At 66.3% G+C, this 113928-nt stretch carries 96 protein-coding genes and 2 pseudogenes (2 of these 98 only partly in view); 26 read left to right on the forward strand and 72 right to left on the reverse strand.

The features are described 5' to 3' along the window. The 3 genes from AC1Q7Q_RS13690 to AC1Q7Q_RS13700 form a co-directional block, all read left to right on the forward strand. On the forward strand, positions 1–733 hold the 3' portion of the coding sequence (locus AC1Q7Q_RS13690) for a MetQ/NlpA family ABC transporter substrate-binding protein (protein WP_492375115.1). The gene continues 80 nt to the left of window position 1, outside the view; the window shows 733 of its 813 coding nt (coding positions 81–813); its start codon lies beyond the left edge, outside the window; its stop codon occupies positions 731–733. Positions 734–943: 210 nt separating this feature from the next. Next, positions 944–1927 carry an aliphatic sulfonate ABC transporter substrate-binding protein gene (locus AC1Q7Q_RS13695; protein WP_492375114.1) on the forward strand — a complete coding sequence of 328 codons (984 nt, stop codon included), beginning with the start codon at positions 944–946 and terminating at the stop codon, positions 1925–1927. Between the two features lie 397 nt (positions 1928–2324). Then, positions 2325–4133, forward strand: coding sequence for a methyl-accepting chemotaxis protein (locus AC1Q7Q_RS13700; protein WP_492387172.1), 1809 nt, complete (start codon positions 2325–2327; stop codon positions 4131–4133). A 64-nt stretch (positions 4134–4197) separates the two neighbouring features. On the opposite strand, the gene AC1Q7Q_RS13705 is transcribed toward AC1Q7Q_RS13700, so the two are convergent. The 7 genes from AC1Q7Q_RS13705 to AC1Q7Q_RS13735 all read right to left on the reverse strand — a co-directional run bounded on the left by AC1Q7Q_RS13705 (position 4198) and on the right by AC1Q7Q_RS13735 (position 14361). Then, positions 4198–5967, reverse strand: coding sequence for a putative bifunctional diguanylate cyclase/phosphodiesterase (locus AC1Q7Q_RS13705; RefSeq protein WP_492376812.1), 1770 nt, complete (start codon positions 5965–5967; stop codon positions 4198–4200). A gap of 97 nt (positions 5968–6064) precedes the next feature. After that, the gene (locus AC1Q7Q_RS13710) at positions 6065–7414 is read right to left on the reverse strand and encodes an MFS transporter (protein ID WP_492376813.1); all 1350 of its coding nucleotides are present in this window, start codon (positions 7412–7414) and stop codon (positions 6065–6067) included. Between the two features lie 90 nt (positions 7415–7504). Continuing rightward, the gene (locus tag AC1Q7Q_RS13715) at positions 7505–8320 is read right to left on the reverse strand and encodes an enoyl-CoA hydratase/isomerase family protein (RefSeq protein ID WP_492376814.1); all 816 of its coding nucleotides are present in this window, start codon (positions 8318–8320) and stop codon (positions 7505–7507) included. A gap of 3 nt (positions 8321–8323) precedes the next feature. Further along, positions 8324–9934 (reverse strand): AMP-binding protein, encoded by a 1611-nt coding sequence (locus tag AC1Q7Q_RS13720; RefSeq protein WP_492387173.1) that lies wholly within the window; start codon positions 9932–9934, stop codon positions 8324–8326. Beyond that, positions 9927–10505, reverse strand: a complete 579-nt coding sequence (locus AC1Q7Q_RS13725; RefSeq protein WP_492375362.1) for a (2Fe-2S)-binding protein — start codon at positions 10503–10505, stop codon at positions 9927–9929. Before AC1Q7Q_RS13725 ends, AC1Q7Q_RS13720 begins: the two co-directional genes overlap by 8 nt. Continuing rightward, the gene (locus AC1Q7Q_RS13730; protein ID WP_492375363.1) at positions 10502–11317 is read right to left on the reverse strand and encodes an FAD binding domain-containing protein; all 816 of its coding nucleotides are present in this window, start codon (positions 11315–11317) and stop codon (positions 10502–10504) included. Before AC1Q7Q_RS13730 ends, AC1Q7Q_RS13725 begins: the two co-directional genes overlap by 4 nt. Next, positions 11314–14361: a xanthine dehydrogenase family protein molybdopterin-binding subunit gene (locus AC1Q7Q_RS13735; RefSeq protein WP_492375364.1), complete on the reverse strand. Its 3048-nt coding sequence runs from the start codon at positions 14359–14361 to the stop codon at positions 11314–11316. Before AC1Q7Q_RS13735 ends, AC1Q7Q_RS13730 begins: the two co-directional genes overlap by 4 nt. A gap of 460 nt (positions 14362–14821) precedes the next feature. On the opposite strand from AC1Q7Q_RS13735, the gene AC1Q7Q_RS13740 reads away from it, so the two are divergent. Then, positions 14822–15727 (forward strand): LysR family transcriptional regulator, encoded by a 906-nt coding sequence (locus AC1Q7Q_RS13740; RefSeq protein ID WP_492375365.1) that lies wholly within the window; start codon positions 14822–14824, stop codon positions 15725–15727. Between the two features lie 122 nt (positions 15728–15849). Here AC1Q7Q_RS13740 and AC1Q7Q_RS13745 read toward each other — a convergent pair whose 3' ends face one another. The 8 genes from AC1Q7Q_RS13745 to AC1Q7Q_RS13780 all read right to left on the reverse strand — a co-directional run bounded on the left by AC1Q7Q_RS13745 (position 15850) and on the right by AC1Q7Q_RS13780 (position 22916). Further along, positions 15850–16827, reverse strand: a complete 978-nt coding sequence (locus AC1Q7Q_RS13745) for a Bug family tripartite tricarboxylate transporter substrate binding protein (protein ID WP_492375366.1) — start codon at positions 16825–16827, stop codon at positions 15850–15852. A 40-nt stretch (positions 16828–16867) separates the two neighbouring features. Continuing rightward, positions 16868–17707, reverse strand: a complete 840-nt coding sequence (locus AC1Q7Q_RS13750) for an amidohydrolase family protein (RefSeq protein WP_492375367.1) — start codon at positions 17705–17707, stop codon at positions 16868–16870. Positions 17708–17796: 89 nt separating this feature from the next. Next, a complete protein-coding gene (locus AC1Q7Q_RS13755; protein WP_492375368.1) occupies positions 17797–18741 on the reverse strand; it encodes an SMP-30/gluconolactonase/LRE family protein in 945 nt (314 codons plus the stop codon). A gap of 80 nt (positions 18742–18821) precedes the next feature. After that, positions 18822–19070 carry a hypothetical protein gene (locus AC1Q7Q_RS13760; protein ID WP_492375369.1) on the reverse strand — a complete coding sequence of 83 codons (249 nt, stop codon included), beginning with the start codon at positions 19068–19070 and terminating at the stop codon, positions 18822–18824. After that, a complete protein-coding gene (locus AC1Q7Q_RS13765) occupies positions 19067–19981 on the reverse strand; it encodes a Bug family tripartite tricarboxylate transporter substrate binding protein (protein WP_253931491.1) in 915 nt (304 codons plus the stop codon). The genes AC1Q7Q_RS13760 and AC1Q7Q_RS13765 overlap by 4 nt, the downstream gene beginning before the upstream one ends. A 256-nt stretch (positions 19982–20237) precedes the next feature. Continuing rightward, positions 20238–21188, reverse strand: coding sequence for an NAD(P)-dependent oxidoreductase (locus tag AC1Q7Q_RS13770; protein WP_492375370.1), 951 nt, complete (start codon positions 21186–21188; stop codon positions 20238–20240). Continuing rightward, positions 21185–21868 carry an RraA family protein gene (locus tag AC1Q7Q_RS13775; protein WP_416053202.1) on the reverse strand — a complete coding sequence of 228 codons (684 nt, stop codon included), beginning with the start codon at positions 21866–21868 and terminating at the stop codon, positions 21185–21187. The genes AC1Q7Q_RS13770 and AC1Q7Q_RS13775 overlap by 4 nt, the downstream gene beginning before the upstream one ends. 79 nt (positions 21869–21947) lie before the next feature. Next, a complete protein-coding gene (locus AC1Q7Q_RS13780; protein ID WP_492375371.1) occupies positions 21948–22916 on the reverse strand; it encodes a Bug family tripartite tricarboxylate transporter substrate binding protein in 969 nt (322 codons plus the stop codon). A gap of 100 nt (positions 22917–23016) precedes the next feature. Here AC1Q7Q_RS13780 and AC1Q7Q_RS13785 point away from each other — a divergent pair, with 100 nt between their 5' ends. Next, positions 23017–23790, forward strand: a complete 774-nt coding sequence (locus AC1Q7Q_RS13785) for an IclR family transcriptional regulator (protein WP_492375372.1) — start codon at positions 23017–23019, stop codon at positions 23788–23790. A gap of 58 nt (positions 23791–23848) precedes the next feature. Here the strand turns inward: AC1Q7Q_RS13785 and AC1Q7Q_RS13790 are convergent, their stop codons facing one another. From AC1Q7Q_RS13790 to AC1Q7Q_RS13810, 5 genes and pseudogenes are all read right to left on the reverse strand, one after another. Then, a complete protein-coding gene (locus tag AC1Q7Q_RS13790) occupies positions 23849–26551 on the reverse strand; it encodes an excinuclease ABC subunit UvrA (protein ID WP_492375373.1) in 2703 nt (900 codons plus the stop codon). A 244-nt stretch (positions 26552–26795) separates the two neighbouring features. Beyond that, complete coding sequence (locus AC1Q7Q_RS13795; protein WP_492375374.1) at positions 26796–28652, reverse strand: diguanylate cyclase domain-containing protein; 1857 nt, start codon at positions 28650–28652, stop codon at positions 26796–26798. Between the two features lie 138 nt (positions 28653–28790). After that, a complete protein-coding gene (locus tag AC1Q7Q_RS13800; RefSeq protein ID WP_492375375.1) occupies positions 28791–30839 on the reverse strand; it encodes an ATP-binding protein in 2049 nt (682 codons plus the stop codon). Between the two features lie 98 nt (positions 30840–30937). Further along, positions 30938–31180 (reverse strand): annotated as a pseudogene (locus tag AC1Q7Q_RS13805) (hypothetical protein); the annotation flags it as partial. 1184 nt (positions 31181–32364) lie between these two features. Further along, positions 32365–33216: an SDR family NAD(P)-dependent oxidoreductase gene (locus tag AC1Q7Q_RS13810; RefSeq protein ID WP_492375376.1), complete on the reverse strand. Its 852-nt coding sequence runs from the start codon at positions 33214–33216 to the stop codon at positions 32365–32367. A gap of 124 nt (positions 33217–33340) precedes the next feature. Here AC1Q7Q_RS13810 and AC1Q7Q_RS13815 point away from each other — a divergent pair, with 124 nt between their 5' ends. Continuing rightward, a complete protein-coding gene (locus tag AC1Q7Q_RS13815) occupies positions 33341–34294 on the forward strand; it encodes a GlxA family transcriptional regulator (RefSeq protein WP_492375377.1) in 954 nt (317 codons plus the stop codon). Positions 34295–34339: 45 nt separating this feature from the next. Here AC1Q7Q_RS13815 and dmpG read toward each other — a convergent pair whose 3' ends face one another. From dmpG to poxR, 15 genes and pseudogenes are all read right to left on the reverse strand, one after another. After that, a complete protein-coding gene (gene dmpG, locus AC1Q7Q_RS13820) occupies positions 34340–35392 on the reverse strand; it encodes a 4-hydroxy-2-oxovalerate aldolase (RefSeq protein WP_492375378.1) in 1053 nt (350 codons plus the stop codon). Positions 35393–35416: 24 nt separating this feature from the next. Next, positions 35417–36382 (reverse strand): acetaldehyde dehydrogenase (acetylating), encoded by a 966-nt coding sequence (locus AC1Q7Q_RS13825; protein WP_492375379.1) that lies wholly within the window; start codon positions 36380–36382, stop codon positions 35417–35419. 61 nt (positions 36383–36443) lie between these two features. Further along, positions 36444–36638 (reverse strand): annotated as a pseudogene (thmT, locus tag AC1Q7Q_RS13830) (2-hydroxymuconate tautomerase); the annotation flags it as partial. Between the two features lie 81 nt (positions 36639–36719). Continuing rightward, on the reverse strand, positions 36720–37508 hold the full coding sequence (gene dmpH, locus AC1Q7Q_RS13835; protein ID WP_492375380.1) for a 2-oxo-3-hexenedioate decarboxylase: 789 nt from the start codon (positions 37506–37508) through the stop codon (positions 36720–36722). A gap of 32 nt (positions 37509–37540) precedes the next feature. Then, entirely contained in the window at positions 37541–38323 is a 783-nt protein-coding gene (dmpE, locus tag AC1Q7Q_RS13840; protein WP_492375381.1) for a 2-oxopent-4-enoate hydratase, read from the reverse strand. Positions 38324–38331: 8 nt separating this feature from the next. Next, complete coding sequence (locus tag AC1Q7Q_RS13845; RefSeq protein WP_492375382.1) at positions 38332–39786, reverse strand: 2-hydroxymuconic semialdehyde dehydrogenase; 1455 nt, start codon at positions 39784–39786, stop codon at positions 38332–38334. 308 nt (positions 39787–40094) lie between these two features. Next, positions 40095–41027 carry a catechol 2,3-dioxygenase gene (locus AC1Q7Q_RS13850; protein WP_174423991.1) on the reverse strand — a complete coding sequence of 311 codons (933 nt, stop codon included), beginning with the start codon at positions 41025–41027 and terminating at the stop codon, positions 40095–40097. 61 nt (positions 41028–41088) lie between these two features. After that, complete coding sequence (locus AC1Q7Q_RS13855) at positions 41089–41436, reverse strand: 2Fe-2S iron-sulfur cluster binding domain-containing protein (RefSeq protein WP_492375383.1); 348 nt, start codon at positions 41434–41436, stop codon at positions 41089–41091. Between the two features lie 13 nt (positions 41437–41449). Then, entirely contained in the window at positions 41450–42517 is a 1068-nt protein-coding gene (locus AC1Q7Q_RS13860) for an NADH:ubiquinone reductase (Na(+)-transporting) subunit F (protein WP_492375384.1), read from the reverse strand. A 28-nt stretch (positions 42518–42545) separates the two neighbouring features. After that, a complete protein-coding gene (locus tag AC1Q7Q_RS13865) occupies positions 42546–42905 on the reverse strand; it encodes a phenol hydroxylase subunit P4 (RefSeq protein ID WP_416053218.1) in 360 nt (119 codons plus the stop codon). Between the two features lie 32 nt (positions 42906–42937). After that, positions 42938–44452, reverse strand: a complete 1515-nt coding sequence (locus AC1Q7Q_RS13870) for an aromatic/alkene/methane monooxygenase hydroxylase/oxygenase subunit alpha (protein WP_150987097.1) — start codon at positions 44450–44452, stop codon at positions 42938–42940. Between the two features lie 39 nt (positions 44453–44491). Further along, positions 44492–44764 (reverse strand): MmoB/DmpM family protein, encoded by a 273-nt coding sequence (locus AC1Q7Q_RS13875; protein WP_492375385.1) that lies wholly within the window; start codon positions 44762–44764, stop codon positions 44492–44494. Between the two features lie 10 nt (positions 44765–44774). Next, positions 44775–45770 carry an aromatic/alkene monooxygenase hydroxylase subunit beta gene (locus AC1Q7Q_RS13880; RefSeq protein ID WP_492375386.1) on the reverse strand — a complete coding sequence of 332 codons (996 nt, stop codon included), beginning with the start codon at positions 45768–45770 and terminating at the stop codon, positions 44775–44777. An 88-nt stretch (positions 45771–45858) separates the two neighbouring features. Then, positions 45859–46077 carry a phenol hydroxylase subunit gene (locus AC1Q7Q_RS13885; RefSeq protein WP_150987093.1) on the reverse strand — a complete coding sequence of 73 codons (219 nt, stop codon included), beginning with the start codon at positions 46075–46077 and terminating at the stop codon, positions 45859–45861. A 1296-nt stretch (positions 46078–47373) separates the two neighbouring features. Then, positions 47374–49077: a phenol degradation transcriptional regulator PoxR gene (gene poxR / locus AC1Q7Q_RS13890; RefSeq protein ID WP_492376361.1), complete on the reverse strand. Its 1704-nt coding sequence runs from the start codon at positions 49075–49077 to the stop codon at positions 47374–47376. 175 nt (positions 49078–49252) lie between these two features. Between poxR and AC1Q7Q_RS13895 the strand changes: the two genes are divergently transcribed. The 3 genes from AC1Q7Q_RS13895 to AC1Q7Q_RS13905 all read left to right on the forward strand — a co-directional run bounded on the left by AC1Q7Q_RS13895 (position 49253) and on the right by AC1Q7Q_RS13905 (position 51941). Then, complete coding sequence (locus AC1Q7Q_RS13895; RefSeq protein ID WP_492376362.1) at positions 49253–50224, forward strand: patatin-like phospholipase family protein; 972 nt, start codon at positions 49253–49255, stop codon at positions 50222–50224. Positions 50225–50305: 81 nt separating this feature from the next. Beyond that, positions 50306–51523, forward strand: coding sequence for a CaiB/BaiF CoA transferase family protein (locus AC1Q7Q_RS13900; RefSeq protein WP_492376363.1), 1218 nt, complete (start codon positions 50306–50308; stop codon positions 51521–51523). Between the two features lie 133 nt (positions 51524–51656). Then, positions 51657–51941 (forward strand): hypothetical protein, encoded by a 285-nt coding sequence (locus AC1Q7Q_RS13905; protein ID WP_492376364.1) that lies wholly within the window; start codon positions 51657–51659, stop codon positions 51939–51941. Between the two features lie 162 nt (positions 51942–52103). On the opposite strand, the gene AC1Q7Q_RS13910 is transcribed toward AC1Q7Q_RS13905, so the two are convergent. Both AC1Q7Q_RS13910 and AC1Q7Q_RS13915 read right to left on the reverse strand, forming a co-directional pair. After that, on the reverse strand, positions 52104–52757 hold the full coding sequence (locus AC1Q7Q_RS13910; protein ID WP_006158821.1) for a peroxiredoxin: 654 nt from the start codon (positions 52755–52757) through the stop codon (positions 52104–52106). A gap of 243 nt (positions 52758–53000) precedes the next feature. Beyond that, positions 53001–54392 (reverse strand): aminotransferase-like domain-containing protein, encoded by a 1392-nt coding sequence (locus tag AC1Q7Q_RS13915; RefSeq protein WP_492376365.1) that lies wholly within the window; start codon positions 54390–54392, stop codon positions 53001–53003. A 111-nt stretch (positions 54393–54503) separates the two neighbouring features. On the opposite strand from AC1Q7Q_RS13915, the gene AC1Q7Q_RS13920 reads away from it, so the two are divergent. The 3 genes from AC1Q7Q_RS13920 (at position 54504) to AC1Q7Q_RS13930 (ending at position 57886) form a co-directional block, all read left to right on the forward strand. Next, on the forward strand, positions 54504–55790 hold the full coding sequence (locus AC1Q7Q_RS13920) for a hydroxymethylglutaryl-CoA reductase, degradative (RefSeq protein WP_492376366.1): 1287 nt from the start codon (positions 54504–54506) through the stop codon (positions 55788–55790). Positions 55791–55948: 158 nt separating this feature from the next. Beyond that, on the forward strand, positions 55949–56458 hold the full coding sequence (locus AC1Q7Q_RS13925; RefSeq protein ID WP_492376367.1) for a hypothetical protein: 510 nt from the start codon (positions 55949–55951) through the stop codon (positions 56456–56458). A gap of 39 nt (positions 56459–56497) precedes the next feature. Further along, positions 56498–57886 (forward strand): tripartite tricarboxylate transporter permease, encoded by a 1389-nt coding sequence (locus AC1Q7Q_RS13930; protein ID WP_492376368.1) that lies wholly within the window; start codon positions 56498–56500, stop codon positions 57884–57886. Positions 57887–57961: 75 nt separating this feature from the next. Here AC1Q7Q_RS13930 and AC1Q7Q_RS13935 read toward each other — a convergent pair whose 3' ends face one another. The 6 genes from AC1Q7Q_RS13935 to AC1Q7Q_RS13960 form a co-directional block, all read right to left on the reverse strand. After that, a complete protein-coding gene (locus AC1Q7Q_RS13935; protein ID WP_492376374.1) occupies positions 57962–58924 on the reverse strand; it encodes a tripartite tricarboxylate transporter substrate binding protein in 963 nt (320 codons plus the stop codon). A gap of 184 nt (positions 58925–59108) precedes the next feature. Next, a complete protein-coding gene (locus tag AC1Q7Q_RS13940) occupies positions 59109–60911 on the reverse strand; it encodes an acyclic terpene utilization AtuA family protein (protein WP_492376369.1) in 1803 nt (600 codons plus the stop codon). Next, positions 60908–62926 carry an acetyl/propionyl/methylcrotonyl-CoA carboxylase subunit alpha gene (locus AC1Q7Q_RS13945; RefSeq protein ID WP_492376370.1) on the reverse strand — a complete coding sequence of 673 codons (2019 nt, stop codon included), beginning with the start codon at positions 62924–62926 and terminating at the stop codon, positions 60908–60910. The genes AC1Q7Q_RS13940 and AC1Q7Q_RS13945 overlap by 4 nt, the downstream gene beginning before the upstream one ends. A gap of 44 nt (positions 62927–62970) precedes the next feature. Further along, positions 62971–63846 carry an enoyl-CoA hydratase/isomerase family protein gene (locus tag AC1Q7Q_RS13950; RefSeq protein WP_492376371.1) on the reverse strand — a complete coding sequence of 292 codons (876 nt, stop codon included), beginning with the start codon at positions 63844–63846 and terminating at the stop codon, positions 62971–62973. A gap of 46 nt (positions 63847–63892) precedes the next feature. Continuing rightward, positions 63893–65053: an acyl-CoA dehydrogenase family protein gene (locus AC1Q7Q_RS13955; RefSeq protein WP_492376372.1), complete on the reverse strand. Its 1161-nt coding sequence runs from the start codon at positions 65051–65053 to the stop codon at positions 63893–63895. A gap of 46 nt (positions 65054–65099) precedes the next feature. Then, on the reverse strand, positions 65100–66719 hold the full coding sequence (locus AC1Q7Q_RS13960) for an acyl-CoA carboxylase subunit beta (RefSeq protein WP_492376373.1): 1620 nt from the start codon (positions 66717–66719) through the stop codon (positions 65100–65102). Between the two features lie 125 nt (positions 66720–66844). Here AC1Q7Q_RS13960 and AC1Q7Q_RS13965 point away from each other — a divergent pair, with 125 nt between their 5' ends. From AC1Q7Q_RS13965 to AC1Q7Q_RS13980, 4 genes are all read left to right on the forward strand, one after another. Then, positions 66845–67621: an IclR family transcriptional regulator gene (locus AC1Q7Q_RS13965; protein WP_492387174.1), complete on the forward strand. Its 777-nt coding sequence runs from the start codon at positions 66845–66847 to the stop codon at positions 67619–67621. A gap of 1255 nt (positions 67622–68876) precedes the next feature. After that, the gene (locus AC1Q7Q_RS13970; protein WP_492372918.1) at positions 68877–69791 is read left to right on the forward strand and encodes a DUF2167 domain-containing protein; all 915 of its coding nucleotides are present in this window, start codon (positions 68877–68879) and stop codon (positions 69789–69791) included. 37 nt (positions 69792–69828) lie between these two features. Further along, on the forward strand, positions 69829–70563 hold the full coding sequence (locus tag AC1Q7Q_RS13975; RefSeq protein WP_492372845.1) for a site-2 protease family protein: 735 nt from the start codon (positions 69829–69831) through the stop codon (positions 70561–70563). A 49-nt stretch (positions 70564–70612) separates the two neighbouring features. Further along, positions 70613–71755 (forward strand): tetratricopeptide repeat protein, encoded by a 1143-nt coding sequence (locus AC1Q7Q_RS13980; protein WP_492372846.1) that lies wholly within the window; start codon positions 70613–70615, stop codon positions 71753–71755. A 69-nt stretch (positions 71756–71824) separates the two neighbouring features. Here AC1Q7Q_RS13980 and AC1Q7Q_RS13985 read toward each other — a convergent pair whose 3' ends face one another. The 3 genes from AC1Q7Q_RS13985 to AC1Q7Q_RS13995 all read right to left on the reverse strand — a co-directional run bounded on the left by AC1Q7Q_RS13985 (position 71825) and on the right by AC1Q7Q_RS13995 (position 72911). Further along, positions 71825–72319 (reverse strand): hypothetical protein, encoded by a 495-nt coding sequence (locus AC1Q7Q_RS13985; RefSeq protein ID WP_174423971.1) that lies wholly within the window; start codon positions 72317–72319, stop codon positions 71825–71827. 100 nt (positions 72320–72419) lie between these two features. After that, entirely contained in the window at positions 72420–72668 is a 249-nt protein-coding gene (locus AC1Q7Q_RS13990; protein WP_017230370.1) for a GlsB/YeaQ/YmgE family stress response membrane protein, read from the reverse strand. A 60-nt stretch (positions 72669–72728) separates the two neighbouring features. Beyond that, positions 72729–72911, reverse strand: a complete 183-nt coding sequence (locus AC1Q7Q_RS13995) for a hypothetical protein (protein ID WP_150993302.1) — start codon at positions 72909–72911, stop codon at positions 72729–72731. Positions 72912–73178: 267 nt separating this feature from the next. Here AC1Q7Q_RS13995 and AC1Q7Q_RS14000 point away from each other — a divergent pair, with 267 nt between their 5' ends. Then, entirely contained in the window at positions 73179–74087 is a 909-nt protein-coding gene (locus AC1Q7Q_RS14000) for a DMT family transporter (RefSeq protein ID WP_492372847.1), read from the forward strand. Between the two features lie 16 nt (positions 74088–74103). Here AC1Q7Q_RS14000 and AC1Q7Q_RS14005 read toward each other — a convergent pair whose 3' ends face one another. After that, the gene (locus AC1Q7Q_RS14005; protein ID WP_492372848.1) at positions 74104–76059 is read right to left on the reverse strand and encodes a methyl-accepting chemotaxis protein; all 1956 of its coding nucleotides are present in this window, start codon (positions 76057–76059) and stop codon (positions 74104–74106) included. 356 nt (positions 76060–76415) lie between these two features. Between AC1Q7Q_RS14005 and AC1Q7Q_RS14010 the strand changes: the two genes are divergently transcribed. Beyond that, complete coding sequence (locus AC1Q7Q_RS14010; protein ID WP_492372849.1) at positions 76416–76667, forward strand: hypothetical protein; 252 nt, start codon at positions 76416–76418, stop codon at positions 76665–76667. A 58-nt stretch (positions 76668–76725) separates the two neighbouring features. Here the strand turns inward: AC1Q7Q_RS14010 and AC1Q7Q_RS14015 are convergent, their stop codons facing one another. From AC1Q7Q_RS14015 to imuA, 3 genes are read right to left on the reverse strand one after another with little or no spacing between them, the layout of a single operon-like run. Continuing rightward, a complete protein-coding gene (locus tag AC1Q7Q_RS14015) occupies positions 76726–80208 on the reverse strand; it encodes an error-prone DNA polymerase (RefSeq protein ID WP_492372850.1) in 3483 nt (1160 codons plus the stop codon). Between the two features lie 45 nt (positions 80209–80253). After that, positions 80254–81819 carry a Y-family DNA polymerase gene (locus AC1Q7Q_RS14020; RefSeq protein WP_492372851.1) on the reverse strand — a complete coding sequence of 522 codons (1566 nt, stop codon included), beginning with the start codon at positions 81817–81819 and terminating at the stop codon, positions 80254–80256. Beyond that, entirely contained in the window at positions 81752–82630 is an 879-nt protein-coding gene (imuA, locus tag AC1Q7Q_RS14025) for a translesion DNA synthesis-associated protein ImuA (RefSeq protein ID WP_492372852.1), read from the reverse strand. The genes AC1Q7Q_RS14020 and imuA overlap by 68 nt, the downstream gene beginning before the upstream one ends. A gap of 188 nt (positions 82631–82818) precedes the next feature. On the opposite strand from imuA, the gene AC1Q7Q_RS14030 reads away from it, so the two are divergent. Then, positions 82819–84069, forward strand: coding sequence for a serine hydrolase domain-containing protein (locus tag AC1Q7Q_RS14030; RefSeq protein ID WP_492372853.1), 1251 nt, complete (start codon positions 82819–82821; stop codon positions 84067–84069). A 54-nt stretch (positions 84070–84123) separates the two neighbouring features. Here AC1Q7Q_RS14030 and AC1Q7Q_RS14035 read toward each other — a convergent pair whose 3' ends face one another. After that, complete coding sequence (locus AC1Q7Q_RS14035; protein WP_492372854.1) at positions 84124–85011, reverse strand: isocitrate lyase/PEP mutase family protein; 888 nt, start codon at positions 85009–85011, stop codon at positions 84124–84126. Positions 85012–85053: 42 nt separating this feature from the next. Then, on the reverse strand, positions 85054–86052 hold the full coding sequence (locus AC1Q7Q_RS14040) for a tripartite tricarboxylate transporter substrate binding protein (protein WP_492372855.1): 999 nt from the start codon (positions 86050–86052) through the stop codon (positions 85054–85056). 155 nt (positions 86053–86207) lie between these two features. Between AC1Q7Q_RS14040 and AC1Q7Q_RS14045 the strand changes: the two genes are divergently transcribed. Then, the gene (locus AC1Q7Q_RS14045; protein ID WP_492372856.1) at positions 86208–87155 is read left to right on the forward strand and encodes a LysR family transcriptional regulator; all 948 of its coding nucleotides are present in this window, start codon (positions 86208–86210) and stop codon (positions 87153–87155) included. 55 nt (positions 87156–87210) lie between these two features. Here AC1Q7Q_RS14045 and AC1Q7Q_RS14050 read toward each other — a convergent pair whose 3' ends face one another. Both AC1Q7Q_RS14050 and AC1Q7Q_RS14055 read right to left on the reverse strand, forming a co-directional pair. Next, positions 87211–88773, reverse strand: a complete 1563-nt coding sequence (locus AC1Q7Q_RS14050) for a class I adenylate-forming enzyme family protein (RefSeq protein ID WP_492372857.1) — start codon at positions 88771–88773, stop codon at positions 87211–87213. Positions 88774–89049: 276 nt separating this feature from the next. Further along, the gene (locus tag AC1Q7Q_RS14055; protein WP_416050540.1) at positions 89050–89493 is read right to left on the reverse strand and encodes a PRC-barrel domain-containing protein; all 444 of its coding nucleotides are present in this window, start codon (positions 89491–89493) and stop codon (positions 89050–89052) included. Positions 89494–89740: 247 nt separating this feature from the next. Between AC1Q7Q_RS14055 and AC1Q7Q_RS14060 the strand changes: the two genes are divergently transcribed. Then, entirely contained in the window at positions 89741–90166 is a 426-nt protein-coding gene (locus tag AC1Q7Q_RS14060; protein WP_492372858.1) for an ElaB/YgaM/YqjD family protein, read from the forward strand. Between the two features lie 241 nt (positions 90167–90407). Further along, a complete protein-coding gene (locus AC1Q7Q_RS14065) occupies positions 90408–90632 on the forward strand; it encodes a hypothetical protein (protein WP_492372859.1) in 225 nt (74 codons plus the stop codon). Positions 90633–90696: 64 nt separating this feature from the next. Here the strand turns inward: AC1Q7Q_RS14065 and AC1Q7Q_RS14070 are convergent, their stop codons facing one another. From AC1Q7Q_RS14070 to AC1Q7Q_RS14105, 8 genes are all read right to left on the reverse strand, one after another. Further along, on the reverse strand, positions 90697–91008 hold the full coding sequence (locus AC1Q7Q_RS14070) for a Dabb family protein (protein WP_144410011.1): 312 nt from the start codon (positions 91006–91008) through the stop codon (positions 90697–90699). Between the two features lie 82 nt (positions 91009–91090). Then, positions 91091–91393 carry a YciI family protein gene (locus AC1Q7Q_RS14075; RefSeq protein ID WP_492372860.1) on the reverse strand — a complete coding sequence of 101 codons (303 nt, stop codon included), beginning with the start codon at positions 91391–91393 and terminating at the stop codon, positions 91091–91093. Positions 91394–91398: 5 nt separating this feature from the next. Next, positions 91399–92286 (reverse strand): intradiol ring-cleavage dioxygenase, encoded by an 888-nt coding sequence (locus AC1Q7Q_RS14080; protein ID WP_492372861.1) that lies wholly within the window; start codon positions 92284–92286, stop codon positions 91399–91401. 62 nt (positions 92287–92348) lie between these two features. Next, positions 92349–93314 carry a sugar ABC transporter substrate-binding protein gene (locus tag AC1Q7Q_RS14085; RefSeq protein ID WP_492372862.1) on the reverse strand — a complete coding sequence of 322 codons (966 nt, stop codon included), beginning with the start codon at positions 93312–93314 and terminating at the stop codon, positions 92349–92351. A gap of 105 nt (positions 93315–93419) precedes the next feature. Further along, positions 93420–94388 (reverse strand): ABC transporter permease, encoded by a 969-nt coding sequence (locus AC1Q7Q_RS14090; protein WP_492372863.1) that lies wholly within the window; start codon positions 94386–94388, stop codon positions 93420–93422. Next, the gene (locus AC1Q7Q_RS14095) at positions 94385–95341 is read right to left on the reverse strand and encodes an ABC transporter permease (RefSeq protein WP_492372864.1); all 957 of its coding nucleotides are present in this window, start codon (positions 95339–95341) and stop codon (positions 94385–94387) included. The genes AC1Q7Q_RS14090 and AC1Q7Q_RS14095 overlap by 4 nt, the downstream gene beginning before the upstream one ends. Further along, positions 95334–96842, reverse strand: a complete 1509-nt coding sequence (locus AC1Q7Q_RS14100; protein WP_492372865.1) for a sugar ABC transporter ATP-binding protein — start codon at positions 96840–96842, stop codon at positions 95334–95336. Before AC1Q7Q_RS14100 ends, AC1Q7Q_RS14095 begins: the two co-directional genes overlap by 8 nt. A 430-nt stretch (positions 96843–97272) precedes the next feature. Then, positions 97273–98598, reverse strand: a complete 1326-nt coding sequence (locus tag AC1Q7Q_RS14105; RefSeq protein WP_492372866.1) for an amidohydrolase family protein — start codon at positions 98596–98598, stop codon at positions 97273–97275. A 211-nt stretch (positions 98599–98809) separates the two neighbouring features. On the opposite strand from AC1Q7Q_RS14105, the gene AC1Q7Q_RS14110 reads away from it, so the two are divergent. Continuing rightward, positions 98810–99724 (forward strand): LysR family transcriptional regulator, encoded by a 915-nt coding sequence (locus AC1Q7Q_RS14110; RefSeq protein WP_492372867.1) that lies wholly within the window; start codon positions 98810–98812, stop codon positions 99722–99724. Between the two features lie 21 nt (positions 99725–99745). Here AC1Q7Q_RS14110 and AC1Q7Q_RS14115 read toward each other — a convergent pair whose 3' ends face one another. Next, positions 99746–100624 carry an NAD(P)-dependent oxidoreductase gene (locus tag AC1Q7Q_RS14115; protein ID WP_416050550.1) on the reverse strand — a complete coding sequence of 293 codons (879 nt, stop codon included), beginning with the start codon at positions 100622–100624 and terminating at the stop codon, positions 99746–99748. A gap of 51 nt (positions 100625–100675) precedes the next feature. Further along, on the reverse strand, positions 100676–101743 hold the full coding sequence (locus tag AC1Q7Q_RS14120; protein WP_492372868.1) for a maleylacetate reductase: 1068 nt from the start codon (positions 101741–101743) through the stop codon (positions 100676–100678). A 323-nt stretch (positions 101744–102066) separates the two neighbouring features. Between AC1Q7Q_RS14120 and AC1Q7Q_RS14125 the strand changes: the two genes are divergently transcribed. Continuing rightward, positions 102067–103059, forward strand: coding sequence for an alpha/beta hydrolase (locus AC1Q7Q_RS14125; RefSeq protein ID WP_492372869.1), 993 nt, complete (start codon positions 102067–102069; stop codon positions 103057–103059). Positions 103060–103137: 78 nt separating this feature from the next. Here AC1Q7Q_RS14125 and AC1Q7Q_RS14130 read toward each other — a convergent pair whose 3' ends face one another. Both AC1Q7Q_RS14130 and AC1Q7Q_RS14135 read right to left on the reverse strand, forming a co-directional pair. Beyond that, positions 103138–103506 (reverse strand): type II toxin-antitoxin system VapC family toxin, encoded by a 369-nt coding sequence (locus AC1Q7Q_RS14130; protein ID WP_492372870.1) that lies wholly within the window; start codon positions 103504–103506, stop codon positions 103138–103140. Beyond that, positions 103500–103718 (reverse strand): ribbon-helix-helix protein, CopG family, encoded by a 219-nt coding sequence (locus tag AC1Q7Q_RS14135; RefSeq protein ID WP_492372871.1) that lies wholly within the window; start codon positions 103716–103718, stop codon positions 103500–103502. The genes AC1Q7Q_RS14130 and AC1Q7Q_RS14135 overlap by 7 nt, the downstream gene beginning before the upstream one ends. A 276-nt stretch (positions 103719–103994) precedes the next feature. Between AC1Q7Q_RS14135 and AC1Q7Q_RS14140 the strand changes: the two genes are divergently transcribed. Together AC1Q7Q_RS14140 and AC1Q7Q_RS14145 are read left to right on the forward strand one after the other, a co-directional pair. Further along, positions 103995–105734 (forward strand): nitrite/sulfite reductase, encoded by a 1740-nt coding sequence (locus AC1Q7Q_RS14140; protein WP_492372919.1) that lies wholly within the window; start codon positions 103995–103997, stop codon positions 105732–105734. Continuing rightward, positions 105727–106311 carry a DUF934 domain-containing protein gene (locus AC1Q7Q_RS14145; protein WP_492372872.1) on the forward strand — a complete coding sequence of 195 codons (585 nt, stop codon included), beginning with the start codon at positions 105727–105729 and terminating at the stop codon, positions 106309–106311. Before AC1Q7Q_RS14140 ends, AC1Q7Q_RS14145 begins: the two co-directional genes overlap by 8 nt. Here the strand turns inward: AC1Q7Q_RS14145 and AC1Q7Q_RS14150 are convergent. The 6 genes from AC1Q7Q_RS14150 to mdlC form a co-directional block, all read right to left on the reverse strand. Continuing rightward, complete coding sequence (locus AC1Q7Q_RS14150) at positions 106277–107131, reverse strand: alpha/beta fold hydrolase (protein ID WP_492372873.1); 855 nt, start codon at positions 107129–107131, stop codon at positions 106277–106279. The two genes, AC1Q7Q_RS14145 and AC1Q7Q_RS14150, sit on opposite strands and share 35 nt — an antisense overlap. Positions 107132–107226: 95 nt before the next feature. Continuing rightward, a complete protein-coding gene (locus AC1Q7Q_RS14155; protein WP_492372874.1) occupies positions 107227–108354 on the reverse strand; it encodes an alpha-hydroxy-acid oxidizing protein in 1128 nt (375 codons plus the stop codon). A gap of 42 nt (positions 108355–108396) precedes the next feature. Beyond that, positions 108397–109779 carry an MFS transporter gene (locus AC1Q7Q_RS14160; protein ID WP_492372875.1) on the reverse strand — a complete coding sequence of 461 codons (1383 nt, stop codon included), beginning with the start codon at positions 109777–109779 and terminating at the stop codon, positions 108397–108399. A 225-nt stretch (positions 109780–110004) separates the two neighbouring features. Next, the gene (locus AC1Q7Q_RS14165; RefSeq protein ID WP_492372920.1) at positions 110005–110961 is read right to left on the reverse strand and encodes a ketopantoate reductase family protein; all 957 of its coding nucleotides are present in this window, start codon (positions 110959–110961) and stop codon (positions 110005–110007) included. Positions 110962–111035: 74 nt separating this feature from the next. Next, positions 111036–112487, reverse strand: coding sequence for an aldehyde dehydrogenase (locus tag AC1Q7Q_RS14170; RefSeq protein ID WP_492372876.1), 1452 nt, complete (start codon positions 112485–112487; stop codon positions 111036–111038). Between the two features lie 219 nt (positions 112488–112706). Continuing rightward, positions 112707–113928, reverse strand: partial view of a benzoylformate decarboxylase gene (gene mdlC / locus AC1Q7Q_RS14175; RefSeq protein WP_492372877.1) — the 3' portion only. The gene runs 401 nt beyond the window's last position; 1222 of the gene's 1623 nt are visible here — the last part of the coding sequence; its start codon lies off the right edge, out of view — the gene reads right to left on this strand; the stop codon is at positions 112707–112709.

Below are 113928 nucleotides of genomic sequence, written 5' to 3' on the forward strand. Positions count from 1 at the left end.
GGACAAAAAGGAAATCCGCTTCGGCGCCACCGCTGGTCCCTACTCCGACCAGATCCGCTACGGCATCAAGCCCCTGCTGGAAAAAAAAGGCTACAAGGTCACTATCGTTGAGTTCAGCGACTACGTGCAGCCCAACCTGGCGCTGGCCGATGGCGCCATCGACGCCAATGCCTTCCAGCACGTGGCCTACCTGAAGAAGTTCTCCGGCGACCGCAAGCTGCAATTGTCGGAAGTCATCCAGGTCCCCACCGCCCCGATCGGCATCTACAGCCGCAAGCACAAGTCGCTGACGGAAGTGAAGCCGGGCGCGTCGGTGTCGCTGCCTAACGATCCGTCCAACCTGGCACGCGCCATCGCCATGCTCCAGCAGATCGGCTGGATCACGCTCAAGGCCGGCACCGACCCGATCCGCGCCAGCGAGCGCGACATCGAAGGCAACCCGAACAAGCTCAAGCTGATCCAGCTCGAAGCCGCGCAGCTGCCGCGCTCGCTCGACGACGTGGACTTCGCCTTCGTCAACGGCAACTTCGCGCTGTCCTCCGGCCTCAAGCTAACCGAAGCGCTCAGCCTGGAAAAGATTCCCGACTACTACATGAACCTGGTTGCCGTGCGCACCGCCGACACCGGCAAGCCGTTCGTCAAGGACATCCGCGAGGCTTACCAGTCGCCGGAATTCAAGGCGACCACGCAGCAACGCTTTGCCGGCTTCCTGCCGCCGGCCTACCAGCGCTAAGCCAGGCCGCGCACCGATGGCGCGGCGCTGTCAGGGAGCCCCCATGCGGGGCTCTTTTTCTTTGACGCGCCATCATGCACATCGGCACGCACCCGCGCCGGCTTCTTCACACCTCCCCGCATAAGCAACTGCGGCATTCTTCGTTCCTTGCGGCATGGCTTTCGCCTACCCTCTTCCCCTTACAACTTGAAAGACACGCGGGGAGCGGCAATGACAAACGAACTCAACCAGCGGCGGCGGAGAATCGTTGTCAGCGGCATGCTGGCCGCCGGCACGGCCGGCGCGCTTGGCACGGCCTTGCCAGCACGCGCGCAGGCGCCAAAGCACACACTGCGCATCGGCTTCCAGAAATCGTCCACGCTGATGATCCTGCTGAAATCACGCGAGACGCTGGAGAAGGCGCTCGCGCCGCTGGGCGCATCGGTGCAATGGTATGAATTCACCTCGGGCCTGCCGCTGCTGGAATCCCTCAATATCGGCAACCTCGACCTGAGCGCGGACGTGGCCGACGCGGTGCCGCCCTTCGCGCTCGCGGCCGGCGCCAACCTGACCTACTATGCCATCGAGACGCCCTCGCCCGAAGCGCAGGCCATTGTGGTGCGGCAGGATTCGCCGATCAAGGAAATCGCCCACCTCAAAGGCCAGCGCATTGCCTTTGCCAAGGGCGCGGGCGCGCACTACCTGCTGCTCGAAGCGCTGGCCAGCGCCGGGCTGTCGATCCGCGATATCGAGCCCGCCTACCTGAGCCCGGCCGACGCGCGCGCCGCCTTCGAGCGCGGCAGCGTGGCCGCCTGGGTGATCTGGGACCCGTTCCTGGCGGCAGTGCAACGCCAGGCCAACGCGCGCATCCTGCGCGATGGCAAGGGGCTTTCGAGCTACCGGCGCTTCTACCTCGCCGCCACGCCGTACGCGCGAAAGCATGCGGACGTGCTGGCCGTGGTCTATGAAGAACTGCGCCGCGCCGGCGAATGGATCAAGCAAAACCCCGCGGCCGCCGCGCAGTGGCATGCGCCGCTGATCGGCCTGGACGCGCCCACGGTGGAAGCCGCCAACCGCCGCCGGACGTACCAGGTGCAGACGGTAGATGCGGCCTCGCTCGATGAGCAGCAGCGCATCGCCGATGCGTTCACCAGCCAGAAGATCCTGCCGCGCAAGGTCGTGGTGGCGGAGTCGCCGGTATGGCGGCGCGCTTGACCCTCGGGACCCTTCGCTTGCCGCCACGTTAGCAGTTGAAGGTCCGTGCGCACTGGCAGCGGAAAAGACACAGCGCTCTCACGCGCAGAACACGACCTCACAAAGACGAGAGGCCTCCACTTCGGAGGCCATTTTTTTTGCGCGAGGCAGGCTCCGTCCATGCCGACAGACGCACCACTTCGGTGCCAAACACCCGAAAAAACCGAGCATCCGGATATCCGAACAGCCAGATCGCGCTTCATCCGGATATCCGAATGGCGCTCTTCGCACTTTAAAAATAGGCTGCCCGATGGTCCTAAATTCGCCGGCAACAATGCCGTAAGAGCGAGCCAGGACCCTTCGCCCCCACCGCTCCAAAGGCTATCCGCCAGATGAGCCAAACATAAAAGATCCAACTATGCTGTCCTCCCTCCGCGCGCGCATCGTGGCCCTATCCGTGGCCATCGTCGTGGTGGCGCTCATCGCCAATGCCGTTATCAATCACGTGGTGGCCAGTTCGTACAACGACGACGCCATCGACAGCAACCTGGCCGCCGCGCAGAACGGCCACGTCGACGCCATCGCCGACTGGGTGGCGAGCCACACGCAGATGATCGACTCGCTGCAGGACGCGGCAACGCAGCCCGACACCAACGCCGCCATCGCCGCGCTCAAGCAGGTAGGCAGCGCCGGCGGCTTCGTCATGACCTACATCGGTTTTCCCGACAAGTCCCACCGGTTTTCTGATACCGAAGGCCTGCGGCCCAATTACGATCCCACGTCCCGCCCCTGGTACAAGCAGGCCGTGGCCGCGGGCAAGCCGGTGGTCACGCCGCCCTACGTGGCCGCCAGCAGCGGCAAGCTGGTCGTGACCTTCGCCGTGCCCATCCTGCGCGACGGCGCGCTCAAGGGCGTGGTGGCCGGCGACGTGTCCATGGACAGCGTCATCGCCACCATCAAGGCCATCCACCCCACGCCTGCCAGCTTCGGCGTGCTGGTAACAAAGGACGGCAAGATCGTGGCCCACCAGGACGATAAGCTCACGCTCAAGCCCCTGACGGATCTGATGCCCGCGCTTGCCATCGACAAGCTCGCAGCGCTCGAAGGCGCCAAGGCCCCGTTGCAGGTCGATGTGGACAATGCGCCCAAGCTGCTGCGGGCGCGCGGCGTGCCCGGCACGGACTGGATTGCCGTGATCGCGCTGGACCAGGGCGAGGCGACCGCAGGCATGCGCTCCATGCTGATGGCATCGGTGTTCGTGCTGATCGTGATCGCTTGCGTGGCGGCCGCCATCGTCGCCGGGGTGACAGCGGTTTCATTCCGAAGGCTGTCGGTGATTCGCGACGCCATGCGGGATATCGGTAGCGGGGATGGCGACCTGACGCGCCGCCTGCCAGCCAATGGCTCCGATGAGGTGGCGCAGATTGCGCAGGCGTTCAACGCCTTCGCCGAGAAGCTGGTCAGCGTGATGCGCCAGATTCGGGATGCCAGTGCATCTGTACATGCGGCCGCTGACGAGATCGCGGCCGGAAACATCGACCTTTCGCGGCGAACTGAATCGGCTGCGGCGAGCCTGGAAGAGACGGCGGCGTCGATGGAACAGATCACCGCGACCGTGAGCCAGTCCGCCATGTCGGCCAAGCAGGCCGATGCGTCTGCGATCGCAGCCTCCCAGGTCGCTGGCAATGGTGGCGCCGCCATTGGCGAGGCCATTCAGACCATGAGCGAGATCGAGCGGGCTTCGGTCAAGGTGTCCGACATCATCGGCGTGATCGAAGGCATTGCATTCCAGACCAACATCCTTGCGCTGAATGCTGCGGTGGAAGCGGCGCGCGCCGGCGAGCAGGGCCGTGGATTTGCCGTGGTTGCCGGTGAGGTGCGCGGGCTGGCGCAGCGCAGTTCGCAGGCTGCGAAGGAGATCAAGACGCTGATCGAGACCACCGTCGACAGCGTGGTGTCCGGCTCCGGGCAGGTACGCCGCGCCGGAGACACGATGAATGCGATCGTCGGGAACGTGGACAAGGTGACCAGCATCATTTCCGAGATCACCAATGCGGCGCAGGAGCAGACCCGGGGCATCCAGGAGGTGAACCGGGCGGTCAGCCAGCTGGATCAGATGGTGCAGCAGAACGCGGCTCTGGTGGAGGAATCCACCGCGGCGGCCGAGGCGTTGCAGGGGCAGGCGGGCGCGTTGGCGGGGGTCGTGGGGCAGTTCAGGCTGGGGTGAGGTACTGGGAGCCCATGGCGGGCTCCCGCATCCCGGTGTTCTCCCCTCTGCCTGAATGGAGCTATCACACGCGCAGCATGAATTCCGCAAAGGCATCCGAGCCAAGCGGGCGGCTGACTAGATAACCCTGAATGGCATCGCATCCGGCATCCTTCAGCTCCGCCGCCTGGCGTTGGCACTCGACGCCTTCCGCGATTGTTTTCATTCCCAGCGAACGAGCGAGAGAGACAATGCTGCGGATGATCGCAGACGCCTTCTCCGAATCGGCCAGCGCCCGAACGAACGACTTGTCGATCTTCAGGGTGTCGATAGGCAGTCGGACCAGATAGCCGAGACTGGAGTATCCAGAGCCGAAGTCGTCCAGCGATGTGGATATGCCGGCTAGCTTCAGCGCCGCGAGCACGGACGTTGCCTTCTCGATATCGCTCACCAGACTGTCCTCCGTGACTTCAATGTCGAGCATTGCGGGGGAGACGTCGTGTGCCCTCGCGATACGGAGAATCATATCGGTAAGTTCCACACAGAGAAGTTGCCGAGCCGACAGATTGAGGCTGATCCGCGGTATGGATACACCCAGCCGTCGCCAGGCACCGATATGGCGGCAAACTGCATTGAGCAGCCATTCGACGAGGGCTGCTTCATATGGGGACTCAAGTAACACATCCAGGAATGCGTGCGGCATCAGCAATCCTCGTTCAGGATGACGCCAGCGAAGCAGCGCCTCAGCACCGATTGGTAAAGCATCCGCGAGTGCTATCTGAGGCTGGAAATGAAGCTCGAACTGGTTCGCGGCAAACGCCTCACGAAGATCCATGCGCAAGGCAAGGCGGTCACGCATGCCCCGATCGAGTGCGCCATCGTACGCGCGCACCTGAAATCGGCCAGATGACTTCGCTGCGTACATGGCCGTGTCGGCACGACTCAGCAATGCCTCGGCCGATTCCGGTGCTTCTCTCAGTAGCGCGATGCCAATGCTAGCCGACAGGCAGACGGATCTTCCGCATGCCCCGAATGGCATCGCGAGCTCACGGAGCACCGCATGCGCGAACGCTTCTGCCGCGTTCTCGGTCGTATTGCGTAACAGCAGGACAAACTCGTCGCCCCCTACGCGCGCGGCGAAACATTCAGGTTCGAGAATTGCGACTAGCCTTTTCGCAAAGCCGCGCAGCAGATCATCGCCGACAGCATGACCGAACGCATCGTTGACTTCCTTGAATTGGTCCAGGTCAATAAACAGCACAGCCAGGGAAGCACCCTGCGTAAAGCCTGGTGAAGCGGCCTCGGCGACCGCGCCTGATAGCGTTTCCATGCACTTGCGCCGGTTGGGCAAACCAGTCAGATAGTCGTGACTAGCTTCAAACTCCAACAGCGCCGCGTGCTCGTATTCGCGCGTGACGTCGCGGAAGAGTACCGTAATGCCATCGTCGTGGGCAAATGAGCGAGCCTCAAACCAGGTGTCGAGCGGTGCGTAATAGTCAGTATGCCGACCGGGGAGTCCAGTTGCCGCCGTCTGCTGATAGACGCGGTAGTAGCCGGAGTCCACCAAGTCCGGGTAACACTGCCAGATGTCGCGCCCCAGCAGGTTTTGCCGCTCCTGCTGCAAGTATCGTTCGGCTGTATGGTTGAGATAGGTGAAGCGCCACGATCTGTCTATCGACATGAATCCGTCGCTCAGGCTATCAAGCAGGTCACCAAGGTGAGGCGGTGCGGGCTGTCGGGCGCCGGCATCTTTCGGGCGGGGAGGACAAAAGTCAGGCTGTCGTTCCATTTTGTTTGGGGCCATCTGTTCGCGTCGGACCCAAAGGCATCGCACGTGCGCAAACCGCGGGGTCATTGCATTCTAGCCGCGTTTGCCACCGCTACGAACATCGGGATGCGCTCGCGCCCCCCAGCCTTTCATGGGGAAGATGCAGCCCCTGCATGCTGGATCTCTACGCTCCATTGTCGCCAAGGCGCCCTGCCGTCTCCGGAACGATGAACGCACCCACCAGGTAGATGATGGTGACAACCGCCAGGAAGATGCCCAGCACCATGGGCAGTTCGGCAGGGGTGCTGGCGCACAGCGAAGCAAACGTCGGCATCATGCCACCGACGGCAAATCCGATATTCCATGACAGGCCGGTCCCCGTGGCACGGATGCTGGTGGGGAACCGTTCGTTCAGGAAAATGAGGATCGGGGCGAAGCCGCTGCAGCCCAGCATGGACAGCACCACGGCATACAGGCCGAGCGTGGTGGTGTCCGGCGCCGCCGGCATCCACTGGTAGAGCAACGGCAGCACCACCACGTTCAGCGCGCCGATCAACAGGAAGGCTCGCTTGCGGCCGATCATCGTACTGAGGTGGCCGGCAAGAATCGATGCCACGATCACACCCAAACTGCTGGCCATCAGGATGGCGGCAGACTCGCCAGCCGATGCCTTCACCACCACCTTGAGGAAGGTCGGCAGATAGCCGGAGGTCAGGTAGTAGGCACTGCCACCGCCCACGGTGAGCAGGATGTTGACGAAGAGGACGCCACGGTACTGGCGGGAGAAGATCACGCGCAGCGGGTTCTCAACCGGCGCGGCATGCCCCTTGGCCGCCTGCAACTGCTTCCACAGCGGAGACTCCTCCAGCGAGTTGAAGATGAACAGGCCGAGCACCGAGCTGATGATGCCGGAGAAGAACATGCAGCGCCAACCCCAGGCATCGAACGCTTCCCCCGGAAACAGCGCGGTCATCGCCATGTAAGTAATGGAAGCCAGCAGCGCCCCGATACCCGCGCCACCGCCACCGACCAGCCCGGAAACGGCGCCGCGCCAGGACGGGGGCACCGATTCGGTACCGATGGTGTGGGTGGATGCCACCACGCCACCAACGAAGATACCCTGCACCAGCCGGAGCAGGATAAACAAGGCTGGCGCAAGCAGCCCCACCTGACCCACCGTAGGCAGCAGGCCGAACGCCGCCGTGGACAAGCCAACGCCAGTGACGGCAACGACCATCGCCCCCTTGCGGCCGTGGCGGTCGGCATAAGAGCCGAAGATCGCCGAGCCGAGTGGCCGCATCAGCAGCGTCACGGCAAACGACGCATACACCGCCGCCAGCGACAGCATCGCGTGCTCCGACGGGAAAAACAGCCTGCCGATCACGGGCGCCACGAACAGCAGGATGAACAGGTCGAACAGGTCCAGCGCCCATCCCATGCACGACGCCGCCACGGCACCAAACACCTGGCGATTGCTCGCCGCTGGCAGCGCCTCGCTGATCGTCGCTGCACTCTTCTTTGCTACGGCTTCCATTGTTGTCTCCTTTGATTTGGATCTCTGCTTGGATCATTACGGCAGCTATGACGCGCGGGCGGTGCCTTGCCAGCGCGCCCGCGATTGCCATCAGCTGCCGCGGAACGCCGGCTTGCGCTTGCCGTGGAAGGCTTCCACGCCTTCGCGGAAATCTTCCGAGCTGCGCAGGCGGCTATAGCAATGCCCTTCCAGCTCGATGGCGATCGACAGCGGCGCGTCCTCGGTGTCGTTGAGCAGCTTCTTGGCGGTGCGCTGCGCCAGCGGCGAGAAGCCGCGCAGCTCGTCGACCAGCGCATCGGTGGCGGCTTCCAGCTCGGCGTCTGCCACGCATTCCACGGCGATGCCCCACTCATAAGCCTGCTTGCCCGAGATGCGGCGCGAGCGCATCACGATGTCCTTGGTGCGGCCGATGCCCACCATCTTCTGCAGGCGCGCCGAGCCGCCCGAGCCGGGGATCTGGCCGAGCTTCTGTTCCGGCAGCGCGTACTGCGTGGTCTCGGTGGCGATGCGGAAGTCGCACGCCAGCGACAGCTCGAAGCCCACGCCAAAGCAGTAGCCGCGGTTGGCGGCAATCACCGGCTTGCTGCAGCGCGCCGGTGCCGCCACGTTCCAGGCCAGTTGCGAGACATGCTCGGGCGATGCCTCCAGGAATCCCTTGATATCGCCGCCGCTGGAAAAATGCTCGCCTTGCGAACGCAGCACGATCACGCGCACGCGATCGTCGGCATCCAGCGCTTCAATGACGGCACGCAACTGGTCGCGCGCTGCCATGGCGATCACGTTGTAGGGTGGACGGTGCAGGATGATGTCCGCACGCTCGCGCCCGGCATCGATCTCCACGGAGAAGCCGTCGAGTTGCTGGAGCCGCTGTTGGTCGGGATGGATCATCTCGATTGCCTGGGTCATGTCTTACTCCTTGATGGTATCGACAGGCGCGGCGTCCGCAGCCTGGTTGGGGTTGGGGTTGGGGTTGGTATTAGGGTCGGGGCTCATGGAATGCGGGGCCAGCGCGTATTCGCCGGCGGACAACTTGCGCCGCAGGATCTTGCCAACCGGCGACTTGGGAATCTCCTCCACGAAGACGTAGTCGCGCGGGCGCTTGAAATTGACCAGGTCAGAGCCGCGGCAGTAGGTATCCAGGGCTTGCGCGTCGATGTGGCCGCGCGGCTTGACGAAAGCCACCACCTTCTGGCCCCAGCGCGGATCCGGCACGCCGGCCACCGCCACCTCATCGACCGCCGGATGCAGCGACAGCACCGATTCGATATCGACCGGGGAGATGTTCTCGCCGCCGCTGATGATCATGTCGTCCACCCGGCCGCTGACGAAGAGATCGCCCTCGGCATCGAAGTAGCCGGTGTCGCCGGTGAAGTACCAGCCATCGCGCAGCGATTTGGCGTTGGCGTCGTCGCGGTTCCAGTAGCCCTCGAAGGCCTCGTCGCCGCGCAGGTCGGCGATGATCTGGCCTTCCTCGCCGGTAGCCGCCAGATCGTCGGGTGAGCGGGCATCCAGGCGCACCACGCGCAGGCGCGTATTGATGCCGGCGCGCCCGGCGCTGCCGGGCTTGCGGGTGGCACGCTGGTCCACGCTGAAGGTGTACACCTCCGACGAGCCGTAGTGGTTCACGAACAGCTCCGGCTCGAAGGCCTGCGCGAGGCGGCGCAGCAGGCCGTCGCTCATTGAGGCACCGGCAAAGCCGAGCTTGGTCACGGTGCGGATCGCCGGGGGATCGAATCCCGGATCGGCCAGCAGGTCGTGGTACAGCGTCGGCACCAGGTACAGGCAGCTGATTCGGTGAGTGGCGATCTCCTTGAGCGCCTGCCCGGCGTTCCAGCGCCGCACGCAGACGAACAGGCCGTCCACCAGCGCCATTGCCAGCAGCGAGCGCACGCCCATGGTGTGGTAGAGCGGCATCACGCCAAGGGTGCGCTCACCATGGCGATACAGGTTCTGCGCCACGTGCGCCAGCGCCGCGGCGCGCTCCTGCTGGTGGCGGCGCGGCACGCCCTTGGGCTTGCCGGTGGTGCCCGAGGTGTAGAGCATCAGCGAGACATCACCCGCTTCGGCCACCGGGCCGCCATGCAGCGCAACGCTGTCCAGCAGCGAAGCGAAGGACATCGAGCCGCCAGCCGCGCAGTCCAGCGCAATGCAGGGCACGGCCTGGGCCGCGAGGCTGCCCAGCACCGCATCGGCGCTGACCGGCTCGAACACCAGCGCCCTGACGCCGGCATCCTGCACGCAGTAATCGAGCTCCTCCGGCTTGGCGCGCCAGTTCAGCGGCACCATCACGATGCCGGCGAACTGGCAGGCCCAGTGCAGCGTGGCCATTTCCCAGCGGTTTTGCAGCACGGCCAGCAGGCGATCGCCCGGCGCCAGGCCGATCTCGCGCAGGCCACACGCCACGCACCGGATGCGCTCGTACCATTGCGCATAGGTAAGCATCAGGTCGCCGTCGACAATGGCGGGCGCGTGCGGGCTGCGCTCCACGCTTTGCAAGAAGGTGCGGCCAAGATCAAGCATCGCAGGCCTCCTGGGTATCTACGCCGGCAGCAGCATGACGAGCCCGTGCACGGATCGCGGCTACGTCGAGCACGGCGGCCACGATGGGGGTGTAGCCCGTACAGCGGCACAGGTGGCCTGACAGCATGTCGCGCACCTGCGCTTCGCTGGGTTCCGGCACGCGCTCCAGGTAGTCCGCGCACGACATCAGAATGCCGGCCGTGCAGAATCCGCACTGCAGCGCGTGGTGGCGGCGGAAGGCTTCTTGCAGGTCGCCCAGTCCCTCGGCCGGCGCCAGCCCTTCGACGGTATCGATGGCGCGGTCCTCGGCCTGCACGGCCAGCATCAGGCACGAGCGCGCGGCAACGCCGTCGACGCGTACCGTGCATGCGCCGCAGACGCCATGCTCGCAACCCACATGGGTGCCAGTGGCGCCGAGCTCGTGGCGCAGGAAGTCCGACAGCAGCTCGCGCGGCTCGCAGTAGCCGCTGCGTTCGCGGCTGTTCAGGGTCAGGGTGATGCGGCGTTGCTCCAGGCGCTGCATCACCTGGGCGGGCTTGCCGGATTCGGCGCCCTTGGTGGTCTTGCTCATTTTGCCTCCTCGATCACACGCATGCCCAGTTGCCGCACCAGGTGCCGGCGGTACTGCGCGCTGATATGGGCGTCGTCCTGCGCGCCCAGTTTCCAACTGAAATCGTTGATGGCCTGCTCCAGGTCCTTGCCCTGCAGGCGCGGCCAGGTTTCCAGCACCGGCCGGTCCGCCACGCCGCCAACCGCCAGCGCGATGGCGTCATCGGTCACGGTGGCCGCGCAGGCCACCAGCGCAAAATCGCCATGGCGTGCGGAGAACTCGGCAAAGCCGTAGCGCGCGCCGGGGCGCCGCAGCGGAAAGCGCACCGCCTCCACCAGCTCGTCGGGCTCGCGCGCCGTCATCAACATGCCCTGGAAGAAGCTGGCCGCCGGCAGCACGCGGCGGCGGCGGGCTGAACGCAGCATCACCTCGCCGCCCAGCGCGGTCAGCACCAGGGGCAATTCCGCGCTCGGGTCGGCATGGGCGACCGAGCCGCACACGGTGCCGCGATTGCGGATCTGGAAATGCGAGATATGCGGAAAGGCCATGGCCAGCAGCGGCACCTCGTCGGCCAGCGAGCGGCGCCATTCGACGCTGCCCTGCGTGGCCGCGGCACCCACCACCAGGTGAGCGTCTTCCACCCGCACCGTGTTCAGCTCGGCGGTGCGCGAGATATCGATCAGCAATTGCGGCTGCGCCAGGCGCATATTGAGCACCGCCATCAGCGACTGGCCACCGGCCAGCACGCGCGCGCCCTCGCCGCCACGAGCCAGCGCATCGAGCACGTGCTGCGTGGTTTCGGCGCGCAGGTAATCGAAAGCGGATGGTTTCATCGGCGTACTCCCAAGCGGGCCAGCAGGCGGGCAAGCCAGCCTTGCGGCCGTACCGGCTTGCCGGCGGCCTGGCGGCCGAGCGATTCAAACAACTGGCGCAGCACCACCTTGGCGGCGCCCTCCAGCATGCGGCCGCCCACGGCAGCGACCTTGCCGGATACCTCGGCCTCGTAGTCGTAACTCAGGCGCGTGCCGCTGCCATGCGGGACCAACTCCACCAGGCCGGCGCCGCGCGCACTGCCCAGCGAGGACATGCCTGCGCCTGCCAGCCGCAGCCGGCGCGGGGGATCGAGGTCCGACAGTGCGATCTCCGCCTCGAAGCGGGCCTTGATCATGCCAACCCCCACCGTCACGTCGGCGCGGTAGTGGTTCTCGGCGGTGCGCTCCAGCGCGTGGCAGCCGGGCACCACCTTGGCCAGCGCCTGCGGGTCCACCAGCACGGCGAAGATGGCTTCGGGCGTGGCATCCAGATCCACCGAGCCGCGCGCGGTGAGCGCCTTGCCGCTGCCCTTGCGGGCCGCTGGCGCGGCGGCCTCGCGCATCGCTTCGAGCAGCTCGGGGCGCGACGGTGGCGGATCGTCGAAGCCCACCATGGCCATCACCTTGGCCGGGGTCAGCGGCAGGCGGATGTCCTGCTCGCCTAGCGCGTCGGCCACCGCGTTGGCGATGCAGGGCGGCGTGCTCATGTTGTTGCCCTCGCCCAGGCCCTTGGCGCCGAGCGGCGTGAAGGGGCTGGGCGTCTCCAGGTGCACGATCACCGGGTCCGGCACCTCGCAGGTGGTCGGCATCAGGTAGTCGGCCAGCGTGCCGGACTGGAAGCTGCCGTCGGCGCCATAGCGGAACTCTTCCATCAGCGCCGCGCCCAGCCCTTGGGCGAAGGCACCACGGATCTGGCCATCGGCCAGCGCCGGGTTGAGCAGCGTGCCGGCGTCGTGCGCGGTCACGTAGCGGTCGATGCGCACGCGCCCCGTGGCGCGGTCGATCTCTACGCCGCACATATCGAAGGCGAAGCCGTAGGCGGCCGAGGTGTTGATGCGGTCGTTCTCATTCGGCGCTTCCAGGTTGGGCGGCGACCAGAACACCGTCTCGCGCAGGCCCGGCTCTTCTCCCGCCGGCAGCTGCTGCGGTGACCAGTGCGGCGCATTGCTGGCCACGCGCGTGAAGGGCAGGCCGGATTCGGGCGCGCCTTTACGGGCAATGCGGCCGTCGTCGAACACCACCTCGGCGGGCGTGCAGCCGAACTGCGGCGCCACGATGCGCGCCAACTTGTCGCGCACCCGCTCGGCGGCCAGGTGCACGGTGCCGGCCACGGCGCCGGCGAAACGGCTGGAGTAGTTGCCGGCGGCGACCGACCATGCATCCTTGTGCGTATCGAACTCGACGTTCACGACCACGTCGGCCGGATTCACGCCGAGCACATCGGCCACCACCTGCGCGCACACTGTCATATGGCCCTGCCCGGCCGGCGTCGAGGCAATGGTGACCACCACGCCGCCGAGCAGGTCGACGCTGACCGTGGCGCTGGCGATGGCGCCGTTCTTCGGCCCCGCTTTCTTGCGCGCCTCGGCGGGCATGGCGGTGGTGATATAGCCCATGTTCGACACCGACGGCTCGACGATGGCGGCAAAGCCGATGCCATAGAGCCGGCCCTCGGCGCGTGCGGCATCGCGGCGGCACTTCAGCTCGTAGTAGCCGCCCTCTTCCAGCGCGCGCGCCAGCGCCAGCTGGTAGTTGCCGGAGTCCAGCAACGCGCCCGCCGCGGCGCGATAGGGAAAGGCATCGGCGGCGACAAAGTTGCGCCGATACACTTCGAGTGGATCGAGCCCGAGTTGTGTCGCGATGCGATGCACCAGCCGCTCCAGCGCAAAATACACCTGCGGGCCGCCAAAGCCCCGCACCAGGCCGGTGGGCGTCTTGTTGGTCATCACCACGCGGTTGCGCACCAGCAGGTTGGGGATGTCGTAGGCGCCAGTCAGGCAGCCGTGCATGCGGTAGAAGGTAGCGGGCTCCGGCGCGCGCAGATAGCCGCCGCAGTCTTCGATCTGGTCATAGGCCAGCGCTTTGATGCGGCCGTCTGACTCCACCGCGGCTTCCAGCGTGGACAGCCGCGCGGTGGCGGAGGTGGCCGCGCTGAGATGTTCGAGGCGGTCCTCCACCCACTTCACCGGCGCGCCGGCCTTGCGGGACGCCAGGCACATCAGCACCGCGTAAGGAAACACCGCCTGCTTCACGCCAAAGCTGCCGCCGGAATCGCGCGGGGCCTTGTGGCGCAGCCGGTTGGCCGGCACCTTGAGCGCCATCGCCATCACCGCATGCAGCGAGAACGGCCCCATGAAATTGGAGGTGACGTCGTAGCCTTCGTCACCGGGCAGGAACTCGGCAATCACCACGCCGCATTCAATCGGCGTGCAGGTGTTGCGCGGATAGTGCGCGGTCAGCGTGACCCGGTGCGGCGCAGCGGCAAAGGCGGCTTCAGGCTCGCCGTAGCGGAAGTGGCGGTCGCTCACCACATTGGCGCCTACGCCGGGATGCAGGATGGGCGCATCGTCGGCCAGCGCGGCCTCGATCGATACCACCGGCGGCAACACGCGGTAATTCACCCGCACCAGGTCGAGCGCGTCTTCGGCCAGGGCACGGCTCTCGGCCATTACCACGGCCACCGGCTCGCCCACATAGCGCACGCGGTCCATGGCCAGCGCCCATTGCTCCATTGGCGACTTCACGGCGACCACGAAGGGACGCGACCAGGCCACCAGGTCGGCGCCGGTGAGCACGGCATGCACGCCCGGCGCGGCAAGCGCCGCGCTGGCATCGATGGTGCCGAGTTCGGCATGCGCATGCGGGGACCGCACGATCGCGGCGTGCAGGGTGCCCGGCTTCACGCCCAGGTCGTCGCCATAGCGGCCACGGCCGGTGAGGATCGCGGCGTCCTCGAGCCGCTCCATCGAGCGGCCGACGTGACGCTGGCGCGCGGCTGCGCCGGCCGCTGCGGATTCAAGGTGGATGGCCGCCGCTGCGGCGGGCAGACTGCGCTTGTCGCTCATGACCGGCCCTCCCGCGAGGCGGGACTGGCACGGTCCATCTGGTTAGCGGGGATTGCGGGGATTGCGGGCCGGCACAGGGAGATGCAACGCGACACGGGGCGAACGCCCGCTACCGCTGTCTCCAGTGTCGTGCCGGTCATGCCGCCAGCATCGTTCTGTCTCATTCCTGACTCCGTTCTGCGCGTCGGCCCCGACAGGCGAATCCGCCGGGGACATGCAACGTTGAACAGGAGCTTAGTGAGATTATGGTATTAGTTCTAATATTGTTTTTTGATTATGCTTATCAGTTCAAATGATGCCACTCCAGGTGGACTTTAGCGGGCACATCTGGGCTGCTGACGCGCCGCTGATAAGGGTTTTCCCCCGATAGTGGCCAGTCGTTCCGGCAACGTGACAACATAAAATCTGATACGATCACTTCAAGCTAACAGATTATTTGATACCTAATCGATCACTTGGCATGGACATCAAACAGATCCAGTACTTCATTGCGCTGTTCGAAGATGGCTCCGTCACGCGCGCGGCCAAGCGGCTGAATATCGTGCAACCGGCGCTCAGCATGCAGATCGCCAAGCTGGAAGAGGAGTTCGGACAGAAGCTGTTCGATCGCATCCCGCACGGGATGGTGCCGACGGCGGCCGGCCGCATGATGTACCGGCTGTGCCTGCCGATCACGCGGGACCTCGCCAACGCCCGGCAGCAACTGATGCAACGCGAGGAGCAGGTGGCCGGCAACATCTCCATCGGCATGGTGGCGTCGGAAACGGAAAGCGTGCTGGTGGGGTCGCTGGTGCGCTTCAACGCGCGCTACCCGAATGTGGAGGTATCGGTGGCGGACGGATTCAGCGCCACGCTGATCGACCTGGTCTCCGCCGGCCAGCTCGACGCGGCCGTGGTGCATAAGCCCCGTGGCAAGCTCTCGCTCCATGTGCAATCCCTGCACGACGAGGAAATGGTGCTGGTCACCAGCGCCGAGCATGGCCCGGAACTGCCGGCGGCGGTGGAACTCACCAAGCTGCCCGGGCTGGAACTGGTGCTGCCCACCAAGCGCCACGGCTTGCGCGGCGTGCTGGACGCGGCCACGCAACTGGAAGACGTGACCCTGCAGCCGAAGTTCGAGATCGACATCCTCGGCACCATCGTGCAGTTCGTCGAGGCCACCCGCTTTGGCACGGTGCTGCCGCGCATCGTGGTGCAACGCGCGGTGGACGAGGGCCGGCTGCGCGTGTACCCCATCCTGGCGCCGCGCATCGTGCGCCACCTGGTGTGCGTGAGCCATCCGCAGCGCCCGCTCAGCACGGCAGCCGATGCGCTGATCGCGATCGTGGCCGAGGAGATCCGCAGGGTGTCAGGCACCGCCGGCTGATCCGGGTGCCCGGCATCAGGAAGGGCACGATACGGTAGGCTACTCTCCGGATCGTGCCGGCTTCGAGCTAATGCGCCGGGAAGGCGTCAACAGCAACACGCAAAACAAGTCGGGCACCCTGCCTACTCCAGCGTCACACCCGCGGCCTTGCCCACGCGCGCCCACTTGGCGATGTCGGCCTTCTGGAAGGCCGACAACTGCTGCGGGGTGCCACCGACCACCTTGACGCCCAGCTTGTCCAGGTGTGCCACCAATTCCGGATCCTTCAGGATACGGTTGATCTCGGTGTTCAGGCGTTGCACGATGGTCGCCGGCGTGCCGGCCGGAGCAAACACAGCCTGCCACTGCTCGGCCTCGAAATCGGGCACGCCCGCCTCGGCCATGGTCGGCACCGCCGGCAAGCTGGCCACGCGCGCCTTGGTAGCCACGCCGAGCGCGCGCAGCTTGCCACCCTGCACATGCGGCAAGATGGGCGCGGTGGGCGCAAACATAAAGTCCACGTGGCCGGCCATCACATCCTGGATGGCGGGGACGTCTCCCTTGTAGGGCACGTGGGTCATGTCAACCTTGCACTCCTCTTTGAGCAGTTCGCCGGACATCTGCAGGATGGTGCCGCTGCCGCCCGAGGCAAAGGTGACGGCGCCGGGCTTTGCTTTGGCGGCAGCCAGCAGCGCCTGCACGTTGCGGTACGGGCTGTTGGGGCCGACGATCAGCACGCTGGGGATAGTGCCGATCATCACCACGGGCTCGAAGGACTTGATGGCGTCATAGGGCAACTTCGGATTGAGCGCCGGGTTGATCGCGTGCGACGCGGTGGACGCGCCCAGCAACGTGTAACCGTCGGCCGGCGCGCGTGCCACGAAGGCTGAGCCGATGGCGCCAGTGGCGCCGGGTCGGTTCTCCACCACCACGGTGGTGTGCAGCGCCTGGCCAAGCTTCTGCGCGATCAGGCGCGCCAGGATGTCGGTGGTGCCACCGGCCGGATAAGGCACGACATAAGTGATCACCCGACTGGGCCAGTCAGACTGCGCCGAGACACTCGCCGTGACGCACGCCAGCAGGGGAATGCAGAGCGTGATAAACAATTGCCTGATTTTCATTGGAACGGTCTCCTTGGATTGCTGTTATCTGACATCGGCATCAGGGGCCAAAGCCGTAGAGTCTTCGGGGGTTATCGGCAAGAACTTGCTTGGCCAGTGCATCGTCGCCACACCATTGCCGGAAGAGCGACATCAGCTCGCCGTCATCTGCTGGCGAGCGGCCCTTGGCAATGATTGTTGGGTGTGGCCAGTCCGATCCCCAGACCATCTGGCCGGGTGCGCATTCGAGATAGCGACGCGCAAGCGAAGCGACGTCGCCGTATAGTGGTGGTCCTTCCCTGGACTCAATGTAAGGACCAGACAGCTTCACCCAAGCCCTGCCCTCACCCAACAGGCTTGCAATGACCTCGAACGCAGGTTCGAACTCGGCCCCGCCGAATGGCAAGTGCCCGTAGTGGTCAAATACGATGCGAGCGGGCAAGGTCTTCAACAGTGGTTGCATGTGCGGCAACCACGCGGCAGGCGCATTGAGTTGAATGTGCCAGCCCAGAGGCGCGACACGCGCAGCAAGCGGTGCAAGCATCTCCATGTCTACTGGACCGGGCATCGTGAGGTTGAACCTGATGCCTCGAATGCCGGATGCATGCAGGCTTTCGAGCTCCCTCTCGGTAATGGAGGTGTCCACCACCGCGACGCCACGGGCCTCCACGCCCAACTCTCGCAGGGCAGCCAATGTGGGCCTGTTGTCCGTGCCATAGGTGGACGGCGTGACCACTACGGCTCGGGTGGTTCCCATCGCCCCCTGCACCGCCCGGTAGTCCGGGACGAGCGCATCTGGTGGTCGCAGCGTTGCAGTCCCTGCAGCCGGATAGCGGCTATCGTAGACGTGCATATGGCAATCGCAAGCGTTCGCAATGAAGGGATGGCCAAGGGCTCTCATCTAATGTTCTCCGAACCAAGCTCGCGTGAAACACCGCGGTGCCTGGACGATTTTTCCGATCGCGATGCCCAGCATCTTGCCAGCACGGCTCATCCAGCGTTGTGTCGCGTCGGCTCTCCGTCCCGCCGCCACAGCGGCATGCCCGCCACATCCATCTCTATGCGCAGGATGTCTCCCGCCGTGGAGTCTGTCGCAAATAACGTCTTGCCGGCGGGGCCGCCAAAGGCGAGATTGGTCAGCGAATGCCCGGCGGGGCCGCGCAGCACCTGCACCGGCTCAGCGCGATGGCTGAGCACCCACACGTAGGCCAGTCCGGGGTTCGCCACCAGCAGCCGGCCCGATACATCCATGGCCAACCCGTCAGGGCCACTCGGTCCATAGGAGGTGAAGAACTGCCCGGTCTTGGACACGCCGCCATCGGCGAGGATGGGCATGCGCCAGACGCAATTTCCCCGCGTCACCGCGACGAACAGGAATTTCTCATCGGGTGACAGCACGATACCGTTCGGGCTGGGCACATTGGAGAGCAGCAGTTCCAGCCGCCCGTCCACGCTCAGCCGGTAGACGCGTCCGGTCGGGTCGTGCAGTCCGGTCTGCCCCTGGTCGGTGAAATAGATGTTGCCCTGCGAATCCAGCGTAAGGTCGTTGACTCCCTTGAAGCTCTCCGTGTTGCGGCGGTCCAGGTACGGCTTTGCACTGCCGACGCGTACATCGACAAGCATCAGGCCACGGCGGTAGTCCGTTACCAGCAGTTCGTTCGCGTTGAGGAACTTCATGCCGTTGGGCTCGCCGTCCCACTGCGCCACCACGTTCCACTCGCCTGCCGGGTCGATGCGCAAGACGCGCCCATTGGGTATATCGCCGACATAGAGGTTGCCCTCCCGGTCGAATACAGGCCCCTCCAGAAAGCAGTCGATTTCGCGTCCGCCCTGGTTGGCATCCGCCCAGGCCGTTCGCCTGCGTTGGCGATAACGCGCCGGCATGCTGGTAAACACGTCGAACTCTCGGACTTCCGGGGTATTCAGCAGGAACATGGCAATTTGGCTGTGCGCAGTGAATGGATAAGGATTGTCAGTATTTGCCGCTGGCTAGCGGTGCAGCCGCCCGCACTGCGTCAATCAGCCGTGAAACCCAACGCCTGGGCGATCTGGCTATATCCTGCCACCTCGCGGTCGATCCGCGCGGCAAACCCCTCGCCACACAGAGCCGCGGGCTCTAGCCCCAGCGAGCGCAGCCGTTGCGTCGTGCCTGACGCAGCCAGGTAGGCCTGCACCTCGCGCTGGACCAGGCGCACATACGCTGGCACGACTTGCATGTCGGACTTGTGTTGCCGGTACTTGCCGGTGCTCATTGCGGTGCTCATTGCTTTTCAAACGCCGTGTTGGCAGCGATCTTGCCCCAGAACGCCGTGCGTTCTGAAAGCTGCCGGGCGAACGCTGCGGCATCCCAATAGCCCGGGTCCGCGCCAATGCCTTCGGCAAAGGTCTTCATGTCCTGCGACGCCATGGCAGTGGCCACTTCCTTTTGCAGGCGATCCGTCACCGCCGCCGGCGTGCCGCGGGGCGCCCAGAGGCCGGTGAAGTTGACCACGCCATAGCCCTTGACGCCCGCCTCGGCAAATGTAGGCACGTTGGGCAAGGCGGGCAGACGCTTGTCGCCGCTGACTGCCAGCAGCCGCAGGCTGCCGCCCTTGACCTGCCCGATGACCCCGGGCGTAGAAGCGATCTGGTAGTCAATGGTGCCGCCAAGCAGCGCCAGCGTGGCCTCGCCCGCACCCTTGAATGGAACGTGCATGAAGTGAGCGCCCGTCGCCATGCCCAGTGCCTCGCTGGCGAAGTGCGGCGTGGTGCCAGCGCCGCCGGAACCATAGCTAACCTTGCCGTCGCCCGCGCGAGCGGCCGCCACCAGATCGCCCATGGTCTTGAACTTGCTGTCCGCTTTGACCGCAACAGCCATTGGAGCAAACACGAAGGCCGCCACCGGTTGCAGGTCCGTCGCATAGTCGAACGGCAGCTTCTTGAAGATATGCGGCAGCAGCGAGAACGTGGTGTCGTTGGCAAGCAGCGTATAACCATCGGCCGGGGCGTGCACCACTTGCGAGATACCGATGGTACCGGTGGCGCCCGCCTTGTTCTCGACGAAGAAACTCCGGCCTGTCTGCTCCGTAAGCCGCTGCGCCATCTTGCGGGTGACAGCATCCACGGCGCCGCCCGGGGGATAGGGCACGATGATCCTCACTGGCTTGGCGGGCCATGTCTGTGCGTGCACGGACATGGCGATCCACGCAAGCGCGCCCAGTGCGCCGCGGCAAAGGGCCAAGACTAAGGGTGATCTGGTTGTCATTGTTTGTCTCCAACTATTTTCTTGGGGTAATCGCGCGTTCGTGTGCGTGTGCACGCCACGCGTCGCCCTACGATGGCTAGCACCCCTCTCCCCGGTGGGGAGAGGGGGCGAAAGACCTCAGGCACTTCAAACGATTTGGGCGCATCCGGTCAGCTTCGGGCTGCGCTGCAGGCAGTTTCGTTGCGCCTTAGCCGGCTTTGGCCAGCACCGGGGCCTCAGCACGCGCCAGCACACCCAGCGTGTTCCGCGCCGCCGCCACGCCCATGTTCACGTACGCGGTGCTGGTCACGCCGCCAATGTGCGGACTGAGAAGAAAGCCAGGCTGGCCGTGAAAGATATGCGGCACCGTCATCGGTTCGACCGCGAAGCTGTCCAGCCCCGCCATGGCAACCTGGCCCGAGCGCACGGCTGCCAGCAATGCTGGTTCATCGACCAAGCCGCCCCGCGCCGTATTGACCAGGATTACGCCCTTCCTGCAGCGCGCCAGCGTTTGCGCGTTGATCAGTTGCCGGTTCTCGGCGGTCAGCGGGCAGTGCAGTGAAATCACGTCCGACGCTTTCCAGATCGTTTCCAGGTTCACGGGCTCGATATAGTCCGGCAGTTCCTTGGCAAACGGATCGAAGCCGATCACGCGCATGCCCATGGCATCGCACATCCTGGCAAAGCGCTGGCCGATGGCGCCCAGGCCAATCAGGCCGATAGTGGCACCTGCCAGCTCAACGCTCTTGTGCGTGGCCTTGTCCCAGTGCCCGGCATGCATACGCGCATTGAGCAGCACCACAGATTTGGCGCAGCCCAGCAGCAGTGCCAGGGCCTGCTCGGCCACCGCGGCGGCATTCGCACCGACGGCGGATGTCACCTCGATGCCGCGTTGTGCCGCGGCGGCCTTGTCGATGGTGTCGGTGCCGCTCCCGTGCTTGGAGATGACCTTCAGCGCAGGCGCCGCGTCCATGATTTCCGGCGTCACCGCGCCGTAGCGCACGATGATGCCGACCGGGTTGTGGCGCTGAGCCAACGCCACAAGGTCGGCGGCCTGGGGCGTCTTGCCGGCGTAGACGATCTCAAAATCGCCGAGCAATGCCTCGGCTTGTGGCGCGAGGTCGGCTGCGGTGACGAGGATGGCTGGCTTGTTGCTCACAGCGTCTCCCCTTCTTTCAACACGCCTGCGGTGATGAGCGAGGCAACCAGCCACGGCGCGTTGGTCTTGCCTTCCTTGATCTGCGCGATGCGCCGGGCTTCCGCGGCTTCCTTGTGCTCGGCGAGCGGCAGCAGCGACGCGATCTTTTCACGCTCGACCACCACCAGGCCGTCGGCGTCGCCGCAGATGAAGTCGCCAGGGTTGACCGTGACGCCACCGACCGAGACCGGGTGGCCGATGCGCCCGCCCACTTCCTTGGTCGGGCCGTTGGGGTTGGTGCCCACCGAGAACACCGGGTAATCCATCTCGTCGATTTCCAGGCTGTCGCGCACCGCGCCGTCGATCACCACGCCGGCGATGCCGCGCTGGCGGCATGCATTCATCATGATGGTGCCCATCAGCGCGCTGCTCTGGTCACCCTTGCCGTCGATCACCAGCACGTCGCCGGGCTGGGCCAGCGCCATCGCGGCGTGGATCATCAGGTTGTCGCCGGGGCGTACTTCCACAGTAAAAGCGGTGCCCGCCAGCTTCATGTGCGGCCGCAGGGCGCGGATGCGGCCATGCAGCGCGCCACGGCGGCCTGCCACGTCGGCCAGGATGGCCGGTTGGAATTTAGCGGCCTGGGCGACGATGTCGGCGGGCACGCGGTCGAAGGATTTGATAATGTTGGGCAAGCTCATGGCATGACTCCTGGGACGTTGGGGACGAGAGATTCGTTGAGGCGGCGAGCGATGGCGGCGATGCGTGGGACAGCGAGGATCAATCCACCTGCGCGCCAGATGCCTTGACGGCGGTCGACCAGCGGATCGTGTCTTTCTTCATCAGCGCGCCGAACTGCTCGGGCGTACCGCCCAATACATCGGCCCCCTGATCGCTCAGCTTCTTCTTCAGGTCAGGCACCTGCAATGCCTTGTTGAACTCGGTATTCAGGCGCACCACGATGTCCTTGGGCGTAGCGGCGGGCGCCACAAATCCAAACCAGGTCACGGCCTCGAAGCCGCTGTAGCCGGATTCGGCAATGGTGGGCACATTGGGCAAGTCGGGCATGCGCTTGGCCGACGTCACGGCCAGGGGGCGCATCTTGCCGTTGCGGATGTGGCCGATCAGCGTCGGCACCGACGACAGGTAGAGCTGAACCTGGCCGCCGATCAGGTCGTTGACGGCCTGGGCCGCACCCTTGTATGGCACGTGGGTGAGCTTGATCCCCGCCGTTTTCTGGAACAACTCGCTGGTCAGGTGCGCCACCGTGCCGTTGCCGGGGGAAGCCACATTGATGCTGCCGGGCTTGGCCTTGCTGGCCGCCACCACATCCGCCAGCGTCTTGTAAGGCGACTCCATCGTGGTCACCAGCACCAGCGGTGCGCTGGCCACCAGGCTCACGGGAGTCAGGTCCTTCGCCACGTCGTAGGGCAGCTTGCGGTAGAGCGTGGGGTTGATCGCCAAGTTGCTGGTCTGGCCCAACACGATGGTGTAGCCATCGCCGCTGGCCTTGGCAGCGGCGTCCACGCCGAGGTTACCGCCCGAGCCCGGCTTGTTGTCCACCACGAAGCGCCAGCCCATGGCCATCGCCACCTTGTTGGTCACCTCGCGGGCAATGATGTCCGTGCCGCCACCGGCCGGGAACGGCACGATCACGCGAATGGGCTTGGTGGGATAGGTATCGGCCAGGGCCGGGAAAGCGAGGGCGCAAAGGATGGCGGTCATCAGACCGCGGTACGGCAGTTTCATTGCATGTCTCCGAAGAATCTCGTTATTTGTTGGAACGGATTCTGGTCGCTTGTTGCGACAGGTACAATATCGTTTCGTCTAATGCAACCCATTCCATACCATGGACTCATCGACTCCCCTGGCCGCCGGCGACGTGGCTGAAGATGCTGGCGGCGGCGTGATCGCGGTACGCCGGGCGCTGCGCGTCCTGGAAGCCTTTGGCGTAAGTGACGCACAACTCACCCTGGCCGAACTCAGCCGCCGCACGGGTTTCCACAAGACGACGGTCCTGCGCCTAGCGCGTACGCTGGCGACAGACAACTACCTTGTGCAAAAGGAAGATGGCAGTTGGCGCCTGGGACGCGCCGCCGGCTGGCTGGGCGCGTGCTACCAGGCCACTTTCAACGTGTATGAGGTGGTGGAGCCGGTGCTGCGGGAGCTGACGATCAGGACGGGCGAAAGCGCCTCTTTCTATGTGCGCGAAGGCGAACAGCGCACGTGCCTGGTGCGCGTGGAAGGCCCGCAAGCCATCCGGCACCACGTGCGCATCGGAGCCGCGCTACCGCTGGACAGTGGCGCACCGGGGCGGGTCATCCTGGCGTTCTCCGGGGAGCCCGGGGAGCCTTACGAATCGATCCGGCGGCGCGGCTACCACCTCTCCATGGGCGAGCGCGAACCGGAAGTCTCCAGCGTGGCGGCCCCGGTATTCGGCTTACATTGGAAGTTGCTCGGGTCTGCCTGCATCTCCGGCCCTACCTCGCGCCTGACCGAGGAAAAACTACTCGCGCTGGCACAGACCGTCATGGACGCGGCCAACCAGCTTTCCTACGAGATGGCGGGGAGCCGCCGACCTGCGGCTGCTTTGCCGGTCAGTCCTTCGACCTGGCATCCTTGACAGGCGCGCCATCGAGCAAGCGCAAAGCGTTCTCGGCGTGCCCCGCCGACCCGCCAGATCAACGAAATATCACGGCCTGCAGATAGCTCGCGGTACGACTGTCCACGGCGAGCGCCACCGTCTGCGGAACGCCACTCACAACGATCCTTCCGCCGCCTTCCCCCGCACCCGGGCCGATGTCGAGGATCCAGTCGCTTTGCGCCGCGACACGCATGTCGTGCTCGACCAGCACCACGGTATTGCCGGCATCGACGAGCCCATGCAGATGCACCATCAGGCGATCGGTGTCGGCTGGATGCAGACCGGTCGTCGGCTCGTCGAGGATGTAGAGCGTATCGCCGCGTTGCGCACGCTGTAGCTCGGTCGCAAGTTTGATGCGTTGCGCTTCGCCTCCAGAGAGCTCGGTGGCCGGCTGACCAAGCCGTAGATAGCCGAGGCCGATATTACGGAGCACAGTCAGTGAGCGCATCACCTGCGCCTCGTCGACGAAGAAGTCGCATGCGGTGTCCACGGTCATCGCCAGCACCTCGGCAATATTGCGCTCGCGCCAGCGAATCTCGAGCGTCTGCGGGTTGTAGCGGCTGCCCTGACAGGTCGAGCAGGGCGCGTAGACGCTGGGCAAAAACAGCAGCTCGACCATCACGAAGCCTTCGCCCTCGCACGTCGGACATCGCCCCTGCGCGACGTTGAACGAGAACCGGCCGGCGCTGTAGCGATGCTTGCGTGCAGCGGGAGTCGCCGCGAACAGCTTGCGCACAGCGTCGAACAAACCGCAATAGGTCGCAAGATTCGAGCGCGGCGTACGGCCAATCGGCTTCTGGTCGACGCGCACGAGACGTTTGATCTTGTCCATGCCGGCTGTGATCCGCCCGTCGGTCGTGACGGGCGGGGCGGCAAAGAGCGGGTCGACTTCGTCGTCTTCGGCAAGATCGGCTGCGCGCCCGAGATGTTCCGCCACAAGCTCCGTCAGCGCCTGGCTCACGAGGCTGGACTTGCCCGATCCCGAGATGCCCGTTACCGTGGTCAGGCAACCCAGTGGAAAATCCGCAGCAAGATTATGCAGATTGTTGCGCGTCACGTCTTCGAGCCGCAGCCAGCCGCGGGGCTCGCGGCGCGCACGAGTCGCAGCCTCGCTCGCCTGCGTCTCTAGCTCGCCCTGCGCAAACAGGTAGCGGCGTGTGCGCGAGCTTTCGACATCTGCAAGGCCAGCGGGCGGTCCGCTGTAGATCACACGTCCGCCCGCCTCGCCGGCATCCGGGCCCACGTCGACGAGCCAGTCGGCGCGCCGCATCACGCCAATGTCGTGCTCGACCACGAACAGCGAATTGCCCGCAGCCTTCAGGCGCTGTAAAGCTTCGAGCAACGCATCGCCGTCCGCGGGATGCAGTCCGGCAGACGGCTCGTCGAGCACGTAAATAACGCCGAATAGCTGTGACGACAACTGCGTCGCGAGCCGCAGCCGTTGCAGTTCTCCGGAGGACAGCGTTGGTGTCGCACGGTCCAGCGCAAGATAGCCAAGACCGAGGTCGATCAAGGTGTTCAGACGTTCGAGCAGCTCGATAGCGAGCCGCTGCGCTGCCACACGTTTCTCGTCGGACAGGTTAGGCGTACGGCGCACGTCAGGCGCCCCCTGGTGAGCCTGTCCGCCGGCCGCGACACGTCCGGCGGTCGCCTTGCGCCGACTGTTCCTGTCGAGAATCGCGCCGTCGGGAGATGTGCTGGAAGACGGCCACTGGCCGCGCGAGACGGGTTCGAGCAACGCGGCGAGCCGAGCGATGGGGAGTTGTGACAGCTCGCCGATATCCATACCGGCGAATGTCACCGAGAGAGCTTCCGCCTTCAGACGCTTACCATGACACGACGGACATTCGCCGCCGATCATGAACTGCGACACGCGTTTCTTCATCAACGCGCTCTGCGTATTTGCGAAGGTGTGCAACACGTACCGGCGCGCGCCGGTGAACGTGCCCTGGTAGCTGGGCTCTGCCTTGCGCCTGAGGGCGGCGCGCGTCTCCTTCGGCGTCAAGCCGGCATAGACCGGCACCGTTGGCTGTTCGTCGGTAAACAGAATCCAGTCGCGGTCTTTCTTAGGCAGATCGCGCCACGGCGTGTCGACGTCGTAACCGAGCGTGACGAGTATGTCGCGCAGATTCTGGCCGTGCCAAGCGGGCGGCCATGCCGCGATCGCGCGCTGGCGAATCGTGAGCGAGTCGTCGGGCACCAGCGAGCGTTCGGTCACGCTATATACGCGGCCGAGCCCGTGGCAGGTCGGGCAGGCGCCCTGTACCGTATTCGGCGAGAAGTCCTCCGCATACAGCATTGGCTGCTTCGGCGGGTAGCTGCCGGTTCGCGAGTACATCATCCGCACGAGGCTCGACAGCGTCGTCACGCTGCCCACTGACGAACGCGCGCTCGGCGTGCCGCGCTGCTGCTGCAAGGCGACCGCCGGCGGCAGGCCTTCGATCGCATCGACGTCGGGCGCGCCGACCTGCTCGATCAGCCGCCGCGCGTAGGGCGCGACCGACTCGAAATAACGCCGCTGCGCTTCCGCGTAAAGCGTGCCGAACGCGAGCGACGACTTGCCGGAACCGGACACGCCGGTAAACACCACCAACGCATCGCGGGGAATGTCGACGTCGACATTCTTCAGGTTGTGCTCCCGTGCGCCGCGAACCTGGACGAAGCCGCGTGGCGCGAGCGTGGGCGACTCAGGGTGATCAACAGGATGCTTGACAGTCGAGGACCGTGGGGGCTTGGTCATGGCAGCAGGGATAGGTGCGGGGGTGACGGTCTTGAACGTGGTCGCAAGCCGCGCGCCGCCGGATCCCACCGTACGGGGGCGAGCTAGCGATCCGACTCCTTACTCTACTGGATTTTCAGGCGCAAGCGCTTGGGTCAGCGAAATGGCTCTCTGGTGATTTCGACCGCGCTACCGTGAAGCTACTTACTCGTGCATTGCCTACGCAACGAGCATCATGTTCCGGAATCCGCGACGTTCTTCGTTCTCAACCGTGCATCCCGGCCGGTGAATCGTTAAGCTCGTGCACGACAATACGCGCCTTGCCTGCGACTTTCGCACGATACATTGCGGCGTCCGCGGCGCGTAACAGGGCTTCGCCGCTCAATGACGCTGCCTGGTTGTGCGGTAGCACGCCGATACTCGCCGATAACTGGACGACGTTTGCCCCGAACCTGATGGGCTGGCTCAGTGTCCGCAGGATTGCGCTTGCAATTTTCTCCAGTGCAACACGATCGATCGCAGGGCCGGTCAGCAGCAACGTGAACTCATCCCCTGCATGCCGCGCAACCAGGTCCCCGCCACGTACGCAGCGGCTGATCCGGCGCGCGGCTTCAACAAGGACTTCGTCGCCGCACTGATGCCCGTATGTATCGTTGACAGCCTTGAAGCCATCCAGGTCGATAAACATGATGGCAGCCACACCGTCGCCGCTTGCTGCGCATGCCTCATCCAGCCTCTCGAGGAACGAGCGTCTGTTAGGCAGGCCGGTCAGCGCGTCGTGGAACGCCTGGTGCCGCAGGCGATCGAGCAATGCCGTTCGCTCAGTCACATCCTGCACCAGCAGGTAGTATCCATCAGCCGCCTGATCGTGGACCCGACGCGGCACCAGCACACCACGCAGGACACGTCGACTCCCGTTAAGCGTCGCTCCAACCTCGTACTCGACCCTTTCGCCGCTGAGCACGCGTTGGACGTACGGCTCGATGGCAGCAGCATAGTCAGCGTCGAGAACCTCATGGGTGAGCCGCCCCACGATCTCCTCCGGGTCCAACCCCAGCCACTCGCGATAGGTTGAGTTGGCGAACCGAAAACGTCGCTCACTGTCGACGTAAGCGACCAGCACCGGCAGATTGTCAGCAATGGCGCGCAAATCTACCCGCGTGTCTCCCAATTGCCGCTCGGCGGTCGTCAGTTGCTCGCGCGCCCTGCGCAGAACCTCCGAGGCCTCATGCGCTCCCCGATGCAACGCAGCCTCCCGCGCATCGCGCACGGCTTTTTCCCGTTGCTCCGCCTGGGTATCGTGAATGACAAACAGCCAGCCTCCGTCGTGGGTTGACGTCGTCTGCTTCAGTGCCACCTGCACTCGCGCTGGCTTACTTTGCTTGTTGCGCAACCGGAACGTTACGTCGAGCGTCCGGACTTCGACCCCGCGGCCACGATTGAGTGCCTGCACGGCCTGTTCAAGGTTGGTCCGGTCGCTCGCATCCAGCAGATCGAGGATGTTCGTTTTCGTCAGCGGAGCGCGCGAGTGCGCGAAGAATTTCACGCAGGCATCATTCATGTGCCGCCACTCCCAGTCCCTTCCGATATGCGCGATAGCGACCGGCGTTCGATGGAACGTCTCGACGTAAAGCGCATGCTGGGCTTGAAGTCGGTCGATCGCGTGAAGCACCTCCAAACGATCAGAGCTGTCCAGCTTGCGCAGGCCAACTTCGTGCTCGATCATTTGCCCCAAGTCTACTAGCATCTGACGTTGCTGGCGCCTGAAGCGCCGCGGCAACGCGTGCATCACACATAGCATACCGATGGGTCTGCCGCACGGCAGACGCAGCGCAATGCCTGCGAAAAAGCGGAACCGCAATTCGCTGGTTGCCAGTGGTCCTTGCGCAAGCTCCGCATCGGACAGCGCATCCCTGACGACGAACGGTTCCTCGCATTGGAGCGTCCGGCTATAGTACGTCTGCACATGGAATACGACGTCCCGTTCGCACCCGCTTGCGCCTATGACTTCTGGCTGGCCCAGTCTGTCGAGACATACGACGGATATTGGTAGATTCAGCGCGCGCGCGGCGACCCGGGTCACGCGCTCATAGTACCGATCATAATTGCTTTCTGGTGGCATGGTGGCGCTGGCTGGTTATCGTTGTTGTTGCTGCTGCTGCGCATCCATGATGCTTTCGTCATTCACGCTCCATGCTCCGTTCCGGTCAGATTGTGTAGCGCACTTATCGACGTCCTCGCCGATCACGTCACACTAAAGCTATTCCACCGCCGGAAGGTGCAGCGTAACGGTCGTGCCCTTGCCTGCTTCGCTCTCAAGAGAAATATGGCCGCGATGTAGCAGCACAATCTCACGCACGAGGGCAAGGCCCAGACCATCGCCGGCCGACCCGTGCTGCAGCTTGCGTCGGAAAAATTTGTCGAACACCAGCCTGAGTTCATCAGCTTTGATCCCCATGCCTCGATCGGTCACTTTCAGCACGGCGTTGCGGCGTTCGACCAACGCGCTAGCAACCGAGATGTTGACCTCTCTCCCAAGCCCGTACTTCACGGCATTCTCCAGCAAATGGCGTATCACGCTGGCGAGGGAGGCGGCGTCACCCATCACGAAGACAGGCTCTCTCGCTGACTCCAGCGTCACCCGGCTATCGTCCGCGAACCCTGCCTCAGCCACGTCTCGCACGAGCCTTGCGAGATCCACCCGATGAAACGTCATCTCGGATGCGCCTAGTGTTTCCAGGCGCATCAGTTGAAGGTGATTCGAAACGAACTGGCTGATGCGCTGGGCTTGCGAACGAATCGTGCGATAGATGCCAAGGCGTTCTTCCGGGGGGATCAGATCGGCGGCGAGGAGGTCGGCATATCCGACGACGTTTGCGATGGGTATCTTGATTTCAGCTTCTGCGGTAGCAATGAAATGCGATTTGGCCCGTTCCTCGCGCCGCATTTCGCTTACGTCCCAGACAGCCACCACACAGCCAGCGCCGTCGCTGGTATGCACAACACGTATGGCGTAGCTGGATGAATCCGCTATATCGAACTCGATAACACCGCTAAATTCGTGCGAGACTGCGGCACAGTCGATCTTTGCAAGTAGTTCGGACGGGGTGACTGAGTCCCGCGTGGGACGTCGACCTCGATACAGAAGGTCAACGAACCGTTGTGGCGTGGCGCCGCGCAAGTCCCCGGGCGAAACGCCCAGGGCGTCGCACAGCCCGCCGTTGGCGTCTTCCACGTGGCGATCCTTATCGAATATGGCAACGCCGTCCGGCGAGGCAAAGAACAGCGCATGCAGGTGCTGGTTCCTTTCTCGTAGCCGGCGACTGACCACCGCCGCGCGATCCGCCAGCTTCGCCATCCTCTCGATTGACTTGGCCTGGCGCATCTGGACGAAGATGATCAGCGCAGATAGGAAGCTTGCAATGCAAGCGACGAGGAGCAGCCTGGCGCGGTACATTGATAGTGCTTCATGGAGGTCGTAGCCGATCACGACCGCCAAGTTTCCTCTCGACAGCCGATGTACGCCATAAATGCGCTCGACATCGTCCAGTGGGCTCTTCTCCACCACTTCGGCGTGGGCCGCGGCAGCTACGGCTCGCCGGGCCGCAGAGCTCGCCGGCAGCGGTTGCCCAGGGTCGGAAGCCGCCCCGCTCCAACGCACCCGGTAGATGAAATCATTGGTGCCCAGCAGACCGATTGCACCCCGGCTGCCCAAATAGATGCTCTTGTAGATGCTCGTCAGGGAGAGTGGGTCAAGCGACACCACGACGACCCCCATGAAACGGCCGGTCGGCCCCACGATTCCCTTGGAAAGCTGAACTACCCAGCGACCTGAACTGCGCCCCCGCAGCGGCTTGCTGACCAACAATGTTGGCCCGGGATTGTCGGCGTGTATGCGCAAAAGCTCGCTATCGCCTAGGTCAAGCGCTTCGAATGTCGGATTGGTCGATGCCCTGAGGACGCCACTTTCATCCAGAATCGCGGTTTGAAGGAAGGGTTCGGCACCGAGATGACCGTTGCGGGTCCATTCGGCAAGCGGCAAGTCCGGCCCCCGTTCGATGACGGCGCCGCCTAGCAGGGAGGTCAGTTGGTCCGCCTCCATCAATGTGCGCTCGACGTGCTGGCCGAGGGTATAGGCAAGCCGGTCGGCATCAGCCTGGATCTTGCGTAGTTCGCTGCCTCTGTCCCATCCGGCCCAGAGCGCGAACCCCAGCCAGACCGACAGTACGAGCAGGAATGCCGAAATGCCCGGGGTGATGGTGCGCGCCGTGTCTTCGGCCGCTAGCGGCCTATATATCTCCAGACCCATGAATCCTAGCCACCCCAAAAAGATGAAATAAACGCGCCAGGAAACGGCGAGCGCCGTCCCCTGCCTCCGAACCCGGTGTGCGGTTTTCCCGCGACGGGCGCTCGAGTCCGTTGTTTGCACATCGGGATTGGCTCACCCACATAGCGCACGCGGTCCATGGCCAGCGCCCATTGCACCATCGGCGCCTTCACCCCCACCACGAAGGAGCGCGACCAGGCTGCCAGGTCGGCGCCATAGCGGCCACGGCCGGTGAGGATCGCGGCATCCTCGAGCCGCTGCATCGAGCGGCCGACGTGACGCTGGCGCGCGGCCGCGCCGGCCGCTGCGGATTCAAGGTGGATGGCCGCCGCTGCGGGCCGGCACGGGGAGATGCCACGCGGCACACGGCGAACACCCGCTACCGCTGTCTCCAGTGTCGCGCCGGTCATGCCGCCGGCATCGTTCTGCCTCATTCCTGACTCCGTTCTGCGCGTCGGCCCCGACAGGCGAATCCGCCGGGGACATGCAACGTCGAACAGGAGCTTAGTGAGATTACGGTATTAGTTCTAATATAGTTTTTTGATTACATTCATCACTTTTAATGATGGTATGCGGGCGGTCCTTAGTGGGCACATTCGGCCGCACGGCAAGCAAAATAAAAGGTTTTCCTCCGATATTGGCCGGGTCTTCCTGGAAATTTTTCGACAAAAAATCTGATATGAGCACCAAAATCTCACAGATTTTCTGATACCTAATCGATCACTTGAATGGTCTTGAGTGGCGCGTCGCAGTCGTCGAGCGACGAAATGCCGCGCACGAGCCCTGCTGGTGGCGTGCCGCGCACTCCCTCAAAGCACCTAGCAGATCCCACGCAGATCCCGCATCACCCACGCCTGCTAGCCGTCCTTGTCGCCCCCCCGGTGCCGCCATTCACGCTGCTGCGTGCAACTGTCAGCTTTTGTCAGCTTTGGCGCCATGGTTTCCTCTACGCTGAGCGTTCCGATCGGCGGGCCGCCGTCCCCAACCTTGCTCTTAGCCGTCAGTTGCTACCCACGGGCTCTGTCTATCATCGGATGCACAACCCTGCTTCAGGCAACATGAACACCGAGACTAAAAAAACACATTTCTATTGGTAATTTCAAAATGCGGAGCGGAGAAATCCTACGAGAAATGGCGCGTGGCGCCCGTCTACAGATCGTCAGGAACCCTTGGGGTTCCATTACGTCCGTGGTCTTCCTTCTCAGTGCAGATTCAATTGAAAAAGACATAATTCACTGGTGGCAAATTAACAGACTGATAGACAAGAGGCTGCTTGCCTACAATGCAAATGAACCAGCAGCGTCCACTGAACTAGTTTTGACAAACTCAGTGCGCAAGCTAGCCCAAATGACCAACTCAGCCAGAGCCGGAGAGCGGTAAAAATTTCACCGACAACACCTTCCGACCGGCGGCCACATCAGATGGATCAAGCCTTTGCCGAGCGCCGGCCAGCTTCTGGCCGGGCTCCCGAGAGCTTATCTATCGTGCATTCTGAAGCGATCGCCTTTCAGGCGGCCCTGAAGCGCGCCGCCGGCACGCTGCGCGACAGGTTCGGCCCCAGCGCCGCGCGGGCGGTCTCGAAGGCGTGCCAGTCCGCTGCGTCCGGCAGCGACGGCAGCGTCACCACCTCGCCCTGGTCCAGCCCGGACAGGGCCGCGTCAACCAGGTCGTCCGCGCTCATCACCCAGTCCTGCGGCAGGCTCTCCACCGGCTGGCCGGCCACATCCCAGAACTCCGTACGGATCGCACCAGGCAGCACGGCCTGCACGCGCACGCCCTTGTCCGCCAGTTCATGCTGCAGCGATTGCGTAAAGGCCAGCACGAAGGCCTTCGACCCGCCGTAGACGCCGTTGAGCAATTCCGGGGCCACCGCCACGATCGAGGCGATGTTGATGATCGTCCCCTTGCCGCGCGCCACCAGGCCGTGCGCGGCGGCGTAGGTCAGTCGGGTCAGCGCGGTGACGTTGAGCGCGATCATCGCCGCCATCTTGTCGGCATCGGACTGGAGCAGCGGCCCCGCCGCGCCGATGCCCGCGTTGTTGACCAGCATGGTGATGCTGGCGTCGGTGCGCAGCAGTGTCTCCAGGCGGCGGACATCGGCATCGGCGCCGAGATCCGCGGTCACGATCTCCACGGAGCGTCCCGTCTCGCTGGTCAGGCGTTCTGCCAGCGTGGCCAGCCTGTCGCGGTTGCGGGCGACCACGATCAGGTCGTAGCCGCGCCGGGCGAGCCGGTCCGCGTAGACGGCGCCGATCCCTGAAGACGCGCCGGTAATCACGGCGGTGCCTTGATGCGAATGGATTCCCGAGGTTGCCGAGGTAACCGAGGTTGCTGTCAAGGTTGCTGTCGATGCGGTCATGTCCGTTCTCCGATTTCGGTGCTGCCGGCCCGTTGCCGGCCACCACGGAACGAAGATTAGGTGCATAATCCGATGGCAACAATGTCATAGATGCCACCTTTTATGCCATCTGTGGGAGTTCGCCATGCTGCGTATCGGAATCGTCCTTTATCCCGGCTTCCAGGTCATGAACCTGGGCGTCACCACAGTCCTTGAGTTCGCCAATCTCAACTCGGCCAAACCGCTCTACGCGGTCCACCTGCTGTCCGAGCAAGGCGGGCCGGTGCCAACCTCGGCAGGCTTCTGCGTTACCACGGAGGCATTCGACGACCGCGCGTTCGACACGCTGCTGGTGGTGGGCGACAACGATATCCAGCCGGCGTCACCCGGCCTGGTCGCCTTCCTGCAAAAGGCGGCGCGCGCCACACGACGCATCGGCGCCACCTGCACGGGCGCCTTCAACCTCGCCGAGGCTGGGCTGCTGGACGGCCGCCGGGCCACCACCCACTGGTTTTACGCCGCCCGGTTCCGGCGCACGTATCCCGCGGTCAGCGTCGAGGAGGACCGCATCTTCATCATCGACGGACCGGTCTGGACCTCCGCCGGCATGACCGCCTGCATCGACCTGGCCTTGGCGCTGGTCGAGAAAGACGCCGGCGCCGAAGCCGCGCGCACTGTCGCGCGCAAGCTCGTTGTCTATCACCGCCGTGCCGGCGGGCAATCGCAGTTCTCGGCGCTGCTCGAGCTTGAGCCCAAGTCCGATCGCATCCAGTCCGCGCTCGCCTTTGCCCGTCAGAACCTGCACGCCGAATTGTCCGTCGATCAACTGGCGCAAGCGGCACACCTTAGCCCGCGCCAGTTCAGCCGCTCCTTCCGCGAAGAAACGGGACAGACCCCGGCCAAGGCCGTGGAGCACCTGCGCATCGAGGCCGCACGGCTGATGATGGAGTCCGGGCGGCATCCGATCGATGTGGTGGCCAAGGAGACCGGCTTTGGCGACCGCGAGCGCATGCGGCGCGCGTTCCTGCGGGCGTTCGGGCAACCGCCGCAGGCGATCCGGCGCATGGCGCGCGGGGAAGAGGAGCCGATGGAGGCTTGAGTGCTGGTGCCCCGATCGGACGGCCGCCCTTCGGCTGGGCGGGGCTTACGCCGTGATCCGCGCCTGTCCCGCCTCGCGCCGCGCCACCAGGTCCAGCGCCACGTCGACGATCATGTCTTCCTGCCCGCCCACCATGCGGCGCTGGCCTAGCTCCACCAGGATATCCACGGTCTTGAGCGCATAGCGCCCGGCGGCTGCCTCCGCGTGGCGCAGGAAGCTGGAATAGACGCCCGCATAGCCCAGCGCGAGGGTCTCGCGGTCCACGCGTACCGGGCGGTCCTGCAGCGGCCGCACGATCTCGTCGGCGGCGTCCATCAGCGTGTAGAGATCGCAGCCGTGGTTCCACCCGAGCCGGCTGGCGGCGGCGATAAACACCTCCAGCGGCGCGTTCCCTGCGCCCGCGCCCATGCCGGCCAGGCTCGCGTCCACACGGTCGCAGCCTTCTTCCACCGCGACGATGGAGTTGGCCACGCCCAGGCTCAGGTTGTGGTGTGCGTGCATGCCGGTCTGGGTCTGCGGCTTGAGCACGTCCTTGAAGGCGCGGAAGCGGTCGCGCACGTCGTTCATATTGAGCGCGCCACCAGAATCCACCACGTAGACGGTCTCGGCGCCGTAGCTTTCCATCAGCTTGGCCTGCTGCGCCAGCGCGGCGGGCGTGGTCATGTGGCTCATCATCAGGAAGCCCACCGTGTCCATGCCGAGCTCGCGCGCGTACTCGATATGCTGGCGCGACACATCCGCCTCGGTGCAGTGCGTGGCAACCCGCACCACGCGCGCGCCGGCATCGTACGCGGCGCGCAGGTCGTGCACGGTGCCCACGCCGGGCAGCAGCAAGGTGGCGACCTTGGCATGGCGGACGGTCTCTGCCGCCGCCGCGATCCACTCAAGGTCCGTATGCGCGCCGAAGCCGTAATTGAAGCTGGAGCCGGCGAGCCCGTCGCCATGCGCGACTTCGATCGAGTCCACCTTGGCGCCGTCCAGCGCTGCGGCGATGCGGCGCACGTCGGCCAGGCTGTATTGATGGCGGATGGCGTGGCTGCCGTCGCGCAGCGTGACATCCGAGATATAGAGTTTCTTCTGCGTGGCTTGCTGGGTCATGTCTTGTCTCCGTGAGCGCGCCGCTTACGCAGCCAGCCGTGTTTGCGCCAGGCGCTCGGCGCAGGCGAGCGCGGCGCTGGTCATGATGTCGAGGTTGCCGGCATAAGCCGGCAGGTAATGGGCGGCGCCTTCCACTTCGAGGAAGATCGATGTCTTCAGCCCGCTCATCCGCCCCAGCCCCGGGATATTCAACGGCGCGCACGGATCGATGCGCTCGAACTGCACCCGCTGCTTGAGCCGGTAGCCGGGCACATAGGCCTGCACCGCCTTCGCCATGGCTTGCACGCTGGCTTCTATCGCCGCCTCGTCAGCGTCGTCGGACAGCGTGAACACCGTGTCGCGCATCATCAGCGGCGGCTCGGCCGGATTCAGCACGATGATGGCCTTGCCGCGCGCCGCGCCGCCCACGGAGCAGATCGCCTGGCTGGTGGTCTCGGTAAATTCGTCGATATTGGCGCGCGTGCCCGGCCCGGCGGACTTGCTGGAGATCGAGGCCACGATCTCCGCGTAATGCACCTTGGCCACGCGAGACACCGCCGCCACCATCGGGATGGTGGCCTGGCCGCCGCAGGTGACCATATTGATATTGCTGGCACCGAGCTGCTGGTCCAGGTTGACCACCGGCACCACGTACGGCCCGAGCGCGGCCGGGGTCAGGTCGATCACCTGGACGCCGTGCTGCTGCAGGATCTGGTTGTGATGCGCGTGGGCGCCGGCCGAGGTGGCGTCGAAGGCGATGCGGATATCGCCAAAGCCGGCCATCCTCACCAGGCCTTCGATGCCCTCGGCCGTGGTGGGCACGCCCAGCCGCGCGGCCCGGGCCAGGCCGTCGGAGGCGGTGTCGATGCCGACCATCGCGCCCATCTCCAGATGCCGGCCGTGGCGCATGACCTTGATCATCAGGTCGGTGCCGATATTGCCCGAGCCGATGATGGCTACCTTGTGCTTGCCGGGCGGATGGCTGCCACCGGCGCCTGCTTTCATGTCCATGTTGTCTCCGTGCCCGGGCGGTCCAGGTCGGGTGCCGCCAGGCATTCCGTATGCCGCTCCCTCAGCGGCCGAGTTCCTTCGCTGTCTTGCCCGCGATGCCAAACTGCGTCTTGGGCACCTCGGTAATCATCACGCGCACGCTCTCGATCGGCGCGCCGATTGATTCCACGGCGGCGTCCGTCAGCGCGCTGATCAGGCGAGCCTTTTGTTCCTCGGTCCGGCCTTCGATCAGAAACACTTGCATGATGGGCATGGTTTTTCTCCTGCGGGGTGGGTTGAGTGGGTGGCATCGTACCGCGCCACCAGCACGCTCGCCGGGCGCATCAAACGAAGCGCATCAAACGAAACGCATCGATACGGTGCCGAGATGCTGGTAGCGCACCGTGATGCTATCGCCGGCCGCCACCGCAATGGCCTCGGTCACGCCGCCGGTCATGATGAAGGTGCCCGCCGGCAGCTCGCGCCCACGCGCGCCAAGCATGTTCGCCAACATGGCCACGCTGCTGGCCGGATGGCCGAGCACGGCGGCGCCGGCAGCGGTGGCCACCACTTCACCGTTCTTCTCCAGCACCACGCCGAGGTTCTTCAGGTCGATCCCCTCGGCGCTGCGATGCGTGCCACCGACAACAAAGCGTGCCGACGACGTATTGTCGGCGATCACGCTCTTGAGGTCGAAGCGGAAGTTCTCATAGCGCGAGTCGATCACCTCCACCGCCGGCAGCACGAAATCGGTGGCGGCCAGCACGTCGCCGATATGGCAGCCCGGCCCTTTGAGCGGATGCTTGAGCACGAAGGCGATCTCGGCCTCCACCTTGGGATGGATCAACGATGCGGTATCGATGGCGCCACCGTCCGTGCAGGCGCCGTAGTCGGTCAAGAAGCCATAGACCGGATCGGTCACGCCCATCTGGCGCATCTTGGCAAACGAGGTCAGCCCCATCTTCAGGCCCGCGATGCGGGTGCCGCGCGCTTGCTTGCGCGCCCGGATCGCGTCCTGGATGGCGTAGGCATCATCCCAGTCCATATCGGGATGGGTGTCGGTAATCTTGCGCACCGGCTCGCGGTTGCGCTCGGCGTTATCCAGGTGCTCGGCGAGCTGCTGGATGGTGTCTTGGGTGAGGTGCATGGCGTAGTCCTGGGCTGCTGTATGGAATCCGATCAAATGAAGCGCACGCCGGCTGAGCCGATGCCGCCCAGGCTGATGCGAAGCTGGTCGCCGGCCCGGACAGGCACCATCGCGGCCAGCGAGCCAGACAGGATCACCTCGCCCTTCTTCAGCCCGATGCCAAGGCGCCCCAGCGTATTGGCCAGCCACGCTACGGCGTTGGCCGGGTGGCCAAGCGCGGCGGCGCCCGCGCCGGTGGCGACGATCTCGCCGTTTTTCTCCAGCGTCATGCCAACGGTGCCGAGGTCAAGGCCGCGCGGGTCCACGGCGGCGTCGCCCAGCACGAACACGCCGGACGATGCGTTGTCCGCCACGGTGTCCTGGATCCGGATCTTCCAGTCGCGGATGCGCGAGTCGACGATCTCGAAGCACGGCAGCACATAGGCGGTGGCGCGCAGCACATCGGCGTTGGTCACGCCGGGACCTTCCAGGTCTTCCTTGAGCACGAAGGCGATTTCCCCTTCGGCCTTGGGCGCGATCAGCGTATCGGCGGCAATGGCGGCGCCGTCTCCGTAGACCATGCCGGACAGCAGGTGGCCAAAATCCGGCTGGCGCACGTCGAGCATGTCCATCACCACCCGGCTGGTCACGCCGATCTTCTTGCCGATCACGCGCTCGCCGGCGTCCAGGCGGTGCTGCACCATAGCCAGCTGGATGCGGTAGGCGTCGTCGATGGACAGTTCGGGATAGCGCTCGGTCAGCGGGGCGATGGCTTGGCGTTGATCCAGCGCCTGATGCAGGCGCGTGCCGATCTCAACAATGTCTTCGGGTCTCATGGCCTGCCTCAAAGTTTCACGCACACATTGCGCAGCTCGGTATAGAACTCCAGCGAATGCACCCCGCCCTCGCGGCCGATGCCGGATTGCTTGGCGCCGCCGAAGGCGGTGCGCAGGTCGCGCAGGAACCACGCGTTGATCCAGCAGATGCCCACCTCCAGCGCGCTGCCCATGCGGTGCGCGGTGCCCAGGTCGGACGTCCACACGGTGGCGGCCAGCCCGTAAGGCGTATCGTTGGCGAGGCGGATGGCTTCCTCCTCGGTATCGAACGGCGCGATATGGCAGCAAGGGCCGAAGATCTCCTCGCGGATCACGGCCGCATCCTCGGGCAGCCCGGTCCAGATCGTGGGCTGCACCCAGGCGCCCTCAGCCAGCGCGCCGGGCATCTCGGGCACACCCCCGCCGGTGACCACGGTAGCGCCCGCATCCACCGCCTTGCGGTAGTAGGACAGCACCTTGTCGCGGTGCTCCAGCGACACCAGCGGGCCCATGTTGACGCCCTCGTCATTCGGCCTGCCAATGCGCAAGGCCTCGGCCCTGGCCTTGAGCGCCGCGACGAAACGCGCGAAGATGGGCCGCTGCACATAGACGCGCTCGGTGCCCAGGCAGACCTGGCCGCTGTTCTCGAAGGCCGAGCGGGTGATGCCGGCCACAGCCTTGTCGAAATCCGCGTCGGCGAACACGATGCCGGCATTCTTGCCGCCCAGCTCGAACGAAACCGGGCGCACGCCATTGGCAGCCGCCTTCATGATGGCCTCGCCAGTACGCGTCTCGCCGGTGAAGGTGATGCCGTTCACATCCGGATGCGCGGTCAGGAAGGCGCCAGCGGAATCCGGGCCGAAACCATGGATCACGTTGTAGACGCCTGGCGGCACGCCGGCCTCGTTCATGACCTCCCCGAGCAGCGTGGCGGTCGCCGGCGTTTCCTCGGATGGCTTGACCACCACCGTGTTGCCGCACGCCAGCGCGGGGCCTACCTTCCAGGTCATCAGCAGCAGCGGCAGGTTCCACGGGCACACCACGCCGATCACGCCGCGCGGCGAGCGCACCGCATAGTTGATGGCCTCACCGCCATCCGGCGTGGCCATGGCAAAGCTCTCTGCCGGCACGTTCTTGATCAGGTCGGCGAACACCTTGAAGTTGGCGGCGCCACGCGGGATATCGATGTGGCTGGCAAGGGAGTGCGGCTTGCCGGTATCGGCGATCTCGGCTTGCAGGAAGTCGTCGAAGCGGCGGTTGATGCCATCGGCCACCGCGTGCAATATCTCGACGCGCCGCGCCACGGTCATCTTGCCCCACGGGCCCCTCAGCGCTTGCTTTGCCGCTGCGACGGCGGCATCGACCTCGGCCTGCCCGGCTTCGTGCACACGGGCGATCAGACTGTTGTCGACCGGGTTGCGGTCGTCGAACTGGCGGTTGGTGGCCACCCATTCGCCGTTGATGAAGTTCTTGAACTCTTTCATGTTGTCTCGCTTGGTGCGGCAGGGTGCGCCGCTTTGCCTTGCTGTCTTTCGCCTTTCGCCTTGCTCCCCTCTCCCACGCAGTGGGAGAGGGACCGGGGAGAGGGTGGGCGTTAGCTCGGAGTGAGCGCCTTCACTATTGCCACCGCCCGCCCTCTCCCCCGCCCCTCTCCCGCAAGCGGGAGAGGGGAGCAAACATTTGGTTCCTGACGTCTCGTCTCACTACGCCTCTACCCTGCTTTGCTCCCCTCTCCCACACGGTGGGAGAGGGGAGCGAACATTTGGCATCGGAGAAGTCGTCGCGCCGGGAATCAGGTCAGTACATTCAGGAACGCGTCGTTCAGCTTGCGGTCGTGATAGAAGATCGCCCTGCCCAGTTCGTTGTCGGTCCATGTGATGGTCGGCTTGTCCGGATAGTGGATATAGCCGCCGGAAAAGACCTCGTTCCGGTTGCCCGAAGGATCGAAGAAATAGATCGTCGCGCCGCGTGTAATGCCATGGCGCGTCGGCCCGATATCGAGCGACACGTCCTTTTTGGAAATAATGTCGGCGGCCTTCAACACCTCGCCCCAGTTGTCCAGGTTGAACGAGGCGTGATGGAACTTGTTCTTCTCCGCATGCCGGATGAAGGCGATGTCATGCGCCTTGTTGGAGCACGTCAGGAAGGCGCCGATCATCATCTTGTCAGGGCCGGCGACCACCTCCTCGGCCAGCGTGAAGCCAAGCACGTCGCGGAACAGCTTGACCGTGCCATCCAGGTCATCGCCGTACAGCAGGCAATGATCGAAGCGGCTGGGCGCCATGCCGCGCAGGTCGTCCGGCCACGGGTCGGGGTTGCTGTCGCCGGTCAGGCAGCCCAGCTTGTCCTTGTCGGCAAAGAGCTCGATGGCATGTCCCGTGGGAATGGTGAAGCGAAAGCGCACGCCGGTGCGCGGATGCTCGCCGGCGGGAATCCACTGGAAGTCCGAAGCGAGTCCGGACTGCTCCACCTCCTGCGCCAGCCGCTCCAGCGTGCGGCCGCTATCCACGCGAAAGCCCATGTAGTCCATGCCCGGGCTGTCGGCCTCGCGCAGGACCACACTGTGGTGATCGTGCTCGTCCCAGGCCTTCAGGTAGACGCGGCCCTTGTCGTCGCGCGCGGTTTCGATCAGCCCGAGAACCTCGGTGTAGTGCTTGAGCGCCGGTTCGAGTTCCAGCACGCGCAGTGCCACGTGCCCCGGGCGCAATACGCCTGTCAATGCCATGACTGTCTCCTTGATGATGGGGTTATTGGTCCATCTTTTATTGCTGCTTTTTTTGCTGCATTTATTGCTGCTTGTTCAACTGCGCTTGCGCTGCCTCCTGCCGCGCCCGCTGCTTGTCCAGGCAGCGCTGCAGCAACGCCACCGGCTGCAGGCGGATATCGCTGTCGGGGAAGGCCTTGCAGGCGAGCACAACCCCACTCACCTCCTCCGCCTCCGACAGGCAGGCGCGGCTCATCTTGCCGGTGTGGTAGCGGCCAACCTCGATGCGCACCTTGCACACCCCGCAGCCACCGCCCCGGCAGCCCGCGGGAATGCCACGCTTGCCCAGGGCTTCCATGGCGCGCAGCAGGTTCTGCTCCGGCGCGCAGGGGTAGCACTGGCCGCTTCCCGCGATCTCGACGGTATGCATGCCGCGCCCTCCATCAGATCTTGAACAGCGGGCTGCGCGCGCTGTTCTGTGCGTCGCCGGCCGAGATGAACTTCTCGGTGTGGATGTCCTCCTCGAACAGCCGGCCCTGCATCAACGTGCGGATGCAGGCTTCGATCATCGGCGGCGGGCCGCACAGATAGGCCTTGTGGCCACGGAAGTCGGCGGTAGCGCCATTGGCATAAAGGCCGTGCAGGACGTCATGCACATAGCCGCGCGCGCCAACCCAGCCACTGTCCGCCGGTTCGTCGGAGAGCGCGGGCACATAGCGGAAGTTGGGATGCGCGCCGGCCAGTGCACGGAACGCCTCGTCGTAGTACAGCTCCGTGCGGTTGCGCGCGCCCTGCACCAGCGTGATCGGCAGGGTCTCGCCGGCGGCGAGCATGTCCAGGATCATGGCGCGCGGGCTGGACAAGCCTGAGCCGCCCGCCAGGAACAGCATCGGCTTTTGCGCTGACTTGCGCACGAAGAAGCGGCCGTAAGGCGCGGAGAAACCGAGTTCGTCGCCCACCGACAACCGATCGTGCAGGTAGCCGGTGGCCTGCCCGCCTTCCACCCGCCGCACATGCAGCTCCACCACGTCGTCGCCCGGACGGTTGGCCAGCGAGAACGCGCGCGGCTGGTCGCAGCCCGGCACGCGCAGGTTGAGGTACTGGCCGGCCTGGAAGGCAGCCGCAGCGCCCCCCTTCACGCGCAGCCAGATGCCGCGGATGGTGGGGGTCAGCGCGCGGGCCTCCACCACCTCGGCACGATAGTCAGCCAGCGGCAGTCCGAGCGAGTCGGCGTCTTCCTCGATATCGGCCTCGATCACCATGTCGGACTGCGCGGTGGCGCAGCAGGCCAGGCACTGCCCGCTGTCGCGCTCGAAGTCCATCAGCGCGAAGCTGGAGGCCTCTCCATGCTCGAACTCGCCCTCCACCACCTGCACCTTGCAGGTGGCGCACAGCCCGTGGCAGCAGGCGTGCGGCAGCCACACGCCGTTGCGCAGGCAAGCATCCAGCACGGTCTGGCCCGGCGCGATGGGTATGGTCTGCCCGATCGGTTCAATGGTCAGGGAATACATCTTGTGTCTCCTACCTTAGCTGCCACTGTTAGCTGCCACTGCCGCCAATGCCATCCAGCCCCGGTGTGCGGAACCGGATCACCGCCTTGTGGCCCAGGCCGTTCTCTTCCAGCGTGCGATCAAGGTCTGGCTGCCAGGGCTCGCTGCCGCGCAGCCACTCCACGCGGCTCCAGTCGATGCGGGCAAAGTCAGGGTGATAGCCGTAGACGCCCGGCAGCACGTTCTCCACGACATCGCGCAGGCGCATCGACGGCGGCAAGGGAAGGCAATGCGGCGCACAGAACAGCAGGTGGCGGTCCCAGCCGATGTAGAGCAGGCGGTTGCCGTGGAACACCGCTTCGCGGTCGGCGGGCTCGAACGCGTAGGGGCCAATGGATACGACGGACATGGTGGTCTCCTTATCTCTTGTCTGCCGGCTGCTCAGGCAGCCGTGCCCGGCACGCCTTTCCAGGCGTTCCAGTTCTTCTGATCCTGCGAACCTTCGAAATCCAGGTTGTCCGCGCCAGGGTTGATGCGGTACCACTTAAGCACGTCGTCCAGCGATCCACCGCCGCAGTTGCCCTGGTAGATCTGGTGCACGGGCAACCAGGCCTGCGCGTACTTCTGCGGCTCGCCGTCGAAGATGTCCTTGCAGCCGTCCGAGCAGAAGTGGAACCGCATGCCGTGGTAGCTGCTCTCCCGGTAGCAGGTCTGGGTGGGGTCGTCCGGCTCCGAAAACACCATCGGGATCTGGCAGGTCTGGCACAGCATCGGCAGCGTGGCGTTGTAGAAGCGCTCCCCTTGCTGCTGGCGCTCCTGCCAGTAGTCGAGGCGCGGCTTGTAGTAGCGCGCGAAGGTGTCGGGATATTTCTCCGTCAGCCAGGCCATTTCGTCCTGCTTGGGCACCCAGGTATGGAAGCCGGCCGCGGCAGCGTAGTTGTAGAAGGTGCCCCAAGCCTCGTGGGTGATGCGGTCCTTGGTCTTGGTGGCCACCTCGTGGTACTTGGGCATGCGCAGGCCGTAGCGCTCCAGGTCCTTGAACAGCGCGCCGCCGGCCTGCTCGAAGTACATCTCCCAGGCTTCCGCCCACGACATCACGCGCTTGGGCAGCATGTAGTCCATCATCATGCCGACCAGCGTAAGCAGGCGAAAGCCGCGCCAGAACCATTTGTCCAGCCACTTCTGCAGGATGGGGATATTGTCCGGGTCCTGCTGGCACAGGAACTTCACCACTTCCAGGCCCAGCGTCATATGGCGCGATTCGTCGGACTGCGCCGAGAAGCCGAAGGTCACCGTGGCCATGTCGCCGTTGTAGGCCGCACCCGACATGAAGGGCATGAACAGCAGGTTGGTCAGCACATATTCGAAGGAGAACGAGATCGCGGTGATGAACTCGAACGGGCCCGCGCTCATGGCGTCTTCGAAATAGGACTTGGGCACGGACAGGTACCAGACCCGGTCATGCATGTGCTGCCATTCGCCGAAGCCGTTGAAGTACTTGTTGTAGACCGACAGCGTGTGCATCTGGGTCTGGGCGTGGCGCAGCTCGTCGATCGACTGCATCTGCGCCGCCACCCGCGCGCCGGCGCCGCGAAAGTGCCGTCCGAGGTGGGCGTAGCCGCGGTGCGCCGCGTACTCCAGCGGCGTCACGCCGGTCAGGAACAGGCGCAGCGCGTTCAGGTAGCGTGGGTCCGAGACGTTGAGGTGGCCGTTGTTCTGCACGAACGAATCGATGATCGCGTACAGCTTGCGCTCCTTTTCCGACTGGTATTTCCAGTAGGCGTCCATGGTCATGCGGAACGGGTCTTCCCATTTATCCCAGTCGTGGATCTTGATGCCTTCGTACTTGTCGTAGGGAAAAACCTTGTCCATCGGCTCGTAGGTGGTTTCCCAGCCGAGGTCGCGCGTCATCGTGGCGTACTTCTCGCGCAGGTTGAGCTTCTTGCGTGCGTCCATGTTGTCTGTCTCCGTTGTTTTTGCTGTGGGCGGGCCGATTCAGGCGTTCCAGTGCAGGGTGAAGGCGTCGTCGTCTTCGTCGATGTTTCCCGACAGCGAAATCAGGTTCAGGTGGATCTCCTGCAGGTTCCAGTCGCGCCCGAGCTTGTCGGAGACCAGTTCGCGCAGGATGGTCAGGTGTCCCGGCGCGTCGATCTTCACCATGGCGGGAAACTGCGACACCACCGCGTGTGGGTTGGCCTCGGTGATGGCCTCGATGATGGGACGGGTGTCGTCGTTGCTCTGCAGCGCGATATAGACGTTGGCGGTCATGGCGGTTTCCTCAGGCGGCAAGGCCGAGCTTGTTAAGACGCGTGTCGAACTGCTCCACGCACAGCGCCACCACCTGCTCGCCGCCCTCGCCCAGCAAGGTGTCGGCCACCGGCACCAGCGCCTCGGCCACCTGCGCGCGTGCGGCGCGAGCCCAGCCGGACAGCAGCATGCGATTGGCATCGGACTCTGCCGCGGCGGTCTGGATCACCGCGTCGACCCAGCGTGCGTGCTCCTCGCGCCAGTCGTTCATGAACTCAGTCAGCACCGCCAGCCCGGTGCCGCAGGCGCGCACGATGGCCGCGTCGGCGTGCTGGTACACCAGCGGATACAGGAGCCCGTCGAGCACGAGGTTCTGGGTAACGAAGGTCTCGAACCAGTCCTCGATCACAAAGCTGCGCTCGACCAGCCGGCGCATCGGCTGCCACGCGGCGCTCTCCATCCAGGCCACCTTGGCGCGCTCCAGCGCCACACCGGTGTTGCCGTCGAGCAGCATGCCGATGCGCGACAGGTACTGGGCAATGCCCAGGCGATCCATCGCGCAGTAGGTGCAGGCCTGGGTGATGGCCGTGCCCCAGCCGTAGTCGGCGCAATAGAAGTTGTTCATGTTGGCGCCCCACTCCACATGGCGCAGCGGCAGCAGGCCGTCGGCCAGGCGGTCCTGCCATTCGGCGGGCAACGCCTGCAGCAAGCCGCGCTTTTCCACGAAGGCGAAGCTCTTCTCGGTGGCGTCCTGCTGGCGGCCGCGCGCCGTCACGTAGGCGCCGTAGAAGTACTGGCGCGGGTCCTTGAGCGCGTACCAGTCCGCCATCACGATCGCGGTGCGGCGCTTGTCGTAGATCTCGTGTTGCGAGTCCCAGGTCGGGCGGTAGTGAAAATTCACTTCCGACTGCACATCGTAGGTGGCCTCCTGGTAGCGCGAGGCGGGCTTGTCGCCAAAGCGGCGCGCCACATGGCCGTAGGTCTGGCGCAGCGGCTGGATCTGCTGGGTCTTGATATCGACTTGCATCGCTTGGTCTCCTGGGTCTTGCTGTTTTTATGTGGGTGGTTCTGTGCGTGGTTCGGTGGGTGGTCCGGTGCGTGGGGGCTGGCCGTGCTCAGTCGTCCTGATCGGGCGCGGGGATCTCCGGCGGCAGGAAGCGCACGTGGTTGACGCTGCAGAAGGCCTCGAACATCGGCTCGGGCATGATCAGCTCGACATTGAGCTCGGGGTCCGCCACGCTGAACGCGAACTGCACAAAGCCCTCGGGCGTGCGGCCATCAACGCGGACGAACCGGGGCGAGGCTTCAAACAAGGGGACCGACTGGTTGATCATGACGCTGCTCCTTCGCGTGGGCTGTATGGCCTCTATTGCGAAGAGCGTGCCAGCTGGCGCAAACGACGGCGCCACAAGGCGCGTCGGGATTCGGGCCGCGCTGGGTTTCGCGTTTACCCGGAACTGCGCGTGCGCCGCGGCTCAATCAATTGATGAAGTGGATGGTGGAATTTGATCAAATGATCAAAGGCCGCGCCGGGTGGCGGTTTGCGGGGAGCCAGGTGTGACTTCGCAAGGCTGCGGCGTTGCAACAAGGAAGGGGGTTAGAAGTAGGAGGGGGAAGGGATTGCGGGCGCATGCGGCGCAATAAGCGGGGTGGTTACTTGATTGGGGTGGGGATTGGTGGATGGATCAAATGATTAAATGGGTTTTGGATAGTGGGTGGTGGGTGGCGCTGTTTGTTTGAACGGTGTTGGCGCTTGCACCCAAGAGCCATACGACATCCCGCTGCTGAGTTGGTCGCTGTTTCTTTGTACGGCGTTGGTTTTTGGACCCAAGTGCCATACGACATCCCCCTGCTGAGTTGGTCGCTGTTTCTTTGTACGGCGTTGGTTTTTGGACCCAAGTGCCATACGACATCCCCCTACGGGGGCTGCCGGTCACTCTTCTTTGCGTCGGCAAAGAAGACTAACGAGAAGAAAGCCGACCCTGCCGGGAGCAGAGCAATCGCGGGGGCGCAGGGCGCTGGTTTCGTCGTAGGGCCAGCGGTTCTGCTCGCTTCTGCCGGTACCGGTTTGACCGGCCACGAATCTGCCAGCTTCCGGGATTCGTGGTGAGGCCCCCGGTAGTAGACACCACTTGCTTCAAGCTGTCTGTCGCTCGCGGCGCGACCGGCCACGAAGTTGCGAGCGCACCGGTTCCGTCGTGGGCGCGGTGGCACCGCCTTGATTAGCCCGAGACCTTCACCACCGCGCCCGCCCCACCACGAAACCATTGACGGGCGATGTGTCGCGGCGCTTCGTGCCGGTAACGGCAGATGGTCGAACGCTCACCGAGCAAAGCGATCAGGGGCTCCACCACGTGACCATTGGGTCATGCAGTTACGATGACCTTTGAGCCGGTAGGATCCGCCAGCCAGCACTCCGGGCCGTACGACGAAACCACCGAGGCTGAACAGCCTTATTGCTCTGCGCCCGGCAGGGTCGGCTTTCTTCTCGTTAGTCTTCTTTGCCGACGCAAAGAAGAGTGACCGGCAGCCCCCGCAGGGGGATGTCGTATGGCTCTTGGGTCCAAAAACCAACGCCGTACAAAGAAAAAGCGAAAACCCCAAAACAGCGACCACCGCTCCCCCTCCCCCTACCCCCTAATCCCCCTAATCTTCCACCGATACGCCAACTGCGGCCGCGTAATCCCCAGCAACCGCGCCGCCTGACTCATATTCCCATTGGCGCGCTGCATGGCCGCCTCCATCAACACCGTCTCCACATCGCCCAGCGCGAGCTGCTGCTCAGCCATATGATCGAGCAAGCCATGCACGGCGGCCTCCCGCAGTTCGGGCAAGGTGCCCTTGACGCCAAGGCGCGGCGCGGTGTCCATGCCAGGCGGCGCGCTGGTCGGCAGGAACAGGTGGTCCGCTGATATCTGCCCCCCGTTGCTGGCCAGGATCACGCCACGCTCGATCACGTTCTCCAGCTCGCGCACATTGCCCGGCCAGTCATAGCGGCGCAGCTCGGCCAGCGCGCGGTCAGTGATGCCGACGATCTTCTTGCCGTGGCGCGCGCCGTAGCGGGCCACGAAGCGCTCCACCAGCAGGCGGATATCGTCGAGCCGCTCGCGCAGCGGCGGAATGGTGACGGGGTAGACGTTGAGCCGGTAATACAAGTCCTTGCGGAAGGTGCCCTGCTTCACGGCCTCGGCCAGGTCCACGTTGGTGGCCGCCACCAGCCGCACATCCACCTTGCGCGGCTCGGTGCCGCCCACGCGCTCTACCTCGCCCTCCTGCAGCACCCGCAGCAGCTTGGACTGCGCCGACGCCGACAGCTCGCCCAGCTCATCCAGGAACAGGGTGCCGCCATGCGCCCGCTCGAAGCGGCCCGGGCGCGACTGGTGCGCGCCCGTGAAGGCGCCCTTCTCCACGCCGAACAGTTCGGCCTCGATCAGCTCATCGGGAATCGCGGCGCAATTGACCGCGATGAAGGGCTTGTCGGCCCGGGCGCTCACGCCGTGCAACGCTTGCGCAAAGCGCTCCTTGCCAACGCCGGTCTCGCCCAATAGCAGCACCGTGACGCTGCTCCCGGCGGCGCGTTGCAGCAAGCCCCAGGCAGCGCGGAACTCGGGCGAGCCGCCGACCAGGTCGGCTGGCTTGTCGGTGCTGCGCTGCAAGGCGCGCAGGTGCTCGACCTCGCTTTGCAATTCCAGGATGGTCTCGATCACCGGGTCGGGCTGGTAAAGCGCCAGCACTTCGGCGCCGTCCTCCCACGCCTCCAGCGGCTTGCCGACGATGCGGCAGTGATCAGCGCCGCAGGCAATGCACTCGACCTCGCGGTAGAGGATAGTGCGGCCCATCAGGGCCGAGGTGTAGCCCGTGGCGTAGCCGATCTGCATCCAGCAGGCAGGCGCGTCGACAATGCCGAACAACTGCCGGTGCACGTCGCCTTCGAAGGAGTCCTCCCACAGGAATTCGCCGTCGTAGATGCCCGCGGCGATGTCGATGTCCACCTTGACCGGCGTCACCCGCACCACGCCTTCGATGGTGTGCAGGCAGGGCCCGATCTCGAGCAGGCCAAAGTCGCTGTCGCCCGGGCGCAGCTTCTTGGCCAGCTCCGCGTCGCGCATGCCGGAATGAAAGCCCATGCGCATGAACAAGCCGCGCGCGCGCTCCATGCCTAGGGTATCCACCAATTCCTTGCGCAAGGCGCCCAGCGCCGCAGTATGAATCAGGATCATGCGCTGCTCGTCCAGCCAGATGGAACCCTCCTCCATGGCAAAGCGCAGGCGCCGCGCGAGATGGGCCAGGCCGTCGCGCATGGTGGCCGAAAACTTGTCGGTTGAACTGCTCATTGTCTCCTCTCTTGGCGGCCAGGACACCCTCGGCGCGCGTGCTTTTCCTAGCACTGCACGCACATTATGTGCCATCCGCGCCCACCGGCCCCACGTGCGCCTGTCATGCCGGCGCAATGTCGCCTATGCTTTCCTTGACAGGGATCCCCGGGGCTATTGCACCGCACCACAAACTATGGAAAAAACCGCATTTGTCTTTGCAGGCGGCGGCAGCCTCGGCGCCATCGAGGCCGGCATGCTGCGCGAGCTGGTGGCGTGGGGCGTCAAGCCCGACCTGGTGATCGGCGCCTCGGCCGGCGCCATCAACGGCGCCTACTACGCCTGCAACCCGCATGTCGCAGGCACCAACCAGCTCGAGACGCTCTGGCGCGGCTTGCGCCGGGCCGAGGTGATGCCGTGGTCGTGGCGCAGCCTGTTTGGCATGCTGCGCGGACAGCGCGCCCACCTGGTCGACTCCGCCGCGCTGCAGCGCCTGCTGTCGCGCCACTTTGGCGATATTGCACTGGAGCGCGCTGAAGTGCCGCTATACGTGGTGGCCACCGATATGGCAACCGGCGCGGAGGTGGTGTTGTCCTCCGGCAGCCTGGTCCAGTCGGTGCTCGCCAGCGCAGCCATCCCGGGCGTGTTTCCGCCGGTGTCGCTGGGCGGGCGGCAACTGATAGATGGCGGCGTGGCCAACAACACGCCGGTGTCCACCGCCATCCGCCTGGGCGCCACACGCGTGGTGGTGCTGCCGGCAGGCTTTGCCTGCGCGCGGCGGCGCGAGCCGCGCGGGCCCATCGACCATGCCTTCAACGCGCTGTCGCTGCTGGTGGCGCGCCAGCTGGTGCAGGACCTCGAGCGCTGGGCCGATCACGCGCATATCTCGGTGGTCCCGCCGCTGTGCCCGCTCGACGTCTCCCCCTACGACTACACCCAGTGCGGCACGCTGATAGACCGTGCCGCCGCGGCCACGCTGGCCTGGCTCAACGCCGGCGGACTCGACAGCCGGCACATCCCCGGCGCGCTGTCCCCGCATTCGCACGACGAAGCCAACCCGAGCTGCGACTACGATCCGCACCAGGCGCACCCCGCGCACCCGGCACAAGGGTCCGACCATACGCATCAACCCCACGCCGGCCACACGCACGCTTGCGCCCCGCAGTAAGCTGGCTTTGGCATTGGCGAATTGCGTGGCCGGCCGATCCGGCGAATGATGCGGGATCTCAATCCTCCGGGTGGCAAGCACATGAGCGCAATTCTCGACGGCATCAAGGTACTCGACCTGACGCGGGTGGTAGCCGGCCCATGGGCCACGCAGAACCTGGCCGACATGGGTGCCACCGTCTACAAGATCGAGAAGCCCGGCGACGGCGACGACACCCGCAAGATGGGCCCGTTCCTGACCGATGCGCAGGGCGCGGCCACCAACGACTCCGCCTTCTACCTGGCCTGCAACCGCGGCAAGCAGTCGCTCACCATCGATATCTCCCGGCCCGAGGGCGCCGAGCTGGTACGCCAGCTGGCCGCCCGTTGCGACGTGGTGGTGGAGAACTACAAGGCTGGCAGCCTGAAGAAATACGGCCTGGACTACGAGTCCATCCGCGCGGTGCGCCCCGATGTGATCTATTGCTCGGTCACCGGCTTCGGCCCCGATGGCCCCTACGCAGCGCGCCCGGCCTATGACTTCATCCTGCAAGGCATGGCCGGCCTGATGAGCACCTGCGGCCAGCCGGACGGCAGCCCTGGCGGCGAGCCGATGCGCACCGCCATCCCCATCACCGACATCCTCACCGGCCTGTACGCCACCGTCTCCCTGCTAGGCGCGCTCTACCACCGCCAGGCCACCGGCGAAGGCCAGTACATCGATGCCGCCATGCTCGATGCCTCGGTCGCCGTCAATGGCCACCTGGCGCTGGGCTACCAGATGACCGGCAAGCTGCCCCGGCGCGCCGGCAACAGCAACCCCGTGGCCGCGCCCTCCGAAGTCTTTGCCTGCCGCGACGGCCACCTGATCATTGCCTCCGGCAACAACGGCCAGTTCGCCGCGCTGTGCAAGCTGCTCGGCATGCCCGAGCTGGCCGCTGATCCGCGTTACATGCAGAACGCCAACCGGGTTGCCAACCGCGATACGCTGCGCGAGACGATTGCCGAGCGAGTGGCCACCTGGAACGCGGCGGACCTGCTGGCGTCGCTGGAGCGCGCCGGCGTGCCCGGCGGCCCGATCAACGAGCTCGACGAAGTGTTCGAAGATGCGCAGGTGAAGCATCGGGGCTTGCTGGTGCAACTGCCGCACGGGCGCGGCGTGAATGCGCCGAGCCTGCGCAGCCCGATGCGGTTCTCGGCCACGCCCGTGGCGATGCGCTGCCCGCCGATGCTGGGCGAGCACACGGATGCGGCCCTGCGGGCGGAACTGGGCTTAAGCGACGAGGACGTCGCGGGCTTGAGGGAGCGGGGAATCCTGTAGTTGGCCATTCGGTTGGCCATTCGGTTGGCCGCTCGGTTGGCTGCCTTGCGTGCGGCGCGCAACGCTCGGAATTGACGCGCCCCGGGAACGGGTACATCCTCTGGACATACTCTTCCCATCAGCGGAGCAAGCCATGACCTCAAACGAATTCGCATCGTTCAAGGCACACTTGTCCATGTTGCTGCGCGACCTCCCGGTCGGGACCACGGCGGACCTCGCCGACGTGGCGGTGGCGGCGTACTGGGATGGCACGCGGATCGTCGGCACCTACCTGCGCGACGGCGGGCACCTGGACGAGGCCTTCGACTTCGACGAAAACGCCTGGGAGAACTGGCACGACGACTTCGTCGGCTGGCTGGCCACGCCGAGTTTCACGCAGCGCGATGAACTGAGGGCTTCGCTGGCAGGCGCGGGCTGACGAGCGCATGCGCGCTCGCGACCAGGCATGCGACCGGGTTCGCGACCGCGCTTACGACCGCGCTTACGACCGCGCTTACGACCGGGCTTACAACAATACGCACCGTCCTCCAGCCGGAGGACCGGCGCCACCATCGCACTGCGAGCCCATCCGACGCATGCCTTACTTCGGCTGCGACACCACCCGCAGATACGGCTTGAGCGTCTTGAAACCCTGCGGGTATTTCTTCTTGGCGTCGTCGTCGGAGACCGAGGTGGGGATGATCACGTCTTCGCCCGGCTTCCAGTTCACCGGCGTGGCTACCGTGTGCTTTGCATTCAGCTGCAGCGAATCCAGCAGCCGCAGCACTTCGTCAAAATTGCGGCCGGCGCTCATCGGATAGACCAGCATCGCCTTGACTTTCTTGTCCGGCCCGATCAGGAACACCGAGCGCACGGTGGCATTGTCCACGGCAGTGCGCGGCCCGCCACTCGCGTTCGGATGAATCATGTCGTAGAGCTTTGCGACCGTGAGGTCGACGTCGCCGATCATGGGATAGTTGACGGCGTGGCCCTGCGTCTCCTCGATGTCCTTGACCCACTTCTGGTGGTCCGCGACCGGGTCCACGCTCAGGCCGATGATCTTGGTGTTGCGCCGGTCGAATTCCGGCTTGAGCCGGGCCATATAGCCCAGTTCCGTGGTACAGACCGGGGTGAAGTCCTTCGGATGGGAAAACAGGATGGCCCATTTGTCCCCAATCCATTCGTGGAAACTGATTTTCCCCTCCGTGGTATCGGCAGTGAAATCGGGCGCTTCGTCACCGATGCGAATCGACATGTTCAACCTCCATGGGTTTAAGTGGGGGCGAGACAATGACCGGCATGGTAGCGGCTGTCGTCCCGACGCTGCCGTGACTTTCGGCGCGCTAGGCTCAGTATAGTGGGCTGTGACGCTGCGCAAAGGTGGATACGAGAGGTAATGCAAGCGCGCCTCCAGTACCATGCGCCGCACGCCCGGCAACCGATCTCGCGTACTTCGTGAATCACCTGCGCCAGCCGGATATTCCGTTGCGGCATTGCGCTAACGATCCAGCGCGCCGCGTACAGCCGCCTCGAACCTGGGATCCAGCACCGCGCCCACATTGAAGCGCGACCACGGCGATGTCGCCTCGGAGTCCACGCGGAAGACGCGGCCCGGGGCGATCACGACCTTCTGCGGCAGCAGCCTCTGCGCCAGCACCAGCGAGTCGTCCACGTTCGGCAACGCCCCCCACAGGTACAAGCTCTGCCCGGTCCGCGCAAAGATGCGCGCATCCAGCCGCTCGAACAGCGCCAGCGCCTTGTCGGTGGCCTCCGCCAGGCGGGAGCGCAGCTTGGTGATGTAGCGCTGGTAGTGCCCTTCGCTCAGGATCACATCGACGGTGCGCTCGCAGTACTCCGAGCTGCTCACGTGGATCAGCGCCTTGAGATCGGCGAGATCGCTTGCCAGATCCGCACCGCAGGCAATGAATCCCACCCGCAACGCGGCGGAGACGGACTTGGAGAAGCTGCCGATATAGATGGTCCGCTCCAGCTGATCCAGCGCCGCGAGCCGGGGCAGCGTGGTGGGCTTGAAATCCGCCAGCGCATCGTTTTCCACCAGCAGCAGGTCGAACTTCTGCGCCAGCTGCAGCACGCGGTAGGCCTTGGCGGCGGAGAGGTCCGAGCCGGTGGGGTTGTGCGCGACGGACTGGGTGAAGAACAAGCGCGGCCGTTCCTGGATCAGCAACTGCTCCAGCGCCTCCAGGTCAGGCCCATCGGCAAGGCGCGGCACGCCGACAATCCTGACGCCAGCCAGCTTGAGCTTGCCGAACAGCGGGTAATAGCCGGGATCGTCGACCAGGACCGTCGCGCCGGCCGGCAGGAAATACCGTATCACCAGGTCGATGGCATCGTTGGCGCCATGCGTCAGGACGATCTGCCGGGGATCGGCGCCGATGCCAAGGTCGCCCAGCTTGCGCACCAGGTGATCGCGCAGGGGCCCGTAGCCGAAGCGATTGCCGTAGCGGAACAAGGCGCCCAGGCCGGTGCGCACCACCTTGTGGTGGTACTTGTCCAGGCGCGCCTCCGCTAGCCACGCCACCGGCGGAAACCCATCGCCCACCGCCAGCACGTCCGGGCTGCTCTTCAATTGCTCGCGCATCAGCCAGACGATGTCCATCGCGCGCCGCAGCGAACCGGCATCTTCGTCCCGCGGCGCTTTGGCCGGCCGCGCGAGCACGAAGTAGCCCGCGCCGCGCCGGGGTTCCACCAGGGCGCGCCCCACCAGGATCTCGAACGCGGCGACGACCGTGTTCTTGCTGTACCCGTGCAGCTGCGCCAGCTCCCTGAGCGAGGGCAGCTTGTCGCCGGTGCGGTAAGCGCCTTCGACAATCTGCCGCTCGATGGCATCGGCCAGCACGGTGGCAATCGAGGGGGATCTGGGGTTCGTCATCGGCTTGTGCTCCGGAAGGCTGGATCAAACTGTCCTGCCCAACTGTACCTTTTTATGCTGGTACAGTGTACCTAAACTGTCTCCATTCCAAACCCACTCACGGAGACACCGATGGTGACCGATTCTCGCCTGCCCAATTTCCGCGCCATGACGCCTGCCCAGCGCCTGGCCTACGTAGGCGATGCCGCCGCCTTGTCGGCGCACGACATCCGGCTCGTGGCCGAGCCCGGCGCCCTGGGTGTCGAACTCGCCAACGGCATGATCGAGAATGTGATCGGCACATTTGAGCTGCCGTTTGGCGTCGCGGGCAACTTCCAGGTCAATGGCCGGGACGTGCTGGTGCCGATGGTGGTGGAAGAGCCGTCGGTGGTGGCCGCGGCCTCGTTCATGGCCAAGCTGGCGCGCGAATGCGGCGGCTTCGAGGCTTCCAGCACAGGTCCGCTGATGCGGGCGCAGGTGCAGGTCCTGGGCGTCACGGACCCTTACGGCGCCCGGCAGGCCTTGCTGAAGCAGCGGGCCGCGATCCTGGACGTGGCAAACAGCCGCGACAAGGTGCTGATTGGCCTTGGCGGCGGCTGCAAGGATATCGAGGTCCACGTCTTCCCCGATACGCCGCGCGGGGCCATGGTTGTGATCCACCTGATCGTGGATGTGCGCGATGCCATGGGCGCCAACACGGTAAACACCATGGCCGAAGCCGTTTCGCCGCTTGTGGAGAACATCACCGGCGGCTCCGTGCGGCTGCGCATCCTCTCCAACCTGGCCGACCTGCGGCTGGCACGCGCACGCGTGCGGCTGACGCCGGAGGTGCTCGCCACCAAGGAGCGCAGCGGCGCCGAGATCATCGAGGGCGTGATCGACGCGTATACCTTTGCCGCCATCGACCCCTACCGGGCCGCCACGCACAACAAGGGAATCATGAATGGCATCGACCCCGTGATCGTGGCGACCGGCAATGACTGGCGCGCGGTCGAGGCCGGCGCCCATGCCTATGCCTGCCGCGGCGGCCGCTATACGTCTCTGACGCACTGGGAGAAAGACACCGGCGGCGCCCTGGTCGGCACCATCGAAATGCCGATGCCGGTGGGCCTGGTCGGGGGTGCCACCAAGACGCATCCGCTGGCACGCCTGGCGCTGAAGATCCTCGACGTCAAATCCGCCCAGGAACTCGGCGAGACCGCGGTCGCGGTGGGCCTGGCGCAGAATCTTGGCGCGCTGCGGGCGCTGGCTACCGAGGGCATCCAGCGCGGCCACATGGCGCTGCATGCGCGCAATATCGCGCTGGTGGCCGGCGCCACCGGCGACGAGGTCGACAGCATTGCAAAGCGCATGGCCGAGGAGAAAGACGTGCGCACCGACCGGGCGGTAGCGTTGCTGGCGGCGCTCAGGAGCAGGTAAGCAGGTAAGCAGGTAAGCAGGTAAGCAGGTAAGCAGGTAAGCAGGTAAGCAGGAACATGCGGCACAGCCGCGGCGAACAACAAGAACCAGAGCTGGCATCGACGCGCGCAAGCATGCAAGCACGCACCGGGATGCCAGCCACATCCGGAGACATGTAAATGAATACACAGCAAGCGCCCTCGGCGCGGCGTCTCGTCGAGGTTTGGGGAGACACCGCGGATACCCGGCACCTGGCGTGGTCCATCGCCATCGGGGCCGTGGTCAGCCTGACGGGATTCCTGCTCGCCAGCCGCGTGCTCAACGGGCTGGTCAAGACACCGGAGCTGGCGCGTGCCTACGCCATGCTGGCCGGCCTGGCAGGCTGCCTGCTCGCGGGCCTCATCTGCGCCTGCCTGTTCCGGCCCAAGCGGGAAGTGATCGAAGGCGAGGCCGCCGATCCGACCTGGCGCGAGCAAGTGCTGGACAAGCTCGCGGAGGAAGCCGGCGGGCTCGGCGCCATCGCGGACCTTCCCGCGCCCGTGGTGCAGGAGCTCAAGGAGCTGCAACTCTTCGAGCTCTTCGCCGCGCGCGAGCGCCGCAACGGCGTGCCGCAGCCGGCGCAGGACGTGGCGCTCTCCACGCCCACCACACACACCACGCCCGTCAGTCCCCGGTCCAACCTGGCTTGAACGCCGGCCCACGGATATCCAGGATATCGAAGGCTCATCATGATCGAATCTGCACTGCTTACCCACATCCTCATTGCCGCCGGCATGGGGCTGGCCGGCGCCGTCGTCTTTGCGGCGATCGGCTTGATCTCCGGCACCGATGAAACCACCACGCTGGCGCCGCTGACGCTGCTGGTGGTGTTGCTGGGCGTGCCGCCCGAGGGGGTCTTCACGTTCTTCCTCGCCGGCGCCGTCGCCAAGCACATGACCCACGCCATCCCGACCGCGCTGCTCGGCATCCCCGGCGACACGATGGCCACGCCGCTGCTGCAGGACGCCAACCACCTGCGCAACCTGGGCGTGCCGCATATCGCGCTGCGCAAGATGATCTCGGGCGCGCTCATCGCGGCGTTTATCGCCGTGCCGCTGGCGGTGCTCTTCGCCGTCCTGCTCGCGCCGTTCGGCTCGGCGATCACCAAGGCCGCGCCGTGGATCTTCGTGGTGGCCGCCGTGATCATCGCCTACAGCTCCGCCGGCAGGTGGGCTTCGGTGGCCACGCTGGTGCCCTTTGTCGTGGTCATCGTGGCGTTGCAGACGCTGACGGCGAAGTTCGGCGTCAAGCTCAGCATCAGCTACTTCCTGGGCATCGCCATCGGCCCACTCATTGCGGATCTCTTCTCCTCCATCTCCCCGGTGGATCGCCCGCGCATGCAGCGGGACCGCGTGCGCACGTTCGCGCTGGCGCCTGACGTCAAAGGCTGGTCGGGGTACTTCCCCAATCCGTTCAAGGTGCTAGATCGCAGCCAGGTGAAATGGACCGTGGCCACCGCCACCGTGTCGAGCGCGACGTTCGTGTTCAGCCCGGTCGCCATGACCGTGGTCCTCGGCGAGATCGTGGGGGCACGGGTCAAGCACGCCTATCACCGCCTGACCACCGTGCTCAGCGCACGCAATGGCATCACGGAAGCCACCTATATTGCCGAGGCCCTGATCCCGCTCATCGCCTTCGGCTTGCCGCTCAGCCCGGTTGCTGCCGGCCCCGCCGCGCCGCTGTTCAACGCGCCGCCCGTCTACACCGTGGACGCCGGCGCCGGCCAGACCCACAACCTGCACAACCTGCTGAACCACTGGGAGTTTCTCGGCTACGGGCTGCTGGCCGTGCTGCTAGCCGCGCTGGTGTCCTACCCGTTTGCCATGAACTACGCGCGCAGCGCCGCCCTGTTCGTGTCGCGCAAGGTGTCGCATGAAGCCATCATCGCCACCTTCGTCGGCCTGATCCTGGTCATCAGCGTCTGGGAAGGCCAGTTCCTTGGCCTGCTGGTCATCCTGACCATGGGCTTGCTGGGCGGGCTGCTCTCCAGGGCGATCGGCTTCAATACCGGCGTGCAGTTCATGGGCTACTACACCGCCGTGCTCACAGTGCCCGCGCTGCTCAAGCTGGTCGGCTAGCCCTGAAGGACCAAAGGACCAAAGGACCAAAGGGCCAAGGCGGCGCGCCATGACGACGGCGGCCTCTGCCACCCGTCACTCGACGTGGATGCCGCCCTTCTTCACTACCTCGCCCCACCGCCCGGCCTCTTCCTTGATGAATGCCTGGAACTGGTCGGGCGTCCCGCCTACCGGATCGATCCCGTACTCGATCAGGCGCGCCTTCACCTCTGGCTGGTGCAGCACCGCATCCATCTCGGCCGAGAGCTTTGCCAGCACCGGCCTGGGCGTCCTGGCGGGCGCGATCAGGCCGATCCAGCTGCTGGCCGTCACGGCCGGATAGCCTGCCTCGGCCATGGTCGGCACGTCGGGCGCGGCCGGCCAGCGCGTGGCGCTGGTGATCGCCAGCGCCTTGAGCTTGCCGGCTTTCACCTGCGGCATCATGGTCTGCACGGAATCGAAGATCATCGCCACCTGCCCGGAGAACAGGTCCGGCAACGCCGGCGACACGCCCTTATAGGGCACGTGGGTCATCTTGATGCCGACCGCTTGCGAGAACAGCTCGCCGGCCAGATGCGCGCCGGAGCCGTTGCCGCTGGAGGCGTAGGTCATCTTGTCGGGATTGGCCTTGCCCCAGGCCACCAGCGCCTTCACGCTGCCGGGCGGCAACTGGGCGCTGGACACCAGCAGCAGCGGGATGCGCCCGATCTGGCTGACGCCCGTGAGGTCCTTGACCGGGTCGTAGCTCATTTTGGGGTAGAGGCTGGGGTTGATGGCATGCGCGGCCACCACCACCAGCAGCGAGTAGCCGTCGGGCGCGGACTTGGCCACGTTGTCAGAGCCGATCATGCCGTTGGCGCCGGGGCGGTTCTCGACCACCACGGGCTGGCCCAGGCGCTCGGCCAGCTTTTGCATGACCAGCCGCGTCACGGCGTCGGACACGCCGCCCGGGGTGTAGGGCACCACCACGCGCACGGGCTTTGACGGATACGGCGCCTCGGCGCGCGCCGTGGCGCTCAGGCCGCACGCCAGCGCGGCGGCGATCAGGCATGCGTTCATCCACAGGCCACGGGCACGGGGCTCCCTCTCCCACAAATGGGAGAAGGGAGCAAACCGGCCATATCGCAGGTTTGTCAGCAAGCCGGGGGTCATGGTTTTTTTCATGTCTGCTCCATCAGGTCGGGATGGCTTCGGTCCGCCGTGCTTGCCTGGCGGCCGATGCCATGGAATGGCAGCCGCCGGCCTACGCCCAGTCTTGCGGCACCGTGAGCGGAAAATCGAGCAGCATTTGCGCGTAGCTCTTGCCGAGCGGGTCGGAGCGCAGGCTGGCCACGCCCCCGCCGCCCAGCGCGCGGTGCAGCAGGAAGTTAAGGGCGTGCAAGCCGGGTACCTCGAAGCATTCCACCTCGCCCTCGACCAGATGCGCAAAATACCCGCGCACCGCAGCCGGGGTGAGCTGCTCGCGCAGCAGCGGCAGATACGCTGGCTGGCGGGCGATCACGCCGATGTTCTCGTCGTCGCCCTTGTCGCCGCTGCGCGCATAGGCCAGCGTGACCAGCGGCACGGTGACGCGCGGCCCGCCGGGAATGGCGGGCGCCGGCACCACCGCCAGCGCGGCCGGCGCCGTCAGCTCGCCCACGACGGCGGCGCAGGCAAGCGCCTGCGTCTGGCCGTCCAGCGCGACCTGCATCCGTACTTCCGCCTTCGGCACCAGGAAGGAGAACACCTTGACCACCGGCTGGATATCGACACGGCCGGCGAAGGATGACCGGGTGCCGGCGGCCATCGAGGTGCCCGCCGACGAGCCTTCGCGCTGCAGGAAGCGCAGCGCCTTGGCCTGCGCATGGCGCGCGCCGATGCGCAGCACCACCTCGCGAGTGGGCAGCACGCGGGCATGCGGGCCATATTGCGACTCGCAGCCGAGCAGTTCCACCACGGTGCTGCTGTAGTCCGCCAAGCCGTTGGCGGCCAGCATGGCGCGGGTGCGCGCCAGCAGCGCGTCGGCGGTGCGGCGGGCCTTGGCGGGTGCGTCAATGCCGCGGATCGCCATCATCAGGCTGAGCTGGTAGCCGTCCTGCCAGGTGCCGTTGGCCTTGTAGCTCGCGCCGGGGGCGCGGCCACGGGCGCCATGCACGCGCACCTGCCCGGGGGCCAGCAACGCCGTGCGCACCATGCGGAAGTCGCAAGTGACGTCAGGCATCAGGTAGTTGCCGGGGTCACCCACCTCGTACAGGACCTGCTCCGCCACGGCCGCGGGATCGACCAGGCCGCCGGTGCCCTCGGGCTTGGAGAGCACGAAGCTGCCGTCCTGCGCGCAGTCGATCACCGGGTAGCCGATGCGGTCCCAGTCCGGCACGCGCTGCCAGTCGGTGAACAACCCGCCGGTGGCCTGCGCCCCGCACTCGATGACGTGGCCGGCCAGCGTGCCGGCGGCGAGCCGGTCCCAGTCGTGCCATTGCCAGCCGAACTCGTGCGCCAGCGCGCCGACCACTACCGCGCTATCGACGCAGCGGCCCGTGATGACGATATCGGCGCCCATCGCCAGCGCGCGGGCGATGCCTTGCGCGCCGGTGTAGGCGTTGGCGGACATCAGCTCGGCAGGCGGCGTGGCGCCGGTATGGAGATCGGTAAGGCCCGCGGCGCGCCAGCCCTCGAAGGCGGGCAATACATCGTCGCCGCTGACCACCGCCACCTTGGGTGCCAGCCCTTGCCGCGCGGCGGCGGCCATCACCGCGTCGCGGCAGGCCTGGGGGTTGAGGCCGCCGGCATTGGCAATCACGCGGATGCCGCGCGCCAGGATCTGGCCGAGGTGCGGCGCCATCGCGGCCTGCACGAAGTCCGTGGCGTAGCCCAGCGCGGGGTCCTTGGCGCGGGCGCGGGCCAGGATCGACATGGTGGTCTCGGCCAGGTAGTCGTAGACCAGGTATTGCAGGCCCGGAACGGCCAGCAGTTGCGGCGTGGCGATGGCGGAATCGCCCCAGAAACCGGAAGCGCCGCCTATGCGCACGGTGCGTGCCGTATTGGGTGTGCCGTTTGTGGTGTTCATGCTTGCGCACCTGCGTCCACCTTCACCAGCAAACTACCCGCGCGCGCCTGCCCGCCCTCCCGGGCATGCAGCTGCGCGATCACGCCGTCGAACGGCGCGACGATGGCGTGCTCCATCTTCATGGCCTCCAGCACCACCAGCACCTGGCCCGCCTGCACCGGCTCGCCCGCTGCCGCCTTCACGGCCACGATGCGCGCGCTCAGCGGCGCCAGCAGCGCGCCGGCGCGCTCAGCGCCGCCGGGCTTGCGCTTTTTCTGGCGCGGGTCCAGGCGTGCGAAGCGCCATGCGCGGCCCGCGCTGAACAGATGCACGGCATCGCCCTCGGTGGCGAATACCAGCGGCAACGCCATGCCGTTGCATTCCACCAGCGCGCTGCCTTGCGCCTCGTCGGCGCGCAGCACGCGCACGCGGACGATCTCGGCGGACGTGCCATCGCCCTCACCCTCGCCCTCACCCTCGCCCCCGCGCACCGCCACCTCCCAGCCTTGCGCGACGGCACGCAGATCCACGCGCCACTGTTGCTCTCCCGCCTGCAAGCCAAGGCTGCAACCCGGCGCCACCAGTGCGGGGCGCGCCGATGCCGCCAGCAGCCCGGCTGCTGCCAGCGCCGCGCAGGCCACCTGCGCCAGCGCTGGGCGCGTTGCGCGCAGTGCCGCCTGCATATGCGTGTCGACGAATCCTGTATGCACCTGGTTGCCCGCAAAGGCCTCGTGCGCCAGGCAATCGGCAAGAAAGCCCTGGTTGCTGGCCACGCCCAGCAGCACCGTCTGCTCCACCGCGCGCAGCAGCTTGCGGCGTGCTTGCTCGCGGGTGGCGCCATGGGCCACCAGCTTGGCTACCATCGAATCGTAGTGAACCGGGATCTCCCCGCCCTCCTGCAGCGCATGATCCACCCGCACATCGTGCCCCGCGCCCGGCGCGCGCCAGCGCAGCACCGGGCCGCCTTGCGGCAGGAAGCCGGCGGCCACGTCCTCGGCGGTCAACCGCACCTCGATGGCGTGGCCGCGCAGCGCGACCTGCTCCTGCGTGACCGGCAGCGGCTCGCCGGCTGCCACACGCAGCTGCCACTCGACCAGGTCAAAGCCGGTGATGGCTTCGGTCACGGCGTGCTCCACCTGCAGGCGCGTGTTCATCTCCATGAAGTAGAAATTGCCGTCGCCATCGAGCAGGAACTCCATGGTGCCCGCGCCCACGTAGCCAATGGCCTGCGCGGCGCGCACCGCCGCGCCGCCCATGCGGGCGCGCAGCGCGGGCGATACCGCCGGGGACGGCGCCTCCTCGACCACCTTCTGATGGCGGCGCTGCACCGAGCAGTCGCGCTCGCCCAGGTGGATCACATGGCCCTGCGTATCGGCAAAGACCTGGATCTCCACATGGCGCGGCGCGATCACCGCGCGCTCCAGGATCAGCTGGCCGGAGCCGAAGGCGGCCGTAGCCTCGGAACGGGCGCTTGCCAGCGCGCCGGGCAAGGCATGGGCGTCGTGCACCAGGCGCATGCCGCGTCCGCCGCCGCCGGCCGCGGCCTTCACCATCAGCGGAAAGCCGATGGGCGCGGCGGCCTGCAGTAGCGCGGCATCATCCTGCGCCTCGCCCTGGTAGCCGGGGATGCAGGGCATGTCCGCGGCCAGCATCAGGCGCTTGGCCTCGGCCTTGTTGCCCATGGCGCGGATGGCGGTGGCAGGCGGGCCGACGAAGACCAGGCCCGCCTGCGCCACCGCGTCGGCGAACCCTGCGTTCTCCGCCAGGAAGCCGTAGCCGGGATGCACCGCATCCGCGCCGCTGCGGCGCGCCGCCTCGATGAGGGCGGCGATGTTCAGGTAGGACGCGCGCGGCGCGGCGTCGCCGATGCGCACCGCCCGGTCGGCGTACGCCACGTGCGGGCCATGGCGATCGGCCTCGGAGTAGACCGCCACGGTGGCAAGGCCAAGGCGGCGCGCCGTGCGCATGATGCGCATGGCGATCTCGCCGCGATTGGCGACGAGCAAAGTGTGGAAGGGTCGGCTGGTAGCGGACATGAGGCGTCTCGGGATGCGGAGTATCTGGATAAGGTTGTGTGCGTTCAGCCCTGCGTGGCCTGCGCCGCGCGCACGGCGGCGGCGTCAAAGCGCACCACCCACGCGGCATCGCGCTTGTCGCGAAAAGCCTGAATGCCTTCAGCGCCTTCGCTGCGCATGCATTGGGCGAACAGGTACGAGGCTTCGTCCAGCAAGGCGCCCTGCGCAACCTGTCCGGTGCGCGCCACCAGCGGCTTGAAGGCGCGGTTGGCTTGTGGCCCGCAGCGGCAGATGCGCGTGAGCCACTCGGCCAGCAACGCATCGAGGGCGGCGCTGTCCTCGGCCAGCGCATCGGCCAGCCCCAGCGCCACCGCCGTGTCGCCGTTGACGCGCTCGCCGGACAAGCCGAGGCGCCGCGTGGCCGCCGCGCCGATGCGCGCCACCACGAAGGGCGCGATCTGCGCGGCAATGATGCCCAGCGACGTTTCCGACAGAGCAAAGCGCGCGTCGCGCGTGGCCAGCACGATATCGGCGGCGCAGCTCAGTCCCATGCCGCCGCCCATGGCCGCGCCCTCCACTGCCGCCACCACGGGCACGGGAAGCGCAGCCAGGCGCTGCATGAAGTAGCCGAACTCGCGGTTGCGGCTCGCCACCGGGTCCTGCGGCGCATCGCCCGCGTCCAGCCTCGCCTTGAAATTGCCGACATTGCCGCCCGCGCAGAAGACGCCGCCGGCGCCGCGCAACACCAGCGCGCGCACCGTGGTGTCGGTCTCGGCGCGCTCTACGGCGCGCGCCAGCGCGGCGACCACTTCCGGCGCGAGCGCGTTGCGCGTGGCGGGCACGTTGAGGGTGACGAACAGCACGCCCTGGGCGTCACGCACGATCACGACGTGGGCGTCATTGGCGAAATTGCCGGCATCTGTATTGACTGCGTTGGTCATGACTGGAGAGATGAGAAGACTTGGAACAGCAGGCGATGGCGGGCGGTCAGCCTTTTGTCATCAGCCCCATCTGCTTGGCGATCACGGTCAGCATCACCTCGTCGGCGCCGCCGCCGATGGAGCCGAGCCGGAAATCGCGATACGCGCGCGAGGCATGGTTGTCCCACGTGTAGCCCATGCCGCCCTGGAACTGCATGCACCAGTCGGCCACCTCGCGCGACAGCCGCCCGGCCTTGAGCTTGGCCATGGACGCCAGCTCCACCACGTCGCCGCCGTCGATGTAGGTCCTGGTCGCCATGTAGACCAGCGCGCGCAGGGCCTCCATCTCGGTCTTGAGCTCGGCCAGCTTGAACTGGATGAACTGGTTGTCCAGCAAGGGCTTGCCAAAGGCAATGCGCTGGCGCAGGTAGTCGGCGGTTTCCTCGATCAGCGCGTTGCAGGCGAGCCGGCGCGCCGCGCCATTCAGGCGTTCTTCCTGGAACTGCTTCATCTGGTAGATAAAGCCCATGCCCTCTTCGCCGATGCGGTTGCGCACCGGCACCCGCACTTCGTCAAAGAAGATCTGCGCGGTGTCCGAGCACCACATGCCGAACTTCTTGATCTTCTGCACCTCGACGCCGGGGGTGCGCTTGCCGCCTTGCTTGAGCGGCACGATGATCAGCGACTTGTTCTTGTGCACCGGGCCATCGGAGGTATTGCACAACAGGCAGATCCAGTCAGCCTGGGTGCCGTTGGTGATCCACATCTTTGAGCCGCTGATCACGTAGTCGTCGCCATCGCGGCGCGCGCGGGTCTTGAGCGATGCCACATCGGAGCCGGCACCGGCCTCCGACACGCCGATCGCCGCCACCGCCTCGCCGGCGATGGCCGGGGCCAGGAACTCGCGCTTGAGCGCATCGGAGCCGAAGGCCGTCAGCGCCGGCGTAGCCATGTCGGTCTGCACGCCCACCGCCATGCCGATGCCTTGCGCATGCACATAGCCCAGGGCCTCGGCAGCCGCCACCGCGTAGGAGAAGTCGAGGCCAAGGCCGCCGTACTCCACCGGCTTGGTGATGCCAAGAAAGCCGAGCTCGCCCATCTGCTTGAACAACGCGTGCGCGGGGAAGATCTCCGCGGCTTCCCACGCGTCGACATGCGGATCGATCTCGGCCGACACGAAGCGGCGGATGCTGTCCATGATGTTGCGATGGTCTTCGGTGTATAGCATGTGGGAGGTCTCCGGTTTTCTTGTCAGTGTGTTCGCGGCGCGGCGATCAGAACCGCGCCACGCCAAATTGCATGGCGCGCGGCGCGCGCGCTTCGGCCTCGCGGGCGGTAGCCAGCACGAAGGCCAGCACGGCGCGGGTGTCGCGCGGGTCGATCACGCCGTCGTCCAGCAACAGCCCGCTGGTGACGAAGGCGCTGGCCTGGCGCTCGAAGTTGGCGACGATCTCGCCGGTCTGCTGCGCCAGGCGCGCTTCGTCCACCGCCACGCCCTTGCGCTCGGCCTGCTGGCGCGCCACGATCTCCAGCGTCATGGCAGCCTGCTCGCCGCCCATCACCGCGGTGCGCGCGTTGGGCCACGAGAAGCAAAAGCGCGGGCGAAAGCCCCGGCCGCACATGCCAAAGTTGCCCGCGCCAAACGATGCGCCACAGTAGATCGTGACCTGCGGCACCGTGGAGTTCGACAGCGCCTGGATCATCTTGGCGCCATGCTTGATCATGCCGGCTTCTTCCGAGGCGCGGCCGACGATAAAGCCGGTGGTGTTCTGCAGGAACACGATCGGCGTGCCGCTCTGGTTGCAGGCCTGGATAAACTGCGCGGCCTTGGTCGCGCCCGCCGGGTCGATCGGGCCGTTATTGCTGATAAAGCCCACGGCATGGCCCTCGATGCGGCCACGGCCGCAGACGGTGGCCGTGCCATAGTCCGGCTTGAACGCAAGCCACGCGGAGTCGTCGGTGAGGCGGCCGATGATCTCCAGCATGTCCACGGGCTTCTTCACATCCAGCGTCATCACGCCATCGAGCTCGCCCGCGTCCAGCCGCGGCGGCTGCGCCGGCTGGGGCTGGCGCGGCGCCACGGCCGGCCAGTCCAGGCTGGCCACCACGTCGCGCGCCAGCGCGATGGCATGCTCGTCGTCCTCGGCCAGGAATTCCGCCAGGCCGCTGACGGTGGCGTGCAGGTCGGCGCCGCCAAGCTCCTCGTCGGTGGCGATCTCGCCGGTGGCGGCCTTGAGCAGCGGCGGCCCGGCCAGGAAGGCACGGGCGCGGCCGCGCACCATCACCACGTAGTCGGACAAGCCCGGCATATAAGCCCCACCCGCGGTGGACGAGCCGTGCACCACGGTGATCACCGGCAGCCCGGCAGCGGACAGGCGCGCCAGGTTGTAGAAGATGCCGCCGCCGCGCACGAACTTGTCTACGCGGTACTTGCGCAGGTTGGCGCCGGCCGACTCCACCAGGTGGATGAACGGCAGGCGGTTTTCCAGGGCGATCTCCTGGCAGCGCATCAGCTTGAGGTTGCCGCCCTCGGTCATGGCGCCGGCATCGATGCCGGAATCGGTCGCCACCACCATCGCGCGCACGCCCTGGACAAGGCCGATGCCGGCCACCAGCGAGCCGCCGGGGATGGAGGTGTCGTGATCGGGATCATCCATGCCGTAGCCCGCCAGGTTGGCGATCGGCAAGAAAGCGGTAGCGGGATCCAGCAAGCGCGCCAGGCGCTCGCGCGGCAGCAACGCACCACGCCTGGCGAAGGACGGGCGGGCACGTTCGGAAGCGGCAACGGCGCGCTGCTCCAGCGCGCGCAGCCGCTCGATCAGGGCTTGCATGCCAGCGCGCTGGCTGGCAAAGGCGGGACTGGCGGGATCGATCCGGGACTCGATGGGAAGCATGGCGCTGGGCATTGGACAAGGAATGCATCGATTCCAAACCACCCGCGGTGGCACGACAAGCGCAACATGGTGATTTGTGCATAATGTGCACAAACTCGTCTTTGATGCACCTCCGGATGCTGCCTGTGCCCGCCCTGCCTACGCCCTCGTCCCCGCCCTCCCCGCCCTCCCCGCCGTCTCCAGCCATCCCCGGCGTCCAGAGCCTGGACCGCGCGTTTACCCTGCTCTGCCTGCTGGCCGAACACCACGAGTCAGGCCTGACCCTGCCGCAACTGGTGGCGCAGACCGGCATCGACCGCACCACGGCCCACCGCATGCTGCGCTACCTCACCCACGCGGGATTCGCCGTGCAGGACGAGCCAGGCAAGCGCTTCCGGCTGGGCATGGCAGCCATGGCGCTGGGCCTGCGCACCATGAACCGCTCGCCACTGGCCAGCGCCTGCGCCACGCGCATGAAAGCGCTGGCGCGCAAGACCGGCGATACGGTGTTCCTGATCGTGCGCATCGGCGACCATGGTTACTGCATGCACGCCGAGGAAGGCAGCCACCGCGTACAGCATTTCCATCTGCTCAACGGGAGCACCCGCCTGCTGGGCCAGGGAACTGCCAGCATGGCGCTGCTGGCCAAGCTCGACGATGAGGAGATCGTCGCGCACTATGAACGGCATCGGGCTGAGTACGAGGGGAGCGGACTTAGCCTGCTCAAGCTGCAGCGCGGTGTGGAGCGCAGTCGCAAGCTGGGATATGCGCTGGCTGGCGCGGGGGGCGTGGCGGGGGTGGGGTATGCGTTTGCGTTGCCTTTTGCCGGGGAAGCGGCGATCAGTATTGTGTCTACGGCTTCGCGGATGCCGGTGGCTCGGCGGCATGAGATCGGGGGGATGATTAGGGGGGTGTTTGGGTGAGTTTTGGTTTTTGGGGGGGTGGTCGCTGTTTCTTTGTACGGCGATGGTTATTGCACCCAATTGCCATACGACATTGCTCTGCTGGGTTGGTCGCTGTTTCTTTGTACGGCGTTGGTTTTTGGACCCAAGGGCCGTACGACATCGCCCTGCGGGGCTGGTCGCTGTTTATTTCATCGGCGATGGTTTTTGGATCCAAGGGCCATACGACATCCCCCTGCGGGGGCTGCCGGTCACTCTTCTTTGCGTCGGCAAAGAAGACTAACGAGAAGAAAGCCGACCCTGCCGGGAGCAGAGCAATAAGGCTGTCCGGCCTCCGTGGTTGCGTCGTACGGCCCGGAGTGCTGGCTAGCGAATCCTACCGGCTCGAAGAGCATCGCATTTGCATGACCCAATGGTTACGTGGTGCAGCCCCTGACCTCGCTTGCGGTGACCATTCACACATCTGCCGTTCGCGGTGCGAAGTGCTGCGCCGTTTCGGATGTGGCTGGTTTCGTGGTTTTGTCTCGGAGGACGAGCGCGGTGAGGTGCAAGCGCGGACCTCGCGGACGGGCCACGGTGCCCACCACGAAACCAGAGGGGGGAAGCAAGATGCCGCTCGCGCCGGTACGGCAGGGCATCACATGCCCTGGCGCCCGCCGCCAGAGACAAAACCACGAAACCACCAAGGCAGGCAGGATCGTGGTGCTGCGCACCGCGAACGGCAGATGCCCGAATGCTCACCGCGCAAAGCAATCAGGGGCACCACCACGTGACCATTGGGTCATGCAGTTACGATGCCCTCCAAGCCGGTATGGCAAAGGCCAGCCAACACTACGGGCCGTACGACGTAACCACCGCCCACATAAGCCCGATTGCTCTGCCCCCGGCAGGGTCGGCTTTCTTCTCGTTAGTCTTCTTTGCCGACGCAAAGAAGAGTGACCGGCAGCCCCCGCAGGGGGATGTCGTATGGCTCTTGGGTCCAAAAACCAACGCCGTACAAAGAAACAGCGACCAACCCCAGCAGAGCGATGTCCTATGCCCCTTTGAGGGTGCAAAATGCCACCGCCGACAAAAAAAACAGCAACCAACCCAGCAAAGCAATATCACCTTCCCCTGCCGCAAATAAAAAAAACGCTAAAATCACCAACCACCGAAATATCGGGCAATTGCACTGCATGCGAGGCCACAGGAAGCCCCCCTTCCCCCAACCATCCCAGGCAGTGCCACAAAAAAACAAACAAATAATCAAGTGAAGGGAGAAGTCATTGTGGGAATGATGGGTCACGAGTTGCGTGGCGTGCTGGCCGGCCTGGCATGCGGGATGAGCCTCCTAGCTTCCGGCAGCCTGCTGGCGCAAGGCAGCGAGAGCAAGGAAAAGGAGATGGAGGCAGCCTGGCAGGCAGCGCAGTCCAGCGCCCAGGCGGGTCCGGCCACGGTAAAACTGGGCGAACAGGCCACACTGAAGCTGCCGGCCAAGGAAGTTTTCATTCCCCAGCCGGCCGCCGGCAAGCTCATGCACGCCATGGGCAACCTCACCGACGAGCGGCTGCTCGGCCTGGTGCTGCCCGCCGGCGACGACGACTGGATGGTGGTGGCCAAGTACGAGCCCTCGGGCTACATCCGCGACGACGACGCCAAGGACTGGAATGTCGACGATCTCTTCAAATCGCTCAAGGAAGGCACGGAAGCCGCCAACGAGGAGCGGGAGAAGCGCGGCATCCGCGGGCTTGAGATCGTCGGCTGGGTGGAGCGGCCCCACTATGAGGCGGCCAGCCATCGGCTGATCTGGTCGATGTCGGCACGCGAGAAAGGCCAGCCGGCCGATGCCCCGCAATCCGTCAACTACAACACCTATGCGCTCGGGCGGGAAGGCTACGTCAGCCTGAACCTGATCACCGCGCGCGACCAGGTCGACGCCAACAAGCCCGTGGTGCGCACGTTGCTGTCCAACCTCGACTTCTCCGAGGGCAAGGCCTATGCGGATTTCAATTCCAGCACGGACAAGGTGGCGGAATACGGGCTGGCCGCGCTGATCGGCGGGGTAGCGGCGAAGAAGCTGGGCCTGCTGGCCATCCTGGCGGCGTTCTTCGCCAAGTTCGCCAAGGTGATCATGCTGGCAGTGGCGGGCATCGGCTATTCCGCCACCAAGTGGTTCAAGCGCAAGCCGTCCGGTCCCGCAGAGCCGAAGTGAAGCCGCATTCCCGCCCTTCGGCGACGGAGTTGTACCCATGACCAAACTGCTGCTCCTGCTCATGGGCGGCCTGAAGATGGGCAAGCTGCTGACCACGGGCGGCACCATGCTGCTGTCGATCGGCGCCTATGCGCTGATCTTCGGCTGGCGCTATGCCGCCGGCTTCGTGCTGCTGATCTTTGTCCACGAGATGGGCCATTTCCTGGCCGCGCGCCGCCGCGGGCTGGCCGTGGGCGCGCCCACCTTCATTCCGTTCGTCGGGGCCTGGGTCGAACTCAAGGACCAGCCGGTCGACGTCGAGACCGAGGCCTATATCGGGCTGGCGGGGCCGGTGGTTGGCACCCTGGGCGCGCTGGCCTGCTATTACATCGGCCGCGGCACCGGCAGCGGCCTGATGCTGGCGCTGGCCTATGCGGGCTTCTTTATCAACCTGTTCAACCTGATCCCGCTCTCGCCGTTCGATGGCGGGCGCGTCACCGCGGTGCTGTCGCCGCGCATCTGGTTCCTTGGCGTGCCGGTGCTGGTGGCGATGTTCCTGTGGCGCCCCAGCCCGATCCTGATCCTGGTGGCGCTGCTGGCGGCCCCGCAATTGCTCAAGGCCTGGCGCTACGATCCGCGGGCCCCGGAGAACCGCGCCTATTACACCATCAGCGCGGAAATGCGCCTGACCTATACGCTGTACTACCTCGGGCTGGTGGCGTTCCTGGCGGTCATGAGCCATGACCTGCACGGCATGCTGGGCAGCCTGCGCGCCAGCGGCATGGGCGCCTGAGCGCCCGAATCCAATCGCCCGAATCCAATTCAACTTGAATACCAAGACAATGAGAAGCAAGACGCTTTACCTGAAGGGCGCAGTCCTGTTGGCTGTGGCAACCATTCCCGCCCTGACCCTGGCGCGTGACTACCACCAGCCGGGCACGCTCGGCGAAGGCGCGCAGGTGCACCGGTTCGTGCTGCGCGATCCGGCCACCGACCGGCCCCTGCCCGAGGCCCGCTACCGCTTGTTCCTGCCGGGCCAGCGGATCGCAGGCGTCATGCCAAAGCCGAACGAGCAGGACAGTGTGATCTTCGGCATCACCGACAAGCAGGGCAATACCGTGTCGGTGCGGCTGCCCAAGCGCTATCCAAAGGGCAAGTGGATCCTCAACCCGATCATCGGCGAAGGGGATTTCGGGGAGTCGTTTTTGCTGCGCGGCGAGACCAGCAATCATCCCATGGGCGGCCTGCCCTATGTGCTCGACCTCAAGGACGGTTTCCTGTTCTGCAACAGGACGGATAGCCGCGGCTATACCTACTATGCGCAAAGCCACAAGGCCCAGACGATCAGCCTGGACTATGAGTTTGGCAGTATGGATGCGGCCCAATATGCCTGGTGCAAGCGCCAGTCCGAGACCATCGCCGCCCTGCCCGCCAGCGCCGGGCCGGCGGCCGTGTTCCGGCAGATGCTGGCCAGCTACGAGGCCGGCAAAGACGAAATCAGTGCGAATTTCCAGGCGCGCGTGCGGCGCAAGCTGATCGACCTGGCGATTGCCGGCCGGGACGACAGGCAGCTGGATATCGCGCTTGGCCTGGCGCCGCTCGCCAAGGAGAACCTGAACGAGGTTGGCTATGCGCTGGTCGATGCGAACTGGATGGTCGGGCGCGGCATGGCGATGATCGACGAGGCGCTGGTTCACTCGCCGGACGACCCATTTATCCTCGACAGCAAAGGCTGGGCACTGTTCCGCCTGGGCCAGCCGGAGCAGGCGCTCGGCTACATGGAGCAATCGCTGGCCGCTTTTGGCGAGGGCACCGAGGGCAACCTGGGCGCACGCGTGGAAGGCCTGGTGCACAAGGGCGAAGCGCTGTGGCAACTGAATCGCAAGGACGAGGCGCGCGCCGCGTTTGCGATGGCGACTCACCTGTCGCCCGATGATGAAACGCTGCTGCGCACACTGGCGCGCCTGCAGGTGGAACTGCCGTAAGCACACCGCCCCGCGCTAAGGTCGCGGGGCGCCACGGCAAGGCCTTCGAGCCCATGCCAGCCCAGATACTCAGCCCTGCTGGTGTTCCTTGAACTTGGCCAGCGCAATGGCCAGCGCGGCGCTCCCGATGGTCTTGACCAGCGTGGGGTGCTGCGCGTAGAAGCCGGCGATCTGGTCGACGATGCCCGGATGGACCTGCTCGGCGTGGGTGGCGATCTCCTGCACCTGCGCCGGGCTCAGCTGGCTGGCCTGCTCGGGCGTGACCTGGGTCGCGCCGGGCTGCAGCAGATTGCCCAGTGCGCCGCCTGCCGCCCCGGACAACACCGCCGGCCCAAGCGTTGCCAGCAACTGGTTAAGCATGCCAGCCTGCTGCGCGCCGTTGGACTGGCCGAACAACTCCCCCACCATGTTGCCGAAGGCCGGCGTCTGATCCGAATGGAAAGCGCCGGCCAGCAACTGGCCAAGCGCGCCCTCCGGGGCGTTCTGCGCGATGTGGTCCACCTGCTGCTCGGGATTGCCGCCCAGGGCGGAGGCTGCGTTCTGCAAAAAGTCCATCAGGCTCATGATCGGGTTCCGTGATCTGCGTTGCGGGTGCTGCTGCTTGGTTCTTGGTTCTTGGTGCTTGGCTATTGCTGCTGGAGTATAGCCATCAGCGGCACGGGGCCTAGCTCTTCTTGCTGATCAGGTGATAGGCCAGCAGCAGGATCACCGCGCCTACCACGGCGCCGATAAAGCCTGCCGACTGCCCCGGGCGATACCAGTGCAGGGCTTGCCCGAGAAAGGTGGCCGCCAACGCGCCGCCAATGCCAAGCGCGGCCGTGAGGAAGAACCCGCTGGGGCCGTTGCCCGGGGTAATGGCACGCGCTACGAGCCCGGCGACGAAGCCGATAAGAATGGTCCAGATCAGGTGCATGGCGTCAGGAGAAAAGAAAAAGGGGTGCGCCCCCAGCGGAGCGCACCCTGAACCCGCGCATTACTGCGCGGCGGACTTGGCCGGCGTTGCCGCCTTGGTATGCTTGGTGCTGCTGTGTGTCTTGCTCTTGTGCGCGCTCTTTTCGACCTTGGCAGGCGCCTTGGGGGCGTCGGCGGCCGGTGCCTGGGCGAAAGCACCAGCAGCGAAGAGTCCGAGGGTCAGGATGGCGAGTACCTTCTTCATGTCTATCTCCAGGTGAGGCGCGCAATTTGCGCGTTGCCTGTAAAAACGGCCCGGTGGCAGCGCGTGTTGACAGCGAAAACACAGCGCTATGTAACAGTTCGTATCCGGGTGGTGCGGATGGTGGGAAGACTAGCGCAACGCATCCGCCAACAGCACGCCAGTCACAATCGTTTGCAATTCACGCCTGCGGCATAATGCCGGCAGAAAACAAGACAAACAAAACAACAAGAAGAACAACAAGAATACGAACAGGACGACAACCCTCCGATGACCACTTCCGCCACCGGCCGCGCCCGGCTTGACTGGGGCACGCTTGGCCTGCTGACATTCCCGCCGCTGAGCTGGGCCGGTAACGCCATCGTCGGCCACTACGCCGCCGGCGCCATCCCGCCGATCACGCTGAACTTTGCCCGGTGGGCGCTGGCCGGGCTGCTGCTCGCGCCCTATGTCTGGCGAGGCGTGCGCGAGCATGCCGCCACGCTGCGCCAGCATGCCGGGGTGATTGCCGCCATGGGCATGCTCTCCGTCTCGGTCTACAACGCCATGCAGTACCTGGCGCTGACCACGTCGTCGCCGATCAACGTGACGCTGATCGGCGCTTCCGCCCCGATCTTCCTGCTGATCATCGGCGCGCTGTTCTTCCGCGAGCGGGTGCGCGGCTGGCATGTGGTGGGTGCCCTGCTATGCCTGGCCGGCGTGGGCGTGGTGATGCTGCGCGGGGATCCCGGGCGGCTGGCCCAGCTGGATTTCGTGGCCGGCGATCTGTTCATGCTGGCCGGCACCATCACCTGGAGCGCCTACACCTGGCTGCTGCGCAAGAAGCGCCCGGACTTGCCGCTGGCCGTGCTGCTGTTTGCGCAGATCGTGGCGGGCGTGGCGGCCTGCGTGCCGTTCGTCGCGTGGGAGCTGCTGTCGGGAAGCGTGCCGATTCACTGGAACGGCAAGGCGCTCGGCATCCTGGTGTATGTGGCAACAATCCCCTCGCTGCTGGCCTACTTTGCCTGGGACCGTGCCATTGCCCGCGCCGGGGCGCAGTTGCCGGTATTCTTCTTCACGCTCACACCCGTCTTTGCCGCGCTGATGTCTTCCGCCCTGCTGGGCGACTGGCCGCGCTGGTATCACGCGGCCGGGCTGGGCGCCATCGTGGCCGGCATCTGGATCGCCAACCGGCGCTGAACGCCGCCAAGGCCGCCTAGGCCGCGATCGCCGGATCCAGCCGGAAGACCGCCACCGAACGCTCCATGCGCTGGGCTTGCTCCTTGAGCGCATCGGCTGCGGCGGCGGCCTGCTCGACCAGCGCCGCGTTCTGCTGCGTGACCTGATCCATCTGCGTCACGGCCTGGTTGACCTGGGCAATGCCACTGCTCTGCTCCTGCGACGCGCGGCTGATCTCGTCCATCATCACTGTCACGCGCTTGACCGCGGCGACGATGCTGTCCATGGTGGCAGTGGCATCCCCCGCCAGCGCCGAGCCGGCCTCGACCCGCTGCACCGACTGCGAGATCAGCGTGCGGATCTCCTTGGCGGAGCTGCCGGCGCGCTGCGCCAGGCTGCGCACCTCGGTGGCCACCACGGCGAAGCCGCGCCCGTACTCGCCGGCGCGCGCCGCTTCCACCGCGGCGTTGAGCGCCAGGATGTTGGTCTGGAACGCGATGCCGTCGATCACCGCGATGATGTCGACGATGCGCTTGGAATCGGCCTCGATCTCGCCCATGGTCCGCAGCACGCGGCCCACCGAGGTCCCGCCGGCCACGGCGATGTCGCAGGCTTCGCCCGCCAGCGCGCTGGCCTGGTCCGCGCTGCTGGCGTTCTGCCGCACGATCGCGGTGAGCTGCTCCATGCTGGCGGCCGTCTGCTGCAGCGACGAGGCCTGCTCCTCCGTGCGCTGCGACAGGTCCAGGTTGCCTTGCGCGATCTCGCCGGCGGCCACCAGCACGTTCTGCGCGCCGACCTTGGTATCGCCGATCAGCGCGCGCCAGGTGTCCACCAGCGACAGCAGATGCCGCTTGACGTGGCTCAGTTCGTCGCTGCCGCGCACCTCCAGCGTGATGGACAGGTCGCCGGCGTTGATCCGGCCCACCATGCCGGCCACTTGCTGCACGTCGGCGCGCATGCCGTGGCTGAAGCCGGCGAACAGGTAGAACGCCGCGCCCACGGCCAGCAGGGCGACCCCGGCCAGCACCTCGAGCTGCAGCATATCGGCAGCGATGCGCTGCTCCAGCATATCGCGGGCAATCCCTGAAAACGCCTTGTTGACCGAGGAGACCGCGTTGATGGCCGCCGTCGCCTCGTCGAAATAGGGCTTGGCCTCGATGGCGATGCCGCCGCTGCCGAGCATCTTTTCCTTCAGCGTGCGGTAAAAGGTGTCCATCGCGGCCAGTTGCGCGAGCGCGCCTTCCACCCGCGGGCGATACGCCGGGGCGCCGCGCATCACGCGGTCGATGTCACGCCGCACGGATTCCAGCCCGTCCTGGATCTGCTCGCCCAGCGCGGCCAGCTCGGCTTGCTGCGCCGCGTCAGAGTATCCACCCTGGCTGATGATGGCCGCGCCCCTGCCGCGCGCCAGCGCGCTCAGCTCGGCCAGCTTGGGCATCTGCCCCACCATCAGCGTCACCAGGTAGTACGAGCCGCTGTCGGGATCGAGCGCGAGCGAAGAGCGGTCGGCCACATCGCCGATAAACAGCCGCGTCTGCTTGACCAGCGCGCTGTGCATGTCGAACAGCGCACCGGCTGTGGCGTTCAGGCCCGTTTCATGCATGCGTTGCCACGACTGCTCCAGCTTGCGTGCGTCAGGCATGACATCGAAGCGCGCGGCCTCGCCGGCTTGTTTCATTAGCTCGCCAAGGTGTGCGGCGGCCTTCGCATCGGCACCGTCAAACGTCGCGCGAAACGCAGCGTTGCCAGCGAGCACCGCATTGGCCGCGCCGCGACGGACCTGCGTCTCGCGCATGAAATCGAGCGCGCGGTCGACAATGGCAAGGCCGCTCAGTTCGTCCTGCGAGGCGCGGATCGTCTGCACTGACAGGCTCAGCACCGCATAGAGCGCACCGCCAAGCAGGATCAGGAACAGGATGGCCAGCAACAGCAGCTTGCGGGTGATGGTGAGGCGCGCCATCAGGCGCACGGCGGGGGAGAGAAAAGTAGCCACGAAGATCCCAAAAAATCGCTTGCATGCGTCTTGTATCGGCCGGCTGAACGCTGACTGAAGCGCGCTTTCGCGGCTTTTTTCGCGTGCACAAGGGCGGGGCTGAAAAGGCACAAGGCAGGTGCAGAATGCACGCTAAACGGGCGGAAAATCAGCGCGCGCATGCAAGGAGCAGAGATCAGGCTGACACAAAACAGACGCAAAACCGACGTACAACGAAGGGATCGCGAACGCAGCGCGGTGGGCGGGCAAAGATCAGAAGAAACACCTGAACCAATGCCGCCGCGCGCTGTCTTTCCGTAGGCAGTTCTGCCCCTGCCGGGCCGCGCGATCAGGATGTTCAACCCCAGGAGATGGCGATGTTAAGCCCCCACGAATTTGCCACCTTGCTGCTGGTCCACGATGTACAGGATCGACTGGAACTCGATCCCGTGGACCTGGAAGCACTGCTCGAACGCGGCCTCGTGTCGCTGGAAGAATGCGCGGCCGACCGCTGGTGCCCGCGCATCACCGAGCACGGCTACGCGCTGCTGCGCGCGGTCGGCTGGCAGGGGGAGATGAACCGGGCACGGCGTAGCGAAGCGCGCGGGCACGAGGCGCCCGCGCAGTAGCCCGGTTACGCGGTTATGGGGTTATGCGGTTACGCCGCAATCACGCCCCAATCACGCCCTAATGAAAATCGCGGCTGGACACCATCAGGCGGCCCAGCAGCGGGCTCAGGTCCACCAGTTCCTGCGCCACCAGATGCCTGACCTCGCCCTGGCGCTGCCACGTGCCGATCACCCCCAGCAGCTTCGCGCCCAGCACTTCCTTGCGCTGGCGCTCGATCAGGTCCGGCCACAGGATCACGTTGATGGCGCCGGTCTCGTCCTCGATCGAGGTAAAGATGGTGCCGCCGGCCGTGGATGGCCGCTGCCGCACCGTGACGATGCCGCAGGCACGCACCTGCCGGTTGTTGCCGCAGCAGGACAAATCCTGCGCCGTGGCGTAATGCATCGCGGCTAGCCGCGGCCGCAGCAGCGCCAGCGGATGCGACTTGAGCGACAGGCCCGTGCTGGCGTAATCGGCCGCCACATCCTCGCCCAGGCGCGGCGCGGGCAGCGATAGCTCGCCCTCGGGCGGCGGCGCCTCATAGAGCAGGTCGTGATGCGCGGCCTGCAGCGCCGCGGCGCGCGCCTGCCAGCGCGCCTGGCGGCGATGCCCGGCGAGGCCGGCCAGCGCATCTGCGGCGGCCAGCGCGTCGATGTCGTGCCGGTCCAGCCGCGCGCGCAGCACTAGGTCTTCCACGCTGGCGAACGGCGCCTCGGCGCGGGCCAGTTCGATCCGCCCGGCCGCCGCCTCGCGCATGCCGTTCACGCGGTTCAGGCCAAGCCGCACCGCCGGCTGGGCGCGCTGGCGCGCGCGCGCTGGCGCACCGCTGGCCGCATGCTCCAGCGTGCTTTCCCAGCCGCTCACCGTCACATCCACCGGATACGTGCGCACGTGGTGCCGATGCGCATCCTGCACGAGTTGCGACGCCGAGTAGAACCCCATCGGCTGGCTGTTGAGCAGCGCACACAGGAAGGCCGCCGGATGGTGGCACTTGATCCACGCGCTGATATAGACCAGCTTGGCGAAGCTGGCGGCATGGCTTTCCGGGAAGCCGTATTCGCCAAACCCTTCGATCTGCTTGCAGATGGCCAGCGCAAAAGCCTCCGGGTACTTGTTGCGGGTGAGCGCCCTGACCAGCGCATCCTGGTGCTGTTTCAGGTCGCCCTTGCGCCGCCACGCCGCCATGGAGCGGCGCAGCTGGTCGGCCTGCCCCGGCGTAAAACCGGCGGCGTCGATGGCCAGTTGCATCACCTGCTCCTGGAAGATCGGCACGCCCAGCGTGCGGCCCAGCACCTTCTCGATGACGTCGTTGTGGTACGCCGGCGGCTTGCCGGTGCGCCGCACCTGCTCGCGCCGCTTCAGGTAGGGATGCACCATGCCGCCCTGGATCGGGCCGGGCCGCACGATGGCCACTTCCACCACCAGGTCGTAATACTTGCGCGGCAAGAGGCGCGGCAGCATCGACTGCTGCGCACGCGACTCCACCTGGAACACGCCGATGGTGTCGGCGGCGCAGATCATGTCGTAGGTTTGCGGATCGTCCTTGGGCACGTCTTCCATCCGGTACGGCGCGCCCGAGCGCGTGGGGATCATCGTCAGCGCGCGGCGGATGGCCGAGAGCATGCCAAGCGCCAGCACGTCCACCTTCAAGAGGCCCAGCGATTCCAGGTCGTCCTTGTCCCACTGGATCACGCTGCGGTTTTCCATGGCCGCGTTCTCTATCGGCACCAGCCGCGACAGCTTGTGCCGCGCAATCACAAAGCCGCCCACGTGCTGCGACAAATGGCGCGGAAAGCCGCGCAGTTGCGTGGTCAGGCTGGCCCACTGCCGCACCGCCGGCGCGTCCGGGTCCAGCCCATACTGCGAAATGCGCTCCAGGAAGGTCTTGCCGCCATCCCACCATGCCTGCCCCTTGACCACCTGCTCGATCACGCTGGCATCGATGCCCAGCGCCCGGCCCACGTCGCGCAGCGCGCTGCGCGAGCGATAGGTGATCAGCGACGCCGCCAGCGCGGCGCGGTGGCGGCCGTATTTCTCGTAGATGTACTGGATGACTTCTTCGCGCCGCTGGTGCTCGAAGTCCACATCGATGTCCGGCGGCTCGTCGCGCTCGCGCGAGAGAAAACGGCCGAACAGCAGGTTGGCATCCTTGGGATCGACCTCGGTGATGAACAGGCAATAGCAGACCAGCGAATTGGCTGCCGAGCCGCGGCCCTGGCACAGGATGCCGCGGCCGCGGGCAAAGCGCACGATGTCGTGCACGGTGAGGAAGAACGGCTCGTACTGCTTTTCGCGGATCAGCGCGAGCTCCTCCTTCAGCTGCTTGCGCCATTTGGGCTTGAGCCCTTTGGGGAAGCGCCGCAGCACGCCTTTCATGGTCTCGCGGCGCAGGTAGCTGAATGGCGTCTCGCCCGGGGGCACCAGTTCCTCCGGGTACTCGTAGCGCAGCGACGCCAGCGAGAAGTCGCACATGGCGGCAACCCGCAACGTCTGCGCCAGCGCCTCGCGCGGGTACAGGCGCGACAAGCGCTGGCGCATGCGCAGGTGCTGCTCGGCATTGGGCGCCAGCGCCATGCCGCATTCGGCCAGGGGCTGGCCCACGCGGATCGCGCTCAGCACGTCCGACAGCGGCTTGCGCGAGCGCACATGCATGGTCACCGCGCCGGATGCCGCCAGGGGCACGCCGGTCAGCGCGGCGGCCTGCTCCAGACGCAGCCGGTGCGTGGCATCGGCATAGCCCTGCAATTGCTCGAGCGCGATCCAGCCGCGCTCGCCAAACGTCTGCCGCATCCATTGGGCTTGCCCCAGCAGCTCGCCGGGGTCCGGGCAATACGAAGGCAGCAGCAGCGCCAGGCAATCGGGCATGCCGCGCAGGTGGGCCTGGTCCGGCTGCGGCGCGGCGATGTCGTCGGGATGCAGCGCGTAGGCGCCCTTTTGCACGCGCGTGCGGCCCAGCGTGATCAACTCGCTCAGGTTGCCAAAGCCTTCGCGATTTTGCGCCAGCAGCACCAGCCGCAGCACGGGCCGGCCCGCGTGGTCGGTGAGCGTGAAGCGGCTGCCGATCAGCAGGCGGAAATCCTGCGCGGCACGGGCCAGGGCAAGCAGGCGATCATGCCGGCGCAGGCGGGCCTGCAAGGCTTCATCGGCGCTCCCGGTGGCAGTGGCGTCCGGCGCGGCGGGGCATTCGCCATCCCCTTGATGTTCGCCGTCTTCGTCGCCGCCCTCCTCCGGCTCCTCCGCTGCCTCGTCCTCATCCTCCTGCAGCCCGGCGGCCAACCGCGCCGCGCTGCGCTCGGCCGCATCGCGGGTGCGTTCGCGCAGGTCCTTCAGCGCATGGTGCGCGCGGGCCGTGCCCGCCACCGAGCACTCGTCGGTCAGCGCCAGGCCGCGGTAGCCGAGCGCAAACGCGCGCTCGATCAGCTCGACCGGATGCGACGCCCCGTCCAGGAAGGTGAAATTGGAGATGCAATGCAGCTCCACATAGTCGGGCAACGCCGGCAGCAGCGCGGAAAGCGCCGGCGGCAAAGCGGAGAATGAAGGGTTGGCTGGCTGGCTCGACATGGCAAGGATTCAGGCAAACGCTCGGGCAAACACTCAGGCAAACACTCAGGCAAACAAGCCATGCAGGAACCAGCGGTACTCGCCGCTTTCCTCACGCCCGGGGCGCTGGCGATAGACCCAGCAACGCAGCCCGTCCGCCCGTTGCGCAACGAAGTAATCGCGCGTGGCCAGCGCGCCGTCCCACCAGCCGGATTCGATGCGCTCCGGCCGCGAGAGCAACGTCAATGGCCCGCCGTGACAAGGCCGATGGCGCTGCACAGTCAGTGCCACGGGTTGCGCCATCAGCCACAGCGGACGCTCCGGCATGCCCGCCGGGGCACGCTGCGGCTCGCGCGGCGCGCGCGCAGGCATCTCATCCACCGGGCACCAGCGGTTGGCGCGCTCGGGCCGGTGGTCGGCCAGCGGCTGCGGTTGCAGCACGTTCTCCCGGCCCAGGCGCGCCATCAGCGTATCGAGCACGCGGCCCAGCTCCGCCGGCGTGCCGCCCGGCTCGGGAAACAGCGCATCGCTCTGCGCCACGCAGGCCTGGACCGACTCCACCACCAGCAGCAGGCTCACCGCCGGCACGCGGAACTGCACCTTGTCCAGCCGCTCCTGCAACAGCTTGGACAAATGCGCCGGATCGCGGCTGGGCTGCGCCAGGCTGATCGTCACCGGCGTTGCCTGCGTCTCGGCGCCCAGCCGGTAGCGCTCATGCTCCAGCCGCAGCACAAGATGCGTCACGCCCGCCTGCTGCAGGGCCAGCCAGCCGGCCAGCGCCAGCAGCAAACGCTGCGCGCCCGCCATCACGCCCTGCACGGATTCGGTCCGGCCTGGCAGCTCCATGCGCTGCGAGAAGGTGGCGGGCGCGCTGAACCACGTAAAGCGCACCGGCACCTCGCCATAGGCCTGGTCCAGCCGCGCCAGCAGGTCCGGCCCCAGCCGGCGCCGCAGGCCGGCACGCGGCAGGCCCCGCACCTCGCCCACGGTCCGGCAGCCGATGCCATCGAGCCAGCCATCGTCCGCCAGCCCTTGCAACATGCCCACCGGCAGCCGGTCCAGCAGCCGCGCCATGCGCTGCGGCCCCACCGCGCGCCGCGCCGGGCGCACCAGCCCGCCCCGGCGATCCCGCCGCAGCGGCTGCGCCGCCAGCCACGCCGCCCCGAAGGCCGTCGGCCCGCAGCCCAGCTGCAGGAACACCCCCAGCCGCCGCACCCGCGCATACACCGCCCGGCACAACGCAAGATGGCCGCCAAACAACCGCAGGCTGGCCCCGGCATCGATCATCACGGTAGCCACCCCGGCATCGGGATGCACCGTGACATGCGGCGTGAAATGCAGCAACGCCAGCGCCAGCGCCGTCATCACCTGCGCCTCGGCCGCCGGCTCGCGCTGCAGTTGCACCACCTGCGCCGACAACGCCTGCACGCCGCCCCGCCGCATCCCCGCCTGCACCCCCAGCGCCACCGCCGGGCCGTTGGCCAGCACCACCCGCTCGCGCTCCATCACCGCCACCGGCACGCTGTGGTGCAGCAGGCCAGCGCAGGCGCGGAGCGCGGCGGGCTCAGGCCAGTTCGGCTGCAGCGCGTCCAGCGACAGGCGCGGCAGATGCACCGCGATCCAGTACGACATGGGCTTGCTCTCCCGCAACGGCTTGGGAAACCGGGGCATTCAGGGGGACCGGCATCGACGGGGCCGGCACCGCCACCATCTCGCCCAGCGGCAGCACCAGCGGCGTATCGCGCACCGGGCCGCGCCGCTTGTGGAACGTGACCGACACGGCATTGCCCGGCGCCGGCGACAACAGCAGCCGCAGCACCGCCGGCGACGACTCGCGCAGCACGCTGGCCGGCCGGCACGCCCACACCACGGCGTCTCCTGCCTGCGCCAGCACCTGCAAGCGCCGCAGCGCCTCGGGACGCGCCGTGGGCAGCCACACCATCACCCCGCCAAAGGCCTGGCTGCGCAGCACCTGCTCCGCCGCCCACAGCACATCCGCCTGCGCCGCGGCCCGGCTCGCGCCAGCGGGCGGGCGCACCCAGTACAACTGGCGCGCCGGCAAACCCCATTCGGCCAGGCACGTTGCATTGGGCTGGTGCGGCGGCCCGATCAGCGCCACCCGGCGCTGCGCCGCGGCTAGCGCCAGCAAGGCCGGGCGCAGCAGCCGCAACTCGCCCACGCCGGGGTCGGCCAGCAGCAGCTCTGTGAGCGCGCCCACCGGCCAGCCACCGCCGGGCAACTCGGCCGAGAGCGCGTCATGGCCGGTCGGCAAGGCCGGCACGCTGCCCGCCCGGCCCAGATGGCCAAGCTGCCCCGCCCGCCACAGGCCGGGATAGCGTTGCTCCAGTGCGTCCAGCGCCCCCTGCCGGTCGGCCACGGGCGGCTGCGCCAAAGGCGAATCGCCCGATGTATCGGGCGATATGGGAAAGAGTTCGGCGATCATGTGATGCGTGCGGTTCAGTCCGGGGGGACTGACAGGAAGTTTCCGGGTACTGTATGTTTATACAGTATCACGGATGCGCGCAAGGGTGAAGCAATGGGGATGCCGAACCATGGAAATTGATCATGGTTAGCGGCGCCGTGCTGCATCGGTGGCATGAGAATATGCTGCCATCGCAATGACTTCCCGCCATGATGACGATCGCTCGCCTGCTCTGCTTCCCGCTGATTGCCTTGCTCGCCGTCAGCGCAAGCGCTGCCGCTCCCGACGAAGAATCCCTGGGCAGGGCCGAGGGCTATCCACCGGCTCGCAGCCTGAAGCAAGCCTACACGGAGCCCTATCTCGTCGGTTCGTTCAGCGCGATGGACAGCTTCAATCCGGCCTGTGCGCTCGCTCCGGCAGACGATCCGCTTGCGCTGAAGAAGGCCGCCATCGAGACGCCGTTCAGTTACCGCTTTCGTGGCCGCAAGCTGACACTGGACGACTACATGCAGCGACAGCGTGCCACTGGACTTCTGGTCGTGAAGGACGGCGAGATTGTCGCGGAACGCTACAACTACATGCGCAGCGCCGACATGCGGATGCTCTCCAACTCGATGGCCAAGACCATTACCGCACTGGCGATCGTCAAGGCGCAGGAAGAGGGCTTCATCCGCTCGCTGGATGACACCGCCGAGACCTATGCGCCCCAACTCAAGGACACGCTGTACGGACAGACCCGAATCGTGAATCTGATGCGCATGTCCTCGGGCGCACGGTTTATCGAGGACTACTCGGAGCACGACGATCGGGCCAGGTTCAACGATGCCGTGCGCCGGGTTGGGGTTGCTCAGGCCGCCCGGCTGATCACGGCGCGCAGCGATCCCGAAGGGCAGCGCTTCAACTATGCCGGGGCCCAGACCCAGATCCTGGGGCTGGTGTTGCGCGGCGCCACGCGCCGCACGCTCTGTGACTACGTCGATGAGAAGCTATGGAAGCCGATCGGCGCCCAGGCGCAGGCGACCTGGCTGGTGAACCCGGCCGACCAGGACGTGTTCGCGCAAGGCGCCTTTAACGCCACGCTGCACGACTACGCCCGCCTGGGCTTGATGATGGCAACCGATGGGCTGGTGAGGGGCACTGCCGTGGTATCACGTGACCACCTGCTCGCGATGACGGACGCAACACGGCAACCCGAAGCATTTCGGCCAGGGCACATGCAGTACCACGGCAGCACCTACTACGGTTATGGCCTGCAGACCTGGATCCTGCCCGGCAGTCACCGCCGCTTTGCCCTTCTGGGTGTCTACGGGCAGGCCATCTTCGTAGATCCCGCATTGAACCTGGTGGTGGTGCATACCGCGGTCGGCAAGGATGCCGCGGGCGACGCGAGCGGCGCCCACCTTGGCGCGGAACGCGATGCGCTGCTGCGTGGCATCGTATCGGCCTATGGCGACTGGTAGAAACGTGGATTGCCCCGGGTGTGCGCCTTGGGTCGACCGTTGTCGCGGACCCGGTCAATGCAGCAGGGCATCTTCAAAAGCCATCTGCTCCGCCACATCAAACAGCGCCCCAAGGCTCGCCGTCCCCGCGGCCGCCATCCCGTCATCGCTGCCCGCCCCCCGCACGGCATCCAGGCTGCGCCGCATCCCGGCTACCGCCGCGCCCGGCAACAACGTGGTCAGGCTGACCCGGCGAACCCCCAGTTCGCGCAGCCGCTCCAGCGAAACATTCGCGGCCGACGGGCTTGGCGCCAGCCCGGTCCCGGCGCTCAGCGTCACCGGGATATCCAGCGCGCGCACCAGCCGGGCGATATCGTCCTCGGTGCGCGGCGCAATGGGCAGCAGCATATCGGCGCCCGCCGCCTGATACGCCCTTGCCCGGAGGATGACCTGCTCGGTGGTTTCGCAGGCAAATGCGTCCGTGCGGGCAATGATCATGAAGTTGCTGTCGCGCCTGGCGCGCTGCGCGGCGTCGATCTTGGCGAGCATCTCGCCAAGCGGCACCACGTCCTTGGCCGCCGCCGAGCCCCAGCGCCTTGGCACCACCTGGTCCTCGATGTTCAAGCCGGCCGCGCCGGCTTCCTCGAACAGTTCCACGGCGTAGTGGACACCGCGCGGGTTGCCATAGCCGGCGTCCGCATCGGCGGTGATGGGAATGGATGAGGCGCGGGTCAGCCGCCGGCAGTGCTCCACGCATTCCGTCAGCGTGAGCAGGCCGATGTCCGGCACGCCCAGCAGGCTGTACGACAGCATGGCGCCGCTGATGCAGGCGCTCTGGTAACCCGCCTGCTCCACCAGCCGCAGGCTGAAGATATCGTGGACGGCAGGCGCCACGACGAACGATTCCCGTTGCAGCAGCGTGCGCAGGGATGCGGCCTTTTGAACCGGGGCAATACGTGGCATGGACTTAGGATCGCGAGGATGGGTGGGAAATCATGGGGATGGTCACTCCTTGGGCATGCCGTCGGCCAGCTTGCGCATCATGGGCTTGCGCGCGGCGATTTCCCGGGCCCAGTCGTCTCCCGGCAGGTAGGCCAGCACCGGCGCATCGTTGCCGGCCTTCTTCAGGTACTCCGGATCCTTGAGGGTCGCCCGGATGGCCGCGCGCAGCTTCTCCACGATGGCTGGCGGCACGCCCGCGGGCACCGCGATCCCCCGCTCGGCCGGCATCACGTCGTCAAAGCCTTGCTCCCGGGCCGTGGGCACGTCGGGCAGCGAAGCGGCTCGCGTCTCCCCCATCTGCGCGATAATCTTCAGCGGCACGGCCTCCTTGCCCGCATCCTGCAGCTCGCCCGTGGTGACCGCCGCAAAATCGATATGCCCGCCAAACAAAGCCGTCTTGGATTGCGCCGTCCCGTTATAGGGGATGTCGGTGACCTTGACGCCCGCCACGTTCTGCAATTGCAGTAGCGCCAGGTGCCCGTTCGTCCCGACCCCGTTGTGACCGAAAGACAGCGACGCCGGCTTCTTCTTCAACGCCGCCACCACATCCTTCAGGTTGTTGTACGGGCTATCCTTGCGCGTCACCAGGATGGTCGGGTCGCTCAGCACCCGGGCGACCAGCCGCAGCGCGGCCGGATCGAAGCTGGTCTTCCGGTACAGCGGCGAGAACGCCATGGCCGGCAGGTTGACCACGCCAACTGTGTAGCCGTCCGGCGCCGCGCGCATCAGGCTGAGGCTGGAGATCTCGCCGGCGGCGCCGGGCTTGTTCTGCACCACCAGGCTGGCGTTTGCGCCAAGGTAGCGCTGGATGAACGGCGCCATCGTGCGCGCCATGGTATCGGTGCCGCCGCCGGCGGCAAACCCGACATAGACCTGGATGGGATGATCGCTGGGCCATTCCGCCCTGGCCGGCGTCGCCGCCAGGCCCGTTGCGAACAGAAGCAACGCGCCCAGCGTGTGGATTGCGTGATGCGCCTTGCATGCCTTGAGCCCGTGCCGCATGATCTTTCCCTCTCCCAGCCGATATTGACAATGGCCAGACGATACGTACCTCCCGCGCGGGAAGAAAGCGACAAATCCTCACGTCCCCCGGTGAGATTTTGGAATGACCGCACGCGAGCCGGGCATCAAACGCACTGCCGGGCCAAGGCATCGCCATGACACTCAAGCAGCTGGAAGCGTTCTACTGGGCCGCAAAACTCGGCAGTTTTTCTGTCGCCGCCGCGCGGCTGCATGTCACGCAGTCGTCGCTGTCAAAGCGCATCGCCGAGCTGGAAGACGATCTGGGAAAAGCCTTGTTCGACCGTACCGGGCAACGCTCGGTGATCACCGACGCGGGCGAGCGCCTGCTTGAGCATGCCGCCCAGATCCTCGACACCGAAAGCCGCATCCGCGCGGACCTGGACATGGCAAGCGCGCTGCGCGGGAGCTGCCGCTTCGGCATCAGCGAGCTGGTGGCGTCCACCTGGTTTCCGAGCCTGGTCGCGCGGGTGCGCGAACTGCACCCGAACCTGGTGCTGGAGCCACAGGTGGACCTGACGCTCAACCTGGAGCGCAAGCTGGAGCGCGGCGAGCTGGACTTCGCGATCATTCCAGGCCCCTGCACCTCGCCCAACCTGTCGCAGGAGAAGGTCGGCGAGCTGGCGTACAAGTGGATGGCGGCGCCACAGCGGCTGGCTGGCGGCACCGTCCTCACGCCCCGGCACTTCACCGAGCATCCGGTGATCATGCTCAGCGCGGAAGCGGGCCTGACGCAGGCCTTCGAGAAATGGGCGGCGGAGCAGAAGCTGGAGATTCCCAGGGCGCTGGTTTGCAACAGCCTGTCGGCCCTGATTGCCATGGTGATGGCGGGCGTGGGGATCAGCTTGTTCCCGCAGTCCTATGTGGAGCCGTTTGTGCACGCCGGCAAGCTGGCGGCGCTGACGAGCACGCCGGCGCCGCACAACCTGTCCTACTATTTCCAGTGGCGCACGGGGGACACGCGTGCCGTGGTCCGGTCGCTGAAGGCGATCACGATGGACGAGGCGGATTTCTCCGTGAGCTCGCCGTTATGGCCGGAAGCTGGGAAAGCGAGAAAGCAAGGGCCGGGCGCACGGCAAAAGTAGCGCGATCGCTGGCGACAGGGGCGCGCCAGCCAAGCGCGCGCGCCCCGCCCCCGCCTCAGTCCAGCGGCCGTCCGGGCCGGAACCCGTCCCGCAGTTCCCGCTTGAGCACCTTCCCGATCGCACTGCGCGGCAGCACATCCACCAGTTCCAGCACGGCAAGCCGCTGCGTCTTGCCAACCTGCTCGTTGGTCCAGGCCATCAAGGCATCATCAGACACCGTGGCACCATCGCGCCGAACCACAAAGGCCACCGGCGTTTCGCCCCATCGCTGCGAGGGCACGCCAACCACCGCGCAATCCAGCACGTCCGGATGCTGCTGCAGGATCCCTTCGAGATCGCTGGGATAGATGTTGAATCCGCCGCTGATGATCATGTCCTTCTTGCGGTCCATCAGCGTGAGGAAGCCGTCATCGTCGAAGCGGCCAACGTCGCCGGTGCGGATAAAGAGCTTGCCGGTGGCGTCGCGCCATTCGGCCGCGGTCGTCTTCTCCGGTTGCTTGTGGTAGCCGGCCATGATGGCGTTGGAATGGCCGACGACTTCGCCGATCTCGCCCACGGGCACTTCATTGCCATCGTCGTCGATCAGGCGGATGTCATGGCCTTCCATGGGCTTGCCCACGGTGTGGAGCTTGCTGGGGAACTCGTGCGCGGCCAGCACGCAGCTGCCGCCGCCTTCGGTCATGCCGTAGTACTCCACCAGGCCGCCGGGCCAGCGCTTGAGGATTTCTGCCTTCAGCGCGGCGGAAAGCGGCGCGCTGGTGGAGAACTTCATCCGGTACGACGACAGGTCGTAGTCACCGAAGTCCGCGCGCGCCATCAGGCGCTGGTATTGCACCGGCACCAGCATGCTGTGCGTGACGCGGTGCTGCGCGGCCAGTTGCAGATAGCGCTGCGCGTCGAACTTGGGCATCAGCACGGCGGTGCCGCCGAGCGCCAGCGTGGGGATGAAGCTCACCAGCGTGGTGTTGGAGTACAGCGGCGTGGAGATCAGCGTGACGGCGTCGGGGCCGTAGCCGCCGGATTCCTGGACACGGCGGATCTGGTTCCAGCGCAGGGCGTGGGCGTGCACGATGCCCTTGGGCGTGCCGGTCGTGCCCGAGGAATAGATGATGTTGAACACCTGTTGCGGCGCGATGGCATGCGCTTGCGGGCGGCTGCCGTGCGGGGCCAGCCAGGCTTCGAACGCGAGGCCGGCGGGGGCGTCGGCCAGCCCGATAAGGCGGGCCTGGATACGATCCTTCACCGGCGCGATCTCGCGCAGGACATCCGCGTCGACAAAGAACACCCGGGCGTCGGAGTCTTCGACCATGCCGGCCAGGCTTGCCGGCGTGGAGGACGGGGCGAGCGGCACCAGGGCAACGCCGGCGCGCAGGCCGCCGATCAGGATGGCGGCGTACTCGATGGACGCTGCCGCGCAGATGGCGAGCGAGGCGCCCGGCTGCAGGCCGTCGCGTTGCAAGGCGGCGGCGACGCGGTCGGCCAGCGCGTCGAATTCGGCGTAGGTCAGCGAGCCGCGGCTGTCGACGACCGCGACATGCCCGGGCCGCTCTGCGGCGTGCAGGCGGACGCAGTCCGCGAGGTTGCCAATCGGCTGCGTCAGAAGTTCTGTGATGCCCATAGGAAGGTCCTGTCTCCATTTGGCGTCGCGATCAACAGGTCCGGGGGACCGCCTTCGCGCGCGAATCTATCGTCTTGAACGTCCGGGGCAGCGGCGTTCATCCCGTGGGCCTGTCGGTATTGCCGCAGGCCGGGGTAGATTTTCGCATGGACACGGCAAGGCTGCCCCACACCGGTGGGACAGCCCGCACTAACAGGTAACCACGAGGTAACCACGAGGTAACTACGAGGCAACTACGCAGGTAACTACGCAGGTCATTTCAGCCCGCAACCTGGCTCAAAGCGGCCCGCCTTCCCCGATCCAGTAGGGGTTGCGGCCATAGTACTCATGCAGCGTGGTGCCCCATTGAGGATCCGCCATGGCCGGCCAGCTGTCCTTGTCGAAACCCGGGGCATCCTTGATGCGTTGCGCGGTCACGCCGATGCGGAAGCACTTTTCGTCGGTGTCCAGGGTCAGCGCGCCCCAGGGAATGGCGTGCAGCGTGTCGCCCATGCCGAGGAAGCCTCCGCTGGTAAGCACCGCGTACGCAATGCGGCCACCGCGCACGTCGAGCATGATTTCGGAGATCTTGCCGACATGTTCGCCGTCCGAGGAATAGACCTTGTTGCCGTCGAGCGTCGATGCGCCCATGACATCGGGGCCCGGGCCATCGCCCACACCGCGGCCGACAATGGCCGCGCCCCTGCTGCCGGCAGGCATGCCGGGATTGAGTTGTCCCATGTTCGTCTCCTGAAAAAGGGTGGTGCCAGAGAGCGCGCAACGAACGTGCCAAGCCGTTGGGGCAGGCGGCGTCGCGGCGTGGGCTTTGGCATCACGGGAAGAATTACAAAAGCCGGTAACTTTCTTTCCGTTCCGACCCGTGCTGACCGGTGCTGACCCGCGCTGTTGCCGCAACGAGCGTCCGTTGCCGCATGGCACGAAAACTGCGCCTGGACCCTGCCCCCAAACACACTTCAGGAGAACCCACATGGAAACCATTGGCAATGGACAATCGTCGGCGCAGGACGAAGCCTCGCGTATCGCCGGCAAGGTTGGCACGGCAACCTCGAACGTGCTGGATGCCACCAAATCCGCCGGCCGGCAGATCGGCGCTGTCGCGCGGGACGAAGCTTCCGGCCTCAAGCGGGAGCTGGACGAGTTGATCGCCCGCCTGCCTTCCCTGTCGGCCGCCGCAATGGAAGAGGCCAAACAGGACTTCCTGCACAAGATGGCCACGACCAAGGAGGCGGCCAAGGGCATCTCGGACAACGTGCGCCAGCAGATCACGCAGCGCGCGGAGGACACCGCGGCTTATGTCAAGGCGCAGCCGCTGCGGTCCATGGGCATGGCGGTTGGCGTAGGCATCATCCTGGGCCTGCTGATGTCCCGCAGTGCTGGCCGGGATCGAGACTGAAGCGCACCAAGGCGGACACAGGCGCGCACCGGCTTCCTGGCGAGGCCGGGCAGCCCTGTGCTGCCGCCGCGCCTGCGTTTGTAAGCCAATTGCTGACGCCGGATTCCTCGTCCGCCGATGCGCATTTACCGTCTTTCCGACTTCGCCGCGCCACGCTCCCACCTAGCATGGAATCAAGGGCCCAGCCCCGAAAGCAGCTAACGGCGAACGGCGAATGGCTAACGGAACCGGGAGAGCGGAAATGCAATCAGACACCACCAACCTGCATGCGATCGTGGCCAAATGGATTGGCCCTGCCGAGGGCCGTCCGGTGCGCGTTGCGCGCTTCGGCAGGATGTGTACCGGCCGGGTGCCTTATGTCGGCGTGGAACGCGAGGCCGACATGCTGTTCTTCTTCCGCCACGGCGACGGCTCGTGGTGCGTATTCCCGCCGGTTAACCAGGGGACGGCGGCGCGCAGCGCCTAACCGCCTCCGGTTCCCCGCCTTACGTGACGCTTTATGTCACGCTCTATGTCACGCTTTATGCCATTCACGCAGACGGCTCATAGTCCACCTGGTGCCGTGCAATGCGCAAATCACCCAGCTCCTCCTTCACCCGCAGGTGCTCCGGGTGGGTGGCGTATCCCTCCAGCGCCGTCTGCGATTCGAACTCGGAATACAGGACCACGTCGCAGGCGTAGTTGACCTTGCTCGAGTCCACGCCGACTTCCAGATGGCGCATTCCGGGGATCCGGCCGCGAAGCCCTTCGAACGCAAGCTTGAGCCGCGCCACGGCGTCTTGCTTGTCGACTTCGGTTTCTCCGCGCAGGTTCCACATCACGATGTGTTTGACGATGGACACGATTTCTCCCTTTGCTGATCCTGGCGGATCTTGGCTGATTTTCCTGATGTTCTTGATGACCCTGAAGTTCTTGACGCCAACGTCAGGCCGGCGGGAAACCGGCCTTCTGCGGCCACAAGTTGCTAAAACCATGCACGGTCGACTGCCCATAGACGCCGGCCTGCGTGAAGGGCTCGCCGGCCAGCCACGCCTTGGCCTCGGCGAGCGACGGAAAATCGATCACCAGCAGGCTGCCGGCCATGGTGGTGCCGTCCTCGGCCAGCAGCGGGCCCGCAAAGGCGATGCTGTCGGCCTTGGCGCCGAGATAGACCTTGTGCTCCGGGCGCACGCGGGTGCGCAGTTCACCGGTGCCGGGCTTGTCGAGAAGATGGAATACGAACAGCATGAGGCCTACCTCCGGGACGGCGCCGGCGCTGCCGGTACCGGGTTGAGAATGAAATCGAAATCCAGCGTGTAAAAGGGCGTGGCCGATGGCGTGCCATCCGGGGCGGTGCCGGCTTCGTGCCGCACCCAGTCCCCGATGAGTGAGCTGCGCACGCCGAAGACCGCGTCGGAATCCAGGTATTCGCCGCCCTCGCGGAACACATGGGTGATGAGCGTCTCAAACCCCGGCGCCGAGATCATGAAGTGCAGGTGCGCGGGACGCCACGGATGGCGGCCCATGGCATCGAGCATGCGGCCCACCGGGCCGTCGTGCGGAATCGGGTAGCACTCGGCGACGATCGACTTGAAGTGAAAGCCGCCGCTCTCGTCGGCTGTCAGCGTGCCGCGGCCCTGGTGGCCATCGAGCCCCGCCTGCTGCACATCGTAGAAGCCTTCCGAATCCGCCTGCCAGACTTCCAGCCGCGCGTTCGGCACCACCTCGCCCGTCACGCTCTTGACCTTGCCGCTGACGTAGCACGGCTCGCCGGTCATGCCGTTGGCTACGTCGGCGCCCAGTTCGTACTCTGGCGCGTCGTCCACGTAGAACGGCCCGAACACGGTGGCCTCGGTGCAGCCGCGCGGCTTCTTGTGGTTCTGCGCGGTGACCAGCGTGGACAGGCCAAGCGTGTCGGACAGCAGGATGAACTCCTGCCGGCTGCCGGTGCAGGTGTGGCCGACTTCGGTCAGGAACTTGATGCCTTCGGCCCATTCGGCCTCGGTGAGATGCACCTCACGGGCAAAGGCGTGGAGATGCTGGACCAGGCTGGTCATGATCTCCTTCATCCGCCCGTTGGGCATGTCGGCATGCCGCGCCAGCACGGCCTGCGTGATGGTCTCTTCGTCTAGGTTGCGCATGATGCGTGGTCTCTTGTGGTCTCTTGTGGTCGTTCTTACGGACGGTCTTGCGGACATCGGGATCAAGCCTTGGTGGCATCTTCCCAACGCGGGCAGGCACGCTTGCTCACCGGGATGTCGATCGACTGGTAGTTGGTCTTGTCCACCACCGTGGCCGGCAGCACGATGCTCTGCGTGACCGGCATGCCGCGCAGCTTGCGGATGGCGGCGGTCATGCCCAGGCAACCCTGGGCAAATCCATTGTAGTCACCCGTGGCAAGCATGGTGCCGGCCTTGATCGCGTCGATGGCCTCCTGCGTGCCGTTGATGCCGGACACCAGCGCCTTGCGGTTGGCGCCCTGCAGCGCCTCGATGGCGCCGATGGCCATGGCGTCGTTGGCAGCAAAGATGCCGTCGATCTGCGGGTACGACTGCATCAGGTTCTCCATCACCTGCAGGGCCTGCAGGCGTTGGTAGTTGGCCGGCTGCGAGGCTACCAGCTTGATGCCGGGGAAGGCCTTGAGCGCGTCGTGCATGCCTTTGACGCGGTCGATATTGGTCAACGAGCCCTTGATGCCTTCCAGCAGCACCACATTGCCCTTGCCGCCCATGGCCTTGAACAGGTGCGTGGCGGTCTTCAGCCCCAGGTCGTAGTCGCTGGCGCCGACGAAGGAGACAAAGTTGCCCACGTCGCTCTTGTCGGTCACGTTGACTACCGGGATGTTGGCCGCGTTGATCTTCTTCACGCCCGGCCCCATGGCCTTGTAGTCCACCGGGACGAAGACGATGGCGTCGGCCTTCTTGACGATCACGTCCTCGATCTGGCTCATCTGCTCCGGGATGCTGTCCGGCTTGGTGGGGATGTAGTGGGTGACGCGCGCGTTCATGCTCTTGGCCGCGGCGTCCGCGCCCTGGCGCACGACCTGGAAGAACGGGTTGGTCTGGTTCTTGGTGAACACCGCGATGCGCTCGCCGTCCGCGTGAGCCGGCGCGGCCAGGATGCCGAGGGCCAGCAAGCCGGCCAGTTGCTTCAGGTTACGTACGTTCATGTTGTCTCCTTTGTCTTTAATGAAAAGCTGCCACCTCAATTGACGGCCTTGTTTGACGGCCTTGTTTGACGGCCTTGTTTGACGACCCTGATTGGCGACGTCGAGCTAAGACTTCACGCCCAGCCGCTTGCGCGACAGCGTATCCAGGAATACCGCCAGCACCACGATCACGCCCGTCACCAGCGGCTGCCAGTTGGCGCTGACGGTGAGCAGGTTCATGCCGTTGAGCACCAGCGTGAGGATGATGGCGCCGACCAGCGTGCCGGAGACCCGGCCCACGCCGCCGAACAGCGAGGTGCCGCCGATCAGCACCGCGGCGATGGCGGGCAGCGTCAGCGCCTCGCCAATGTCGCCTTCGGCCGAGTTGAGCCGCGCCAGGAACACCAGGCTGGCGATGCCGGCCATGGCGCCGCTCACCAGGTACACCAGCACCAGCCGCCGCTTGACCGGCACGCCGGAGAGCCTGGCCGCGACGGGATTGGCGCCGATGGCGTAGATCTCCTGGCCATAGGTGGTCTTCTGCGACATGGCGGTGCCCGCCACCAGGAACGCCAGCATCAGGTAAACCGGAATGGGCACGCCCCACAGGTAGCCGCTGCCGATCGCCCGAAACGCCGGCGGGAAGCCGTGGATGGTCTCGCCCGCCATGAACCAGTAGGTGACGCCGTGCAGCACCCACAACATGCCGTAGGTGGCAATGAATGGCGGGATGCGCAGCATGGCCACCAGCAGGCCGTTGGCCAGCCCGATCAGCGCGCCGGTGCCCAGCCCCGCGCCCACGCCGAGCATGGTGGAGCCGGTGGCCTTCATCACGGTGGCCGCCACGCAGGCCGACATGGCCACGTTGGCGCCCACCGACAAGTCCAGCCCGCCGGTCAGGATCACCAGCGTCACGCCCGACGCCAGCAGGAACAGCAGGCTGGCCTGGCGCAGCACGTTGAGGATGTTGCCCAGCGTCAGGAACGCGTCCGACGCCACCGCGAGCAGCAGGCACAGCAAGCCCAGCGCGAACAGCCGGTAGGCAAACGAGCGGGCATCCGCCGAGAGTGGCGGGAACAGAGTCGCCGTGTTCATGCTTTCCCCTTGAACGATTCGATCAGCAGCACCACCAGCACCAGCAGCCCGATGGCCGCCACCTGCACCGACGACTGCACGCCCACCAGGTTGAGCCCGTTGCGCAGCACGCCCACCGCCAGCACCCCCAGCACCGTGCCGGGCAGCCAGCCGTTGCCGCGGTCGAAGGTGGTGCCGCCCACCGCCACCGCGGCGATGGCATCGAACTCCAGCCCGATGGCCGCCGTGGGGTGCCCGGCATTCATGCGCGCCGTGAGCAGCAGCGCGGCCACGCCGGCCATCAGCCCGCCCAGCGCATAGACGGCGATCAGATAGACATTGATGCGCACGCCGGAAAACTTGAGCGCCTCGCGGTTGCCACCCAGCGCGAACACATAGGCGCCAAAGCGGGTGTGGTAGAGCAGCCAGTGGAACAGCCCGTAAAACACCACCGCGATCCAGATCGGGAGCGGCACGCCCAGCAGTTGCCCGGCGTAGATCAGCGGAATCGCCTCGCCGATGCCGGTCACGCTCTGGCCATCGGTGGCCACCAGCGCCAGCCCCTGCGCGACGCCCAGCGTGCCGAGCGTGGCCACGAACGGCGGGATCTCCAGCCACGACACCAGCGCGCCGTTGAGCAGGCCGAACGCCAGCCCGGTAAGCAGCGCCGCGCCCAAGGCCAGGGGCAGCGATTCCGTGGCTACCATCACCATCGCCAGCACCACGCCGCACAAGGTCAGCACGGCGCCCATCGACAGGTCCAGCCCTTCGGTCATGATGATCAGCGTCATCGGCAAGGCGATCAGCAGCAAGATCGTGGATTGCGCGCCGATGTTCAGCAGGTTCTCCACGCTCAGGAAGCCCGAGCCCGTCGCGCTGAAGCCCAGCGAAAGCAGCAGCAGCACCCAGACCGATCCGGGCACCTTGCCGATGGACAGGCCGAGCGGCCGCGGTAGTGCGTTGGTATCAAGCATCGTTCATCCCCAGTTGCAGAATGCGTTCTTCGGTCATCTCGGCGTGAGCGACTTCGCCGGCGATGCGCCCGCCGCGCATGACATAAGTGCGGTCGCAGACATTGATGATCTCCGGCAGTTCGGAGCTGATCAGCAGCACGCCGGCACCCTGCTTCACCAGGCTGTCGATCAGGGCAAAGATCTCGGCCTTGGCGCCGACGTCGATGCCGCGCGTGGGCTCGTCGAAGATAAACAGCTTCGCTTCGGCAACCAGCCATTTGCCGATCACGATCTTTTGCTGGTTGCCCCCGGAGAGAAACTGCGCCAGCTGGTTGCCGTCTGGCGTGGCAATGCGCAGCCGCGCGATCTCGCGCTCGGCCAGCGCCTCGGCCTTGTCTGCGCGATACCAGCGCGCGGGAAACGCGCGCCGCAAGCCGGCCAGCAGCAGGTTGTCGCGCACCGTGCGGATCAGCGCCAGCCCCTCCGATTTTCGGCTTTCCGGAATCAGCGCGGCACCCAGCTCACGGGCGCGGTCCGGGCCGCCGGCCAGACGCTTGCCAAAGATGTGGATTTCGCCCTGCTGGATCGGGTCCGCGCCAAACACGGCGCGCGCCACCTCGCTGCGGCCCGAGCCCACCAGCCCGGCCAGGCCCACGATCTCGCCGGCGCGCACCTGCAGGTTGATATCCGCGATGCCGCTGTCCGCGCTGACGTTGCGCACATCCAGCGCCACTTCGCCCAGTTGCGCGCTGCGCTCGCGGCTGTAGCTCATGTCGACCTTGCGCCCGACCATGCGCGCCACCAGCTCGTCCGGGGTGGCGTCGCCGGGCAGGCAGGCACCTACCTTGCGGCCGTCGCGCAGGATGGTGATACGGTCGCCCAGCGCAAAGACCTCCGCCATGCGGTGCGAGATATAGATCATCGACACGCCATCGGCCTTGAGCCGCGCGATCACGGCGAACAGCTTCTCGGTCTCGCGGTCGGACAGCGCCGCGGTGGGCTCGTCCAGCACCAGGATGCGCGCGTTCTGCGACAGCGCCTTGGCGATCTCCACCATCTGCTGCTGGGCCACGCCCAGCGCATGCACCGGCGTGCGGGTGCTCACCTCCATGCCCAGGATATCGAGGATGCGGCGCGCTTCGGCGTGCATCCTGGCGGTGTCGACGGAGCCGGGAATACGCCCGCGCGGCTCGCGACCCAGGAAAATGTTCTGCGCGATGTCCAGGTAAGGCACCAGCGAGAACTCCTGGAAGATCACCGCGATGCCGAGGCGCATGGTATCGGCCGGGCTAGCGATCGCCACCGGGCTGCCGTCGTGATAGAACTCGCCGGCATCGGCCACGTAGACGCCGCACAGCACCTTCATCAGCGACGACTTGCCGGCGCCGTTCTCGCCCAGCAGCATATGCACCTCGCCGGGGTAGATGGCGAACGACACATCGTCCAGCGCCTTCACGCCGGGGAAGTTCTTGCAGATGCCGCGCATCTCGAACAGCGGCGTGATTTCGGTGATTGCGTTCATGATGCGGGCCTGAAGATCTTGCCGGCGCTGATGCCGATGCCGTGCGGGGCGGGTTGTCGATGCATGTGGTCTCCTTCTTATCGTTGGTATCGTTGGTATTGTTGGTGGTTTCCTGGCGCTGGCGGCACGTTGATGACGGCAAAGGCAACTGCAGTTTCACCACCCCTGCGGGGCAGCGACCTACTTTCTTGTCTTGCCAAGAAAGTAGGCAAAGAAGGCGCGCCGGATGGGGCGATTACCTCCTCGGGCTTCGACGAAAAGAGCGGCCGGGACCCAAACTCGCATCGCCTTAAGGCGATACTCAGACATGGGTCCCTCTTTTCCGCTCTTTTCGCCGAATCCCGAGGCGCCCCATACGGCCTCTGAACACCTACACGGCTCGCTTCGCATCGCCGTGGTTGATCTTGCCGCTGGTTGGCTCCCCTCTCGCTCACCGCCCCGCCGCCAGGCGTTCGCCCGACGCGCGCAGCGCCTCAAGCTTGCCCGGCAGCCCGTCCACCAGCAGCCGGCCGTGGCGCTTGCGCGCCTTGCCTGCCACGAACACGCTGTCGATATTGGCCAGGCTGGCCTGCATCACGATGGCGCTCACCGGGTCGTGCAGCGGCATCATGTTGAGCTTGCGGGCGTCGATCATCACCAGGTCGGCCTGCTTGCCCACGGCCAGCGAGCCGATGCGGTCTTGCATGCCGAGCATCCGCGCGCCGGCCAGCGTGATCCAGTCCAGCGCATCGCGGCAGCTCACCGCGTGCGCGGGAGCGATCTCGCCGTGCTGCTGGCGGTACTCGGCATGGTCCAGCGCGCGCTGGATGCCCAGCGCCATGCGCGCAGCGATGAACATCTCGCCGGACAAACCCGATTCCAGGTCCACGCCGAGCGATGGTGCCGCGCCCAGGCGCGTCAGCCGGCCGGTGATGGGAAAACCATGGCCCTGTGTCAGTTCGTTCTCCGGCGTGACGGAGAAGCTCATGCCCAGCCCGACGAAGCGCGCCAGCTGCGCATCCGTGAGGTTGTTGCCGTGCACGATGTTGATATGGGGACCAAGCAGCCCGGCCTGCTCCAGCCGCTCCCACCCCTGCGGCGTGCGGGCGCTGCCGCCACCCTGGTGCATGCTGGCCAGCAGGCCAAATTCCCGCGCCAGCACGAAATCGTGCAGCGCGACTTCCAGCGTCGAGTAATGCGGGCCGAGGATGGCCAGGCCGAGGCTTAGCAAGGACGAGCCTTGCAGCCGCCTGGACAGGCGTTCCACCTCGCTGCGCGGGTGCGGCATTTCCCAGAACGGCAGCGCGCCGGGCTTGGGGTCTGGCTTGGGCGAGCCGTGCAGGAACGCGGCGCGGATGCCAGCATGCTCCAGCGCGTCCAGCGCGGCGTCGCTGTGCGCCGGCGTGGGGTTGTTGTGGCACCAGTCCACCAGCGTGGTGGTACCGCAATCGAGCTGGTTCCAGGCGCCGACGAGCGTGGCGATGCCGATGTCATCGGGCGTGAAGCGCGTGGCCAGCCCGGCATGCATCTGCCGGAAATACTCGGTCAGCGTCCAGCCCGAGGCAACGCCGCGCAGCGCGGTCTGCCAGGTGTGCATATGCGCGTTGACAAAGCCTGGAGCGACGATGAAGCCGCGCGCGTCGATCAGCTCGGCGCCGTGCGCTTCGAGATGCGGTGCGATGGCGGCAATGCGCTCGCCGTCGATCAGCAGGTCGCCGGTGAACTCGCCGAGGGCGGGTTCCATGGTGACCAGAGTGGCCCCGCGTACCAGGATCATGGGTGTGTCTCCGTTGCCTGGCGGCGCTGCCTGTGGCCGGCGCGCCGCTCTGGGTTTTGCAGGCATCCTGTCATGCCTGACAGGCGCTGGAACAAACTCTATACTGCCGGCAAATGGAAAAAAACGACGGATAAGGAAATCTTCTTTCCGCCAGGCGAGAGAATCAAAACAGCTCGTGCGGCGGACCAAGGCACACACGGGGAGACAAGGCATGGACCGTTGGACCGAATTCGAACTCTTCGTCCAGATCGCGGAGCTGGGCAGCATCAGCAAGGCCGCCGAGAGCCTGGACATTTCCAACGCGGCGGCAAGCCGCTACCTCACCTCGCTGGAGCAGCGGCTATCGGCGCGGCTGATCGAGCGCAATACGCGCCGTCTTTACCTGACCGATGTGGGACACGAGTTTTTCCGGCGCTGCAAGGGCGTGCTGACGGAAATGAAGGAGGCGGAAGCCGCGGTCAACGCCAATGTGCTGGAGCCGGGCGGCACGCTGACGGTCACCGCATCGCTGTCGTTTTCCATGAAGCACCTCGCGCCGCTGCTGCCGGATTTCACCAGCCTCTATCCCAAGGTGGACGTGAACATCCTTGCGGCCAACCGCTACTACGACATCATGGACAGTGGCATCGACCTGGCCATCCGCACGCGGGAGTTCGAGCCGGATTCCGGCCTGACCGTGCGCCGGCTGGCCGAGACGCGCCGCGTCCTGGCCGCCTCGCCGCGCTACCTGGACCGCATGGGCACGCCGCGCGAAGTCGACGACCTGCTGCGCCACCACATGCTGATCTACTCGTACGCCAACCGGCCGCACGAGCTGGCCTTCACCCGCAATGCAGAGGAGAAGACGGTCACGGTGCGCAGCAAGCTGGAGTCCAACGACGGACAGGTGATCCGCGCGGCCGCGCTGGAAGGCCTGGGCATCCTGGTGCAGCCCAAGTACATCGTCTACGACGATATCGTGGCGGGCCGGCTGATCCCGGTGCTGGACGACTGGGACCTGCCCCGGCTCACCATCAACATCGCCTTCCAGAGCCGGCGCTACCTGGCCGCCAAGGTGCGCCTGTTCATCGACTACCTGGTGGCGCACTTCGAGCGCATGGACTACGAGCGCAAGTGGACGTCGTGACGGTGCGCTTAAGCGCCCTGCCTAGCCGTTGACGCTGGGCAGCCCGGCGGCGAGCCGCGCGGACTTGATCACCGCGGCGTAGTCGTCGCCGGCCATGCCTTGCGCGGCGGCGCCCTGCAGCATCTGGCCCAGCAGCGCGGTAAGCGACAGCGGCACGCGCAGGTCGGCGCCCGCATCCAGGATCAAACCCACGTCCTTGAGCATCTGGTCCACGGTGAAGGTGGGCGTGTAGTCGTTCTCCACCAGTTGCGCGGACTTGGCCTTGACGATGGGCGCGGCCACTGCGCTGGCGGTGATCACGGACCACATGTCCTGCCATTTGAGGCCACCCTTGGCGCCAAGTGCCAGCGCTTCGGCCAGCATGCCGGAGGTCAGGCCGATCATCAGGTTCACCACCAGCTTCATCAGGCGCGCTTGCTCGGCTTCGCCCAGGTAGAACTGGGCCGGCCCGAGCGCGGCCAGCAGCGGCTTGGCCACTGCATAGGCGGCCGCCGGGCCGGATACCAGCGCGGTCAGCTGCGCCGCCTCGGCCATCTTGTTGTTGCCGGATACCGTCACGCGCAGGTACGGGATGTTGCGCTGCGCCAGCAAGGCGGCCACGCGGGCGGATGCTTGCGGCGACACCGTGCTGGTATCGATATACAGCGTGCCGGGCGCGGCCAGCTCCGCCACTTGCGCGCCCACGGCCTCGAAGGCCGCATCGTGCGGCAGCGAGCTGAACACAACGTCCTTGCCGGCGGTTGCCTGCGCGAGCGAGCCGGTCGTCTTCAGCCCGGCCTGGCGCGCGGCTTCCAGCACAGCGGGCGACAGGTCGAAGCCTTCGACAGCGTGCCCGGCGGCGGCCAGGTGACGCCCCATGGGCAAGCCCATCTTGCCGATTCCAATAAAGCCGATTTGCATTGTTTGTCTCCGGTGCGGTGTGTGTTGTGTGTTTTGTGTTTGCTGGCCCGCTCAGTCGGGGCGCACGCCTTCAAAGGCGGCCTGCAGCAATTCGCGAATCGGCGCGCGCTCGATCGGGCGCGGATTCCAGTACGGGTTGGCCAAGGCGATATCCGCGGCGCGGTCCAGGTCCTCGGCCTTCATGCCGATATCGCGCAGCGCTGTGGCCGCGCCGTGGCGGGCGGCCAGGTCGTAAAGCGCGGCGGCGGCGGAGATGCCTTCGCCGCCCATGGCCCGGCGGATCCGTACCATGGCATCCGGCGCGGCCAAGGCGTTATAGGCCATGGCGTGCGGCAGCACCGCCGTGTGCGTCTCGGCATGGGGCAGGTTGAAACTGCCGCCCAGCGTATGGCACAGCTTGTGGTGCAGCGCCATGCCGACGCTGCCCAGCACGGTGCCGCACAGCCATGCGCCGTAGAGGCAATCGGCGCGGGCATCCAGGTCGGTGGGCGCAGCGAACACGCGGGGAATACCGCTGGCCAGCGCCCGGATGCCCTCCTGCGCCATCAGCGACGTCACCGGGTTGGCATCCTCGGCGTACAGCCCCTCGGCGGCGTGGGCGATGGCGTTCAGGCCGCTGGTCACGCTCAATGCCACCGGCAGGCCCACGGTCAGCGCGGGATCGTAGATCACGGTGCGCGGCAGCACGCGCGGGTCGCGGCCGGTTTTCTTCAGGCCGGCGTCGGTGAGGCCGTAGATCGGCGTCATCTCGGACCCGGCGTAGGTGGTGGGAATCGCCAGGATCGGCAGGCCGGAGGTCAGCGCGATGGCTTTGCCCAGCCCTGTGGTCGATCCGCCGCCAAGGGCGATCATGCAATCCGCGCCCACGTCCTGCGCGTGCGCAATCGCCGCGCGGGCGGATTCCACCGGCACGTGCATCACCGCGCCAGGATAGATGCCGGCGGACAACGGCCCGAGCGCGTCGGACAGCCGCGTTGCGTCTTCGGCCTGGTTGGGCGTGCACAGCACCAGCGCCCGCCTGGCGCCCAGCCGCTCCAGTTCCTGCCCCACCTGGCTCAGGGTGCCCGCGCCAAACAGCACGCGCGTGGGCTGGGCCACGTATAAAAATGACGTTGGCATGGCTTTGTCTTCCTCCGCAAGGATCAGGTTCTGTGCCCGCTTGTCGTGTGTCTTGCCCGGCGCTTGTGGCCTTGCACAGCCATAAACCACCGCCAGCGGACGCGCCAGTGCACGTTAGCCTTCCGCCGGGCGGAAAGAAATGCCGGGATGGGAAAACACTCTTGACGCATGCGGAAGAATCCACGCCTTGCACGAACGGATGTCGCTCGGTGCCGGATTCAGTGCTAGCTTCCGGGCTAGACTAGCGCACTTTTCGAATCTGTCCTGCCAGCGCGGTCCCTTCCGCTATTCCACCATTCCACCCCTTGCGCAAAGCGAATACCGTGAAACTCCGAACCGCCACGCTCGCCGTCTCCGCCATTCTCTCCGTGGTGCTCGTGGCCCTTGCCGCGGCACTGGCCGCAGGTGGCCCGACCCGGCCAAAGCCGATGCTGAGCATCAGCGATCCGTTCAAGGACGTGGATTTCTCTGCGCTGGCGGCCCCCGCCCATTACGCGGCACGCGATGGCGCGCAGCTTACCTATCGCCGCTACCCCCCCGCCGGCGGCCTGCCCAGCCGGGGCAGCGTGGTATTGGTGCATGGCTCCTCGGCCAACAGCCAGAGCATGCATCCGCTTGCACAGAGCTTCGCGCAGGCCGGCTTCACGGCCTACGCCCTGGATATGCGCGGCCACGGGGCCTCCGGCCCGCGTGGCGACATCGCCTACATCGGGCAGCTCGATGACGACCTGGAAGACTCTGTGAGCGCCGTTCAGCCCGCCGGCCCGAAGACGCTGGTGGGATTCTCATCGGGCGGCGGCTTTGCGCTGCGCGTGGCCGGTGGCGCGCGCCAGGCCCTGTTCGACAACTACCTGTTCATGGCGCCCTATATGAACCGCCGCGCGCCCACGTTCCGCCCCGATGCCGGCGGCTGGGTCTCGGTCGGCGTGCCGCGCGTGATCGCGCTCACGCTGCTGAACCGGATCGGCATCACCGCCTTCAACCACTTGCCGGTACTGGCCTTTGCCATCAACGACGCACCGCGCGCCGAACTGACGCCGTCCTATTCCTATGCGCTGGCGACGAATTTCCAGCCCGATGAGGACTACCAGCGCGATATTCGCGAGATCCACAAGCCGGCAGCGGTACTGGCCGGGCAGGACGATGAAGTGTTTGTCGCCGCCAGGTTTGCACAGGTGTTCACCGATGCGGGCCGCCCGGATATTCCGGTCACGCTGGTGCCGGGCACCGGCCACATCATGCTCACGGTGTCACCGGCCGCCCGCGCGGCAGCGGTGCAGGCCGTGGAGCGGCTGGATGGCTTGGCCGGGAGATGACTGGCACGGCAGCGCCGGGCCGCGAGGAGAAAAAAACGGCTGGCGGCGACGGTAGTGCTCTCGCTCTAGTGCTCTCGCTCATTTGAGTTGATAGGGAATCCGCACACCAGGCTCGCTGGCTGAGAAGACTTTGGTATTGCGTGTGACCAGCAACATGGAATACGCCTGCGCGGACGCCCAGATAATCGAGTCAGGCAGCTTGATTCGAGCGGTGTTTCGAATCTGGACTGCGCGAGAGGAAACCGCATCATCGACTGCAATCAGCCGGAACCCATTGAGCCACGCGCGCAATGTCTGCTCTTCTTCAGCTGTTGCGCCGGCCATCACCTCCATCCAGGTGATGACACTGATCGCCCTTGACGCGTAGCGGCGCATCTCGATCATGGCCTCTTCGATTCCGTTCAAGTGGTCGATCAGGATGTTGGTGTCGAAGAGCGCGTTCACCACGCCTCCCGCAGCTTTTCCTGATACGCAAGGCCATCCACCTCGCGGTGCTTCCAAAGCCCGAAGGTGTCAGAGGCCAGCCCAGGCTTGCGCTGCGCTATATACGCTTGAATTGCCTCGCGAATGACTACCGCCCGAGGACGCTTTTCTGCCTCGACAATGGCTGCCAGCTCTTGGAGCTGGTCTTCCGTAAGGTCGACCAGGATGCGACTCATGATGAACCCATAACGATATCTGATATACGCATCGTATATCAACCAATTTGGAACAGCAAGGGACCAGCACGGCGAACCGGACCGGAACACGGTGGCGCTGGAAACCGGGCTGGCGCGCAGGGCTTCGCGACCGGCAAGGCATCTGCTCCGGCGCGAACAGGCCTCTTCTGCTCCTGTTCGGCGCGCGCAAGGGGCGCTAGCCTCATGGCTACCCACAAGCCCCTCGCCGGCGGGGCGATCTCCCCCCTCCCCGCACGGCACACCTGGAAGTGCTTCATGTATGTGTATGACACCGTCGACCAGCAACTGGTCGACCAGCGCGTTGCGCAGTTCAGCGGCCAGACCGAACGGTTTCTCAACGGCCAGCTCACCGAGGACGAGTTCCGCGTGCTGCGGCTGCAGAACGGCCTCTACATCCAGCGGCATGCGCCCATGCTGCGCGTGGCGATCCCCTACGGCATGCTGGTGTCGCGGCAACTGCGCAAGCTGGCCGAGATAGCGCGCCGCTTTGACCGCGGCTACGGGCACTTCAGCACGCGGCAGAACATGCAGTTCAACTGGCCGCGCCTGGAGGACGCGCCCGCTATCCTGGCGGAGCTGGCGACCGTGCAGATGCACGCCATCCAGACCAGCGGCAATTGCATCCGCAACACCACCACCGACCACTTCGCCGGGCTGGCGCCGGATGAGATCGTGAACCCCCTGGTGTGGTGCGAGATCATCCGCCAGTGGTCGATGCTGCATCCCGAGTTTGCCTTCCTGCCGCGCAAGTTCAAGATCGCGGTGAGCGGCGCCACCACGGACCGCGCTGCGGTGGGCGTGCACGATATCGGCCTGCAGGCCGTGGAGCGCGATGGCGAGCTTGGCTTCCGCGTGTGGGTGGGCGGCGGCATGGGCCGCACGCCCATGGTCGGCAAGCTGATCAACGCCTTCGTGCACTGGTCCGACCTGCTCACCTACCTGCAGGCCACGCTGCGCGTCTACAACCTGCACGGCCGGCGCGACAACAAGTACAAGGCGCGCATCAAGATCCTGGTCAAGGACCTGACGCCGGGCGTGTTCGCGCAACAGGTGGACGAGCAATGGCAGCGGATCCGCGGCGGCCCGGACACGGTCAGCGCGGACTTCGTGGCCGGCGTGGCGGGCCGCTTCACCATGCCGGACCATGATCCCGCGGCGGCGCACGAGGCCGGCCCGGATCCCGAACTGGCGGCGGCGCATCCGCGCTTTGCCCGCTGGCTGCGCAGCAATGTGCATGCGCATCGCGTGCCCGGCTACGCCGCCGTGACCGTCTCGCTGAAGGCCACCGGCATGCCGCCCGGCGACATCACCGCCGACCAGATGGATGCGGTGGCGGACCTGGCGGAGCGCTTCGGCTTTGGCGAGCTGCGGGTCTCGCACGAGCAGAACCTGATCCTGGCCGACGTGCGCCGGGGCGCGCTGTTTGCGCTCTGGCAGGCGCTGGACGCGCTGAACCTGGCCACCGCCAACATCGGCCTGCTCACCAACATCATTGCCTGCCCGGGCGGGGATTTCTGCTCGCTGGCCAACGCGGTGTCGATTCCGCTGGCCGAGGCCATCCAGCGCCGCTTCGACGACCTGGACTATCTGTTCGAGATCGGCGAGCTGGACCTGAACATCTCCGGCTGCATCAACTCCTGCGGGCACCATCACGTGGGCCACATCGGCATCCTTGGCGTGGACAAGGCTGGCGAGGAGTGGTACCAGGTAACCATCGGCGGGCGCCAGAACGGCGCGGCCGGCCATGCGTTGCTGGATCAGCACAAGGGCGGCGGCGCGGCGATCGGCCGCATCATCGGCCCGTCGTTCGCGCGCGATGAAATCCCGGATGTGGTGGCGCTGCTGATCGATACCTACCTGTCCCTGCGCGACAGCGAGGCGGAGCGGTTTATCGACGTGGTGGAGCGGGTTGGCCCGGAGCCCTTCAAGCAGGCGGTCTACCAGGACCCGAGAATCGTCGCGCGGCGGCAGCAAGCGGAGCAAGCCCGTGCCTGATCTCCAATCATTGCCACCGCTGAACAATGTGATTCGCAACGGCCAGCTGGAAGCGGACATCTGGCGCGCCTTCGTGCCGGACGAGAACGCGCCGGCATCGGCATCGGCAACGCACGCGCTGCCGCCGGACGAAAACGGCTGGCTGGTCACCCTTGCCACATGGCGGGCAGCCCGCGATGCCCTGCGCCTGCGCCGCCACCCGGTGGCCGTGTACCTCGGCCCGGATGCGGACCCTGAAGACCTGCTTGAGGCGGGCTCCGCCACCATCGACCCCACTGGCATCGCGCACCTGGCGATCGACTTCCCGGTTTATACCGACGGGCGCGGCTATTCGCTGGCGCAGATGCTGCGCACGCAATATGGCTGGGGCGGCGAGCTGCGCGCGGTAGGCGACGTGATGATCGATACCGTGCACTACATGGCGCGTTGCGGCTTCGATGCCTTCGCCGTCAAGCCGAGCCACGACCCGCAGGCCGCGCTGGCGGCGCTAGGGACGTTCACGGTGCACTACCAGAAAACGTACCCCGCGGCGGCCGCGCCGGCTATTTCGGCAACCAGCCGTCCAGCAATGCGTTGACTGGCTCGTGGGCCTCGTACTGGACCCAGTGGCCCGCGTTGGCAATGACGCGGCCTTCGCGGCGCGGGCTGTCCTGGGTCATTGCCGCGATGGCCGGGACAGGATCCGCCGTGACGTCGTGCTCGCCCCAGGCCAGCAGCACCTCGCCGCCGAAGCGGTCCAGCGCGCCGCGCAGGTCGCCGGAGCGGGAGATGGTCTTGCTGCGAAAGCGCGTGAGGCGGCATGACTCGGTGTGCGCGTACATGGCCATGGCATCGATCTTGGCCGGGTCGGCCATCATGAACGCTTCCAGGTTGTAGCGCATCGCCACCGCCAGGGCCTCGGCGTCCCCGGCCTTGCGCCAGTCCACCAGCGCGCGCTGCTGGCGGCGGATGCCGCCATGGCCGCCTGAGCCCATCAGCGCCAGCCGGCGCACGGTGCCGAGCGACGCGGCCACGTTGGCGGCCACCAGCCCGCCGAAGGAGAAGCCGACCAGGCTGAGCGCCTTGTCGCAGCCGGGCAACTGCCTGATGCCCTTGACAAGCGTGCCGGTCATCACCGAAAGATCGCTGGCGATATCGTCCGACTCGCCAAACCCCGGCATGTCCGGTGCCCACACCGTGCGGTACGCGGCCAGCGCTTCGATATTGCGCACCCAGTGCAGCCAGCTGCCGTGCCCGCCATGCAGCAGGACCACGGGTTGCCCCTCGCCAAAGCGGCGCCAGACCATGCGGCAGCCATCGGCATCGGTGACGATCCGTTCGGATTGTTGCGACAGGGCGGCCGCCTGCGCTTCGGGTTGGGCGGAAGCGACAGGCGTTTTGAAGTTTATCCAGGTCATTGGCATAGGCGCGCGCCGTCTGGCCTCCGGGCGCGGCGATCTGCCTCGGCGCACCTGGGGATGCCGGCCGCGCGAAAGACGGCTCCGACCCCGGATCATAGCGAATTCCGGATGTACCGGCCCCGGCCAAGCGAGACGACGTCCGGGCAACCAAGCAGCGCCAGGGTCCGGTCGATATCGGCCACGAACATGGCCAGCACCTCGTCCACGCCGGCCTCGCCACGCGCGGCAAGGCCGTAGAGCAAGGGCCTGCCGAGCATGACGGCGCGTGCCCCTAGCGCCAGCGCCTTGACGACATCCCGGCCGTTGCGAAAGCCGCTGTCCACCAGCGCCTCGCCGCCGCCGACGGCCGCCACCACCTCGGGCAAGACGGACACCGGCGCCGCAAGATCCGCGAGTTGCCGGCCGCCATGATTCGACACGATGACGCCGTCCACGCCGAGCGCCACGCAGCGCGCGGCGTCGCGGGCATTCAGGATGCCCTTGACGTATAGCTTGCGCGGCCACATGTCGCGCAGCGCGGCGAGGTCGTCCCAGGAGAAGCTGGCATCCATGCGGCGCTGGAGCAAGGCAGCCTGGGCGCCGGCACCGGCGCCGCCATCCACGTTAGGCAGCGTCGGCAAGCCATGGCGGCATTGCCGGATCGTCCACGCGGGGTGCCGCGCCGCATCCGCCACGATGCCCGGCGTCAGCCGGTACGGCACGGCGAAGCCGTTGCGCAGGTCGCGCTCGCGCCGCCCGTTCACGGTCACGTCCGTGGTCAGCACCAGGGCCTCATAGCCGGCGGACAACGCGCCCTTGACCAGCGCGCGGGCGTGCTCGCGCTGCACCACATAAAGCTGGAACCACAGCCTGCCGCCGGCACGCCGCGCCACCTCCGCCAGCGCCACGTTGGACGCGGTGGACAGCGTGAACGGAATGCCGGCGCGCGCGGCGGCGCGCGCGAGCATCACGTCACCATCGGGCCGGCAGGCGCCGTTCAGTCCCATGGGCGCGACGACCAGCGGCGCCTCGCTGCGCGCGCCTGCCAGGGTGACCGACAGGTCCCGCGCGCTCACATCGGTCAGGCGCGCCGGATCCAGCAACAGGGCATCGAGCGCATCGCGATTACGCCGGATCCCGGATTCGTCATCCGCGCCGCCTTCGATGTAGTCGAACACGATGCGGGGCAGCCGGCGTTGCGCCAGGCGCCGGTACGCGTCGAGATTGAGGAGCGACGTCATGCCGTATGCCGTATGCCGGGGAGCTTGCATGGAGCCCGGGCCTCAGGAACGTGCGAGGACCGCGTCACCGCTGGCCGGCGAACGCGCCAGCTTCGGGATATGGCCCTTGACCGCAAGCAGCGCCACCAGCACGGCGGCCATCGCCGCGCCGAGCATGCCGAGGTAGGACGATGCGCCGCCCGCGGTGATCACCGCCGCGCCCGCGAAGGCGCTGAGGATGGCCCCGAGACGGCCAAAGGCCAGCGCCGAGGCCGTGCCGGTGGCCCGCACTGCCGTGGGGTACACGAAGGCACACAGCGCGTACATGGTCGACTGGACCGCATTGACGAACATGCCGTGCACGCCCAGGCCAACGATCAGCAACCCCGTACTGTGGCGAACATCCACGCCTTGCAGCAACAGCGCGCTGGCCGCCCCGCCGGCGCAACAGATCGCCAGCGGCCAGCGCGAGCCGAAGCGCGCGATGGCAACCGCGCAGCACAGCGCGCCGATGACGCCGCCGAGGTTGTAGGCGGTCAGGCCGGAACCCGCGACCGCCACGTTCAACCCCTCCGACGCCAGCATGGTCGGCAGCCAGCTAAAGGCGCTGTAGACGGCCAGCAGGCACATGAAGAAGGCGCACCAGATCGCCAGCGTGTCGCGCGCCTGCCCGGGCGCGAACAGCGCGCCGAAGCCCTTGCGGCTCTCCGCGCCGCGCTCGGCCAGGTCGGTGAAGACCGCATCCGCCGGCAGCGGCCTGGACATGCGGCCGAGCAGCCGGCGCAGTTCGTCCCACCGGTGCGCTCGGCGCACCAGGAACCGCGGCGACTCGGGCAGAACCAGCATCAACAGCACGCCCAGGCCCAGCGGCAGCGCGCCGCCGATAAAGAACAAGCCGCGCCAGCCATAGGCCGGCAGGACCACGCTGGCGAACAGGCCGGCCAGCATGCCGCCCAGCGGCACGCAGACGATGGTGGCCGTCACCGCCAGCGTGCGGCTGCGTGCCGGGGTGAACTCGGCCGTCATGGTGGTGGAGCTTGGCAAAGCGCCGCCGATGCCAAGCCCGGCGATCAGGCGCAGCACGGCGATCGTCGTCGTGTCCGGGGCCAAGCCGATGGCGCAGGTGGCCGCGCCGAACAGGAAGACGCTGCCGATCACGGCCCACCTGCGCCCGAAGCGATCCGCCAACAGGCCCGCGCACGCGCTGCCGATGCCCATGCCCACCAGCCCGGCCGCCACCGCGGGCGCGAAGGCGCTGCGGGTGATGCCCCACTCCTTGATCAGCACGGGAATCGCGAAGCCGATCAACTGGCCATCGAAGCCGTCCATCACGATGGACAGCGCCGCCAGCATCACGACGATCTTCTGCATGGTCGTGTAAGGGCCATCATCGAGCACGCTGCCCACGTCGACGGGCGTGCCGGCTTGCAGCAGGTTCGCGCTCATGCTGGTGCTCCGTGACGATGCGCGCCGGCCGGGATCGTGGCAAGACGGCGCTTGCGCCGAGCGATGGAAATGCGGCGCGCGGCAATGGCGCGGAACAGATACGTATTCATGCGTGTCTCCTGTCGATGGGCGCTTTGGCCGGGGCCAGCGCTTTTATGTATTGCGTCTTGCGTCTTGCGTCTTGCGTCTTGCGTCTTGCGTCTTGAGGCCACGGCGTGCCGTGGCTCAGTGCTGCCGGAGCGGGCTGGCGCCCTGCCCGCCGTTTGCCGCCCGGGCTTCGATCAGCCGGACGAGTTGCAGCAGGCTCTCGGTGCACGGCACCGGCACCCCGTGGCGCCGCGCCGCGGCCACCACGGCGCCGTTGATCGCATCGATCTCGGTGCGCCGGGCGGCAAGGATGTCCTGCAGCATGGAAGGCTTGTGGCCGATGTGGTGGCCGATGGCGTGCAACACGTTGGCGCCGACCTTGTCCGCATCGACAGCCACGCCATGACTCCTGGCCACGGCCAGCACCTCGGCCACCACGGACAAGGCGAGCGCCGTGCCATCCGGGATGTTGCCCAACTGGTCCACGGTGCTGCCAGTGACCGCGCACAGCGGGTTCAGCGCGGCGTTGAATGCCACCTTCTCCCAGATCGCGGCCCACACATCCGCATCGGCGTGGCAGTGCAGCCCGGCGCGCTCCAGCGCCGCCGCCGTCACCGCCACGGCGGGCCGGTCCACGCCATCGGCGCTCATCATCCGGATTCCCCCCTCGCCGTGCGAATGCACGTGCCCGGGGCCAGCCAGGTCGGCCGGCCATGTGGTGACGCCAATCAGGAGCCGCTGCGCCGGCACGAATTCGGAAATCGCATCGACGCTGCCCAGGCCGTTTTGCAACGTCAGCACAATCGTATCCGGCCCCAGCAGGTGGCGCACGCCCGTCATCGCGGCGCGCGTATGCATGGATTTGGTGAAGACGATCAGCAGATCGGGGATGGCATCCGCCTGTTCCGGGCGCACCGCCCGCATGCCGTGGACCCGCCGGTCCGCCTCATCGGTCTGCAGGCGCAGGCCGAAGCGGCGGATCGCATCGAGATGCGCGTCGTTGATATCGATCAAAGTGACGATATGGCCTGCTTGGGCAAGGCGTGCGCCAAACAGCGAGCCCATGGCCCCGGCCCCGAGAATTGCGATTCTGATCATAGGCGTCGCCGCGGTCCGGCGCTGGTTGGATAGCGTTGTCTGGGCGTGGCGGCAACCCGGCCGCCTGCGGCCTAGAACGGGTAGTGGCGCGGCGTCGTCTGCACGGTGACCCAGCGCAGGTCGGTGAACTCGGCAATGCCGGCCTGCCCGCCAAAGTGGCCAAAGCCGCTGCTCTTCACGCCACCGAACGGCATCTGCGCCTCGTCGTGCACCGTCGGGCCATTGATATGGCAGATGCCGGATTGAATGCGCCTGGCCACGTTCATGGCCCGCGCCACATCGCGGCTGAACACGGCCGACGACAGCCCGTACTCGTTGTCGTTGGCGCAGGCGATGGCCTCGGCGTCGCCGCTGACGCGCACGATGGGCTTGACCGGGCCGAACGACTCTTCCGCGTAGATCCGCATCCGCGGCGTGACGTGATCGAGCAGCGTGGCCGGCATCAGGGTGCTGTCCGCCTTGCCGCCGCACAACAGCTTCGCGCCCTTGGCCAAGGCATCGTCGATCAACGAGTTGCAGCGCGCAACGGTGCTCATGTCGACCACGGAGCCCAGCACCACCGGCCCCTTGCGCGGATCGCCCAGCGGCAGCGCGCTGGCCTTGGCCGCCAATTGCGCGACAAAGGCGTCGGCGATCTTGTTGTCGACGATGATGCGCTCGGTCGACATGCAGATCTGGCCGGAATTGGCAAACGCGCCAAAGGCGGTGCCAGCGACGGCGGCATCGATATCGGCATCCTCCAGCACCAGCAACGGGGCCTTGCCGCCGAGCTCGAGCACCACCGGCTTCAAGTGCCTGGCACAGCTAGCGGCGATGACCTTGCCCACGCGCGTGGAGCCGGTGAAGTTCACGCGCCGTACCGCCGGATGGGCGATCATGGCTTCCACCAGTTCGCCCGCATCGGCCGGCGCATTGGTGACGAAGTTCACCACGCCCCTGGGCAGGCCGGCCTCCTGCATGGCTTCGATGATCAACCCGTGCGTGGCCGGGCAGATCTCCGACCCCTTCAGCACGACGGTATTGCCGCAGGCCAGCGGCAAGGCGATGGCGCGCACGGCCAGGATGACCGGGGCGTTCCAGGGCGCCATGCCGAGGACCACACCGGCCGGCTGGCGCACGCCCATGGCCAGGCTGCCCGGCACGTCCGACGGAATGACCTCGCCATGGATCTGCGTGGTCAGGCTGGCCGCTTCAAGCAGGCCGGCCGCGGCCAGGTGCACGTTGAAGCCGGCCCACATGGCGGAGGCGCCGGTCTCGGCGGCCATCGCGGCAGCAAAGGCTTCGCTGCGGGCTTCCAGCGCATGCGCAGCCTTGGTCAGCAGCGCGCGGCGCTCGCTCGGGCCGATGGCGGCCCAGGCGTCGAAGGCCGCCGCGGCGGCGTCCACCGCCGACAGCGCATCGGCGAGCGTCGCGGCCGGGGCAATCGTGGCTACCTCGCCGTCCAGGGGATTGCGGCGCGCGAAGGTGGCGCCGTTGCCTGCCTGGCGTTGTTGGCCGTCGATCAGCAACGAAATCTTCTGCATTCTTGTCTCCTTTGTTTTGCTTGCCTGCGGTTTGCTTCGCTCTGCGCTTGCGGGAGGGATTTCTGTACGCGGAAGAAACCATTGGCTTCGCTTCGAGTGGCTCCTAGCCAAACCGCCCCTCTCCCCAGCCCTCTCCCCATGAGGGGAGAGGGAGTAACGGCCGTCGTCATTGCAGACGGCGCTGGCGCATCCTGTTGGCTTCGGCCTTTGCCTCAGTACTCATGCCACCTCAACCTCCACCAGCATCGCCGTTGGCGAGCGCAACGCGTCGGCCAGGGCATCGCGCAATCGCTCAGCGTCGCGCACCCGCACGCCTTCGCAACCCATCCCCTTGGCCAGCGCCACGAAATCGATCCCTGGCAGGTCCGTGCCCTGCACCGGATCGGCCGGGGCAAAGCCAAATTCCGGCGCGAAGTCCTGCAGTGCGGCGTAGCGCGCGTTGTTGAGGATCACGAAGGTGATCGGCAGCTGGAGCTGGACCGCGCTCCAGATGGCCTGGATCGAGTACATGCTGGAGCCGTCGCCGATCAGCGCGATGACGCGTGCCCCCGGCCGCGCCAGCGCCACGCCAACGGCTGCGGGCATGCCGTAGCCCAGGCCGCCGCTGTCCATGGTGTAGAAGGTGCCGCTTTGCGTGAACGGCAGGTAGCCCTGCATGACGGGACGCGCGCTGGGCGCTTCTTCCACCACGATGTCGGCCGCGTCGCGCACCTCGGCCAGGGTCTGGAGCACATAGGCGGTGGACATCAGCCGCGTCGGTTCGGCATGCGGGCGCGGCGGGCGCGGGGCAGGCAACGGGCGCGCCCTGGGCGCGGGCCGCGCCAGCAGGTCAAGCACGCCGAGCCGGATATTGCCCACCACCGATGCGCCCACCGGCGTCCAGGCCGCGATGGCGGGATCGTCGATCAACTGATACAGCGTGGTGCCCTCCGGCACGTGGGGGCCAGCGCCTTCCACATGGTAGGTAAAGGCCGGCGCGCCCAGCACCAGGATCAGGTCGTGCCCGCCCAGCAGGCCGACGATCTTCTCGCGCATGGCGGGCAGGAAACCGGCGAACAGGCGATGGTCTTCCGGGAACGCGCAGCGCCCGGACATCGGCGCCACATAGACGCGCGCATTGTGCGTCTCGGCCAGGCGCACCACGTCGTCCCATGCGCCGGCGCGGTCGACCTGCCCACCGACGACAAAGGCAGGCCGCTCGCAGGCATCCAGCGCCACGCCAACGCGCGCAATCGCCTCCGGGTCCGGCCGCACCGTATGGCTCACCGTGCGCGCGGCCACCCGCTCCGCCGGCTGGTCCCAGTCGTCCACCGGGATCGAGACCAGCACGGGGCCGCGCGGCTCCTGCATCGCCACGTAATAGGCACGTGCGATGGCCAGCGGCACATCCGCGGCGCGCGCCGGCTCGATGCTCCACTTGACGTAGGGCTTGGCCAGCTCG

The organism is Cupriavidus sp. GW823-FHT07A04 (genome assembly GCF_058794615.1).

Excerpts from the sequence above, each read along its gene's own strand:
- AC1Q7Q_RS13695 (WP_492375114.1), top strand. The coding sequence starts at position 944 with ATGACAAACGAACTCAACCAGCGGCGGCGGAGAATCGTTGTCAGCGGC.
- AC1Q7Q_RS13700 (WP_492387172.1), top strand. The coding sequence starts at position 2,325 with ATGCTGTCCTCCCTCCGCGCGCGCATCGTGGCCCTATCCGTGGCCATC.
- AC1Q7Q_RS13705 (WP_492376812.1), bottom strand. The coding sequence starts at position 5,967 with ATGACCCCGCGGTTTGCGCACGTGCGATGCCTTTGGGTCCGACGCGAA.
- AC1Q7Q_RS13710 (WP_492376813.1), bottom strand. The coding sequence starts at position 7,414 with ATGGAAGCCGTAGCAAAGAAGAGTGCAGCGACGATCAGCGAGGCGCTG.
- AC1Q7Q_RS13715 (WP_492376814.1), bottom strand. The coding sequence starts at position 8,320 with ATGACCCAGGCAATCGAGATGATCCATCCCGACCAACAGCGGCTCCAG.
- AC1Q7Q_RS13720 (WP_492387173.1), bottom strand. The coding sequence starts at position 9,934 with ATGCTTGATCTTGGCCGCACCTTCTTGCAAAGCGTGGAGCGCAGCCCG.
- AC1Q7Q_RS13725 (WP_492375362.1), bottom strand. The coding sequence starts at position 10,505 with ATGAGCAAGACCACCAAGGGCGCCGAATCCGGCAAGCCCGCCCAGGTG.
- AC1Q7Q_RS13730 (WP_492375363.1), bottom strand. The coding sequence starts at position 11,317 with ATGAAACCATCCGCTTTCGATTACCTGCGCGCCGAAACCACGCAGCAC.
- AC1Q7Q_RS13735 (WP_492375364.1), bottom strand. The coding sequence starts at position 14,361 with ATGAGCGACAAGCGCAGTCTGCCCGCCGCAGCGGCGGCCATCCACCTT.
- AC1Q7Q_RS13740 (WP_492375365.1), top strand. The coding sequence starts at position 14,822 with ATGGACATCAAACAGATCCAGTACTTCATTGCGCTGTTCGAAGATGGC.
- AC1Q7Q_RS13745 (WP_492375366.1), bottom strand. The coding sequence starts at position 16,827 with ATGAAAATCAGGCAATTGTTTATCACGCTCTGCATTCCCCTGCTGGCG.
- AC1Q7Q_RS13750 (WP_492375367.1), bottom strand. The coding sequence starts at position 17,707 with ATGAGAGCCCTTGGCCATCCCTTCATTGCGAACGCTTGCGATTGCCAT.
- AC1Q7Q_RS13755 (WP_492375368.1), bottom strand. The coding sequence starts at position 18,741 with ATGTTCCTGCTGAATACCCCGGAAGTCCGAGAGTTCGACGTGTTTACC.
- AC1Q7Q_RS13760 (WP_492375369.1), bottom strand. The coding sequence starts at position 19,070 with ATGAGCACCGCAATGAGCACCGGCAAGTACCGGCAACACAAGTCCGAC.
- AC1Q7Q_RS13765 (WP_253931491.1), bottom strand. The coding sequence starts at position 19,981 with ATGTCCGTGCACGCACAGACATGGCCCGCCAAGCCAGTGAGGATCATC.
- AC1Q7Q_RS13775 (WP_416053202.1), bottom strand. The coding sequence starts at position 21,868 with ATGAGCTTGCCCAACATTATCAAATCCTTCGACCGCGTGCCCGCCGAC.
- AC1Q7Q_RS13780 (WP_492375371.1), bottom strand. The coding sequence starts at position 22,916 with ATGAAACTGCCGTACCGCGGTCTGATGACCGCCATCCTTTGCGCCCTC.
- AC1Q7Q_RS13785 (WP_492375372.1), top strand. The coding sequence starts at position 23,017 with ATGGACTCATCGACTCCCCTGGCCGCCGGCGACGTGGCTGAAGATGCT.
- AC1Q7Q_RS13790 (WP_492375373.1), bottom strand. The coding sequence starts at position 26,551 with ATGACCAAGCCCCCACGGTCCTCGACTGTCAAGCATCCTGTTGATCAC.
- AC1Q7Q_RS13795 (WP_492375374.1), bottom strand. The coding sequence starts at position 28,652 with ATGCCACCAGAAAGCAATTATGATCGGTACTATGAGCGCGTGACCCGG.
- AC1Q7Q_RS13800 (WP_492375375.1), bottom strand. The coding sequence starts at position 30,839 with ATGGGTCTGGAGATATATAGGCCGCTAGCGGCCGAAGACACGGCGCGC.
- AC1Q7Q_RS13810 (WP_492375376.1), bottom strand. The coding sequence starts at position 33,216 with ATGACCGCATCGACAGCAACCTTGACAGCAACCTCGGTTACCTCGGCA.
- AC1Q7Q_RS13815 (WP_492375377.1), top strand. The coding sequence starts at position 33,341 with ATGCTGCGTATCGGAATCGTCCTTTATCCCGGCTTCCAGGTCATGAAC.
- dmpG (WP_492375378.1), bottom strand. The coding sequence starts at position 35,392 with ATGACCCAGCAAGCCACGCAGAAGAAACTCTATATCTCGGATGTCACG.
- AC1Q7Q_RS13825 (WP_492375379.1), bottom strand. The coding sequence starts at position 36,382 with ATGGACATGAAAGCAGGCGCCGGTGGCAGCCATCCGCCCGGCAAGCAC.
- dmpH (WP_492375380.1), bottom strand. The coding sequence starts at position 37,508 with ATGCACCTCACCCAAGACACCATCCAGCAGCTCGCCGAGCACCTGGAT.
- dmpE (WP_492375381.1), bottom strand. The coding sequence starts at position 38,323 with ATGAGACCCGAAGACATTGTTGAGATCGGCACGCGCCTGCATCAGGCG.
- AC1Q7Q_RS13845 (WP_492375382.1), bottom strand. The coding sequence starts at position 39,786 with ATGAAAGAGTTCAAGAACTTCATCAACGGCGAATGGGTGGCCACCAAC.
- AC1Q7Q_RS13850 (WP_174423991.1), bottom strand. The coding sequence starts at position 41,027 with ATGGCATTGACAGGCGTATTGCGCCCGGGGCACGTGGCACTGCGCGTG.
- AC1Q7Q_RS13855 (WP_492375383.1), bottom strand. The coding sequence starts at position 41,436 with ATGCATACCGTCGAGATCGCGGGAAGCGGCCAGTGCTACCCCTGCGCG.
- AC1Q7Q_RS13860 (WP_492375384.1), bottom strand. The coding sequence starts at position 42,517 with ATGTATTCCCTGACCATTGAACCGATCGGGCAGACCATACCCATCGCG.
- AC1Q7Q_RS13865 (WP_416053218.1), bottom strand. The coding sequence starts at position 42,905 with ATGTCCGTCGTATCCATTGGCCCCTACGCGTTCGAGCCCGCCGACCGC.
- AC1Q7Q_RS13870 (WP_150987097.1), bottom strand. The coding sequence starts at position 44,452 with ATGGACGCACGCAAGAAGCTCAACCTGCGCGAGAAGTACGCCACGATG.
- AC1Q7Q_RS13875 (WP_492375385.1), bottom strand. The coding sequence starts at position 44,764 with ATGACCGCCAACGTCTATATCGCGCTGCAGAGCAACGACGACACCCGT.
- AC1Q7Q_RS13880 (WP_492375386.1), bottom strand. The coding sequence starts at position 45,770 with ATGCAAGTCGATATCAAGACCCAGCAGATCCAGCCGCTGCGCCAGACC.
- AC1Q7Q_RS13885 (WP_150987093.1), bottom strand. The coding sequence starts at position 46,077 with ATGATCAACCAGTCGGTCCCCTTGTTTGAAGCCTCGCCCCGGTTCGTC.
- poxR (WP_492376361.1), bottom strand. The coding sequence starts at position 49,077 with ATGAGCAGTTCAACCGACAAGTTTTCGGCCACCATGCGCGACGGCCTG.
- AC1Q7Q_RS13895 (WP_492376362.1), top strand. The coding sequence starts at position 49,253 with ATGGAAAAAACCGCATTTGTCTTTGCAGGCGGCGGCAGCCTCGGCGCC.
- AC1Q7Q_RS13900 (WP_492376363.1), top strand. The coding sequence starts at position 50,306 with ATGAGCGCAATTCTCGACGGCATCAAGGTACTCGACCTGACGCGGGTG.
- AC1Q7Q_RS13905 (WP_492376364.1), top strand. The coding sequence starts at position 51,657 with ATGACCTCAAACGAATTCGCATCGTTCAAGGCACACTTGTCCATGTTG.
- AC1Q7Q_RS13910 (WP_006158821.1), bottom strand. The coding sequence starts at position 52,757 with ATGTCGATTCGCATCGGTGACGAAGCGCCCGATTTCACTGCCGATACC.
- AC1Q7Q_RS13915 (WP_492376365.1), bottom strand. The coding sequence starts at position 54,392 with ATGACGAACCCCAGATCCCCCTCGATTGCCACCGTGCTGGCCGATGCC.
- AC1Q7Q_RS13920 (WP_492376366.1), top strand. The coding sequence starts at position 54,504 with ATGGTGACCGATTCTCGCCTGCCCAATTTCCGCGCCATGACGCCTGCC.
- AC1Q7Q_RS13925 (WP_492376367.1), top strand. The coding sequence starts at position 55,949 with ATGAATACACAGCAAGCGCCCTCGGCGCGGCGTCTCGTCGAGGTTTGG.
- AC1Q7Q_RS13930 (WP_492376368.1), top strand. The coding sequence starts at position 56,498 with ATGATCGAATCTGCACTGCTTACCCACATCCTCATTGCCGCCGGCATG.
- AC1Q7Q_RS13935 (WP_492376374.1), bottom strand. The coding sequence starts at position 58,924 with ATGAACGCATGCCTGATCGCCGCCGCGCTGGCGTGCGGCCTGAGCGCC.
- AC1Q7Q_RS13940 (WP_492376369.1), bottom strand. The coding sequence starts at position 60,911 with ATGAACACCACAAACGGCACACCCAATACGGCACGCACCGTGCGCATA.
- AC1Q7Q_RS13945 (WP_492376370.1), bottom strand. The coding sequence starts at position 62,926 with ATGTCCGCTACCAGCCGACCCTTCCACACTTTGCTCGTCGCCAATCGC.
- AC1Q7Q_RS13950 (WP_492376371.1), bottom strand. The coding sequence starts at position 63,846 with ATGACCAACGCAGTCAATACAGATGCCGGCAATTTCGCCAATGACGCC.
- AC1Q7Q_RS13955 (WP_492376372.1), bottom strand. The coding sequence starts at position 65,053 with ATGCTATACACCGAAGACCATCGCAACATCATGGACAGCATCCGCCGC.
- AC1Q7Q_RS13960 (WP_492376373.1), bottom strand. The coding sequence starts at position 66,719 with ATGCTTCCCATCGAGTCCCGGATCGATCCCGCCAGTCCCGCCTTTGCC.
- AC1Q7Q_RS13970 (WP_492372918.1), top strand. The coding sequence starts at position 68,877 with ATGGGTCACGAGTTGCGTGGCGTGCTGGCCGGCCTGGCATGCGGGATG.
- AC1Q7Q_RS13975 (WP_492372845.1), top strand. The coding sequence starts at position 69,829 with ATGACCAAACTGCTGCTCCTGCTCATGGGCGGCCTGAAGATGGGCAAG.
- AC1Q7Q_RS13980 (WP_492372846.1), top strand. The coding sequence starts at position 70,613 with ATGAGAAGCAAGACGCTTTACCTGAAGGGCGCAGTCCTGTTGGCTGTG.
- AC1Q7Q_RS13985 (WP_174423971.1), bottom strand. The coding sequence starts at position 72,319 with ATGAGCCTGATGGACTTTTTGCAGAACGCAGCCTCCGCCCTGGGCGGC.
- AC1Q7Q_RS13990 (WP_017230370.1), bottom strand. The coding sequence starts at position 72,668 with ATGCACCTGATCTGGACCATTCTTATCGGCTTCGTCGCCGGGCTCGTA.
- AC1Q7Q_RS13995 (WP_150993302.1), bottom strand. The coding sequence starts at position 72,911 with ATGAAGAAGGTACTCGCCATCCTGACCCTCGGACTCTTCGCTGCTGGT.
- AC1Q7Q_RS14000 (WP_492372847.1), top strand. The coding sequence starts at position 73,179 with ATGACCACTTCCGCCACCGGCCGCGCCCGGCTTGACTGGGGCACGCTT.
- AC1Q7Q_RS14010 (WP_492372849.1), top strand. The coding sequence starts at position 76,416 with ATGTTAAGCCCCCACGAATTTGCCACCTTGCTGCTGGTCCACGATGTA.
- AC1Q7Q_RS14015 (WP_492372850.1), bottom strand. The coding sequence starts at position 80,208 with ATGTCGAGCCAGCCAGCCAACCCTTCATTCTCCGCTTTGCCGCCGGCG.
- AC1Q7Q_RS14020 (WP_492372851.1), bottom strand. The coding sequence starts at position 81,819 with ATGTCGTACTGGATCGCGGTGCATCTGCCGCGCCTGTCGCTGGACGCG.
- imuA (WP_492372852.1), bottom strand. The coding sequence starts at position 82,630 with ATGATCGCCGAACTCTTTCCCATATCGCCCGATACATCGGGCGATTCG.
- AC1Q7Q_RS14030 (WP_492372853.1), top strand. The coding sequence starts at position 82,819 with ATGATGACGATCGCTCGCCTGCTCTGCTTCCCGCTGATTGCCTTGCTC.
- AC1Q7Q_RS14035 (WP_492372854.1), bottom strand. The coding sequence starts at position 85,011 with ATGCCACGTATTGCCCCGGTTCAAAAGGCCGCATCCCTGCGCACGCTG.
- AC1Q7Q_RS14040 (WP_492372855.1), bottom strand. The coding sequence starts at position 86,052 with ATGCGGCACGGGCTCAAGGCATGCAAGGCGCATCACGCAATCCACACG.
- AC1Q7Q_RS14045 (WP_492372856.1), top strand. The coding sequence starts at position 86,208 with ATGACACTCAAGCAGCTGGAAGCGTTCTACTGGGCCGCAAAACTCGGC.
- AC1Q7Q_RS14050 (WP_492372857.1), bottom strand. The coding sequence starts at position 88,773 with ATGGGCATCACAGAACTTCTGACGCAGCCGATTGGCAACCTCGCGGAC.
- AC1Q7Q_RS14055 (WP_416050540.1), bottom strand. The coding sequence starts at position 89,493 with ATGGGACAACTCAATCCCGGCATGCCTGCCGGCAGCAGGGGCGCGGCC.
- AC1Q7Q_RS14060 (WP_492372858.1), top strand. The coding sequence starts at position 89,741 with ATGGAAACCATTGGCAATGGACAATCGTCGGCGCAGGACGAAGCCTCG.
- AC1Q7Q_RS14065 (WP_492372859.1), top strand. The coding sequence starts at position 90,408 with ATGCAATCAGACACCACCAACCTGCATGCGATCGTGGCCAAATGGATT.
- AC1Q7Q_RS14075 (WP_492372860.1), bottom strand. The coding sequence starts at position 91,393 with ATGCTGTTCGTATTCCATCTTCTCGACAAGCCCGGCACCGGTGAACTG.
- AC1Q7Q_RS14080 (WP_492372861.1), bottom strand. The coding sequence starts at position 92,286 with ATGCGCAACCTAGACGAAGAGACCATCACGCAGGCCGTGCTGGCGCGG.
- AC1Q7Q_RS14085 (WP_492372862.1), bottom strand. The coding sequence starts at position 93,314 with ATGAACGTACGTAACCTGAAGCAACTGGCCGGCTTGCTGGCCCTCGGC.
- AC1Q7Q_RS14090 (WP_492372863.1), bottom strand. The coding sequence starts at position 94,388 with ATGAACACGGCGACTCTGTTCCCGCCACTCTCGGCGGATGCCCGCTCG.
- AC1Q7Q_RS14095 (WP_492372864.1), bottom strand. The coding sequence starts at position 95,341 with ATGCTTGATACCAACGCACTACCGCGGCCGCTCGGCCTGTCCATCGGC.
- AC1Q7Q_RS14100 (WP_492372865.1), bottom strand. The coding sequence starts at position 96,842 with ATGAACGCAATCACCGAAATCACGCCGCTGTTCGAGATGCGCGGCATC.
- AC1Q7Q_RS14105 (WP_492372866.1), bottom strand. The coding sequence starts at position 98,598 with ATGATCCTGGTACGCGGGGCCACTCTGGTCACCATGGAACCCGCCCTC.
- AC1Q7Q_RS14110 (WP_492372867.1), top strand. The coding sequence starts at position 98,810 with ATGGACCGTTGGACCGAATTCGAACTCTTCGTCCAGATCGCGGAGCTG.
- AC1Q7Q_RS14115 (WP_416050550.1), bottom strand. The coding sequence starts at position 100,624 with ATGCAAATCGGCTTTATTGGAATCGGCAAGATGGGCTTGCCCATGGGG.
- AC1Q7Q_RS14120 (WP_492372868.1), bottom strand. The coding sequence starts at position 101,743 with ATGCCAACGTCATTTTTATACGTGGCCCAGCCCACGCGCGTGCTGTTT.
- AC1Q7Q_RS14135 (WP_492372871.1), bottom strand. The coding sequence starts at position 103,718 with ATGAGTCGCATCCTGGTCGACCTTACGGAAGACCAGCTCCAAGAGCTG.
- AC1Q7Q_RS14140 (WP_492372919.1), top strand. The coding sequence starts at position 103,995 with ATGTATGTGTATGACACCGTCGACCAGCAACTGGTCGACCAGCGCGTT.
- AC1Q7Q_RS14150 (WP_492372873.1), bottom strand. The coding sequence starts at position 107,131 with ATGACCTGGATAAACTTCAAAACGCCTGTCGCTTCCGCCCAACCCGAA.
- AC1Q7Q_RS14155 (WP_492372874.1), bottom strand. The coding sequence starts at position 108,354 with ATGACGTCGCTCCTCAATCTCGACGCGTACCGGCGCCTGGCGCAACGC.
- AC1Q7Q_RS14160 (WP_492372875.1), bottom strand. The coding sequence starts at position 109,779 with ATGAGCGCGAACCTGCTGCAAGCCGGCACGCCCGTCGACGTGGGCAGC.
- AC1Q7Q_RS14170 (WP_492372876.1), bottom strand. The coding sequence starts at position 112,487 with ATGCAGAAGATTTCGTTGCTGATCGACGGCCAACAACGCCAGGCAGGC.